The sequence below is a fragment of the Azospirillum doebereinerae genome (genome assembly GCF_003989665.1).
In the GTDB taxonomy this organism is placed as follows: domain Bacteria; phylum Pseudomonadota; class Alphaproteobacteria; order Azospirillales; family Azospirillaceae; genus Azospirillum; species Azospirillum doebereinerae.
Genome location: NZ_RZIJ01000021.1, coordinates 57,506 through 140,815, shown reverse-complemented (window position 1 = coordinate 140,815; position 83,310 = coordinate 57,506). Strand labels below are relative to the sequence as shown.

Sequence of the window (83,310 nt, the reverse complement as noted above, 5' to 3'; positions counted from 1 at the left end):
GGCGCCGTTTGGCCATTGGGGCACCCAGACCTTCGTCGCCGCCCTGCGCTGCGACGGGCTGACCGCCCCGTGGATCATCAAGGGCGCGATGAACCGGACGCTCTTCGAGACCTATGTCGAGACACAACTCGCCCCGACCCTACGGCCGGGTGATGTCGTCATCCTCGACAACCTATCCAGCCATAAGAGTGAAAAGGCCAAGGCCGTCCTCAAGGAGCGTGGCGCCTGGTTCCTCTTCCTGCCGCCCTACAGTCCCGACCTCAACCCTATCGAAATGGCGTTCGCCAAGCTCAAAGCTCATCTCCGACGCATCGGCGACCGCACCATCGAGGAGCTGTGGAAAGCTGTCGGCTCCATCTGCGACCTCTACACACCAGACGAGTGCTGGAATTATCTCAGGCACGCCGGGTACGCGTCAGATTAAACGCTCGAAGCTCTAAGCAAAGCAATGCCCTTTCGCTCAGCAAGCGACGCCCATGATGAACGGCGTGCTTCCGGCTGCATCGTTCGGCACCGACATGCATGATGGGGTCGATCGTTAGGAAGAGCCTGTGAAATGCGCCGTGTTGGACCGCGTTCAGACGGATAGTATTTCAGGTGCCCGATCGACAGGACGCCAAAGCAGCGGTTCCGATTGAAGCGACAGCGATATGTCGATAAATTTCCAAACAATATTGCGAATGCATCCCCATGAACTTGTGTGTTCAGCGCGCGGAATGGGGTTTGGCGAAAGAAACACGATACATGAGTTCACCCCCCATAGCCGCCTCGTCCCACCCATCGTCGGAGCGCAGCGCGGAAACCGCCGAGTTCGAGTATGGCTTGATCGTCGCCGGCAACGCCTTTCACCGCTGGGTGGTCCGCTGCATGACCGCCGCCGGGCTGGCCGAGTTGTCCTCGCTGGAAGTGCTGCTGCTTCACAGCGTCAACCACCGCGCCCGCGACAAGAGCCTGTCCGACATCGGCTTTGTCCTGAACATCGAAGACACCCACATCGTCAACTACGCTCTGAAGAAGCTGCTGCGGCTGGGGCTGGTGGAGCGGGGAAAACGCGGGAAGGAGGTCACCTACCGCAGCTCCGACGCTGGGCAGGAAGCGGTCAGGCGCTACCGTGAGATCCGCGAGGATTGTCTGATCCGCTCGCTGGAGTCGCTCGGCACCGTCGACCACAAGCAGATCGGCGAGGCCGCCAACCTGCTGCGGGCCTTGTCCGGTCTTTACGACCAGGCAGCACGGGCGGCCACGTCCCTGTAATGGTCAGGTCTGCGCCCGCGCCTTGATACCCGTCGCCAACAAGCGCGGGAACGGGACAGAGGACGACAAGCTCTCGCTCATGATCGACCTCGCGGGCAGGCGTTACGGATCGCGACCTGTAGCGTCATCCCACAGGCCCGGAAGACTGGCACCTCGCCAAGCTCGACGGAAAACCGCTTTCCCATGCTCAGGCGGTGGCTTTCTCGGCGGCGACAGCGCGCCGGTCCACGACTGCGGCAGTATGGTTGTCGTGGTTGGGTGACGGAAAAATCATACCCAAACGATCAGGCCACGCGAGGCGGGACAGACCGGCGGAAACCACGATAGTGCCGTCTTGTGTTCACATCTCGGCCGGCTCTCCGTCCAACGCCGCCAGCTCCGCCTCGACGGTGGCCAAACGGTCGCGCAGGCGGTCGCGCTCGGCGGTCAGCGTCTCGCGACGGCTCGGCGCACCGGACGCGGCTTCGGCGACGGCTTGACGCAGGTCGCGCTTGAAGCGAACGATCTCCGGTCGGGTCACGTCGGGACGGATCAGGTTGCGCTGGTCGGCCAGACGGAGCTGTTCGGTCGTCAGCGTCGCCAGCTGGTAGACGGTTGCGTAGCTTGGCGGCAGCTTCGTTCCGGGTAGCCGGCCGCTGTCCACCGCCTCGGCCACCATACGCAGCTGGTAAGCCACCTGATAGCCGAAAGGCAGCTCGTTCTCGACCATCGCCTGGAACTCGCCATGCGCCAGCCGGGTGCGCGCCTGCATCAGGTAACGGCCGATCAGCAGAAACCGCTCCTGGGCGCTACGCCACAGCGTGGCGATCTCCTGGACAAACTCCTCGCGGTGGAGCAGATCCAGTGGCGTCTCGGCCATCCGCTCGATGCGCTCGTCCACCGCCATGTGGCGACGGGCCTGCGCCTTGGACACCTGTTTGAACCCACTCATCGCGCCAACTCCAGTTCGTGACGGACGAAGGCCCAGACCCCGGCCATGTGCTCCACTCCCTTGCCCCCCTTCAGCTCCAGCAGACCGAGGCCACGGCCGGCGGTGAACTGGATATCTTCGTAATCGGGGACCTCCACAGGGCAGATCCGGCCATCCCCCAACAGCTTGCGTTGCGCCTCTGTGAACCCGCGGGTGCGCGGCTTCACGCGGTTCATCACGAAGGCGGCGTTCTTGCCGTAGCGGCGGACGAAGCGCATCCAAGGCCGCACCGAGTCCAGATCGTCGTCGGACTGTCCGGTCGGCACCACGATCAGGTCCGAGGAGAGCGCCAAAAGCTTGAATTCTTCCGGATGGTCCTCGATGGAGGGCGGCGTGTCGATCACCAGAAGGTCGAACCCCTCGATCCCGGCGAGCGCGTCGCGGATATCGGTCGCGGACATGCCCGCCTCGAAATGCGTGATCGGCACCATCCCATCCGGTCGCTTGGCGAACCATTTGGTCAGGCTGCGCTGGGGGTCGAGGTCCAGCGTCGCTACCGCATGGCCATCGAGCGCCGCCGCCACTGCGATGTTCCGGCTCAGCGTGGTTTTGCCGACGCCGCCCTTCGGGCCATTGACCAGCAGCCGCTTGACCGGCGTTCCACCGTTGCCGTCTATTATCACCATTCCCTTTTCCTCGAACCGCTGCCTTGCGCGACTTGTAGCAGAGCGGCCCCGCCACGCAAACCTAAGACGTGTCTTAACTCTGCGTCTTAAATCCGCGGCCCCGCCGTTCCGCCCGGCATACGGCGCACGGCGTCGCTCACCAGCCGCTGGACGGGCGCGCGTCGGTCGTCGGAGGCGGCTTCCCCGGCCTGCGCGACGCGGCGCAGTCGGTCAGCCAAGTCGCGCTCGGCGGCACAGGCATCTTCGCACAGGGCGCGGATTTCCGCGATGCTCGGGCGCCATTTCCGGGTGCGGCGCCAGACGCGGGCGGCGTGGTCGATGGCCCAGCCGGGAAACTCGCCCAGATCGTCGGCCCAGTCCATCGCGAGCAAACGCTCCACATCCGGGGTCGTCGCCTTGGCCGGAAAATGACTGAGCAGGGCCAGCACACGGCCCAGAAGATGGTTGGCCGGGGCCGGGGCCAGCACCGCGCCGTCGATCTCGGCCAAGGCCCGGCGGGCCATCGCGGCGTGGCGCGGGGTGACGCCATCGGGCGGCGTCCATTCCTCGGCGAGGCCGGCGAAGCCGTCGTCAGTGAAACGGCTGCGCCGTTCGATCCGGCCGGCGGTGAGGACGGCCCTCAATGGTTCGGGCAGGCCATCGGTCAGCATCCGGGTACGCAGCGCCGCCGGCATGGCGGGGTCGAAGGGCAGCGGCGACGGGGTGGGCAGGGCTTGCACGTTGGTCATGTCACACCCAGGGTGAGGAGGCGGTGGAAGAGCCGGCGTTCAGATGGGCGGCGACGCTGGCCCAGGCGGAGATTCGCTGCTCGGCTTCGGCGGCACGGGCGACTGCGGAAGCGGGTTTGCGTGGCGGTTGTGGCCGCTGGTCGCCAGCCTGCTTTTCGGCGACCCGTTTTTCCGGGGTCAGATCCTGGAGCAGCCAGGAGCGCCAAGCCGCTCCGATGTCACGGTAACGATAACCATGGGCTTGGCAGCGGCGAACGAAGAGTTCGGCGTGGCGGTCGAGGTCGGCCTCGGGGAAGCGTCCCACCGCCCAAGTCCGATCGGCCTCAGCAGGCACCCAATCGATGGGTACTTCCTGCGCCATCGCCTCGATGCGTTTGCGCCCACGGAGCGAGTCCGGAATCTGTTCTGGTTGATCGTGTTTCTGACTCGCTGCTGGACAGGGGGAGTCCGTCTTTGAATCAGGGGGGGGACCTGCCCCCTGGGTGGGTGTCAGGCGCAAGCGGTAGCGGCAGCTGAGGCGCCCGCCGTTCGATCCGCTGCGGTGTTCGATGATCACGAGACCCAGCGCTTCCAATCGGCCAAGGATGCGGTTGACGGTCGGACGACTGCGTTTGAGCTTGGCGGCCAGCGTTGCCTGCGACGGCCAGCAGACCCCGACCTCGTCGGCGTAAGTGCTGAGTGCCGCCAGGATGGCCAACCCGTCGGCGTCCAACTCGGGATGGTCGAGCCACCAAGCCGGAATCCGCCCCCACCGTTCGCCGCTCTGGCGTTCGCCAGCGTGACGTTCGGTCGTAATGTCGTTCGGGATGTCGGTCATGATCCTGCTTGAGCCTCCGTCGGTCGGGTCCGTGATCGGGGCCGAGGATTCGAAGCGGAACCGGCGAAAGTCGAATCGCGGGCAAGCGCTCCATGGCGCCTTTCCTCGCGGTCCGAAAGCCTTTCCCCGCGACCCTGGAGCGATAGGCCGCAGCTATGGAGTTTTTGCCCGCGATTGCCGTCCGAATCGGATTCCTGGCGCCTTTGGTCGCGGAATTGGAGCGATTGCCCGCGATTGACGCCTCAAGCGATCACGGTTCTTGAAGCCATTGCTCGCGATTCCCCGAAACCCGAGTCAGATCAACGGGAAAGAGGGGCATGAACAGGCGGGTATCCGGCAGTAAGGTCCCTCGAAACGGCAAGACGAGCCGACGTTCCATTGCCGCGTTCGACCGGAATTCGGTCGGGAGTCCATGATTCCTGGCGTCTTTGCTCGCGATTCCTGACGCCGCTCGTTCGCTTATGAAGCCACAGCCCGCGATTTTCCGATTCGCTTCGGCGAGTGTGGCCATCGCGGGCTATTGCTCCACAAGCGCGGGCAATGGCTCTATCATCGCGGGGAAAGGCGTCATGATCGCGGGCTGCCGCTCCATCGTGGCGGCGCTCCAAACGCGATGAGTCTTCCGGTTCTGTTGCGCCCGGACGCGGCCCGCGCCATGGTTGGGGTTCGACACGCGGAGACGACGATGACCAAGATGGCCCCGACCAGCGCGGCCCAGCTGATTCTGTTCGAGCTGGAGGACCGTTCGCAGTCGCACCTGATCGCCCTGTACGATCTGGCGCCACGCTTCGTCTTCGTTTCGCGGGACAACGACGCCAAGGACAAGGGCGAGATCGTCACCAAGGACAGCTTCACCAAGTCGGTGCGCCGGGAGTTCTCGTTCCGTGGCCGCAACTACCGCCTGACCGTGCAGCCCGCCCGCATCGACCGGCTGAGCGCGCTGCGCCGGGACGACCGCGCGCCCGGCAGCGCCCCGGATCTGGTGGAAGTCGAGATCTTCCCGTCCGAGCGCGAGCAGGTGGTGGAGCAGGTCGTCCGCCGTCTCGCCATGGACCGGTCGCGCCTGTCGCTGACGGGCGAGAACCGCGACAAGGTGCAGATGCGCTTCAGCCTCTACGAGATCCAGCGGGAACTCCGGGCGGTCAACCACACCCTGTCGATCCAGGACATCCGCGAATCGCTGACCATTCTGGCCCGCTCGCGCATCATCATCTCCACCGGCCCGGCACCGGAGCCGGGGAAGAAGAGCCGGGGCCAGAACATCCTGGAATCGACGGCCTTCCCGGTGCTGGCGATCCGCTCGCGCCCCGACCTGACCGACGAGGACGGCGGCGTCGAGGAGACCTATCTGGAGTTCAACCCGCTGGTCTCCGCCGCCATCCGCGACCTGGAGTTCAAGCCGGTTTCCTACGCGTGGCTGATGAAGCTGAAGTCTCCGGTGTCGCGCTGGCTCTACAACCGCCTGTCCATCGAGTACGACACCGCCGAGGACGACGCCAAGCCGGTCGCCATCAGCGCCGACGAGATCATCAAGAACAGCGGCATGAACGAGTGGTCACGCCTGCGCGACACGCTGCGCGTGGTGACCGCCGCCGTGGACGCGCTGGTGGACGAGGGCATCCTCGACCAGGCGGACAAGGAATACACCAAGGTCGGCAAGCGCATCGACGCCATCGACTATCTGCTGACGCCGTCCGCCAAGTTCCTGGAACAGGTCCGTCGCGGGCGCCGCGTGCAGCGGACCAACATCGAGCTTCTCAAGGCCATCGTCGGCAACGTCGGTCGTCCGGACGGTTTTGTGCCGCTGCGCACCGCCGAGGCGGTGGAGATGCGCGGCAAGCGCGCCAAGCGCCTGCTGGCCGACGCGGCGCAGGTGTCCCTGCCGCTGAACGACGAATGATCGCGGCCGGGCTGGGCGGCGAACCGGCCCTGCCCGCCCTGCGTCGTCACAGGCGCGACCTCAAGGGATCACGCCGTCCCCAGCCGATGCTGCAGGAAGAAGCGCAGCATCTCGCGGCTGGCGTCCGGTCCCTTCGGATCGGTGTAGGAACCCGCCTTGCTTCCGCCCATCCAGGCATGGCCAGCTCCGTGAACGGTCCATTGCTCGCACAGCACGCGGCCGACGGGGTCGGTGTGGATGGTTTGCTTGTGGGTGCGGCCGCCCGGCGTCTGGCCGTTCCGGTCGGTCACCAGCGTGTCGTGCGACGCCAGGATCTGGGCGGCGACGGCGTCGGCGTTGCGCGGATTCACGGTGGAGTCCTGGTCGCCGTGGAAGACGATGACCGGAGCGCCCCGGCCGCTCCGCTCGCCACCGCTCGTGCCTTGGCGCATGGCCGCGAAGGCTGTGGGCACGTCGCGGGCGGATCCGACCGGGAGTCCGGAATGCACTCCGACGGCGGCGTAGAGGTCGGGGTAGGCGGTCCCCAGGATGGCGGCCATCGCGCCGCCGGCCGACAGACCGGCGGCGTAGACGCGGGCCGGATCCACCGGGTGGTCGCGCATGATCTTGCGGGTGATGCCGGCGATCAGCGAGGGCTCGCCCCGGTCGCGCCCTTGGTCGTCCGGGTTGAACCAGTTCCAGCATTTCTGCGCGTTGGCCGTGGAGAGCTGTCCCGGATAGGCGACGAGGCAGCCATGCTCCTCGGCGAGCGCGTTCATCCGCGTGCCAGCGGCGAAGTCGTCCGGCCCCTGGGTGCAGCCGTGCAGCATGACGACCAGCGGCAGCGGTCCGGCGGAGCGGTTGGCCGGAACATAGAGCTTGTAGTCGCGGCTGCCGGCCGGGCCGGTGAAGGACAGCGTCTCGAAGGAAGCGCCGTCGGGCAAGGGTTCCAGCGGGGCGCCGCCGCCCAGCCCGAGGTCGAGCCCGGCCGGCAGCACGCGGGCGGCAAGGCCGCGCAGCGTTTCGCCCAGACCGGTGCGGAGCCGTGCCTGCGGTGGCTGTTGAGGAGGAACGGGGGAGGCCGCGCCCCGTACGAGCCGCTGGATGAGGGCCGTCGCCTCGGTGAGCTTGCCGGAGCTGGTGAGGCGGGTGATCTCGGCCATTTCAGGCGGGAGCTTGTGGGACATGGTCATGCTTTCCGTGTGCGGAAGCCGGGCGGAGCCGGTCCGTGGTCTGGACAGAAATCTGTTGGACGGAGAAGTGCGAGGCGGCGCTACTGGATGCGGTCGGCCAAGGCCGACTTGACGGCGGCGCTGGCGTGCAGCGCGCCCAGCACCGACAGCGAGGCGATGGTGGCGCGGGCCAGATCCGGGGTGACGTCGGGAGCGATGGTGGCGAGGCCGAGCACGCGGATGTCGAGCATCTGTCCGGCTTCCCGTACGGCTTCTAAATCTCCGCGGCTGAAGTGGCGCAGGCCGAGATCGACGCTTTTGCGCGTCACCGCCTGCCGGACGACCTCGGCGTGCCGGTCGATCTGGTTGCGAATGGCGGTGCGGATGAAGTCGGTGCGGTTCGAATAAAAGCCCTCCTCGACCATCAGGTCGATGTGGCCGAGATCGACGTAACCGAGGTTGATGGTGATCTTTTCGCTGTCGGGGGCCTTGGGCCGCAGCTCACGCACGGGGTCCATCTTCGGTCTTCCTTCCCTTCACCATCCGTCTGGATGGTATATGGATGTCCATAGGAAGGCGTTCAAGGCGATGGCGGCGGGGTGGCTCCGTTTTCCCAATAGGGTGGTGCGCCGAAGCGGGCGCGCAGGAAATCGGCGAGCGTCCGAAGCTTGGCGGACGGTCGCCGGCCCTCGGGGTGGGCCATGACGATGAACTCGGGTTCGGCCTCCGCGCCGGCGTCGATGACGCGCAGCGCGCCGGCCTCGATGGCGGCGCCGACGATGAAGAGCGGCAGCAGGGCGATGCCCAGCCCGGCGATGGCGGCGTCCCGCATCATGTCGCCGTTGTTGACGCGCAGCGCGACGCCCGCCCGGACGATCTCCGCCCCCGCCGCGCCCGGAAAGCGCCAGTCGGCCACCCCCCGGTTCGTGTAGAAGATGCCGCGATGCCCGGCGAGCGCGTCGAGCGAAGCCGGCGTGCCATGGCGCTCCAGATAGCTAGGAGCCGCCACCAGCACGCGGCGGCTGGGGGCCAGCCGCCACGCCATCAGCCGGGAATCCACGACCGGCCCGTGGCGGATCACGGCGTCGTAGCCCTCGGCGGCGGCGTCGACCCGGCGGTCGTCGAGTTCCAGAGTCAGTTCGATGGCGGGGTGGCGGGCGAGGAAGGGGTAGAGCGCCGGGCCGAGATGCATCCGCCCGAAGGTCACCGGCGCGGCGATCCGCAGCGGCCCGACCAGATCGCCCCGGCGCTCCGCCAGATCGGCCGCCGCCTCCTCGACCTCGCGGACGATGCGGGCGGCCCGCTCGTGGAAGGCGGCGCCGTCCTCGGTGAGCGAGAGCTTGCGCGTCGTCCGGTGCAGCAGGCTGGTGCCCAGCCCGCGTTCAAGCTCCGCCAGACGTTCGCTGACCACCGATTTCGACAGCCGCAGCCGGCGCGCGGCCTCGCTGATCGACCCGGCCTCCGCCACGGCCACGAAGGTGGCCAGCCCTTCCAGCTTCATCATCCCAGCCTCGTCATCGTTCGGGATTCCCGAATGGCAGTTCCAGAATCCGGAGCCTAATCCGAACGACCGTTCCCCGCCATACTCCGTGGCGTGAACAGGGAACGGCGACGGCGGCACGATCCGCCGCACCGGTTCCCACCCTTCCCATCCCTCGCGATCAAGGCGAATTCCCATGACCAGACTTACCGGCAAGCGCACCCTCGTCACCGGCGGCACCAGCGGCATCGGCCTGGAAACCGCGCGCCAGTTCCTTGCCGAGGGCGCCCGCGTCGCCGTCACCGGCACCAACCCGGCGACCATCGAGGCGGCGCGGGCCGAACTCGGTCCCGATGTCCTCGTCATCCGGGCCGACGCCGGCGACGCCGCCGGACAGACGGCGGTGGCCGACGCCGTCGCCCGGGTCTTCGGCGGACTCGACGCCGTGTTCGTCAACGCCGGCGTCGCCGATTTCCGTCCGCTCGACCAATGGGACGAGGCGGGGTTCGACCGGTCCGTCGCGGTGAACCTCAAGGGGCCGCTCTTCCTGGTGCGGGCGCTGCTGCCGATCCTCGCCAACCCGGCGTCGATCGTTCTCAACACCTCGATCAACGCGCACATCGGGATGCCGAACTCCAGCGTCTACGCGCTGACCAAGGCCGGTCTGCTGTCGCTCGCCCGCAGCCTGTCCGGCGAACTGATCGGGCGCGGGATCCGGGTCAACGCGGTCAGCCCCGGTCCGATCGCGACCCCGCTTCATCATAAGTTCGGGCTGTCCGAAGCCGACCGCGCCGCCATGGCCGCCGGCATCCTCGGCCAGATCCCGGCCGGCCGCTTCGGCGACCCGTCCGAGATCGCCAAGGCGGTGGTTTTCCTTGCGTCGGACGAATCCGCCTTCACGGTCGGCGGTGAGCTGATCATTGACGGCGGCATGAGCACGTTGTGACCGGCCGGGAGGACGCCGGCCGGCCTCTTACCCCTCGCCGGGCGCGCGCTTCGGCAAGCCGGGCAGCAGCGCGCGCGTCAGCAGGGTGACGCCGGTGCCGAGCAGGGCGCCGGCCAGCACGTCCGACGCCCAGTGGCGGTGGCGCACGACACGTCCGCTCGCGAGCACCGCCGCGCAAGCATAGACCAGCGCCGCCTCGCCCGGCGTGCGGGTGGCCGAGGCGACGGCGGTCGCGGCGGCGAAGGCGCTGGCCGCGTGTCCAGACGGGAAGGAGCGCGCGCTGATGCGGTGCCCCGGCTTGCGGCGCGGCTCGCATTCGTCGGGGCGGCGGCGGCGGATGTGGGCCTTGATAGTGCGGCTGGCGGTGGCGGTCGCCAGCAACCCGACCATCCCCACCGCGCCGGCCCGGCGCAAGCCGTCATGGCCGGCGGCCATTCCGGCGCACCACGCCGCGGCGAAGCCGGGGATCAGGATGTGCCGCTTTATGACGTAACGGCCCGCGGTGGCGACGGCCGCGCTGATCGGGCCGGGATCGCAGGTGCAGACGTCGTGGACGCGGGCGTCCAACTCGTCGATCCGGCTCAGGGTCGGGCGCAGGACGTCCGGCACCGGCGTTCCGTTGAACCCCATCGCGTCGCTCGTCATCACGTCGCTCAAGGCATCACCCCTCCGTTTGCGTCCGAACGGAACGCTTGGGAGGGGGGGAGGTTCCCGCCACGCTTACGGCCGCCAGCCGGCCAAGCTCTCCAGCAGCGGCGTCAGCACCCGGCGCAGCCGGTCCGCCCGGTCGGAGCGGTAGGCGAAGGGCGGGCCGTCCTCGTCCATGTAGCGGTCCTGCGCCAGCTCCATTTGGAAGGCGTGGACGCCCTCGGCCGGGCGGCCGTAATGGCGGGTGATGTGGCCGCCGACGAAGCGCCCGTCGGTGACGCAGCTCAAGCCCTCCGCCGTGGCGGCGGTTTCCATGACCGACCGGATCCGGGCGATCAGAGCCGGATCGGCGCTGGTGCCGCGCGCGGTGCCGAGGTTGAGGTCGGGCAGGCGCCCATCGAACAGCCGGGGCATATGGCTGCGGATCGAATGCGCGTCGTAGAGCAGGGCGAAGCCGTGGCGTGCCTTCACCCGCGCCAGCTCCGCTTCCAGCGCGTCGTGGTAGGGGCGCCAGTGGGTCTCGACGCGGTCGGCGATCTCCGCCGCGCCGGGGGCCTGCCCGTCGCGGTAGAGCGGGCGCCCGTCGAACAGCGTGTCGGGGCAAAGGCCGGTGGTCGCCTGTCCGGGGTAGAGGCTTTTGCCGTCCGGCGGCCGGTTGAGATCGACGACGTAGCGGGAGAAGCGCGCGCTCAGCAGCGTCGCGCCCAGCTTGCCCGCGAAGTCGTAGAGGCGCGGGATGTGCCAGTCGGTGTCCGACAGGGTCAGCGCCTCGGGCGTCAGCCGCTCCGCCAAGCCCGGCGAGAGTTCGGTGCCGCAATGGGGCATGCTGATCACCAGCGGGCCGTCGCCCCGCGTCAGGTCGAAGACGGACGCGGTCATTGTGCGCCCTCCAGATCCACCGGCATAAGCTCGTCGAGTGCGCCGCCGCGCACCAGCGCGCCGATGGCCGCCAGATCCGGGGCGAAGTAGCGGTCCACCTCGTAGCGCGGCACGACGGCGCGCACGGTGGCGATGGCTCGCTCCAGCCGGTCGCTGGTCTTCAGCGGACGATGGAACTCCAGACCCTGAATCGCGGCCAAAAGCTCTATGCCGACGATGTCGGCGACGTTGCCGGCGATGTCGCCCAGCCGCCGCGCCGCGAAGGTCGCCATGCTGACGTGGTCCTCTTGGTTGGCGGAGGTCGGCAGGCTGTCGATGCTGGCCGGGTGGGCGTAGGTCTTGTTCTCCGACGCGAGCGCCGCCGCCGTGACGTGAGCGATCATGAAGCCGGAGTTCAGCCCCGGCTCGGCGACCAAGAAGGGCGGCAGGCCGCTGATGGTGGTGTCGATCAGCATGGCGATGCGGCGTTCCGACAGGGCGCCGATCTCCGAGGCGGCGATGGCGAGCTGGTCGGCGGCCATCGCCACCGGCTCGGCGTGGAAGTTGCCGCCCGACAGCACCTCGCCGGTGTCGACCAGCACCAGCGGGTTGTCGGTGACGCCGTTGGCCTCGATCACCAGCGTGCGCGCGGCTTGGCGCATCTGGTCGAGCACGGCGCCCATCACCTGCGGCTGGCAACGCAAGCTGTAGGGGTCCTGCACCCGGTGGCAGTCCGGCCCCTGGTGGGCGGCGTTCAACGGGCTGCCGGCCAGCGTGTCGCGGAACAACCCGGCGACGGCGATCTGGCCGGGCTGGCCGCGCAACGCGCTGATGCGGGCGTCGAAGGGACGGTGGCTGCCCATCACCGCTTCGACCGACAGGGCTCCGGCCACCAGCGCCGCTTTGTATCCGCGCTCGATCTCGAACAGCCCGGCGAGCGCCAAGCCGGTGGAGACCTGGGTGCCGTTGATCAGCGCCAGACCTTCCTTGGCCTTCAGGTCGAAGATCGGGAGGCCGGCGATCCGCAGCCCTTCTTCGGCGGTGACGGTCTTGCCCTCGACGCGGGCGTGGCCGATACCGAGCAGGATGCCGCAGAGATGGGCCAGGGGCGCCAGATCGCCCGACGCGCCAACGGAACCCTTGGACGGGATCATCGGCAGCACGTCGGCCCTGTGCAGCGTCAGCAGCGCGTCCACCAGCTCCGGCCGGACGCCCGACGCGCCGACCGCGAGGCTGGCCGCCTTGATGACCAGGATCAGCCGCACCACCGCGTCGGACAGCGGCGCGCCGACGCCGGTCGCGTGCGACAGGATCAGGTTGCGCTGGAGCTTTTCCAGGTCGGCGGCGGCGATGTGGGTGTGGGCCAGCTTGCCGAAGCCGGTGTTGACGCCATAGACCGCCTCGTCGCCGCCGGCGATGGCGTCGATCACGGCGCGTGAGCGGGCCATGCGCGGGTAGGCCGCCGGATCCAGCGTCAGGGCCGGGCGGCCCCGGTAGATCGCGCGCAGGGTGTCGAGCGACAGTTCGCCCGGAACCAGGGTGATGGCGGTGACGGTGTCGCTCATCCCAGAAGTCTCCCGATGGTGTGTGTGAAGCGTTCGGCGATCGCATTCTCCTGCGGGTGGCGGCGGTCGCGGACGACGACGCGTCCGGCGACGATCACGTCGCGCACGAGGTTGGCGTTGCCGGCGAAGATCCAGCCGTCGAGCCAAGCGTCGCCCGACCGGGCGGCGAGCAGCGGGTGACGGGTGTCCAGAACCACGAGGTCGGCGCGCAGCCCCGGCGCGATGCGCCCGGCCTCGAAGCCGCAGGCCTGCGCCCCGCCCGCCTGCGCGTCCTCGACCAGACGCCGCGCGGTGGAGCGGCGCGGGCCGCCGGCCAGCACGGTGCGGCGCCCGCTGGTCAGCCTTGCGCCGTATTCCAGCCAGCGCAGATCCTCCACCGGGCTGACCGAGATGTGGCTGTCCGACCCGATGCCCCAGCGCCCGCCCTGTGCCATGTAGGATTCGGCCGCGAAGAAGCCGTCGCCGAGGTTGGCCTCCGTCGTCGGGCAGAGGCCGGCGACGGCGCCGCTGGCGGCCACCGCCGCGACCTCCGCCTCCGTCATGTGGGTGGCGTGGATCAGGCACCAGCGGCCGTCCAGCGCGTGGCGCTCCAGCAGCCATTCCACCGGGCGGCGGCCGGAAAAGGCGAGGCTGTCCTCGACCTCCTTGCGCTGTTCGGCGATGTGGATGTGGATCGGGCCATCGGGATGGGCCGCAACGGTCTCGGCCAGCAGGGTTTCCGGCACGGCGCGCAGCGAATGCGGGGCGATGCCGAGCCGCACGTCGTCGTCGTTTCCGTAGGCGGCGCGCAGGCGCTCGGTCAACCGCGCGAACCCGTTTCCGTCGTGGACGAAGCGGCGCTGCCCGGCGGTCGGCGGCGTCCCGCCGAAGCCCGACGCGTTGTAGAGCACCGGCAGCAGGGTGATCGGCAGGCCGACGGCGCGCGCGGCGGTGACGGCGCGGTGGCTCATCTCGGCGGGGTCGGCGTAGGGGTGGCCGTCGCGGTCGTGGTGCAGGTAATGGAACTCGGCGACGGCGGTGAAACCGGCCTTAAGGGTCTCCACATAGAGCTGGGCGGCGACCGCTTCGAAATCCTCGGGCTCCATGCGGTCGAGCGCGCGGTACATGACGTCGCGCCAGCTCCAGAAGCTGTCGGCGGCCCCGTCGCCCGAGGATTCGCCCATGCCGGCGATGGCGCGCTGGTGGGCGTGGGAGTGCAGGTTGGCGATGCCGGCGACGGCGGCGCCGTCGAAGCGCTCGGCGCCCGGCGGGCAGGGCGCATTCGTCTCAATCCCGGCGATGCGGCCCCGGCCGTCCAGGCGGACCAGCACGTCATCGGCCCAGCCCTGCGGCAGCAGCGCCGAGCCAAAAAACAGGTTGCTCATGCAAGCGCCCTCGTTATTATAGACAATACTATACAAGTATAGGCAACCCGCTGCCAAGGGGCTTTGCGGGAGCTCGCCGGGACAGGGAGACGCCGATGCCGACCGCCGCCTTATGGGACAGCCTGTGGGTCGACCTGTCCGTCGCGACGATGGCCGACGCGGAGGGCTACGGCGCCATTCCCGACGCCGCCATTGGGGTGAAGGACGGCCGCATCGTCTTCGTCGGTCCCCGCGCGACGCTGCCGGGGCCTATGGAGTCTTTGGCCGCGCATGTCCATTCCGGCGGCGGCGGCTGGATGACGCCGGGGCTGATCGACTGCCACACCCACCTCGTCTACGGCGGCAACCGGGCGCGCGAGTTCGAGATGCGGCTGGAGGGCGCCACCTACGAGGAGATCGCGCGGGCCGGCGGCGGCATCGTCTCCACCGTCGCGGCGACCCGTGCGGCGGCTGAGGACGCCCTGCTGGCGGCGGCGCTGCCCCGGCTCGAAAGTCTGCTGGCCGACGGCGTGACAACGGTGGAGGTGAAGTCCGGCTACGGCCTCGACACCGCCAGCGAGACGCGCCTGCTGCGCGTCGCCCGCCGGCTGGGGCAGGTCCGGCCGGTGGAGGTCCGCACCACCTTCCTCGGCGCCCACGCCCTGCCGCCGGAGTTCAAGGGCGACGCGGACGGCTACATCGACCTCGTCTGCAACGAGATGCTGCCGGCGGTCGCCGAAGCCGGGCTGGCCGACGCGGTGGACGCCTTCTGCGAAAACATCGCCTTCTCGGTGGCGCAGACGCGCCGGGTGTTCGAGACGGCGCGCGCGCTCGGCCTGCCGGTGAAGCTGCACGCCGAACAGCTCAGCAACCTCGGCGGGGCGCATCTGGTGGCGGAGTTCGGTGGCCTGTCCGCCGACCATGTCGAGCATCTCGACGAGGCCGGGGCCATGGCGATGGCGCGGGCCGGGACGGTGGCGGTGCTGCTGCCGGGCGCCTTCTACGCCCTGCGCGAGACCCAGGCCCCGCCGGTGGAGTTGCTGCGCCGCCACGGCGTGGCGATGGCGCTGTCGACCGACAACAACCCGGGCACCTCGCCGGTGTGCTCGCTGCTGCTGATGCTGTCGATGGGCTGCACCTTCTTCCGGCTGACCCCCGCGGAGGCGCTGGCCGGGGTGACCCGCCACGCGGCACGCGCGCTGGGGCTGGCCGACCGGGGCGTGATCGCGCCGGGGATGCGGGCGGATCTGGCGCTGTGGGGGATCGACCATCCGGCGGAACTGTCCTACGCCATCGGTTTCAACCCCTGCCGGGCGGTGGTGAACGCGGGCGTGGTCCGCGCTCCCCGCGTCCCGTCCTGAGAGAGCCGATGTCGATGAGCGCCGTGTCCGTCGCGCAGCCGCGCTACGCCCAGATCAAGGAGACGATCCGCCGCCGCATCCACGCCGGCGACTGGCCAGAGGGCTTTCAGATCCCGTCCGAGCACAAGCTGCTGGAGGAGTTCTCGGTCAGCCGGATGACAGTGCACCGGGCGTTGCGCGACCTGACCGACGAGGGGCTGCTGACCCGCGTGCAGGGGCTGGGCACCTTCGTCGCCGAACGCCCGCCCAGCATGGAGGTGGTCGAGCTGCGCAGTATCGCCGACGAGATCGCGGCGCGCGGCAACCGCCATTCCTGCACCGTGGAGCGTTTGCTCGCGATTCCGGCCGACACCGGTCTGGCGCGCCGCTTCAACCTGCCGGTCGGGGCGACGCTGTTCCATTCGGTGGTGGTCCACCGCGAGAACGACGTGGCGGTGCAGCTGGAGGAACGCTGGGTCAACCCCTCGGTGGCGCCGGCCTATCTGGAGCAGGACTTTGCGCGGCAGACGCCCGGCGAGTACCTGATCCGGCTGGAGGCCGCGCCGCAGGTCGAGCACGTCATCGAAGCCGTGGCGCCGACCGACGAGATCGCGGCGCTGCTGGAGATTCCGTTGTCCGAACCCTGCCTGCGCGTCACCCGCCGCACCTGGGTCCAGAAGCGCGTCGTGACGGTGGCGATGCTGGTCCATCCGGGCAGCCGCTACCGGCTGGGCGCCCGGTTCCAGTTGCCGCCGCCGTGACGGCGGCCCCCTCCCTAACCCTCCTCCGCTGACGCGGGAGAGGGAACCGACGCCGCTTTCCCGATCAGGCCCCCTCTCCCGCGTCAGCGGGGGAGGGGCGGGGAGGGGGCACCGCGACAACCACCCTCCCAACCAGGAGCGCACCCACCATGTCGTCGTCCCGTCTCGACAACCAGCGCGTCATCCGCGCGCCGCGCGGCACCGAACTGAGCTGCAAGAGCTGGCTCTCCGAGGCGGCGCTGCGCATGCTGATGAACAACCTCGACCCCGAGGTGGCCGAACGCCCGCAGGAGCTGGTCGTTTACGGCGGCATCGGCCGTGCCGCGCGCGACTGGGACAGCTTCGACCGCATCGTCGCGGCGCTGCGCGCGCTGAACGACGACGAGACGCTGCTGGTGCAGTCCGGCAAGCCGGTCGGCGTCTTCCGCACCCACGCCGACGCGCCGCGCGTGCTGATCGCCAACTCCAACCTCGTGCCGCGCTGGGCGACCTGGGAGCATTTCCACGAGCTGGACCGCAAGGGTCTGGCGATGTACGGCCAGATGACCGCCGGCTCGTGGATCTACATCGGCAGCCAGGGCATCGTGCAGGGCACCTACGAGACCTTCGTCGAGGCCGGGCGCCAGCACTACAACGGCGACCTCAAGGGCAAGTGGATCCTCACCGGCGGGCTCGGCGGCATGGGCGGCGCGCAGCCGCTGGCCGCGACCATGGCCGGGGCCAGCATGCTGGCGGTCGAATGCCGCCCGAGCAGCATCGAGATGCGCCTGCGCACCGGCTACCTCGACCGCTACACCGTGGATCTCGACGAGGCGCTGGGCTGGGTCAACGAGGCTTGCGCCAGGGGGGAGGCGCTGTCGGTCGGCCTGCTCGGAAACGCGGCCGACGTCTTCCCCGAATTGGCGCGCCGCGCCGCCGCCGACCTGACGGCCCGCCCGCACATCGTGACCGACCAGACCTCCGCCCATGATCCCGTGAACGGCTATCTGCCGCAGGGCTGGACGCTGGCGGAATGGGACGCGGCGCGGGAGAGCCAGCCGGCCGCCGTCGCCGAGGCCGCGCGCAAGTCGATGCGCGTGCACGTCGAGGCGATGCTGGCCTTCCACGGCATGGGCGTGCCGACCGTCGATTACGGCAACAACATCCGCCAGATGGCGCTGGAGGAGGGGCTGGAGAACGCCTTTGCCTTCCCCGGCTTCGTCCCCGCCTACATCCGGCCGCTGTTCTGTCGGGGCGTCGGGCCGTTCCGCTGGGCGGCGCTGTCGGGCGACCCGGAGGACATCCGCAAGACCGACGCCAAGGTGAAGGAGCTGATCCCCGACGACCCGCACCTGCACAACTGGCTGGACATGGCGTCCAAGCGCATCAAGTTCCAGGGCTTGCCGGCGCGCATCTGCTGGGTCGGCCTCGGGCAGCGTCACCGTTTGGGCCTCGCCTTCAACGAGATGGTGAAGTCGGGCGAACTGAAGGCCCCCATCGTCATCGGCCGCGACCACCTCGACAGCGGCTCCGTCGCCAGCCCGAACCGCGAGACCGAAGCGATGAAGGACGGCTCCGACGCCGTGTCGGACTGGCCGTTGCTGAACGCGCTGCTGAACACCGCCAGCGGCGCGACCTGGGTCAGCCTGCACCATGGCGGCGGCGTCGGCATGGGGTTCTCGCAGCATTCCGGCATGGTCGTCGTCTGCGACGGCAGCGACGAGGCGGCAAAGCGCGTCGGGCGCGTGCTGTGGAACGACCCGGCGACCGGCGTCATGCGCCACGCCGACGCGGGCTATGACATCGCCATCGACTGCGCGAAGGAACAGGGGCTGAACCTGCCGTTCCTGAAGTAACCGGCGGGGCCGAGGCGTTCAAAAATCGAGATGGCGTCCGGATCGGTACAGGTCCGGGCGCCGGGCGAATTCGCGTGCGTTGCCCCGGTGCGTTGCCTGTGTAAGCGTGCCTGCCGTCTTCTTCCGATTGACCGAGGTTCGGCGATCTGCGCCTGAAGCGATACCGCGCTTTAAAGTTGTTCTGTTAGATGGATTGCAGTGCAATCGTCTGACGGGTGGCGAAATCATGACGAAGTACAAGTATGGGACCAGTGGCGCCGACAATATACACAGCAACTCTCTCTATTACGACACTGAACCAACTGCGGTTTTCGCCGGAGCCGGAAACGACACCGTCATCGGAGGGGGCGGGGTTGATTATCTGTACGGCGAGGACGGAAACGATTATCTGGAGGATAGTTCCGGTTTCGGTGCTCTGTATGGCGGGAACGGCAACGACATCCTGGTTGCCGGGGCTGGGCAATCCACGATGGATGGCGGAAGCGGAAACGATTTTTTCTATTTCATGAATTCCAGCACCGGTTACTTCAACGTCGTCGGCGGTGATCCGGGCGACACGGACGTGATCGTCGCTCTTGCGAGCAACACCCGGATCGGGTTGACATCGATCACCGGCATCGATTCCATCTCGGGCGGAGGTTTCGGCAACGTCACGATCGGGGCCAATCCCAACGGCGCGTACCTCGATTTCACCAACGTCGCGCTGAGCGGGATCGCATCGATCAACGGAAGCGACGGCGCGGACACGATCATCGGATCCGCAGGCAACGATCTGATCATCGGCGGATGGCTCGGCGACGATGTCCTGCAGGGCGGCGCCGGCAACGACACGTTGAAGGGAGACGGCGGAACCATGATGACCGGCGGGACCGGCGCCGATCTGTTCGTGTGCTCCGCCGGGACCCTCGCCACGCCCCTGGTCGTCACCGACTTCAACGCGCTGGACGGCGACCTGATCGGATTGCCGAACGGATCGGCGTGGAGCGCATGGGACGTCGCCGGGGGGACACAGCTCGTGGCCACCTTCGGTGCGAACAAGACGAGGGTCATGACGCTCTCGGGGATCACGGCAGATCAGGTCCAATCGAGCTGGTTCATCACCGCCACCTGACGAGGGGCAAGGAAAGGGCCATCGGCATCCGACGCCGTGCGCGCGCCGGATGCCGGCATGGCAGAGATTGACGAAGATTCGCAATACATCCGATATAGGATGAATAGCGACTCCACTTTGCCCGAAGAGCGCGCTATGGTCCGTCCCGGTCCGGTTCTCCGCAGGAGCATCCGGCTGGCGGCGATTCCCGACCCTGGAGGCCGAACCGGGCGGGCGCCGCGTCACGGACACTCTTCCAAGGTCTCCCTGCTCATGCCAGTCCTCGCCGCCTCCGGGCGCAAGGCCGCCATCGCGTTCATTCTCGTCACCGCCGCCCTCGACGTCGTCGCCATGGGCATCGTCATCCCAGTGCTGCCTTCGCTGATCGAAGGGTTCGTCGGCTCCAACGCGCGGGCCGGCGTCATCAACGGCGCGCTGGTCGCGCTGTGGGCGCTGATGCAATTCTTCTCCTCCCCCGTCATAGGGTCACTGTCGGATCGCTACGGTCGGCGGCCGGTCCTTCTGCTGTCCGCCGCCGGTCTGTCCGCCGACTACGCGCTGATGGCGCTGGCGCCGAACCTGTGGGTGCTGGTGCTGGGGCGGGCCATCGCCGGGGTGACCTCGTCCAGCTTCACCACCGTCTTCGCCTACATGGCAGACATCACCGCGCCCGAGAACCGGTCGCGCGCCTATGGGCTGATCGGCGTGGCCTTCAGCGCCGGCTTCGTCGCCGGCCCCTTCCTGGGCGGGCTGCTGGGGGAGCTGTCGCCGCGCGCACCCTTCTGGGTGGCGGGCGCCTTGAGCGGGCTGGCCTTCCTCTACGGCCTGTTGGTCCTGCCGGAATCGCTCGCCCTGCAAAACCGAACGCCGTTTTCCTGGAGCCGGGCCAACCCGTTCGGGGCGCTGCGGCTGCTGCGCTCCCACCCGGAGCTGTCCAGCCTCGCCGTCGTCAATTTCCTGCTGTTCTTCTCACACCACATCTTCTCGGCGGTGTTCGTGCTGTACGCCGGGCTGCGCTATGGCTGGAGCGCGTGGGAGGTCGGGATGCTGCTGGCCCTGGTCGGTGCGCTCGACATGGTGGCGCAGGGCGTGCTGGTCGGCTGGACGGTAAATCGGATCGGCGACCGCGGCGCCATGGTGGTCGGGCTGTTCGGCGGCGCCTGCGGTCTAGCCTGCATGGGGCTGGCGACGGACGGGGTCTGGTTCGTGCTGGCCATGCTGCCCAACGCGCTGTGGGGGCTGGCGATGCCGACGCTGCAGGCGCTGATGACGCGGCGAGTCTCGGAGGCCGAGCAGGGCCAGCTGCAAGGCGCCAGCATGAGCGTGACCAGCCTCGCCGGCATCCTGTCGCCGCTGTTCTTCGGCACGGTCTACACCCTGTCCGTCGGGGAGGCACCGCTGTTCCCGCATCCCGGCACGGCCTTCCTCATGGCAGCCGCGGTTCTGCTGGCGGCGGCGCTGGTCGGCCGGTCGGCGACGCGTCCCGCAAGCCAGGGAATGAAACGGGAGTCTGCATGAGCAGGTCGAGCAGCGCGCGAACGGCCCCGGACCGGAAACGGGCGGACGGGAACACCGCGTGGATGCCGCCCTCCGGCAGTCTCCAGCCCGGCAGCAGATGACGCAGCCGGCCTTCCGCGACATCCTGGCCGATCAGGTAATCCGGGATCACCGACACCCCGGCGCCGGCCAGGACGCAGGCACGCACGGCGGGGGTGGCGTTGGCGGTGATGGCGGCCGTCCCCTCCACGGTGGCGGTCGTGCCGTCGGTGTGGGTGAAGGTCAGGCGCAGCGGGTTGCGCAGGGTGGATTGGGCGATCCAAGGCAGGGCGGCGAGGTCATGGGGCGTGCGCGGCGCCGCGCGCTCGGCCAGTTCCGGGGCGGCGACCAGCAACTGCTGGAAACCGCCGATCCGCCGCGCCCGGTGGCTGCTGTCGGTGAGCCAACCGATGCGGATCGCCAGATCGAGCTTTTCCGCCACCAGATCCAGGCTGTGGTCGGTCAGCACCAGCTCGGCCCGGCAGCCGGGGTGCAGGCGGCTCAGCCGGGCCGCCGCCGGGGCGAGGATCGCCGTGCCGTAATCGAAGGGCGCCGTCACCCGCACCGTTCCCGACGGCGTGACGGAGGATTCCGACAGGCAGGCCACGGCCTCCTCCGCCTGTTGCAGGATGGCGGTGCAGGTGCGGTGGAAGGCGAGGCCGGCCTCGGTCGGCGTCAGGCGGCGGGTGGTGCGGACCAGCAGGGTCGCCCGCACCTCCTGCTCCAGCCGGGCGACGTGCTGGCTGACCACCGCCTTGGTGACGCCCAGCCGCTCCGCTGCCGCCGTGAAGGAGCCGGTGTCCACCACCGCCACGAAATGGGCCAGCCGGTTCAGGTTCAGGCCGCTGGTCATCGGAGCATGTTCATCGGAGCGCGTCCGGGTTCGGGATGACGCGGCGATTGTATGGTTCGGGATGACGGTTTGTCAAAAACAGGAGGGCTTGGCCTGACGATGGCGCGGGCGCACAGTCGCCGGGACATCACGCGTTCCAACACGGAGAACCCACAACATGAACGTCGCCCTGCTCGGCGCCACCGGCAACGCCGGTTCGCGCATTCTCGCCGAACTGCTGGCGCGCGGCCACCGCGTCACCGCCATCGCCCGCGATCCCGCCTCCCTGACGGCGCGCGACGGCCTGACTGTCAAGGCCGGGGACGTCAACGACGCGGCCGCTTTGGCCGCCCTTCTGCCCGGCCACGACGCCGTGATCAGCACCACCCGTTTCCAATCGACCGACCCGCGCGCGCTGCTGGCGGCGCTCAAGTCGGCCGGCGTGCCGCGCCTGCTGATGGTCGGCGGCGCCGGCAGCCTGGAGGTGGCGCCGGGCGTGGCGTTGATCGACACGCCGCAATTCCCGGCGGCCTACAAGGCCGAGGCGTCGGCCGGCCGCGACGCCTTGAACGTGCTGCGGGACGAGGAGACGCTCGACTGGACCTTCCTGTCGCCCTCGGCGCTGTTCGCGCCCGGCGAACGGACGGGGAATTTCCGGCTCGGCACGGACGCTCTGCTGGTCGACGGGGCCGGCAACAGCCACATCTCGATGGAGGATTACGCCATCGCCCTGGTGGACGAACTGGAAACCCCCCGCCATTCGCGCCGGCGCTTCACCGTGGGCTATTGAGAGACGGCTTCCCCGGCGGCGGCGAGGACGCGGCGGGCTTTGCGGGCGATCGCCTCGTCGATCATCCTGCCGCCGACCACGCCGACGCCCTTGGCGTTCTCCGCCAGGATCAGCCGGGCCTCGGCGATCTGTTCGGCGGTCGGGGTCAGCGCCGCGTTGATCGCCGCGATCTGGCGCGGGTGGATCGCCGCCTTGGCGGTGAAGCCCATCCGCGCGGCGGCGGCGGTCTCGCGCCGCAGCCCGTCCTCGTCGGCGATGGCGAAGAAGGGGGAGTCGATGGTGGCGAGCCCGGCCTGCGCCGCCGCGTTGACCACGCAGGAGCGCGCGTGGAGCAGCGGCTCCCACGCGATCTCGGCGCCGAGATCGGCGGCGAGATCGGCCGCCCCGAAGAACAGCGCGTCGAGGCGCGTCGTCGCCCGCGCGATGGCGGCGGCCTCGGCGACGCCCCGCGCGCTCTCGATCAGCGCCACCAGCCGGATCGGCTTGCCGGCCTCGACGAACAGCCTGTCCACCAGTTGGAGGACGTCGGCGGACTCCGTCTTGGGCAGGACCACCGCGTCGGGCCGCGCGCCGGAGCGGACCAATCCCAGCAGATCCTCCAGCCCGAAGGCCGTGCCCGGCGGGTTGATGCGCAGGGCGCGCAGCACGCCGCCCTCGACGCCGGGACGCGTCAGCCAGTCCAAAGCGGCGTCGCGCGCCGTCTCCTTGTCGGCGGAGGCGACGGCGTCCTCCAGATCGACGATCAGCGCGTCGGCCCCGGCCTCGGCGGCGCGGTCGAAACGCTCGGGCTTGGTCGCCGGGGTGAACAGCCAGCTCCGCCGGCCAACGCTGAGACTCGTCATGGTCGCTTCCCCTTGGCGGCGGCGCCGCGATTGTTGCTTGGGTCCATCATAGACCACGGCAACGGGAAGCGACGCACGGCATAGCGGTTATGCCGCGTCCGGCTGCGCGTCGGGCAAGGCGTCCCGGAAAGCGGGCAGGGCGAGGCAGGACTCGACGATGCGGGCGATGGTCGGGTAGGGCGCGATGGGAACGCCGAACCGCCGGTTGTTGATCGCCTGCGCGAAGAGACACAGATCGGCCAGACCGGGCCGGTCGCCGAGGCAGAAGGCGCCGGTGCGCGGATCCGTCGCCAGCGTGGTCTCCAGGGGGCCGAAGCTTTCCGTCGCCCAATGGCGGAACCACCCGGCGACCGCCTCCTCACCGGCGCCGAACTCGGTTTCCAGACGTTGCAGGACGCGCAGGTTGTTGACCGGGTGGACATCGCAGGCGACGGCGTAGGCCAGCGACCGGGCGTGCGCGCGGTCCCTGGCGTCCGCCGGCAGCAGCGGAGGGTCGGGCTGCGTCTCGTCGAGGTATTCGATGATGGCGAGCGACTGGGCCAGCACCGTGCCGTCCGCCAGTTCCAGCGCCGGGACCAGCCCTTGCGGGTTGAGGGCCAGGAAGGCCGGCGAGCGGTGTTCCCCCTTGCGCAGCATGTAGGAGCGCTGGTCGTAGGCGAGGCCCTTCAGGTTCAGGGCCGCGCGCACGCGGACCGACGCCGAGCTGCGGAAGAAATTGTGCAGGGTGAGGCTCATGACGTGGCCACGCGCTCCGTGACCGTCAGGGTGTGGGTGCCGATGCCGTCGACGCCGCCGGTCACGCGGTCGCCGGGCTTGATCGGGCCGACACCGGCCGGGGTGCCGGTGTAGATCAGGTCGCCGGGCTTGATCGCCATCGAGCGCGACAGGATGGCGATGATCTCCGGCACGCTCCAGATCAGGTCGGCGATGTCCTGGTCCTGCTTGACCGTGTCGTTGACCGCCAGCCAGATGCGGCCCTTGTCCGGGTGGCCGATCTCGCTCACCGGGCGGATCGAGCCGATGACGGCGGAGCGGTCGAACGCCTTGCCCCAGTCCCACGGGCGGCCCTTGTCGCGCGCCTCCAGTTGCAGGTCGCGGCGGGTCAGGTCGTTGCCGACCGCGTAGCCGAAGACATGGTCGAGCGCGCGCTCCTCCGGGATGTCCGTCCCGCCCTTGCCGATGGCGACGACCAGCTCGATCTCGTATTGGAAGTTGGCGGTCTCCGGCGGGTAGGGGACGGCGCTGCCGTCGGGGATCACGGCGTCGGCCGGCTTGGTGAAGAAGAACGGCGCCTCGCGGTCGGGATCGCGCCCCATCTCGCGGGCGTGGGCGGCGTAGTTGCGGCCGACGCAGAACACCCGGCGCACCGGGAAGGCGGCGTCGTTGCCCACCACGGGAACGGCGACGGTGGGGGACGGCGGGAAGACCCAGCTCGACATGATGCGTTTCCTTTTTTGGATTGGTCGGTCAGTCGCGGACGCGGTTGCCGCGGTCCTCGCGCCACAGGCCGAGCTTCTGCTGGGCGACGCGGTCGGAGTAGCTGAAGATCACCGATTCCTCGTCGGCGTGGTGGGTCACCCATTTCCAACTTGGCGCCACGAAGACGTCCTTCGGCCCCCAGGCGAAGGGCTGGCCGTCGATGGTCGTGGTGCCGCGCCCCTCGACCACGGCGTAGATGGTGGCGTCGGTGCTGCGGTAGGCGCTGGTCTCGAAGCCTTTCGGCAGCAGTTGCATGAAGGCCGACATCGTCGGCATCGGTGAGCCGCCGTCCACCGGGTTGACGAAGCGCATCTTCACCCCGTGGCACGGGTCCCACTCCTGCTGGCGGCGCATCGCCTCCAGCGCTTCGCGGGTGCGGGCGTAGGGGTAGTTGAAGATGGGGGAGGAGGGCTGCGTCGCCTCGTAATCCACCGGCAGCATGTTGGCGCCGAACCGCGCCATCGAATGGCCGACCGGGCGGGTCACCGGCCGCTCGTCCTCGGGCGAGGATTCCGCGAAGGAGGCGTCGTAGAAGGACACGGTCGGGATGTCGAGCCCGTCGAGCCAGATCATCGGCTCGTCGCTGTGGTTGCCGTGGTCGTGCCACGCACGCGGCGGGGTGATGACGAAGTCGCCGACCTGCATGATGGTGCGCTCGCCGTCCACCGCCGTGTGCGCGCCGGCCCCGTCCAGCACGAAACGCACCGCCGACTGGCTGTGGCGGTGGGACGGCGCGACCTCGCCCGGCAGCACCAGTTGCAGCCCGGCGTAGAGCGAGGTGGTGATGCGGTTCTGCCCCGGCATGCCGGGATTCTCCAGCATCAGCACGCGGCGCTCGGCCTCCTTGGCGGTGATGAGGGAGCCGGCCTCCAGCAGCAGCTCCTTCATCTCGGCGAAGTTCCACAGATGGGGCTGGCAGGCGCTGCGCGGCTCGCGGGTGATGATGGCGCTCATGACGGACCACAGCGGGTTCAGGTTCCGCTTGCTGATCTTGTCGTAATAGGCCTGCCGCTCGGGCGTGTCGGCGGGCGGTCCGGAGATGGACATGTCCTGCGTCCTTTCAGTCAGAGGGCAGAGTTTTCAAACGGCGGCGCCGAGGCCGGTCACGCCGTAGAGCCACGCGACGCGGTCGTAATGCTGCTCGCGGGTCGAGTTGCCGAGGATGGCGTTGCGCAGCGCCGCCTGGCCGCCGGCCGGGTGGTAGACGTATTCGCCCATCAGGCGCGAGTTCAGCTGGACCCGGCCGGTGCGGGCGAAGCGGTCGCGGTTGTAGGCGGGGAAGGCGGTTTCCAAATTGCCGCCCATTTCGGCCATGTGGTGCGACAGGTTGACCGCGTCCTCCAGCGCCATGCAGGCGCCCTGCGCCAGATATTGCAGCATCGGGTGCGCGGCGTCGCCCAGCAGCACGACGCGGCCGTCCACCCAGTTGGGCGTGGGGTCGCGGTCGCACAGCACCCACAGCTTCCAGTTCTCGCCGCGCTCGATGATCCGTTTCGGGCGGTCGGCGATGTGCTCGAAGCCCTTGTAAACCTCCTCCTTGGTCACCGGCACGCCGGCCACCGCTTCCGCCGCGTCGTTGTGGCAGGTGACGACGAGGTTGAAGACCTTGCCGCCCTTGAGCGGGTAATGGACGATGTGGCATTTCGGCCCGGCCCACAGCGTCGCCGCGTTCCAGCGCAAATCCTCGGGCATCTGTTCGGTCGGGATGACCGAGCGGAAGGTGGTGTGGCCGGACACGCGCGGCTGCGCGTCGCCCACCACCTGCGACCGCACCTTCGACCGCAGCCCGTCGGCGCCGATCAGGGCGGAGCCGGTGACGCGCTCGCCGTCGCCCAGCGTGACGGTGACCGACGCGCCGTCCTGCTCGTAGCGCTCGACCGACGAGCGGGTGCGCAGCTCGATGAGGTCACTGGCCCGGCAGGCGTCGAGCAGCACCATGTGCAGGTCGGCGCGGTGGACGACGGCGTAGGGATTCTTGAAGCGCCGGCGGAACGGCTCGTCGAGCGGGATGGCGGCGACACGTTCGTCGCGCAGCGCGTCCATCAGCACCAGATGGTCGATGTAGACGGCCTTGGCCCGCGCGGCGTCGCCGACGCCCAGGTAATCGAAGGCGTGGAAGGCGTTCGGGCCGATCTGGATGCCGGCGCCGATCTCCCCCAGCTCGGGGGCCTGTTCGAGCACGACCGAGCGGAAGCCCTTGCGGGCCAGCCCCAGCGCGGCGGCCAAACCGCCGATGCCGCCTCCGGCGATCAGGATGGGACGGTCAGGCATGTGGTGGTTCCTCTGTGCAATCTCGTCTGGTCTCTCACAGCGTGGCGAGCAGCCCGCCGTCCACGGGGATGACCTGCCCGTTGATGAAGCCGCTGGCCGGGCCGGCGAGGAAGACCGCCACCCCGGCGATGTCCTCGGGCGTCCCCCAGCGTCGGGCCGGCACGTTGCTCTCGATGTAGCGCTGGAAGGCGTCGTTCCCCTGCATCGCCGTGGTGAAGCCGGTGGCGACGTAGCCGGGGGCGATGGCGTTGCAGGCGATGCCCAGCGGCCCGTACTCCACCGCCAGCGCCCGCGTCATGGCGGCCAGCCCGCCCTTGGCGGTGGCGTAGGCGCTGATGGTGCCGCGCGACCCGAAGGCCGAGATCGACGACATCAGCACGATGCGTCCGCTGCCGCGCTCCACCATCGACGGCAGCACCGCCTGGCAGAGGTTGAAGGCGCCGTTCACGTGGGTCTGCCACAGCGACGCCCATTCGTCGGGCCGGTAATCCAGGAAGGGCTTGCGGTTCTGGTTGCCGGCGTTGCTGAACAGGCTGTCGATGCGGCCGTGGCGGTCGAGGATGCGGGCGGTCCCCGCCCGCACCGCGTCGGGATCGGTGACGCTGAACGGGGCGGCCGTCGCCTCCAGCCCCTCGTCGCGCAGGGCGGCGGCGGCCTGTTCGGTGCGCTCCGGGTCGAGGTCGTTGATGACCGCGACGGCCCCGGACTGCGCCGCCGCGCGGGCGGCGGCGTAACCGATGCCGCCGGCCCCGCCGGTGACGAGAAAGACGGTGCCGCCCAGCCCGAAGCGGCTTTCCAGAAACGCCTGAGCGGCCATGCGCCGGCTCCTCGTGGTGACGGTGGAAGGAGGGATCAGAGCTTCGCCAGCTTGCAGGCGCCCGATGGGGCCGGAGTCGCCTGGTCGGCCGGGAAGGACATCGTCACCACCGGACGCAGCTTGCCGTCCGCCTCGGCGACGTGGCCGAAGTAGTTGGGCAGGATCAGTTGGTTGTCTTCCGGCCGGAAGGCGACGTTGCCGAGGATGGTGTCGAAGCGGCCGCCGCTCATCGCGCGGGCGATGTCGAGCGGCTTGACGCTCTTGGCCTTCTCGACGGCCTGGAAGATGACCTGCATGCCGATGTAGGTCTCGCCCTCGAAGTTCGAGGGCTGGTCGCCGTTGTAGTGCTTGGCCCAGGCGGCGGCGAAGCTCTTGTTCGCCGGCGTGTCGAGGGTCGAGCTGTAGTTGATGATGCCGTTGATGCCCTTGGAGGTCTCGCCCATCGCCTGCACCGTGTTGTCGGTGACGAAGCTGACCCCGGCGGTGAAGACGTTGGCGAGCAGGCCGAACTGGTGCGCCTGGGTGGCGAAGCTGACGGCGTCGCGCCCGGCCAGCGCCACCCACAGCCCCTCGGCGCCCGAGGCCTTGATCTGCTGGATGTAGGCGGCGTAGTCGGTGGCGCCGAGCGGCGGGTAGAGTTCGGCGACGACGGTCTTGCCGTGGGAGGTGGCGGCCTCCTTGAAGCCCGCGCCCGAGCCGCGCCCCCAGGCGCCGTCCATGCCGATGATCGCCCATTTCTGTTCCTTGCGCCCGCCCAGCCAGGGCTTGACCACGGCGGCGTCCTGCGCGTCCTGGTGGTTGACGCGGAAGGCGCGGCGGACGCAGGCGTCGCCGGTGATCTTGTCGCTCTTGGTCACCGTGGCGACGTAGAGCGCGTCCCAGCGGTCGAGCATCGGCGCGATGGCCAGCGCCTCGCCCGACGCGATGACGCCGGTCAGCACCTTGTAGCCCTCCAGCGCCAGCCGTTCGGACTGCTTGCGGGCGAGGTCGGGTTTGGCCTCGGTGTCGAGGATCTTGGCCTCGACCTTGTGGCCGGCGACGCCGCCCTTGGCGTTGGCCTCGGCGATGGCGAACTCGACGGCGCGCTTGGCCTGGTTGCCGAGGTCGGCGTAGGTGCCCGACATGGCGGTCGGCACGCCGATCTTCAGCGTCTCCTGGGCGTGGGCGGCGCCGGAAAAAGCAAGCGCGAGCGCGCTGGCGGCGCCGAGGGCGCGGAGCTTGAGGGGGGTGGGCTTGGTCATCGTTTCCTCCATGATTTTGTTTTTCCCCTCTCCCGCCCCGGGAGAGGGAAGGGGCCCGCTGAAAGCGGGAAGGGTAAGGGGCTATCGGGACATGGATAAGCCGCACGCTCTCTAGCCCCTCACCCTCCCCGCGCTGACGCGCGGGTCCCCTCCCTCTCCCGGGGCGGGAGAGGGCCTTTAGACCGCGATGTGCTTCTTCAGGCTTTCCTTGGTCAGGCCGTCCATGGCGCCCTGTTCGGCCACCTCGCCCTTCGACAGCACGTAGTAGCGTTCGGCCACCCGGCGGACGAGGCTGTAGTTCTGTTCGATGATCAGCAGGCTGGTGCCTCCGGCGGCCACTTGCCGCAGGTTCTCGGCCAGCTCGTCGACGATCACCGGGGCCAGCCCTTCGCTGGGTTCGTCCAGCACCAGGAGCTGCGGGTTCGCCATCAGGGCGCGGCCGATCGCTAGCATCTGCTGCTGGCCGCCGGACAGCGCGGTGCCCGGCGTGTCGGCCCGCTCGCGCAGGATCGGAAACATTGTGAAGACCCGCTCCACATTCCATGCGCCCTTGCGGCGGACGGCGGCGCCCAGGATCAGGTTCTCACGCACCGTCAGGTTGGGGATGATGCAGCGCCCCTGCGGCACCACGGAGATGCCGACCCGCGCGGCGGTGAAGTGGCGAATGTCGTTCGCCGGCTTGCCCGCCAGCCGGATCTCGCCCTGCATGCGCTTGGCGATGCCGAGGAAGGCGTTGACGATGGTCGTCTTGCCCACCCCGTTGCGGCCGAGGATGGCGACCCGCTCGCCCGCGTCGATCCGCAGGTCGAGATTGTGCAGGATGCGCGCCCCGCCATAGCCGGCGACGACATCGCGGAAGCCCAGAAGTTCGGTCATGCGGCGCTCCCGAGATAGGCGGTGATGACGTCGGGCGAGCGGCGGATCTCGTCCGGCGTGCCCTCGGCCAGGACGCGGCCCAATTGCAGCACGGTGATGCGGTCGCAGATGGAGAAGACGACCTCCATGTCGTGCTCGACGATCAGGACGGTGACCTTCCAACGCTGCGCCAGATCGCGCAGCAGGGTGGCGAGGTTCAGCGATTCCCGCATCGACAGCCCCGCCGCCGGCTCGTCCAGCAGCAGCACGCGCGGCCGCCCGATCAGCGCCAGCGCCAGATCGAGCCGGCGCTGCTCGCCATAGGCGATGTCGCGCGCCCGCGCAGGACCCAGGTCGGTCAGGCCCAGTTCCTCCATCACCTCCGGCACGTTGGGCTTCTCGGCCTGCCGCGCGGCGATGTCGAGCTGCTCACGCACCGACAGTTCGGGGAAGATGTTGGTCTTCTGGAAGGAGCGCGCCATGCCGTGGCGGCGCCGCTCCTGCACGCTCATCCCGCCAATGTCGCGGCCGTCCATCCTGACCTGCCCCGACCAGACGGCGGCGCGCCCCGACAGCACGTCGATCAGCGTCGACTTGCCGGCCCCGTTCGGGCCGATCAGGCCACGGATCTCGCCGTGCGGAACCGCGATGTCCACCTTGTTCACCGCGAAGAAGCCGCCATAGGGCCGGGTCAGCGCGGTCCCCTGGATGGCGAAGCCGCCAGTCGTGCCGCCGTTCATGCCCGGCCTCCCGATTTGCGTAGGCGCCCGCCGAGTTCGGCCAGCGACCCGGCGATGCCGGCCGGCATCAGCACCGTCACGACGATCACGGTGACGCCGATCATCGCCGGCCAATGCTCCGTCAGGTTGCCGGCCAGATCCTTGAGGAAGAAGAAGATCACCGCGCCCAGCGCCGGCCCCCACAACAGCTTGGAACCGCCGATGACCGCCATGATCAGCGCCGAGCCGGACAGCGTCCAATGCAGCACCTCGGGCGAGACGAAGCCGTTGTAGAGCGCGAACAGAAGCCCGGCGAGCGCCGCCACGAAGGCGGAGAGGGCGTAGGTCGCGGCGCGCGGCAGCACGGTCTTGTAACCGATGAAGCGGGCGCGCTCCTCGTTCTCGCGGATGGCTTCGGTCAGTCGGCCGAAGGGGCTGCGCACGGTGACGTAGAGGCCGAAGATCACCAGCGCCAGCAGCGTCCAGCACAGCACGAACATCGTCTCGGGCTGCTGCACGGTGGAAATCGGCAGGCCGAACAGGGTGTCGGGCAGCGGAATGGCGAAGCCGTCGTCGCCGTTGGTCACCGCTTGCGCCTTCATCGCGAACTCGTGGAAGGCCTGCCCCACCGCCAGCGTCAGCATGGAGAAGGCGACGCCCGGCACCCGCACGATGACCAGCCCCAGCAGGAAGGCCATCAGCGTCGGCACGGCGAGCGCCAGGACCAGCGCCGCCTCCACCGGCAGCACCTCGTGGCGCAGCAGCAGGCCGATGCAGTAGGCGGACACCCCGTACCAGGCGGCGTGGCCGAAGCTGACGACGCCGTTCTGGCGGATCAGGAAGCCGACGCCGACCGCCAGCATCCCGCCGATCACCGCCTGCGTCAGCAGCGTCAGCACCAGCACCGAGCCGACCACCGCCGGCAGCCCGAAGCCGACCGCCACCGCGACGGCCAGCAGGAGCCAGGAGAGATGCGACAGGCGGGGCGCCGCGAGGCGGCCGGCGGTCAGGTTCATGGTTGCGCGGCTCATACGTGGCTCCCTGCGAAACCGGTCGGCCGCCACACCAGGACCGCGACCATCAGGAGGAAGGGCACCATCGTCGCCGCCCAGGGGACGTAGATGATGCCGAGGTTGTGGATCTGGCCGATGGCGAGCGCCGCGATCAGCGCGCCGGAGAAGCTGCCGAGCCCGCCGACCACCACGACGATGAAGGATTCGATCAGGATCGACCCGCCCATCGACGGCGACAGCGCCAGCAGCGGCGCCGCGATGGTGCCCGACAGCCCGGCCAGCCCGGTGCCGATGGCGACCACGACGGCGCTGACCCGGTCGGTGTTGACCCCCTGCACGGCGGTCGTCACCGGATCGACGCTCGACGCCCGGACGAACAGCCCGATGCGGCTGAAGCGCAGCCACAGCGCCAGCGCGATCCCGACCGCCGCCGCGACGGCGATCACCAGCAGCCGGTAGGTGGGGAAGGGCTGGCCCAGGATCTCGACGCTGCCCGACAACATCTCCGGCAGCGGCAGGGAATGGGTTTCCTTGCCCCAGACGGTGTTGGCGAGATCCTCCAGGATCAGCAGCAGCCCGAAGGTCACCAGCACGGTGGCGATGGGATCCTGGCCGCGCAGCGGGCGGAAGACCGAGACGTCGAGCAGGGCGCCGGCAATGGCCAGCGCGACCGCCGCGCCGACGATGCCGACCCAGAACCCGGCGACCAGCGAGATGCTGAATCCGACATAGGCGCCGATCATGAACAGGCTGCCATGGGCGAAATTGACCACCCGCCGCAGCCCGAAGATCAGCACCAGCCCGACCGACACGATGAACAGCAGGCCCCCGTAGACGAGACCATTCAGAATTTGGATCAGGAAGACGTTGGCCGTCATGGCAATGACCCCTTCAAGCCGCTCAGCGGAGGTAGGCGCCGCCGTTGATGTCGAGGACGACCCCGCTGAGGAAGGACGCGGCGGGCGAGCACAGGAAGGCGATGGGCCAGGCGATCTCGCCCGGTTCCGCCACGCGCGGCACCAGTTGGGTCGCCACGGCCGGCGCCGGCTGGCCGGCGATCATCGCCGTCGCCGTGGCGCTGGGGGCCACCGCGTTCACGCAGACGTCGGGCGCGGCGCGGCGCGCCAGCCAGCGGGTGAAGGCGTGGACGCCGCCCTTGGAGACGACGTAATGCGCGCCGGTGGTCGACATGGTGCCGCCGGTCCAGCCGGCGACGGAGCCGACCAGCACGATCCGTGCCCCGCCGCGCGTCCGCATCGCCGGTAGGAAGGCGCGGGCGAACTGCATCGGGGCCAGCAGGTTGACGTTGATGATCTCGTGGAAGGACTCCTCCCACTCCAGCGACTCCCAATCGTCGAAAGCGATGGCCCCGGCGTTCAGGACCAGCCCGTCGACCCCGCCGACCGTTTCGGCCAGCGCGTCGATGGCGGAGCGGTCGCGCACGTCGCAGAGATGGGCGCTGGCCCCGGCGCCGACCGGCGCCAGTTCTGCGGCCAAAGCCGAGCAGTCACGGATGTCGGTCAGCACCAGTTCCGCGCCCAGTTCCGCGCAGGCCTTCGCCGTGGCCGAGCCGATGCCGCCGGCCGCCCCCGTCACCAGGATGCGCTTGCCCGTCAAATCGAATGGAGTCGTCATGGCCTCCCGTTTCCTCCGGTTTGTCGCGGAGCTTCGCGCAAGGGGCAGGGTCCGCCCCTCGGCGCCCGGCCTGTTCGCCGTGCCCGTCGGGGATTCGTCTTTTGCCCTTGGCTGTCCGCTTGTCTCTGACAATGCCCGCCTTGGTCGGCGGTGCGATGGCGGCCGCATCGAGGCGGGCCATTTCGTAAGTAAGCTGTCAGAAAGCTATCTGTCAGTAAGTGTACTGTCAATCTGCTTTTTCGAAGATCGGCCACACGAATTGTCAATGCGACGGATCGACGCCGCGAGGCTTAGGATCGCCCATCCCCACAAGAGCCAGGAGACCGCCCATGCACCGCGCGTTCAGCCACGACGCCGCGTCCGTCGGCATCGTCGGGGCCGGCACCATCGGATCGAGTTGGGCCGCCCTGTTCCTCGCCACCGGCCGGCGCGTGACGGTGGTCGATCCCGACCCGCAGTCGATGACCCGCCTGCGCCCGTCCATCGAGGCGGTGGCCGGCGATCTGGCGGCGCTCGGCGTCGGCGACCCGCGATCCCATTGGGACAAGCTGACCGCTGCCGGTGGCGACTGGAGCGCGCTGGCCACCGTCGATCTGGTGCAGGAGAACGGGCCGGAGGCGCTGGCCGCCAAGCGCGGCATCTACGCCTCCATCGAGGCGGTGGTGCGGCCGGAGACCCTGATCGCGTCCAGCACCTCCGGCCTGATGCCGAGCGATCTGCAGGAGGGCGCCCGCCACCCCGGGCGCATCCTGATCGGCCACCCCTTCAACCCGCCGCATCTGCTGCCGCTGGTCGAGATCGTGCCGGGCCGCCAGACGGCGCCCGAGGCGGTGGCGGCGGCCGAGGCGCTCTACCGCGCGGTCGGCAAGGTGCCGGTCGTGCTGCGCCGGGAGATCGCCGGCCATCTGGCGACGCGGCTGGTGGCGGCGTTGTGGCGCGAGGCGGTCTATCTGGTGGAGCAGGGAGTCTGCGACCTCGGCGACATCGACCGCGCCATCGCCGCCGGGCCGGGGCCGCGCTGGGCGGTGTTGGGGCAGGGGCTGTCCTACCATCTGGGCGGCGGAGCGGGCGGCCTGGAGCGTTTTCTGGAGGTGTTCGACGCGCCGATCCGCTCCTGGTGGGACGATCTCGGCACGCCGGTCTTCGACACTGCCAGCAAGAAGACCTTGGTTGCCGGGGCCGAGGCGTTGGAGGCGTCGGTCGGCGGCCGCGACGCGCTGGTCCGCATGCGCAACGAGGCGTTGCTGGCGGTGCTGCGCGCGCCGGGGCCGCTCTCCCCCCGCACCGGGTTGGAAGAGCGCGCGCCGGATTGATCGATTCAGGCGCTCAGGTCGACGGGGCGGCCGGTGTCGGCCGCCTCGCGCACCGCCAGCGTCGCACGCAAGGTCTGCGTGGCGTCGGCGCCGCCGACCAGCGGCGCCTCTTCGCCCCGAATCACGCGGGCGAAGTGTTGCAGTTGCAGGGCGTAGGGGTTGCCGGGCTTGAGCGGCAGGCCTGTGCGGGTGAAGGGATCGAGCCAGCCGCGCGCCCCTTCGTAGCGCCACAGCTCCAGCGTCGGCACGGTCAGCGACCCGGCGGTGCCCGAGAAGAAATGCGTGGGCACGGTCTGGCGGGCGAATTGCGGGCTTTCACCGGTGGTCATGTCCCAGCTCCACGGCGCGGCGACCGCGTCGGACAGGCTGATGGTGGCCAGCGCGCCGCTGCGCATCCGCAGCGCCACCGCGACGGTGTCCTCCACCACGAAGCCGCGCGTCTTGTTGGAGCGGATCGCCTGGAGGCTGTCGATGTCGCCGCACAGGAAGCGCAGCGTGTCGATCTCGTGGATCAGGTTGATCAGGATCGGTCCGCCGCCCTCCTCCTGCCGCCGCCACGCGATGTCGAAATAGCTGTCGGGCTTCAGGAAGGTGTAGAGGATCGTCGCCGACACCAGGGCGCCCAGATCGCCCCGCTCGATTACCTCGCGGGCCATGCGCAGGATCGGGTTGTGGCGGCGGTGGTGCCCGACCAGAAGCGGCACGCCCGCCCGTTCCGCCGCGTCGGTCAACGCCTGGGCCGCCTCCACCGTTTCGGCGATGGGTTTTTCGATCAGCATGGGAATGCCGCGCGCGATGCAGGCGAGGCCGATGGGCGCGTGCGTGGCGTTGGGGGTGGCGACGATCACGCCGTCCGGCTGTTCCCCGTCCAGCAGCGCGTGACAATCGGCGTGGACCGGAACCCCGTGGCGGGCCGCGAGCGCGCGGGCCTCGTCGCTCGGGTCGACGATGGCGGCCAGCCGGAGATCCGGAACGTGGGACAGCGCGTCGATGTGCGTCTTGCCGATGACGCCGGCGCCGATGACGGCAATGCGGAGGGGAGACATGGCGTCTGGAACTCCTCACGGAGGGATGCGGGCAACGCGCCGGAACCGGGAAATAAGGGGGAAGCGGTGTGCTGCGGCGGTTGCGACCGGTATTGACAGCATACAGAATATCAGTTTACATACAGATGGCATCGCGTCAACACCATTGACGTTGCGCACAGTCTTTAAAACGGACGGTGTCCGGGCGCCGGTCCTGCGGGTTGCGCTATCGGCCGCCGCCCGGATGGGAGTATCACCGTTTCACGAACACGCTTGAGCAGGTGCCCGCATGGCCATGGACGAACTCTACGCGAAACCCGGACATCTTCTGCGCCGGGCCCACCAGATCTCGATGGCCCTGTTTACCGAGGAATGCGCCAAGCACGATCTGACCTCGGTGCAATACGCGGCCCTGGTCGCCATCGACGAGAATCCCGGCGTGGACGCCACGCGGTTGTCCGGGCTGATCGCCTTCGACCGCTCCACGCTGGGCGGCGTCATCGAACGGCTGGAGGCAAAGGAACTGATCTACCGCCGGGCGACCGAGGGGGACAAGCGCGTCAAGCTCCTCTACCTGTCGCCGGCCGGACGCGCCCTGCTGGTCGCGGTCACCCCGGCGGTCGAGCGGGTCCAGGAGCGCATCCTGGAGCCGTTGCGGCCGGCGGACCGCAAGACCCTGATTCAATTGATGATCCAACTGGTCAACCTGCACAACGACACGATGCCGTCGTCGCTGCGGCTGGTCGTCGACCGCGAAGCGGCGGCGCCGGCCGAGGACACCGACGGCGCGCAGCAACCCGCCGACAACGCACAAACCAAACGCGGCAAGGCCGCGGCCGGTCGAAAGGCCAAACCACGATAAGGGGCAAGCCTTCGACCGCGCGGGAGGAAACGGAGACACAAGAATGGCACAAGTTACCGCGTGGGACGCCGAGGTCGATCTTCTGGTGGCCGGCGCCGGGCCGGGCGGCATGGCCACGGCCCTGGTCGGCTCCCTGGAGGGGCTCGACGTGATGATCTGCGAGAAGTCGGGGCAGATCGGCGGTACCGCCTCCACCTCGGCGGGCACGCTCTGGATCCCCGGCAACACGCAGAGCCGGCGCTCCGGCTACGACGACACAGCCGAGAAGGCCGAGATCTACATGGACCGTCTGGTCGGCGGCACCAAGGGCCGCGACCTGCGCAGCGTCTATCTGGAGACCGGCCCGACCGCCATCGACTATTACGAAGCCAACAGCGACGTGACGTTCCTGGCCTGTGGCCGCCATCCCGACTACCAGGCCAACATGGCCGGCGCCGCCGTCACCGGGCGCGCCATCGTGCCCACCCCCTTCGACGGCCGGCTGTTGGGCGACGACTTCCGTCTGGTCCGCCCGCCCATCGGCGAGTTCATGGTGTTCGGCGGCATGATGGTCGGCAAGGACGACATCCCCCGCCTGATCGGCCGCTTCAAGTCGGTGGCGAACTTCACGTATTCGGCCAAGCTTTTCTTCCGCTTCCTGTCCGACCGGGTGAAGTACCCGCGCGGCACGCGGATCGTCATGGGCAACGCGCTGGTGGCGCGCCTGTTCTACAGCCTGCGCAAGCGCAAGGTCCCGATCCGCTTCGACACCGCCATCCGCGAGATCCTGCGCGAGGATGGCCGCGCCGACGGCCGGGTGATCGGCGCGGTGGTGGAGAGCGGCGGCAGGACCCTGCGCGTGCGCGCCCGCAAGGGCGTCGTGCTGGCGACCGGCGGCTTCGCCCACAACAAGGAGTTCCGCGCCGCCTTCATGCCGCAGCCGGTCCCTGTCCATTCGCTGGCCTGCGACACCGTCACCGGCGACGGCCTGACGCTGGGGCGGAGCATCGGTGCCAAGATCGACGGCGAGCAGCACCGGGGCGGCGCCTTCTGGACGCCGGTGTCGGTGACACGAAAGGCGCCGGGGTGGAAGGGGCTGTTCCCCCATCTGGCGCTCGACCGCGCCAAGCCCGGCCTGATCGCGGTGAACGCCGCCGGCCGGCGCTTCGTGAACGAGGGCGCGTCCTACCACGACTTCGTCGAGGCGATGTTCGAATCGCACAAGACCGTACCGACCATGCCGGCTTGGCTGGTCTGCGACGCGGCTTTCGTCGCCAAATACGGCATCGGCGTCGTCCATCCCGGCACGACGAACCTGACGCCGCACGAGAAGAGCGGCTATCTCTACACCGCCCCGACGCTGGAGGAACTGGCGCGCAAGATCGGCGTCGATCCGACCGGCCTGACCGACAGCGTGCGGCGGCACAACGGCTTTGCGGCAACCGGCAGCGACCTCGATTTCGGCAAGGGCGACACGGAGCTGAACCGCTTCAACGGCGACCCGCAGCACCAACCCAACCCCTGCCTGAAAGCCATCGAGACGGCGCCTTTCGTCGCCGTCGCCGTCTGGCCGGCGGAGATCGCGTGCAGCGCCGGGCTGGCGACGGACGTGGACGGTCAGGTGCTCGACGAGTCCGAGCGGGCCATTCCGGGGCTGTACGCCTGCGGCAACGACATGGCGTCGATCATGGCCGGAACCTATCCCGGACCGGGAACCACGCTGGGGCCGGCGCTGGTCTTCGCCTACCGCGTGGCGCGCCACGCGGCGGGCAAGGTGACCACGCCGCAACAGCAGCCGGCGCTGGCGCGGTGACACGCACAAGGAGGGAACTGCGAAAGCGCCTTTTCCAACCCTGGAGAAGGCGCTTTCGCTTTTGCCTGCGACCTTGGCCTCGGCCGTAGCGGGCGATGTGCGGCACCGAATTCGCGGAAGAACGATCTTTCCCACACCTTAAAATTGTTGCGAAAGCGTGAGCGCTGTAACCGCTTCCTTCGATGGGAAGCGGAAAAGCATTCAACGGGAACGGTTTGGCAGAGGCCTCTGCGTGTACCCGCTTCTGCCTGGACTCGATGTATGGCGACGAATACATCCAAAGGCTGCTATTTCCCAAGAAAAAGAAGTCTAATTGATAAAAAATTTACCAAAAAGAGAATAAACAATAAAAATATTTGCTGAGGGTTGTGTTTATTATTGATAATGGGCGCATTTTCTGATATAAAATCTACCTATCGGCGAAATTTTTGAAGATCAGGTGCGAAAATGGCTGCTGTCGATAAGGTGAAGGAACTTATTGCGGAAGTGACCGAAAAACTTGCGGAACTCGGTTCGGAAGTGGGTGGCGAATTGCGCGAACGGGCGCTTTCGGCCGTTGCGGACGGAAACGCCGCCATTCAGGAGTTCGAAGCCGGCGGTTTGGTCGCGGATGCCGAGGGGGCCGGGGAACTGGTCGAAGCCGCCGCCGAACTGGCGTCGGTCGTCGCCGAGCTTGCCGTGGTGGCGGCGTAATCGTCGATTCCCGGAGCGGCCTCCGGCAAGCGGGCCGGAGGCCGCGGTTGGGACCTCATAAGCCCGCCATGCTCGGGAACGTTGTCAAACGTCCGGGCATGGCGGGACTTCTTGTTTTGCCCTATGCCAGCGCGGTGTCCGCCTGACCGGTCTGGACCGGCAGCGAGCGGATCGGCGAGAAGCCGGTCGGGTACATGATGCGGTTCTCCATGCTGAGGATCATCGGCCGGATCTTCGCCAGACAGCCCTGCCATTGCGCGTTCTTTGCCAGTTCCGCGCGCCGCGCCCGGCGGTCCTCCAGATCGGCGTAGGCCCAGAGATGCACCAGTTGGTTCTGGACGCCGAACTCGGTCACGAAATAGCCGAGGAAGCCGCCGAGGATCGGCTTTTGCGCCGGCAGCCCCTCCGTCTCGTAGATGCGCAGGTACTCGGCCATGCTGACGCCGGTGTGCAGGACATAGGTGCGTTCTTCGACAACCACCGAAGCCTCCGTGATGCGGATGAAAGAGGATGGACGCGCGGTCGCGTCACTGCTTGGGAACGAGGCTGCACGCCGGGTCGAGCGGCTTCCACGCCTCCTCGACCGGGATCGTCGAGACCAGCTTGTAATAGTCCCAGCGGCGCTTGGACTCCTGCGGGGTCTTCACCTGGAACAGGTACATCGGGTGCAGCTTGCGCCCGTCGACGCGGACCGAGCCCTGGCCGTAGGCGTCGTCGTCGGTCGGCAGTTCCTTCATCTTGGCGACCACCGCGCGGCCGTCCGCGTCGCTGCCCAGCGCCTTGACCGCCTTGAGGTAATGCGTCACCTGCGAATAGACCGACGCCTGATAGGCGGTCGGCATCTTGCCGTGGCGCTCGAAGAAGCGGTTGGCGAACTTGCGGGTGCGGTCGTTCAGGTCCCAGTAGAAGGGCACGCTCAGCAACGTCCCCTGCGCCGCCTCCAGCCCCAGCCCGTCGATGTCGGTCAGGTAGACGGTGAGGCCGGCGAATTGCTGGCCGCCGGCGAGGATGCCGAACTCCTTGCCCTGCTTGACGGTGTTGGTGAAGTCGGCGGTGGCGTTGGCCAGCCCGATCACCTTGGCGCCCGACCCCTGCGCCTGCAGCAGGTAGGACGCGAAGTCCGACGAGTTCAGCGGCGCCCGCACCGAGCCGATCACCGTGCCGCCGGCCTGTTTCACGATGTCGCCGGCCTGCTTCTCCATGTCGTGGCCGAAGGCGTAGTCGGACGTGATGAAGAACCACGAGGTTCCGCCCTGCTTGACCACCGCCTTGGCCGTGGCGTTGGCCAGCGCGTAGTTGTCGAAGGCCCAGTGGACGTGGTTGGGCGTGCAGGAATCGCCGGTCAGCCGGTTGGTGTTGGAGCCGGAGACGATGGCGACCTTGTTCTTCTGCTTGGCGATCTCCACCACCGCCAACGCGACCGAGGAGTTCGCGATCTCCGCGATCATGTCGACGCCCTCGGCGTCGTACCATTTGCCAGCGATGGCGGCGCCGACGTCGGCCTTGTTCTGGTTGTCGGCGGCGACGACCTCGATGGGCGTGTCGCCGATTTTGCCGCCGAAATCTTCCACCGCCATCCGGGCGGCGATGATCGAGCCGTGGCCCATGATGTCGACGTACAGGCCGGATTGGTCGTTGAGGACGCCGATGCGGACCACGTTGTCGGTGTAGGCCGCCGACGCGGTTCCGCCGGCCAGCAGGCTCAGGCCCAGGGCCAAAGCCGAGGCGCGCGTTTTCATGGGGTTCCCCTCCCTCGGGTGTTTCGTTGATTTTGTGAAGAACGGGCAGGCCGTCGCGGCGGGGCGGGTCGCCGCCGGCGCCCGCCTTCTCGCTTGCCGCATATTGACAGCATGCATACTGTCAGTGTACATCATGATTGTGAGCTGTCAACAATCGGCCGTCCGGAGATTCGCATCGGACCCGCCCAGCGGCACCGCGCCGCCGCTCCTGCCGTCCTCATCGCACACGACACCGCAAACACGGGATCAGGGACATGTCGCCAGAGCAAAACTATCCGGCGGTTCGCTTCGTCGTTCAATACGGCCTGTGGCTGGCCGTCGTCGCCGGGCTGGCGCCGCTGTTCGTGGCGGCGGTCGCCCTGCTGTCGGGCTGGGGCGGCGGGGCCGCCCTGGTTCTGGCGCTCAGCGCCCCGCTGCTGTTCCTGGTGATGAAGGCTTTCGCGGAGCTGGTCGCCATCATCTCCGACATGCTGCTGCCGAAATAACCGCAAAAAATCCCTGGGAGGGAACGGGCATGAGAACCGACCTGATCGTCATCGGCGGCGGCATCGCCGGGCTGGTCGCCGCCAACCGCGCCGCCGAGCTGGGGCTGAGCGTCACGGTGCTGGAGAAGGGCGCGGAGGACCGCTACCTCTGCAATTCGCGCTACACGGGCGGCGCCTTCCACATCGGCATGCGCAGCCTGCACCGCCCGGTGGAGGAGGTGAAGGCGACCATCCGCGGCGAGACCGACGGCTTCGTCGCCGAGCCGCTGGTGACGATGATCGCCACCGAGGCGCCGCGCGCCGTCGACTGGCTGCGCAAGCAGGGCATCCGCTTCCTGAAGGCCGGGCCGCGCGACTGGCAGGACACGGTGCTCGCCCCGCCGGCCTTGCCGCAGCCGGGGCTGAACTGGGAAGGGCGGGGCGGCGACACGCTGCTCCGCACGCTGGGCGCCAACCTGGAGAAGCGCGGCGGTACCCTCCAGCGCGGCGTCCGCGCCCGCGAGCTGATGGTGGAGAACGGCCGTGTCGTCGGCCTGCGCGCCGAGCGCGACGGCGAGTCCCTCCATTACGAGGCCGCCGCCGTGGTCATCGCCGACGGCGGCTTCCAGGGCGACCCGGAGCTGGTGCGCGCGCACGTCTCCCCCGCGCCCGACCGCGTGCGTCAGCGCGGCGCCGGCACCGGCGGCGGCGACGGGCTGCGCATGGCGGTCGAGGCCGGCGCGGCGCTGGCCGGCACGCCCTATGTCTACGGCCACATCCTGTGCCAGGACGCGCTGCGCAACGACAAGCTCTGGCCCTACCCGTGGCTCGACGAGATCGTCATGGCCGGCATCGTCGTGAACGGCGAGGGCGAGCGCTTCGTCGACGAGGGGCGCGGCGGCGTCTACGTGACCAACAGGATCGCCAAGCTCGACGACCCGTTGAGCGCCACCGTGATCTTCGACCGCCCGATCTGGGACGGCCCGGCCACCGAATCGATCATCCCGGCCAACCCGCATCTGCCGCGCGTCGGCGGCACCGTCGTCCAGGCCGACACGCTGGAGGGGCTGGCCCAGGCGCTGGGTCTTCCGGCCGACCGGTTGGCCGCGACCGTCGCCGCCTACAACGCCGCCGTGGACGGCGGGCGGACCGCCGACCTGACGCCGCCGCGCGGCACCGGCCGGGCGAAACCCTTCCCGATCCGCACCGGCCCGTTCCAGGCGATTCGTCTCGTCGCCGGCATGACCTACACGATGGGCGGCATCGCCATCGACGACAACGGCCGGGTCAAGCGCGCGGACGGCGCCGTCATCGACGGCCTGTTCGCCGCCGGGGCGACGACCGGCGGGCTGGAGGGCGGCGACGCCATCGGCTATGTCGGCGGCCTGACCAAATCGGCGGTCACCGGGCTGCGCGCCGCCGAGGCCGCCGCGCGCGGGCTTGGCCGATGAGCGGCGTTCCGGGAGCACCGGTGCCGCGTCTCGCCACGCCGCTGGCCCTGCGGTCGGTCACCCTGCGCAACCCCGTCGTCATTTCGCCCATGTGCCAGTATTCGGCGGTCGACGGGATGGCGGGGGAATGGCACCGCGTCCATCTCGGCCGCTTCGCCATGGGTGGCGCCGGGCTGGTGATCGTCGAGGCTACGGCGGTGACCGAACAGGGCCGCATCACGCCGGGCGACCTCGGCCTGTGGGACGACCGACACGTCGGCCCGTTGCGCGGGATCGCGGCGATGCTGCGGGAATTGGGCGCGGTGCCCGGAATCCAGCTCGGCCACGCCGGGCGCAAGGCGAGCACGCAACGCCCCTGGCAGGGGCACGGGCCGCTCGGCGCGGAGGATGCGGCGCGCGGCGAGCCGCCTTGGCCGGTGGTGTCGGCCAGCCCGCTGCCCGTCGCCGACGGCTGGCCGACACCGCACCAGCTCGACCGCGACGGGCTGGCGGCGATCGTGGAGGCTTGGCGGACCGCCACGCTGCGCGCGCTCGACGCCGGCTTCGAGGTGGTGGAACTGCATTGCGCGCACGGTTATCTGCTGCACCAGTTCCTGTCGCCGCTCAGCAACACGCGAAGCGACGGCTATGGCGGGGATGTCGCCGGGCGCTGCCGCTTCCCGCTGGAGGTGGCGCGGGCGGTGCGCGGGGCTTGGCCGGACGACAAACCGATGTTCGTCCGGATTTCCGCCACCGACTGGATCGAGGGCGGCTGGACCCTGGAGGACAGCGTGGTCTTCGCCCGCGACCTGAAGGCGCTGGGCGTCGACGTGATCGACTGCTCGTCGGGCGGGATGGTCGGCGTCTCGGCGACCGCCGCCGCCGTGCCGCGCCATCCGGGCTTCCAGGTTCCGTTTGCCGAAACGATCCGGCGCGAGGCCGGGATCGCCACCATGGCGGTCGGGTTGATCCTCGACGGCCCGCAGGCCGAAGCGATCCTGCGCGACGGTCGGGCCGACCTCGTCGCCATCGGGCGGGAGGCGCTGGTCGATCCCAACTGGCCGCTGCGCGCGCGTCAGCAGCTGACCGGCGACGGCGATTTCGACGGCTGGCCGGAACAGGCCGGCTGGTGGCTGGGCCGCCGCGCGCGGACGCTCGACCGCAAGACACCTTAGTCGCCGCCGCGACACCACACGCATCCGGCCGCCGGCCGCGCCCGTTTGCGCGCCGGGCCGCACCCCCATGGGAGACACCGGAATGAGCAGCACCGTCGTTCGGGAAGAGACCGACATCGTCGTCGTGGGCGGCGGCGGATCCGGCCTGACCGCCGCCATCTTCGCCCGCCAGGAAGGCGCTCGGGTGATCCTGCTGGAAAAGCACACGGAGCTGCGCGGCAGCACCGGCCTGTCCATCGGCTCGATCACCGCCACCGGCACGTGGCACCAGCGCAAGGCCGGCATCGCCGACGACACCCAGGCGCATTTCGAGGACATGGCGAAATTCGCCGGCGACCTCGCCGCCAAGGACAACGAGGAGCTGCGCCGCATCCTGGTCGAGAACGTCCCGGCCAGCGTCGACTGGCTGATGTCGCTCGGCGTGACCTTCCACGGTCCGATGCCGGAGCCGCCGCACCGGCAACCGCGGATGCACAACGTGCTGCCCAACTCGCGCGCCTACATCTACTTCGTGTCGCGCGAGGCGCGCCGGGTGGGCGTGGACGCGCGGGTCAACGCGACCGTCGAGCGGCTGCTGGTCGAGGACGGCCGGGTCGTCGGCGTCGTCGCCCGCATCGACGGGGTGCCGCACGAGCTGCGCGCGCGCCGCGCGGTGATCCTGGCGACCGGCGACTATTCCTCCAGCCCCGAGTGGAAGCGGCGCTTCAACCCGGCGGTGGCCGGGGTGGACGGGGTGAACACCACCAACGTCGGCGATGGCCACCGCTTCGGCGAGGAGTTGGGGGCCGAGGTGAAGTTCGGCGAGATCGTCTACGGCCCCAACCTGCGCTTCATGCCGCCGGCCAAGCCCAGCGTCCTGCTGCGTCTGCCGCCGCACCGGCTTCTGACGGGAGCCATGCGGATGGCGCTGGAACGGCTGCCGTCCTGGATGCTGCGGCCCTTCATCCTGTCCTTCGTGACGACCTATCTCAGCCCCGAGCCCAGCCTGTTCCGCGAGGGCGCCATCCTGGTCAACAAGCGGGGCGAGCGCTTCGCCGACGAACTCGGCAAACCGAACCACGCGCTGGCCGAACAGCCGGACAAGGTCGGCTACATCGTCTTCGACGACAGCGTCGCCTGCAAGTTCCGCAAGTGGCCGCACTTCATCTCGACGGCGCCCGGCGTCGCCTACGCCTATCTCGGCGACTACAAGCGGACGCGGCCGGACCTCTACCACGCGGGCGGCTCGGTCGAGGAGCTGGCCGCCTCGATGGGCGTCCCGGCCGAGGCCCTGCGCCGGACGGTGGATTCCCACAACGCCGCGCCGGGCGGACGGCCGCCGTTGGCCAAGGGGCGGCTCTACGCTCTGGGGCCGGTGAAGAGTTGGATCATCCTGACCGATGGCGGGCTGACGGTGAACCGCAACCATCAGGTGACACGCGCCGACGACGGTCGGGCGATTCCGGGGCTCTACGCCGTCGGCTCGGTCGGGCAGGGCGGGCTGCTGCTGGAAGGGCACGGCCACCATCTGGCCTGGGCCTTCACGTCGGGGCGTCTGGCCGGGCGCCACGCCGCCACGGCGGAGCCGGCCGGCGCGGTGCCGGTGCGGGAGGTGGTCGCCGGGTAACCGCTTGCGGGCTGGTTCGCCCTTCCCATGTTTCGTTGGAGGACCTTCGCGGATCGTTTGAAAGTCTTTTCACCGGCCCCGGTCTGGTGAGAGTGTGAACGGTGGTGGAGTATTCCACTCGACCGTTTGCCAAGCCATCCGCAGCGTCCACAACGAACCATCGGGTTGACCCATGCGCGAAAGCCTCCGCTTCTACCTGGGAGACGAGTTGCGGGAGATCCGCGACGTCGATCCGACGATGACCGTTCTGGACTGGCTGCGGCTGTCCGAACGGCGCGTCGGCACCAAGGAGGGATGCGCGGAGGGCGATTGCGGGGCCTGCACGGTGGTGGTCGGCCGGCTCGACGGCGATGGGGTGCGTTACGAGGCGGTGAACGCCTGCATCCGCTTCCTGCCCACGCTGGACGGTTGCCGGCTGCTGACCATCGAGCATCTGAAGGCGCCCGACGGCGGCCTGCACCCGGTGCAGCAGGCCATGGTGGACAGCCACGGCTCGCAATGCGGCTTCTGCACGCCGGGCTTCGTCATGTCGCTGTTCGCGCTGTACCTGAACGAGGACCGGCCGGATGCGCAGCGGATCGACGACGTGTTGGCCGGCAACCTGTGCCGCTGCACCGGCTACGCGCCCATCGTCGCGGCCGGGCGCGCCATGTACGATCTGGGCGACCGGGCGGCCGACCGCTTCAACGACCGCGCCGCCACCGCCGCCGCGCTGAAGGCGCTGGCCGACGACGCGATCCTGAGCGTCGGGCGGGACGGCCGCCGCTTCCTTGCCCCCGCCACCGTGCCGCAGTTGGCCGAACTGCTCCTGGCCCATCCCGACGCGACCATCGTCGCCGGCTCGACCGATGTCGGGCTGTGGGTGACGAAGTTCCAGCGCGTGCTGTCCACGGTGATCCACACGGGCCGCATCCGCGACCTGCGCCGCATCGAGGATCGGGGCGACGCGCTGGCGATCGGGGCCGGCGCGACCTACAGCGAGGCCGCCCCCGCCATCGCCGCGCTCTACCCCGATTTCGGGGAGCTGATCCGTCGCATCGGTGCCGAGCAGGTGCGCAACATGGGGACCATCGGCGGCAACGTCGCCAACGGCTCTCCCATCGGCGACACCCCTCCGGCCCTGATCGCCGCCGGGGCCTCGGTCCAGCTTCGGCGGGGCGAGGAGACCCGCGTGCTGCCGCTGGAGGATTTCTTCATCGCCTACGGCAAGCAGGACCGCCGGCCGGGCGAGTTCGTGGAGCGCATCCTCCTGCCCAAACCGGCGCCCGGCGCGCGCTTCCGTGCCTACAAGATCACCAAGCGCTTCGACCAGGACATCTCCGCCGTCTGCGGCGCCTTCCGCCTGACGCTGGACGCGGACGGTACGGTCGCCGACATCCGCATCGCCTTCGGCGGCATGGCCGGGACGCCCAAGCGGGCGGCGGGCGCCGAAGCGGCGCTGCTCGGCCAGCCCTGGACCGAGGAGACCGTGTTGGCCGGCATGGCCGCGCTGAAGGCCGATTTCACGCCGCTGTCGGATTGGCGGGCCAGCGCCGGCTACCGGTCGGAGGTGGCCGCGAATTTGCTGATGAGGCTGCATGTCGAGACCACCGACCCGGACGCCGCCACGCGTCTGGTCGGCGACCGGAGGCTGGCCCATGCCTGACGCGACGATCCCCACGATTCCCGCCCTCACCCCATCCGACCGCATCGACGGCGCCGTCCACGACTCCCGCCGCCACGAGAGCGCGCACAAGCACGTCAGCGGCGAGGCGGTCTATGTCGACGACATCCCCGAGCCGGCCGGGCTGCTGCACGTCTATCTGGGCTTGAGCGCCCGCGCGCGCGCCCGCGTCGTCTCGATGGATCTGGACAAGGTGCGCGCCGCCCCCGGCGTCGTCGCCGTCCTCACCGCCGCCGACGTGCCCGGCGAGAACGACATCGGCGCCGTCGGCCTGCACGACGAGCCGATGTTCGCCACCACGCTGGTCCAGCATGTCGGCCAGCCGCTCTTCGCCGTCGCCGCCGAGACGCGCGCCCAGGCCCGCCGTGCCGCGACGCTGGCCGAGCTGGTCTACGAGGATCTGCCCGCGATCCTGTCCATCGCCGCCGCCCGCGACGGGGAGCGCAAGCTGGTCGTCGCGCCGATGACGCTGCGCATCGGCGACGCCGCCGCCGCGCTGGAGCGCGCGCCGCACCGGGTCTCGGGCCGGCTGGCGGTGGGCGGGCAGGAGCATTTCTACCTGGAAAGCCAGATCGCCATGGCCGTGCCGGGGGAGGACGAGGAGGTGCTCGTCCACGTCTCCACCCAGCACCCCAGCGAGGTCCAGCACATCGTCGCCCATGTCCTCGACGTGCCGGACGGCGCGGTGACGGTGGAGGTGCGGCGCATGGGCGGCGGTTTCGGCGGCAAGGAGACCCAGGCCAACCTGTTCGCCGCCTGCGCTGCGCTGGTCGCCAAGAAGACCGGCCGCGCCGCCAAGCTGCGCCCCGACCGCGACGACGATTTCCAGATCACCGGCAAGCGCCACGATTTCGAGATCGACTACACCGTCGGCTTCGACGGCGACGGGCGGATCGACGGGGTGGACATGCTGTTCGCCGCGCGCGCCGGCTACGCCGCCGACCTGTCCGGCCCGGTGACCGACCGCGCGCTGTTCCACGCCGACAACGGCTACCACTACGCCGACGCCCGGCTGGAATCGCTGCCGCTGAAGACAAACACGGTGTCGAACACCGCCTTCCGCGGCTTCGGCGGCCCCCAGGGCGTGATCGCCGCCGAGCGGATCATCGACGAGATCGCCTTCGCGCTGGGCAAGGATCCGCTGGAGATCCGCAAGCGCAACTTCTACGGAACCACCGACCGCAACGTCACCCCCTACCACCAGACGGTCGAGAACAACATCCTCCCCGAACTGGTGGCCGGGCTTGAGGGGAGCTGCGGCTATTGGGAGCGCCGTGCCGCGATTCGCGCGCACAACGCCGGCAGCCGCATCCTGCGCAAGGGGCTGGCGCTGACGCCGGTGAAGTTCGGCATCTCCTTCACCGCCACCCAGTTCAACCAGGCGGGCGCGCTGGTCCACGTCTACACCGACGGCAGCGTCCAGGTGAACCACGGCGGCACCGAGATGGGGCAGGGGCTCTACACCAAGGTCGCCCAGGTGGTGGCGGAGGAGTTCCAGGTCGACATCGCGCATGTCCGCCCGACCGCGACCAACACCGGCAAGGTGCCCAACACCTCGGCGACGGCGGCGTCGTCGGGCAGCGACCTGAACGGCAAGGCCGCCCAGAACGCCGCCCGCGCCATCAAGGAACGGCTGGTCGCGTTTGCCGCCAACCATTGGAGCGTGGCGCCCGGCGAGGTCGTGTTCCAGCGCAACCGCGTCCGGGTCGGCGAGCGGGAGATGAGCTTCGCCAGCCTGATCCGCGCCGCCTACATGGCGCGGGTGCAACTGTCGGCGACCGGCTTCTACAAGACGCCGAAGATCCATTGGGACCGCGTGGCGGGGCGGGGCACGCCCTTCTATTACTTCGCCTACGGCGCGGCGTGCAGCGAGGTCACGGTGGACACGCTGACCGGCGAATACGTGGTGGATCGGGTCGACATCCTGCACGATTGCGGGCGCTCGCTGAACCCGGTCATCGACAAGGGGCAGATCGAGGGCGGCTTCGTCCAGGGCATGGGCTGGCTGACCACGGAGGAGTTGTGGTGGGACGCGGCGGGCCGCCTGCGCACCCACGCCCCCAGCACCTACAAGATCCCGGCCTGCGGCGACCGCCCGAAGATTTTCAACGTCCATCTGCTGGAGAACGCGCCCAACCGCGAGGACACCATCTTCCGCTCCAAGGCGGTGGGCGAGCCGCCCTTCATGCTGGGGGTCTCGGTGCTGCACGCGCTGTCCGACGCCGTCGCCAGCGTGGCGGGGCACCGCTTCTGCCCCCGGCTCGACGCGCCGGCCACGCCGGAACGGGTGCTGGCCACCATCGGCGCCCTGCGCGAGCGCGCCCGCCAAGCCGCCCCCAACCAAGCCGGCTTCTGATGGACGCGCTGTCCATCCTGCTGGCCGGTTGGCTCGGCCGGGGGGAGCCGGCCGTGCTGGTCACCGTCGACGAGGCGCGCGGTTCGACCCCGCGCGAGGCTGGGGCCGGGATGCTGGTCGGGCGGGATGCCACCGCCGGCACGGTCGGCGGCGGCCGGCTGGAATGGATCGCGGTGGAGACGGCGCGGCGGATGCTGGATGAGGGGCCGTCCGAGACCCTGCTGGACCTGCCGCTGGGGCCGGCGACCGGGCAATGCTGCGGCGGCCATGTCGTGCTGCGTCTGGAGACGGCCAACGACGCCACGGTGGCGGGCCTTGCGGCGCGGGAGCGGGCCGAGGCGGCGGCCCGGCCGGCCCTGCTGCTGTTCGGCGCCGGGCATGTCGGCCGGGCGATGGCGGCGGCCTTCGCGCCGTTGCCGCTGCGCCTGCTGTGGCTCGACGAGCGCGCGCAGGAGTTCCCCGCGACGATCCCGCCGGGGGTCGAGCGGATCGTCACCGGCAGCCCGCTCGACCATGTCGCGGCGGCGCCCGCCGGGGCCGGCTATCTGGTGCTGACCCACAGCCACGCCCTGGACTTCGACATCGCGGAAGCGGTGCTGCGCCGGAGCGACGCCGCCTACGCCGGGATGATCGGGTCGGCCACCAAGCGCGCCCGCTTCGAGCGCTGGTACGGCGCGCGGGGCCGCGACGCCGCTGCCCTGGCCCGACTGACCTGCCCGATCGGTGCGGCCCTGACCGGTGACAAGCGCCCGGAGGTGATCGCCGCCGTGGTGGCGGCGGAGGTGCTGGTGGCCTTCGCCCGCCCCCCTCAGCCGTCCAGTTCCGGGTAAGCGCGGAAGATGCCGTTCTCGTTGAAGGGGATGCGGCGCTCCGACCGGCAATACTCGGCGATCCTCGGCAGGGCGGCGACCCGGTCGTGCAGCGCCACCGCCTTGGGCCAGTCGCCCTCGCTCTTCCTCATGGCCTTGGGGAAGGCGTAGCGCAGCCCTTCCACCAGTTGGAACAAGGAGGTGTCGGCGTAGCTCAGCCGGTCGCCGACGAGGTGGTGGGATCCCGCCGGGTTGCGCGACAGGATGGTCTCGAACCAGCCCATGAATTTCGGGATGCGGTCCTCGCGGAACACGGCGGCGCGCCGTTTCGCCTCCGGCTTCTGCTCCTCGTAGTAGAAGCGGTTGCCGATGGGGTGGTGGGTGTCGTGGATCTCCGCGACGAAGTCGGTGACGGTCAACTGGATCTGGTGCAGCCACAGCGCGGCCGCCGCGTCCTTGGGCGCCAGCCCGATGGCCGGTCCGACATGCTGGAGGATGGCGGCGACCTGCCCGACCAGGATCTTGCCATCCTTCAGGAAGGGTGGCGCGAAGGGCGGGGCGACGACCTCCGGCGATTCGAGCAGGCGCATCATCGCGTCCGTCCCGTCCTTTTCCCGCGCCACGTCGCGGTAGGCGGCGCCGCCAGCCTCCAGCGCGAGGCGGACATACTCGCCGCGCCCCTGGATCTCCGGCCAGTAATAAAGCTCGTACATCGAGAAAACCCCTCTTGGTTCCGGCCGGCGGACCGGCCACCCTTGAGGAAGCCTAACATTGCGAACCGCCGAATGTGACGCCGTCCATGCCGCTCCTCTACCTCGACCATCTCGCCTCCACCCCGCTCGACCCGCTGGTGTTCGAGGCGATGCTGCCGTGGTGGGCGCCGGGCGCGGTCGGCAACCCGCACGCCGCCCACGCCGCCGGCTGGCGCGCCGCCGACGCTATCGAGGAGGCGCGGGCCGAGATCGCCGCCCTGGTCGGCGCGCGGCCGGGCGCGGTGGTCTTCACCTCCGGCGCGACGGAGGCCAACACGCTGGCCCTGCTCGGCGCGATGCCGCCGGGCGGCGCCTGCGTCGTCTCGGCGGTGGAGCACGCCAGCGTGATGGAATGCCTGCCGGAGTTGCGCCGTCGCGGGCACAGGACCGCGACCGTCGCGGTGGACGGCGAGGGGAGCATCGACCTCGCGGCGCTGGACGCGGCGCTGACGGGAACCGCCGGTCCGTCCCCGTCGCTCGTCTCCGTCATGGCCGCGAACAACGAGGTCGGCACCGTCCAGCCGCTGGCTGCCGTCGCCGCCCTCGCGCGGCGGCATCGCGCCCTCGTCCACAGCGACGCGGTGCAGGCGTTGGGCACGCGCGCCATCGTCATGCCCGCGCTGGACCTCGATCTGCTGAGTCTGTCCGGGCACAAGCTGAACGGCCCGATGGGCATCGGCGCGCTGGTGGTGCGCGAGGGGGTGCGGCTCGTCCCGCCGTCGCAAGGCGGGGGCCAGCAGCGCGGCCGGCGTCCGGGAACCCTGCCGACGCCGCTCTGCGTCGGGCTGGGCGCCGCCTGCCGGCTGGCCCGTGGGCGGGCGGAGGAGGACGGGCGCCGGATGGCCGGCTTGCGCGACCGGCTGTGGACCACGCTGTCCGGGGTGCTGCCGGGCATTCGGCGCAACGGCGCGGCGGATGGGCTGGCCGGCTGCCTGAACGTCACGATTCCCGGCATCGACGCCGCCGACCTGCTGCTCGGCCTACCGGAACTGGCGCTCGCCACCGGTTCGGCCTGCCGGGGCGATCGGGCTGGACCATCGCCCGTCCTGCTGGCCATGGGCCGTTCGGCCTCGGACGCGCACGCAAGCCTGCGGTTCGGTCTAGGCCGCACCACCCGCCCGGAGGAGGTGGAAGAGGCCGCCGCTCGGTTGATCGCGGCGGTCAGAACAGCCGGCGTTTACCCATCGTGACCCTGGCCTCGGGCGCGCCACCGGAGGACGCGATGTTGGCGTCGGCCTGGTACAGGGCGGCGACCGGCTCGCCCTCCATCCAGGACCGCCGCAGGTTCAGCGACAAGGCGATGTTTCCCGCGCCATGGACCAGGGCGGTGTTCCAAATGCGGGACGCGGTGCCGTCCGCCGCTGTCTGCTGGCGCAGGTTGCTGTCAATGGCTGAAGTGGCGGAGGAAGCCCTCAGACCGATTCATGCACCAGCGTCTCTCGCTATCTTCACTTGGCGCTCGGCATTTCGAACATCTTGGGAATCGGCACACCGGCCCGGATGTCCCGGATCCAGCCTTCCTCCTTGAGCAGATGGGCCTGCGCGGCCGCCAGCACCGTGGCGGCCTGCTCCAGGGGAACGACGACCACGCCGTCGTCGTTGCCCAGCACGATGTCGCCGGAGCGCACCGGGACGCCGGCCACCGACACCGTTCCGTCGATGATGCCGCCGAAGCCGTGATGCGGCCCGCGCGGCACCACCGAGCGGCAGAACATCGTGAAGCCGGCCTTGCGCATGTCGGCGACGTCGCGGATGGCGCCGTCGACAACGGCGCCGCCCAGCTTGCGGTGGATGGCCTCCTCCGCCATGACGCCGCCCCAGACCGCCGTGTCCTCGACCCCGCCGGCATCGACCATCACGATCTCGCCGGGCCGGGCGTTGCTGATGAGGGCGCAGATCGGGCCGCAATCGCCGACCATGGTCGTCACCGTTCGGGCCTGCCCGCACAGGATCTGGCCGTCCCGGATCGGCTTGATCGCGGCGTTCATCACTTGGGTGCGGTTCATGCAGTCCGAGGCGACGGCCGGCGGGATCGCCCGCCACGCGTCGAGCTCCTCGTCGCTCAGGACCCTGAACTGGGTGTCGTGCTGCTGGAAGGCCATGGCTCGTTCCTGATGCTGGAGGGTTTGGGATCCGGCGGGCTTCTCAGGAAGCCTTCGCGTCCCAGCCTGGGTTGACGTTGTTCCGCAGCCGTCCCTCGAAGAGGAAGTCGAGCAGGATTTCGGCGGAGAAGGTGCGCATGTCGCGATAGCCGGCCTCGGAATAGAAGGCGGCGTGCGGGGTCACGACGAGACGGCCGGCGAGCCAGGGCTCCTCCGCCTGCCAAGCCGCGATCAGCGGCGGCGGCGGCACGGGCGGCTCCTTGGGCAGCACGTCCAGGCCGGCCGCGGCGAGATGCCCGCTCTTGAGCGCGTCGTGGACCGCGCCCACGTCGACGAGGCCGCCGCGGGCGATGTTGAGCAGGATGCCGCCGGGCTTCATCGCCGCCAGCTCCGGCTTGCCGATGAGGTTGCGGGTCTTCTCCGACAACGGCACGTGCACGCTGACGACGTCGGAGCGCGACAGCAACTCCGGCAGGGTCTTCACCCGCTCGATCCCCAGGCCCAGTTCATGGCCCTCCGGGAGATAGGGGTCGACATAGATCACCGTCATGTCGAAGGCGGCGGCGCGGCGCATGATCGCGGTGCCGATGCGCCCCATGCCGATGGCGCCGAAAGTGGCGCCCCGGATCCGGCGCACCACGGGAACGTCCTCCGCCAGGAAACCGGCCGCGAGGTCGGCCTTCAGCCGCGCCTCGTAGGATCCGAGCCCGCGCACGAGGTGCAGCAGCATGGCCAGGGCGTGGTCGGCCACCTCCGACGTGCCGTAGTTCGGCACGTTGGAGACCGGAATGCCGCGCGCCCGGCACGCCGCGCTGTCGACGTTGTCGAAGCCGACGCCGACCCGCACGATCAGGCGGCAGCGGTCGAGCTTCGCGACGACCTCCGGCGTGATCCGCATGCGGTGCCAGACCAGGATCGCGTCGCAGGAGCGCCAAGCCTCGTCCGGAATGGCCGCCGGGTCGGTCTCGTCGAACACAAGATAGTCGAGCCGGTCGCCCGACACGCCGCGCTCGACGTCGAGATCGCGGAGATGGGCGTCGGGGACCAGGATTTTGAGAGGGTGTGTCATGGCGTTCCTTGCTGGAATGGCCTTTTCCGGATGGCCCTCACAGGACCTTGTCGAGGAAGGCTTTCAGCCGTGGGTCGGTCGGATTCTGGAAGATCGTGGCGGGCGGGCCGTGCTCGACGATCACGCCCCGGTCGGTGAAGAAGACCTCGTCCGCGACCTCCTGGGCGAAGCGCATCTCGTGCGTGACCAGCACGCAGGTCATGCCCTCGCGCGCCAGATCGCGGATGACGTTCAGGACCTCGCTGACCATCTCGGGGTCGAGCGCGGCGGTGACCTCGTCGAACAGGATCACCTTGGGCTGCATGGCCAGCGCGCGGGCGATGGCGACTCGCTGCTGCTGGCCGCCGGAGAGTTCGCCGGGGTAGGCGTGCTGCTTTCCCGTCAGCCGCACCTTGGCGAGCAGGGCCAGCGCCCGTTCGCGCACGGCGGCCGGGTTCTCGCCCAGCACCTGGACCGGCGCCATGGTCAGGTTCTGCAACACCGTGCGGTGCGGGAAAAGGTTGTATTGCTGGAAGACCATGGCGACCTGGTGCCGCAGCGGGACCAGCTGCTTGTCGCTCTTCAGCGTCTCGACCGCGAAGGAGCCGACGCGGATCGTCCCCTTGTCGATCGTCATCAGGCCGTTGATGCAGCGCAGGATCGTCGATTTGCCCGAGCCGGACGGCCCGATGATGCACACCACACCCCCATCGCGGACGGACAGCGACACGCCCTTGAGGACCGCGGTGGAGCCGAAGGATTTGTGGACGTCCCGCATCTCGATGAGCGGGGCGGATTGCTGATGATCTGTCATTGGCGAACTCGCACCCGTTGCTCCAGCCAACGCGTCAGGATGGCGATCGGAAAGCAGAAGATGAAGAAGAGGAACAGCACGTAGAGGTAGATCGCCGTGGCGTAATGCGCGCCGTCGCTGGCGATGACGGTGCGGGCGACCGAGAGCACGTCGTCGGCCCCCGTCACCACGACCAGGCTGGTGCCGATGAACAGCATGGCGTAGGTCGTCATCAGATTCGGTGTCATGAACTGGATCGCCTGCGGCACCACGACGCGGCGCAGGATCTGGAGCCGGCGGTACCCCAGCGAGCGGGCCGATTCCCATTGGCCGGTCGGGACGGCCTCGACGCCGCCGCGAAACACCTCGGCGACGTTGGCCGTCACCGGCAGCGCCAGCCCGATGATCGCCTTGATCATCGGCGAGAACGAAAAGACGGAGCCGAAGGCCTCGATCTCGAACGGCAGCAGGTAGAGCATCGCGTAGAGCACGACGAGCCAGGGCGAGTTGCGCAGCACGTTCATGACCAGGACGGACGGCGTCCGGATCAGGAAGGACTGCGAGATCATCCCGACGCCGAGCGCCGTGCCGGCGACGGCGGCGATGGCCATCGCCCAGATGCTGATGACGATGTTGGCGGCGAAGCCGCCCTCGAAGCGGCTGAAGTCCGGGGAACCGCTCAGCAGCAGCGGCGTCCGCGCGGCCAGCGCCTGGAGGACGCGCCCGGTCTCCGCGCCGTAGACGGTGACGAGCAGCGCCGCGAGGACCAGCGTGACGCCGACGGTGCCAAGGGCGAACAGCTTGAGCTCCGCGTTCATGGCCGTCACGATCCGTAGCCGGGGATGCGGAAGGCGGCGGCGATCCGCCGCACCACCAGCACCGCAAGACTGGCGATCGCGAGGTAGATGACCCAGATCAGCAGCATGACCTCCAGATTGCGGAACGTCTCCAGCATGATCTGCGTCGCGCCGTACATGATGTCCGCCACGGCCACCAGCACGGCCTGGGACGAGGTCTTGATCAGGCTGACGATGTTGCTTGTCATGGGCGGGATGCTCATCCTGAGGCCGATGGGCAGTTCGACGTAACGGAAGGTCTGCAGGCGGGAATAGCCGAGCGAGCGGGCGCCCTCGACGGTCTGGGCCGGCACGGCCAGCAGGCCGGAGCGGATGATCTCGACCGCGATGGCCCCGTTGTAGAGGCCAAGCGAGAGCACCACGCAGGTGAAGCCGGTGAACAGCGGGATCCGGCCGCCCGTCACCGGATCGGTGAGCGTCAGGCCGATCTCGGACAGCATGAAGTACAGGAAGAACAGCTGGACGAGCGGCGGCGTGTTGCGGAACAGCTCGACGAAGATCGTGACCGGCGATTGCAGGAACCGCACCTTGAGATGAAGGAGGGCGGCGCCGGCGATGCCGATGACGAACATCAGCACCATGCCGAGCAGGCTGAGCAGCATCGTCGTGCCGATCCCGCGCAGCAGCCATTTCTGATAGAGCGGGTCGAGCAGCCAGCTGAAATCGAGCGTCATGCCGGCGCTCCCGCCATGGAGTGTCGAACGGATGTCCGCATGCGTTCAGCCCCGGCCGTCGCGGATGAGGGGGATGGCCTCGAACTCGTCGAGCCGGTTGATGCCCAGCAGCGCCATGGTCCGGGTGATCTCGTCCTTCATCAGGGCGATGGCGTGCTCCACACCCACCCGGTCGCCGGCCGCCGCCGCCAGCAGGAACGGCCGCCCGACGAAGACCAACTGCGCGCCGAGCTTGACCGCCTTCAGGACGTCGCTGCCCCGCCGGACGCCGCCGTCGAACATCACGGTCAGGCGGTCGACCTGATCGGCGATGCGCTCCAGCAGGTCGAGCGAGCCTTGGGCGCAGTCGATCTGTCGGCCGCCGTGGTTGGAGACGATGACGCCGTCCACGCCGATCTTCTCGGCCATCCGCGCGTCCGGGGCCGACATCACCCCCTTGAGGACGAGCCTGCCCTTCCAGCGCTGCCGAAGCCGTTCAATGTGTCTCCAGGACAGGCTCGACCGCAGGCCGATGTCGCGGACGAGCGTCCGGGAGAACACCGGCGGCCCCCGCTCCGCGTCCATGTTCTCGAAATGCGGCGCGTTGCGCGTCAGCAGGCTGCGCAGCAGCACGCGCCACAGCCAGACCGGCCGCGTCACCCCCTGCCACGCCAGATCGGCGCTCGGCCGCACCGGCGAGCGGAAGCCGTGACGCGCGGCGAGTTCGTGCTGGCCATGCACCGCCGTGTCGACGGTCACCACCAGCGTGTCGAACCCCGCCCGCTCCACCCGCTCGACCAGCGGAAGGATGCGCGTCTCGTCGCCCGGAATGTAGGCCTGGAACCAGCTCGTCGCCCCCGCTTGCCGCACCTCCTCCAGCCGGGTCAGGGAGGCCCCGCTCAGGATGAACGGAAGCCGCGCCCGCGCCGCCTCCTGCGCGAAGAGCACGTCGCAATCCGGCGCCACCAGCCGGCTGAACCCCATGGGGGCGATGCCGAAGGGGCTGGCGTAATCGACCCCGAAGATGCGGGTCGCGGCGTCCGTCTTGGAGACGTCGACCAGGACGTTGGGGATGAAGGACCGCTCGGCGAAGCTCTTCAGGTTCCGGCGGTGCGTCGCGCCGTCCTCGGCGTGGCCGGCGACGTATTTGAAGATCGCCCGTGGCAGTTTCCGTTCGGCGAGCGGCTCGAAGTCGTTCAGGCACAGGGCCTGCTCCACCAGCCGGGGCGGTCGCCGTGACGTGACCTCGATCTTGTGCATGGTCTCTTTCCGATCACGCGAAGGACGTGGCCGTCCTTCCTGCGCGGCTCAATTCGCCGCGGCGGCCTTCACCTTCGCGTCGGCGGCCCGCTTGGTCACGTAGTCGCTGACGCCGAGCTTGTACTTCTTCTCGCCCTCGGCCATCAGACCCGACGCCTCGGCGCGGATGATCGCCTTGTTGACGGCGTTCAGGAAGGCCGGCTCGTTCTTGCGGACGCCGCCGCCGATGGGGATGTAGTCGAAGGTGTCGAGCGCGATCTTGTACTTGTCGCTCCAGCCCTCCTCGGTCACCTTCATGTGCAGGTTGGGGCCGTCATAGGCGATGGCGTCGCAGCGGTTGTCCTGGAACGCCTTGTAAATCTCCGAGGTCCCGGTGAACAGGACCAGATCGGCGCCGTATTTCTCGATCAGCGTCCGGTTGTAGACGTTGCCCTGGCTGCCGCAGATCTTGTGGCCCTTGACGTCGTCCCAGGACTTGTACTCGGCCGCTTTCGGCGCCAGCAGCACCATCCCGGCCATCAGATAGTATTCGGCCGTGTAGTCGATGACCTTTTCCCGCTCGGCCGTCTTGCCCAGCGTCGCGAAGATCACGTCGATGCGCCCGGCGTTCAGCAGCTCGATGCGGTTCGAGGCGACGACCGGCACCAGCTCGATCGCGGTCTCCGAGCCGAACATGTCCTTGGCGACGGCCCGGGCGAGATCGATCTCGAAGCCGGTCAGTTCGCCCTTCTGGTCGAGGAAGCCGAAGGGCACGTAATCGTTCCGAATGCCGGCGATCAGCTTGCCGCGCTGCTTGACGCGGTCGAACTGGTCGGCCTGTGCGCCCGTGCAGACGGCAAGCCCGGCGGCCAGGACGGAGAGGAGGGCAAGCGGCTTGGCGAAACGAGGCGTCATGGAGATCCCCCTTTGCTTGAGCGCACGAAAAATCGATGGGATCGGCGCTTCGAAGCCTATGATCGCGTTGTCTTTCATAATGTCATAATAGATAATTTGCCCCTGACAATAAGCTGAACTTATGGCCGATTCCGATGAACGTCCGACAGATCGAAGCCTTCCAGGCGGTGATGGCCAGCGGCAGCGTGACGCGTGCGGGGGAACGGCTGAGCATCTCGCAACCCGCCGTCAGCCAGCTAATCGCGCAATTCGAGCGCAGCTGCGGCTTCCGCCTGTTCAACCGGCAGGGCAGCAAGATCACGCCGACCCGCGAGGCCGAAGCGCTCTACAACGAAGTGCAGCGGATGTTCATCGGCGTCGGCCAGATCGCGCGGGTGGCGACGGCGCTGCGCGACCAGAACTGGGGGTCGGTCAGCCTCGGCGCCTTTCCCGCCATCGCCCGGCGGGTGCTGCCCGAGATCGTGTGGAGCTTCTGCGAGGCGCATCCCGACACGCGCTTCCGTCTGGAAAGCATGCGCTCACGCAGCCTGATCGACGCCGTCGCCGCCCAGCATGTGGATTTCGGCCTGAGCATCCTGCCGGGCGACCGTCCCGAGGTGATCAGCGCGCATCTGCACCGTTTGCGCGGGGTCTGCATCCTGCCGGCGGGGCATCATCTGGCCGACCGGCGCACCATCCACGCCCACGACCTCGCCGACGAGGATTTCGTCTCGCTCGGCCCCCAGGACCATTCGCGCTTCATGATCGACCGGGTGTTCGACGAATTGAAGGTGGCGCGGCGCAGCCGGATCGAAGCCGGCCAATCGGAGACCGCCTTTTCCTTCGTCGCGGCCAAGGCCGGGGTCGCCGTCGTCGATCCGATCAGCGCCTTCAACAACGACGACCCGCGCATCGTCGTCCGCCGGTTCGAGCCCGCCGTCGAGTTCGACATCTGGCTCATCCGGCCGAAGGCGGCGCGGTCGTTCAATCTGGTCGACAGTTTCGTCTCGTTCACGCTGGAGCGGCTCGACCTGTTCGCGTCGACCCTGAACGCGGCCTGACCGCCGCCCCAGCCCAACCCCCTACAGGCGCGAATCGACCAGATGGGCGAGCTGCGCGCCCACCTCGTAATAGGCTTCCTTGGCGGCCCGGAACGGGGGGGTGGCCGGCACCGACAGCGGAAGCGGCAGATCCTGTTCCTTGACCTGCCCGAGGATGTGGGCCGCCAGCGCGCGGCCGAACACGGTGCCCGGCGCGATGCCCCGCCCGTTGTAGCCGCAGAAGGACAGGACGTTCCGGTCCAGCTTGTGGAAGCGCGGCAGGTTGTCGCTCGTCATGCCGATCAGGCCATACCATTCCGCCTCGAACCGCACGTCGCCCAGGTGGGGAAACAGCCGCTTGAGCGCGCGCTTCGCCCAGGCCCGGTGCACCGCCGCCCCGACGCCCTTCAACGCGCCGACGCTGCCGAACACCAAGCGCCCGGCCCGGTCGAAGCGGAACGAGCTGAGCACGTCCCTCGTGTCCCACACGCCCTGCCGTTCGGGGAGGATCGCGGACCGCGCGGCCTCGCTCAACGGCTCGGTCGCGAAGTTGAAATAGGGCAGATGCACCTGTTCCTCCCGGACGCGCGCCCACGGCCCGCTCGAATAGGCGTCCGTCGCGACGACGATCCAGTCGGCGGACACCGACCCGGCGGGGGTGCGCACCGTCCACCGCCCCCCGGACTCCTCGGTGGAGAGCACCGGGCTGCCGGTGAAGATCCGGGCGCCGGCCGACACCGCCGCGTGGGCGAGACCACGGGCGTAGGCAAGCGGCTGGATGGTGCCGGCGCGACGGTCGAGCAGCCCGCCGGCGTAGGCCGACGTCCCGACCTTCTCCGCCGTCTGCGCCGCGCTCAACAGCTCCACCGGCGCGCCACGGCGCTGCCACTGCGCCGCGCGGTCCTCCAACTCGCGCAGGCCCTTGGGGCCGACGGCGCAATGGATCGTGCCGCTCGTCTCGGCCTCGCAGGCGATGCCGTGCCGCTCGATCAGGTCGAACACGGCCCTCGGCGCGTTCCCGAGGAAGTCCAGCAGGCGTTCGCCGTAATCGGGTCCCAGCACCTCGACCAGGGATTCGGGCATGACCCACATGCCGGCGTTCACCAGACCGACGTTGCGGCCCGCGCCGCCGAATCCGAGATCCACCGCCTCCAACACCGCCACGTCGGCGCCGCCTTCGGCCAGATGCAGCGCCGCCGAAAGGCCGGTGTAGCCGCCCCCCACGACGACCACGTCGGCCCGCTGCGATCCAGCCAGGGCGGCGGTCGGGGGCGCGGGCGGCGCGGTCAATTCCCAAAGCCCGTGAGAGCGCGGATCGTTCAACATGCCAACGGGTCTCCCTGCCTGTACAAAAATCCCTGCGGGGCCGCGCCGGCCACCGTTCGACGCCGGAATCGCGCGACGTCCCGCCAGACTGGCTTGCGCAGAACCGGGCCGCCAAGCGATCTTTGTGCACGAGGTCATTCGCCTGGAGACTGACATGCAGGGTCCCCGCCGTTTTCTGCCCTCGCTCGCCCTGCTCTCCGCCTTCGAGGCGGCGGCGCGGACCGGCAGCGTGACGGCGGCCGCGCGCGAGTTGTCCCTGACCCAAAGCGCCGTGAGCCGGCAGATTCGGGCCTTGGAGGAGCAGTTGGAGGTCGAGCTTTTCCATCGGGAGCGCCAGACCATCCGGCTGACCGCCGGGGGGATCGGCTACGCCCGCGAAATCCGCGACGCCCTGCGCAAGATCAGCACGGCGTCGCTGAACCTGCGCGCCAACCCGTTCGGCGGCACCCTGACGCTGGCCATCCTGCCGACCTTCGGGACCCGCTGGCTGGCGCCCCGGCTGCCGAAATTCATCGCGGGCAATCCCGGCATCACGATCAACCTGATGACCCGGCTGTCGCATTTCGATTTCCGGCTCGAACCGATCGACGCCGCCATCCATTTCGGCACCGCCGATTGGTCCGGGGCGGAGTGCGCCCTGCTGCGTTCGGAAACGGTGGTGCCCGCTTGCGGTCCGGAGCTTCGGGACCGCCACGGCTTCCAGGAGGCCGGCGACCTCAGGAGGGCGCCGCTGTTGCACCTCACGACGCGCCCCGACGCCTGGGAGCGCTGGCTGACGCTGCACGGCGCCGACGCCCACGCCGTGCACGGCATGCTGTTCGATCAGTTCGCCACGGCGGCCCAGGCGGCGGCGGCCGGGGTGGGGGTCGCCCTGCTGCCCCAGTTCCTGATCGAGGACGAACTGCGCGCCGGCACACTCGTGAAAGCCCTCGATCTGCCGATGAAGAGCGCCGAGGCCTATTACCTCGTCTGGCCCGCCGACCGTGCCCTGTACCCTCCGCTGGTCGCCTTCCGGGACTGGCTGCTGGAGGAGACCGCGCATGACCGATAGCGGCATCCCATTCCCCAGCGGAATGAAGGCACGGTCTCAGAACGGGAACCCCTCGTGCCGTGCCCCGATCCACGATAACCTGGGGTTATGAACATCCGGCAGCTCGAGGCATTCAAGGCCATCGTCGAATTGGGAAGCTTCACGCGGGCGGGCGAAAGGCTGCATTTGTCCCAGCCCGCGGTCAGCAAGCTGATTCTCCTTCTGGAGCGCAACTGCGGCTTCGCTCTGTTTCACCGGCAGAAGAACGGCGTCATCCCGACCGCGGAAGGGGAAATGCTCTATTCCGAAGTCGAACGGGTCTTTCTCGGCGTCGATTCCGTGTCGGCGCGGGCGCGGGCCATCCGGCAGTTCGATTATGGCGAGATCGAGATCGTCGCCTTTCCGTCGCTCGCAACCCGCATTCTGCCGCCGATCCTGGCTGAATTCCTTGGATCGAAGCCTGGACTGCGGGTGACGATGTCGAGCCGCAATTCCTGGCTTCTCGTCGACCGGGTCGCCTCGCAGGGGGTCGATGTCGGTTTTGGAATGCTCGCCTCCGAGCGTCCCGGCGTCCACTTCGAGAAGCTGTGCTCGATGGATGCGGTCTGTGTTCTTCCGGCTGGCCACAGGCTGGCCGCCCGCCCGGTAATCGAGGCTGGGGATCTCCACGGCGAACGCTTTGTCGCGATGGCCGAGGAGGACCGGGCCCAGCTCAAGGTTGACCAAGCCTTTTCCGATTGTGGTGCCGTGCGCGACATCGTCCTGAAGGCGCAGTTGACCGAGGCCTGCTGCTCCTTCGTGGCCTCTGGCATCGGCGTCGCGGTCGTGGACCCGCTGAGCACGGTTGACTTCGCCCCGGCCCAGCTTGTCGTTCGCCCTTTCCGGCCACGGATTGCCTACGACATCTGGGTCGTCACGCCGAGCTTCCGTGAGACCGCGCTGGCCTCGCAGGCTCTGATCGCGCATGTCCGCACCCGTCTCACGGCCAGGATCGTGGAGCTTGCGGAACGGATCGGTGCTCCGGAATAGGGTGTCGGCAGGCATATCCTTTGGTTATGGCTGAGCGGCCATAAGCGATTTGACGATGACGGTGGGCAAGCCCTCAATTCGACCACAGTGAACGGACACTGGCACAGGCGGAGCCTTGGTGCCGGATGTCCTGACCTTCGATGATTCGAGGTGGATGATGGCCGCGATTACAGTGCTCACCCCGACAGGAACGCTTGGATACGGTTTTGGTGACGAGGCTTTGGCCCGTGGCATGGCGCTTGGACCGGCCGTCATCGCGGTGGACGCCGGATCGACCGATCCGGGGCCGCATTACCTCGGCTCCGGCAAACCGCTGGTGTCGGACGTCAGCATCAAGCGGGAACTGACCGCTCTCATCCGCGCCGGCCGGCACGCCGGCATTCCGGTCATCGTCGGCAGCGTCGGCGGTGCCGGGTCGGGGGTTCAGGTCGAACGGACCGCCCAACTGGTCCGCGAGATCGCCCGCGAGCAGAACCTGAACTTCAAGCTGGCGACCATCCGTTCGGACATTCCGATTGAGCGGGCCAAGCGGGCCGTCGCGGCCGGCGAGATCGTCGATTTCGAGGCCGGCAGCCCGCTGACCGAAAAGCTTCTGGACGAGACCGTGACGCTGGTCGCGCAGATGGGGCACGAGCCGATCTGCGCGGCGCTCGACGGCGGCGCGGATGTCGTCATCGCCGGCCGGGCCTGCGACGATTCGGTGATCGCCGCCTTCCCGATCTGGCGCGGGGCGGATCCAGCCTTGGCGATCCATATGGGAAAGATCCTCGAATGCGGCGCGTTCTCGGCCGAGCCCTTCGCCATGGACGTGATGCTCGGCACGGTCCACGAGGACAGCTTCCTGCTGGAGCCCGGCAGCACGGCACGGCGCGCCTCGGTCAAATCCGTTGCCGCCCATTCGTTGTACGAGCGTGAGAACCCCTTCAAGCAATCCGGACCCGGCCACGAGATCGACCTGTCCGGCTGTTCCTTCGAGCAGGTCGGGGAGCGTCAGGTCCGGGTGCGTGGCGCCAGGCTGACGGAGACGGCCGATTATTACGTGAAGCTGGAGGGAGCGAGGCTTGCTGGCTACCGGTCCATCGCGATCGCCGGCATCCGCTGCCCGACCACGATCCGGGCGCTCGACGCGATCCTGGACGACGTCCGCCGGAAGGCCTTGGATTATTTCGCCCCGGCCTCGCTCAGCGTGGTCTTTCATGTCTACGGCGGCAACGGTGTGATGAAGGAGTTGGAGCCGGAAACGGCGCTCCAGCGCGAGATCGGCCTCGTGATCGAGGTGACGGCCGCCGACCAGGAACTGGCGCATGCGGCCTGTCATCAAATCAGCGGCGCGATGCTGCATTATCACTACCCCGGCATCATCAACACGTCCGGCAACCTTGCCTTCCCGTATTCGCCCTCGGATCTGGATCTGGGGCCGGTCTACGAGTTCAGCGCCTACCACCTGATGAAGGTCGACACGCCGACCGAGCTTTTCCCCGTCCGCTATGAGGATCTGTGAGATGAACACGCGCCCCCTCAAGGACCTCGCCGACATCGTCCGCAGCAAGAACGCGGGTCCCTACCGGATCACCTTCGACATCCTGTTCAAGGACAAGGCACGCTACGAGGCCGTCCGCGCGACCGGTGCGATCAGCGCGGAGTCGGTCGCAAAGGCTTACGGCATCGGTGTCTCGCAGGTGTCGTCCTTCTTCGAGATCGACATGGCCAACGCGATCAAGATCACCATCAAGCGCCCACGCGCCCAGGGTTCGTCCGGGGATGGCGACATGTACGGTTGTCAGCATCACGTTCCGCTGATGCTCATCGACGTACCGATGGAATAGACTCCGCCATTCCCGCGCTCTGATGGAGAGATTCAAGGACATGCGCCATTTCACCGACGCAGACGTTGCGACCGCACTCAACTGGCCTGCTTTGGTCAAATCCCTGCGCGAGGGTTTCCGGTGCGGAGCCGACAGCCCGCCGCGCCCCCACTACACGGTGCCGGTGCCGGACGAGCGCGACGCCACCCTGCTGCTGATGCCGGCCTGGAGCCCGGGCCGTTACATCGGCCTCAAGACGGTTACCGTATTCCCGGACAACGGCACGCGGGGGTTGGCGGCGGTCGGCGTCCACTACCTGCTGATGGATGCCCGGAACGGGCGCGTCGCCGCAAGCTTCGACGGTGCCGAATTGACGGCCCGACGCACCGCGGCCGTGTCGGCCCTGGGCTCGACCTATCTTTCGCGAACCGACTCCAGCCGCCTGCTGGTCGTCGGAACCGGACAAATGGCGCCGAAGCTGGCGCAAGCCCACGCCGCGGTCCGCCCGATCCGGACGGTGGACGTCTGGGGTCGCAATCCTGAAAAGGCGGCGGCGTTGGCTGCCGCGCTGTCCGGCGCAGGGATGAACGCCCGCGTCGCGCCTGATTTGGAAGAGGCCGTCCGCAACGCCGACATCGTCTCCTGCGCGACACTCGCTACGGAGCCGCTGATCCATGGTGAGTGGCTCGAACCCGGCATGCATCTGGATCTCGTCGGCGCCTTCACGCCAGCGATGCGAGAAGCCGATGACGTGGCGGTCGAACGCGCGCGGGTGTTCGTCGATACACGCGCCGGCACCCTGTCCGAAGCCGGCGAGATTGTGCAGGCCGTTGCGCGCGGTGCATTCGATCCAAACGCCATCCAAGGCGAGCTTGCCGAACTCGTGCGCGGTGTCGCCGCAGGTCGGCGGACTCCTGACGACATCACCCTGTTCAAGTCCGTCGGATGTTCCCTGGCGGATTTGGTAGCGGCTGAGTTGTGTTTCGAAACTGCGTTGCAAAAATCAGCATAGCGGAAGAGTTTGCCCAACGGTTGTCTAGGTGATGCCGTTGCGGGAAGAGCCAAGCCAAGAGAATGGAGAATAGGAGGCGAGAAGCCCTTCGGTCTAGTGCGCGCCAAATCAAAGGGCTCCTCAACAGGATTTTCCAAATAATATCTAGCTTGTGAATGAATTTCATAATTTTTAGATAATATAAGTGATCAAATTTACAGTGGGCGTGTGGCCTCCTTGAGAAAATCGTTGAGCTCTTGCGGGGGGTGCGCGCGATAGCGGGTGCTCTGCTCAACAAAACGGGCGATCATCTTGACCAAGCCGGCAGAGCCGTCGTAGCTGAAAGCCGAAGCCACCCGCGGAAGCTGGGCACGCAAGAGATCCGGTCCGAAATTGTCCGTCGCCTCGATGAGCAGCGACAGATACGCCTCGCCGCTGAGACGTGCCCGGTTCCGCCACATCTCGATGCTTTTGGCATACTGCGCGCGGTTGCCCTCGGCGACGGCGGGAAGGATCGCTTCCAGACGGTCGCCCTCGTTCATCTCCTGGCGGTAGTTCCGCATCAGGATCGCGCCGCTCATCACGGCCATGCGGGCCCCATTGGCCTCGATCTCGTTGCGCCGGGTCATTTCCGCCCCGATCTCGGACGCGAGCTTGTTCAGGCGGTCGGCGACGGCCGGCCGGTCCGCCTCGGCGGCAAGCGCCCGCGTGACGGTGGCCAGGGTGGCGCCGGCCGGCGCTTCGCCGCTCGGGGCCGCTCTGGAGCTGGCTGCGGTGGCAAACGCGCTGATCCGACTCTGGCTCGTCCCGACGACACCGCCGATCACCACGCGCAGTCCGGTGAACGGCGCCCGTCGCGCCATGCCGTCGGCGAGATCGTAGAGCGGTTCCTCGTGCCGCTCCGCGCTGCGCACATCCAGTTCGGAGGTCAGACAGGAGCCGCCCCGCACGACGAATCCGCCGACCTGGCCGTGCAGCCGCCCCGGCGCCGTCGCCTGATAGGGCTCAAGAACGATTTCCCCGACATTGCCGAGCACATCGTGCAGGCCGAGCGGATTGGGCTTGAGCGTTCCGATGTACTGTGACTGGCCGTTGCAGGAGTCCGGGGAACCGACCCAGGCGTAGTCGCCGATCGCGCCGTCCATCGGGAAGACGCGTCCGACCTCCTGGGACGGCATGATTTTGGTCCCGCCCCGTGCCGCGAACTCCCATTCGGCCTCGGTGGGCAGGCGGATGATGCCGGGGACATTGTCTTCCTGCGGCAAGGCCGCGCGTTCGTTCTTCAACAGCCATTCGGTGTAGCGCTGGGTGAAGGCGACGGCGTCGAACCAGCCGGAATCCTCCTTGGGCAGGGCGCCTTCCGGCCCTTTGGCTTCGCAGCTTTTCCCCATGACGGCGTCGTACTGCGCCAGCGACACCTCGTATTTCCCGATGTAGTAGTAGCGACGGTCGGGCTTCCCGCTCTCGCTGAAGCCGCCGACAATACGGCCGAAGCGGAGATCCTCGCTGCTGGCGCGGGCTTCGTCGGCGTAGCCCATGCGGGTCTGCTGGTCGGCCAGCCAGTTGTTTCCGACGAAGGTGTCGATCCGGCGGAAGACCATCCTGCCGCCGCAAGGCATCGGCAGGGTGAAGTCGCCCGCTGCCGGCTGCGGATCGAAATGCTCCTTCGGCCACGCCGGGGTGGGGGGAGAGACCGCGTGCGCGGTCACCGGAACGCCGGCCAGAAACACCGCCGCCATCAGCGCGGCTCCGGCGAAAACACGACAGTCAGTTGCCACGGATGCCTTCTCCCGGTTCGATGCGCGTGACTTGCCACGCTGCGGTCAAGGAGGCCAGAAGCGCCACGCCCACGGTCAAGGCGAAGGCGGCGCCGAAATGGCCGGGATCGAGCCGGCTCACCGTGCCCGAAACCATCAGTTTGCCGGACAGCGCCGCGTTGAGCGCCGTTGTTGCGGCGAGATAGGCCGCCGTGGCCAACGCCCAGCCGACGACGGCGATCGCCGTCGCCTGGACGACGGGGAACAGGGCGGTGTGCAGGCGGGGCAGGCCATGGAGCCGCAGAACGCTCAGGGCCGGTCTCTTCCGGTTGACGCTGCCCCACAGGGTGGCCCCGAACGAGACGAGGAAACCCAGGGCTCCCGCCGTCGCGATGACCGCGAAGATCATCCCGAGCGCCGTGTTCAGCGCCATGATGCCCTCGAACTCCTTCAGGCGCGGTGCCCGCACCGGGAGCCCCCGGGCCGACAGGTCGGCGTGCAGCGCCCGCAGGCCCGGCAGGTCGCGGGCGTAGAGGCGGAAGTTCCGGTAGGCGAAGGGGCGCGTGGCCTCGCGGCCGGTCCAGCCGAAGGCCGGGACGGCGAGACCGTCGCGCCACTGCTCCACGGCCGCCAGCGTCTCGTCGGCCAGCAAGGCCCCGTCGGCGTCCCACAGCGCCGGATCGACGAACCCCGTCACGGTCAGCGGCAGGTCGAGGGCTTCGTCCTCGCCGGCGAGACGGCGCACGGCGGAGAGCAGGATGCGGTCCCCCGGCCCGACGCCGAGCCTGGAGGCGAGGCCACGGGACAGCACCGCCTCGGTCCGGCGCGGCGCGTCCTGGTTCCCTCCGAGAAACGGGTCGCCGGGACCGCTGCCGAGAACGACGCCATCGGCACGGGGGGCAAGGCCGCCGGTCTGATTGATGGTCTGTTTGGCGAAGACCATCTCGCGCGCGATGGGCGAGGCATGCCCGACGGCGAAGCCGACGCGCGGGTCGGCGCGGAGCGCGTCGAAGAAGTCCGGCGGATAGTGGCCCTGCTGGGTCGCCAGGATCTGGCGGTTGCGCGGGTCTTCCGCAAGGTCGGCGACAAGGCTGCTGACCACGCCGACGCGCAGGCTGTAGAGCACCAGGAGCGGGGCCAGAATCGTCGCCAGGGCCAGAGCCTGGGTCAGGAAGCTGGAACGGTCGTGCAGCAGGTCGCGCAGGCCCAGGGACAGGCCGGTGATCCAGAGCCTCATGCGGCGGCCCCTTTGTGGGACGGGGAGGACAGGGTCACCGCCTGAAGCGCGCCATCGGGAGCGTCGCGGCTTCCGTCGTCGGTCAGGCCGATCGGGGCGAAGGCGAACTCCTCCACCAGCGCCAGATCGTGGGTGGCGACCAGCAGCGCGGCTCCCGCCTCGGCGGTCGTTCGGCACAAAAGCCCCATGACGACGCGGGCGATGCCGCGATCGAGCGAAGCGGTCGGCTCGTCCGCGATGACGACGCTCGGGCGGTGGGCCAGGGCCCGCGCGATGGCGACCCGTTGCCGTTGACCGCCGGACAGGCGGGCGGGCGGGCTGCGGAACAGGGCGTCGATCCCAAGCTCCCGGCCCAGCCGGTCGATCCAATCGGGATCGGCGCGCCCGGCGAGGCGCTGGCTGAGGGCGATGTTGTCGCGCACCGACAGGAACTCCAGCAAGCCGCCGGTCTGTTGGACATAGCCGAAGGCGCGCGCGCGCAGGCGGGTGAGCAGAGGCTCGCGCCGGTCGGCCCAGGCTCCGGCCACATCCACGGCGCCGTCCGGCGCGTTCACCAGGAAGGCTTGGGCGGCGGCCGGGGCGCGAGCGCAGGCGATGGTCTCGATGAAGGTGCTCTTGCCGCTTCCGCTCGGCCCCAGCACGGCGACGCGGTCGCCGGGACGAAGCTGGAAGTTGGGGACCGTCAGGCGGAAGCGGCGGTCCGCGTCCTGCCGCTCCGCCCGCAACCCCTCGATCGCGATCAGCGGTGTCGTTCCGTCGCCGGTCATGGCATCAGGCTGATCGGCACGGGGTAGACGGCTTCCTCGATCCCGGCGGCGGGATTGAGCTGCACCCAGCGGTCCACATCCTGGAAATAGCTTTTGTAGATCTGCTGCTTGGAACGGATTCCGGTCAGCAGTTCATGAATCTGGGTGTCGCTCAGGGCTTCCAGCGTTTCCTGCCCATGGGACAGCAGCGTGCTCTGGTAGGGCAGATGCCTCACGAAGCCGGAGACCAGATCCTTGAGGTTCCGCACCTCGTCGGGGTTGGGCACGCGGGTCGCGAAGTTGGGATCCAGGGATTGCAGGGCGGTCGGATCGGTCTGCGCGGTCGCCAGGACGTGGCGGATCTGCGCGAAGAAGGACTGGCTGCCTCCCGCCGCGTCGAGCCGGCGCGTGGAGGCCTGGGAAATCGCGTCGAGCGCCTGATACAGCTCGTTCAACTGGTTGCGCGTCAGCAGGACGTTGATGTCGAAGGATTGCCGGGCCATGGGATCGGCCGGGTCGAAATCCGCGGCCCAACCTTCGAGCACGGTCGGCGCGCGGGTGTTCCGCCGGTTGCCCAGCCATGCCAGCTGCATCGCGCGTCCGGCGTCGATGATCGGAGACGGGGTGGCCGCAGCTGGCGGGGACGCCCCGGCCGCGGCCGGGCCGCCGGCGATCTGCCCTTGCGCGGCGTTTGCCGACATCTGAACGATGTCGTCGGCTTGGCGGTCGATGATGTCGCCGAAGCGCTCCAGATCCCCGTCGGGGACGGTAAGGACGTAGCGGCGGTCCGTCGGCCGGAAGCGCGAGAGCTGGTTGAACTGGCTTTCCGCCTGGGCGTGGTATTCCTTTCCCTGCGGTGTTTTCAGAAGGATCGAGACTATGGCCGTCGCCTTGTCCGGCGCGCCGGCGCTCGCGGACATGTCCGCCGGGTTGATCCGGGTCGAGCTGCGGGGATCGCCGGCTTCCCGGACGGGGGCGTCGGTGATCATAACAACGAAACGCCCGCCGAACTTCGGCCAGCTTTCCATCTGCATCCCCGCCTGCACGCCGGCCATCCCGTCCTCGACGAAGCCGGCGTTGGAGACGGATGATTCCTGCATGCCGTCGATGGCCTTCTGGAACGCCGTGGCGTCGAAGCGCTCGGCCAGCGGGTGGTAGACGCGGGTGACGTAATCCTCGCCCGCCCGCCCGTCCAGCGCATCGCGGAAGCCGACCAGCCCGAAACTGACCTTGTCGCCGATGGACGACTGGCGGATGCGTTCGATCATGCGCCGCACCGTCTTGCGGGTGCGGTCGATGTAGCGTCCCATCGAGGCCGTGGTGTCGATCACGAAGACGACCCCGGTCTTGAACTCTCCCAAGGCTTGGCTGGGCGACACCTCGTCCCGCTCCTCCGGCAGGGGCAGGGAGACGGACGCGATCCGCACCAGCTTCGTCCCGCCGCGCCGGCGAACGCCGGGCACCTGCACGTCCACCGCGTCCAGGATCGGCAACAGGTAGAAGGAGGAACGGAAATCGGCGACCGGCTGGGGTTCCATGGCGATGACGCCGCTGTCCGGCGGCAGCGTCCGCGCCCGCGCGCCCTGGACCAACTGGGTGACGCGCTCGCCCCGCTGCGCGTCGGCCAGCAGGGCGTCGAGCGATGGGCGCTGCTCGAAGAACAGCACGGGCGGGCGGTTCGGCGCCTGGTTGAAGGACAGCGCCACAGCCTGACGCCAAGGCACCGTGGAGTCCTCGGCCAACCATCCCGTCGGGGCTTGGCTGCGGTTGGGGCCGACCCGCAGCCAGGTCCGCCCGGCCACCGGCTTGCGCTCGAAGACGTAGAAATGGGTGAAGGTCGGCAGCGCGGCCCCGGCCGTGCCGGAACCCGGCGCCGTGCCCAGCGTCGCGAGCGGGCGCGTCAGGATGCGCTGGTCGAGCCCCGGCACCCCGTCGACCTGAAGCGGCGGGGCGGCCCCCACCGGCACCGGGGCGAGGGTGGACAAGGTTCCAAAAAGCACGCCGGCCAGAACCGCCGCCCGTTTCAACGCAGTCATGACCCGTTCTCCCAATTCTACCGGCACGCCGTCTTGGCCTTGGGGATTTCGAGACGCAGGGCTTCGCGGGACAGCATGTCGCCCTCGTCGGCCCGGCGGTTCAGTTCCGTCTCCAGACGCTGGAGAGCGGCGGTTGCCCCCGCTTCCCCGGCGGCGCAGGCCCGGCTGTAGAGCTGGATCGCCGCGATGTCGTTCGGCTCGCGGTACAGGCCGGGAGCGAAGTCCACGGAATCCAAGGCCTGCGCCAGATAGAGCAGCGTCGGCCCATAGCTTTCCGCTTCGGGTTTGCGAAGCTGCCGCAACGCCTCGTCCACGTTCCCGGCCGCGGCTGCGGAGACCCCACGGTCGTGCAACTCCGCCAGCGTCGGCGGGAGAGCCGGTGCTGGCGGTGGAGCCGGGACGGCGGCCTGGGGAGGGGCTGCCGGGGCGACGGGCGGAGTCTCGGTCGACCGCGACGCCAGAAGAGCCGCGGCGATCAAGAGCAGCAGAACGGCGACCAACAGCCACAACCACCATTTAGACCACCAAGGCAGAGGCGGAGGTGAAATCGGCGGAGGAGGTGGTGGGGATGGAGGTGGCGGTGGCGGTGGCGGAGCGGGAGGAGGTGGTGTGGGTGGTGTGGGTGGGGGAATCGGCAAGGGAGGCGGTGGCGGTTCCGCCACGGATGGCGCTTGCGATGCCGCGAAGGAGGAGCCGCTTCGTCCTCCCGGATCGCTGACGGGAGCGCCGGGATTCGACGGAGGGGTGATGCCTTGCCACACGGCCTGACCTTCCAGCCCAAGCTCCGGCAGCCCGATCCGCACCGGCGTGTAGTCCTCGATCTGGGCCGTGACCCGTTCGCCGAGGGGAACGATGAGATCGCTCCCCTCGCTCCGCACCGGGCCGGAAACCCAGCGATACTCCACCGCCTGCCAGCCGGAGGGGCCGAGGAAGGGAAATTCCGGATCGTCCTGCATGACGACCACCTTGACCGGCGCATCGGCACGTCCGGCGGCGGCGGGAACCACCACGGCGGCAACGCCGCCCTGGGGAAAGGCGGGGTCGTCCTTGACGTCATAGGGAAGGCGCATCGTGGCTCACATTACAGGCGGAAGGCGTCGAGGATGGCGCCGAGCCGGGCGTTCTGTTCCGGATCGACCAGTTGGCCGGCGCTGGACGACGCGTTTTCCCGCGTCAGGGTCAGGAAGGCCTTGGCCCATTCCGTCGGAAACTGGCGCCGCAAGGTGGACAGGTCGGCCTCGTCCTGGGGCAGGTCGGGCAACGCGCCGGGCGGCAGCCGGCCGGCCGGCGTGAAGGCCCTGCGGGCCTGCGCGGCCAGATCGGGATCGGAGGAGTCCTCCATGATCCGACGGCCGGCGTCGCTGATGAAATCATTGATCAGCAGGCTCGCCCCCAGGGCCACCGCGGCCGCCGTCGCCGCCGGGGCTTGGCGGTAGCCGATGATCTTCCCGGTGTGGGCGTCGATCCGCTCGATCAGCTGGAGGCGCCGCGCCCCGCTTTCCAGTTCGTCGACGAAGGTCTGGAACTGTTCGGGCGTCAACCCGAAGAAGCCGGTCAGGGCCGTGTCGCCGGTCTTGCGCAGCAGCCCGTCCAGCCAGCGCGCCACCGCCGCGCTGCCGTAGGCGTCCCGCTTCGGGGGCGGTGCGGCGGGCGCCGCCTTTGGTTTGGCTTCCACCGCCCCGAACCCGAGCGCGTCGAGATCAATGCCGAACTCGTCGTCCGGAACCGGGGGCTTCGCCGTGGGCGCGGCCGTGGCCGCGGGCGTGTTCCGGTCGCGGCGCGCGTAGTCGAAATAGGCCTGACGGAGCGCCAGCTCCTCGACGCCGAGTTCCAGCAGGAACAGCCCGAGCGGCTGGCCCGAGGCGACCAGGGCGCGGAACGCCGCCACCGCGCGGGCGGTGCGCCGGTCCAGCCTTTCCTTGATGTCGTCCTTGTCGAAATAGGTCGAGAGCTTGGTGGACAGCTCGACCGCCAGCGCCTCGGCCCGGGGCCGGATCTGGTCGTGCTTCAGGTCCGGCGCGCAGACCGGCGCCAGCGCGTCCGCCAGATGCGACACACCGCCGTCGTTGAAGGCCATCATGGCGTCGACCTTGCGGTCCAGCTCGGCCACATGTGTCCGCACCAGATGGTTCTCGGACAGGGAGCGGCGGAAATTGGGCAGCAGGCGGGTTTCGAAGTCGCGGGTCAGCGCCGCCTCGTCGCGCACCACCCGGTCGGTCGGCGGGCCGTCGTAGACGAAGATGCTCTGCTGTTCGACCGCCTTGGGGTTGCGCAGCATGAAGCTGTTCGCAAAGGGCGCTCCCGGATGCCATTCCGTGGTCCAGCCGGGGAAGGAGCGGAAGTTGGTGTCGAAGCGGTTCTCGATCTGCTGCTCCATCCCGGCCCCGGCGGCGAGGTCGAAGAGCCGGTCGCACTTGGTCATGCAGAAGAGAAGGCTGGTCTTGCGGCCGGCGCGCTCCTTGGCCGTGGCGCCATGGGTCTTGGCGATCCAGCCCTCGACCAGTTCGGGCAGCTTGGCGACCTCCAGATTGCTGTCGGGCACGCACAGCATCATGGTGTTGAGGTCGAGGTCGGCCACGTAATTGTCGAACAGCACGGCGACCTTGCCGCGCAGAAGGCAGTTCTCGCGCGGCGGCCGTTCGCCCGGCTTCACCTCCCGGCGCAGATACTTCTCGGGCGTCTTGTCCTCGCGGGACCGGGCGCCGGGGAAGTCGAGGAGGTCGGTGTGCTCCAGGAACGGCCAGGGCGAGCGGTCGAGGGTCACCCGCAGCTCGGAGGTCAGGGCGGTGACCACCGATTTCCGCAGCGAGACCTGCGTGCCGTCGGCCAGCGAGAGCCGGACGATCTGCGCGCCGGGGCCGCTGCTCTGCGACAGCTCGTAGATGCGGTCCACATGCAGCACGCCGGCCGAGGTGTCGCGGATCGCCTCCATCTGGGCGAAGGCCGCCGGGGCGTGGGCGAGCTGGTCGAGCGCGCCCTTCAGTTCGACGAAGAGGCTGTCGAATTCCGGCAGGTTGCCCCACAGGGGGGAGAGGGCGCGGACGCGGGCGCCGCCGCCCAGCAGCGGCAGGAGCCGTTCCATCGCCGGCCAATAGGCCTCCGCCAGCTCGGGGATCTGCAGATACGGATGCGCGGGCAGGCTCTCCTCGAAATACCCGCGCAGCTCCAGCACGTCCTCCATCCGCAGACCGGCGGCCGGGGTCTTGCCGGCCAGCGGTTCCAGCTCGTCCACCAACCGGTCCACCCACGCGACGTGCAGCGGGTCGCGCGGTTCGTAGGTGCCGGCCAGATCGAACAGGAAGCTGTTGACCAGGATCTTGACGAGATCCACCTCCCGCAGCAGGCGCAGCACGACCGGGAAGCCGCGCGGGGTGGGGTAGGGGGCGATGGAGAAGCGCGTGACCAGCCCGGTGGTCTCCTTGCCGCCCTGCGGGTTCACTTGGCTGAGGAAGTCCAGCTCCTCGCGCTCGTCACCGCTGCCGAAGACCACCTTGGCCGGACGTTCGGTCGGGGTGATGAATTTTCCGATCAGGAAGGACTTGCCCGCTTGGCTGGGGCCGAAGACCGCCGCCGACATCGGACGCACCGCGGCGGAGGCCAGCCGGTTGGCCTCCACCACATGCCGCTTCAGGCTGCGCTCGAGCCCGGACCGCGCCGGTCCGACGAGCTTCGCGTTGTCGGCGATCCATCCCAGGGCTTCCTTGGCGGCTTGCGCCATGGCCAGACAGCGCGTGCCGAGCGCTTGGTCCTTCTCGCGTACCATCGAACGCCTCTTTCTCTCAGCCCTGCGAGTTCATGGACAGCAGACCGCTGTCGAGCCAATAGCCGGCTTCCTGGCCGCGCTCCACGCGCAGGGTCTGGAAGCTCAGGCGCAACTGATCCGACGCGTCCTGGCCGTTGGCGTCCTTGATCTCGCGCAGTTCGAACTCCTCCAGGGCGCCTTCGTCCTCGTCGGCGGTCTGGTTCCGACGGTCCAGGGTCACGGAAAGCGGCATCGCGAGCTTTCCGGCCTCTGCGGAATTGCGGAAATCGAGGAAGTAGAGCGGCGTCGTCTTCCACCGCTCCAGCGGAAGCTGCCGGTAGCCGATGAAGACCGGCGGCGTTACCGTGACCGTGCGGCTGGTGCTGTGTTCCTTGCGGTCGAGATCGACGTCGGAGAACACCAATTTTTCCGTCCGGATCTGGTCGTTGATTTCCATCGCGCCGATGTAGCGGGCCGTGGAGCGCATGCGGATGTCGCTGGTGCGCACCAGCATCCCTTCGACCTGCCCCTCGCAGACCTGACAGAGCATGGCCCCCACCGCCGCCGTCGTCTTGGGATCCTCGATCTTGAAGGTGGGAGAATGGAACGGGTACCAGTTGCCGATGCCGTAGGAATCCATCGGCACGATGCGGCTGGGCGGCAGCGGCGCCTGCCCGATGATCATGTCCTTGATCACCGGGAAGCGCGACGGCCGGCCGGACAGCAGCAGGACGTCGCAGTCGTAGGAACGGACGACGTCGCACATGTCCGTCAGCATCGGGCGGACGACGCCGCGGATGGTCGCGGCGATGCGGTCGCGGCGGGTCTGCACGACCACGCTCTCCAGGCTGAAATCCCTGGCGCCGCTCCGCCGGGCGGCCTCGACCAGATAGTCGACGACGGCGCGGCGCGGCTGGCGGTCGGCCGGGAAGGCATCGACCAGACGCAGGGTCAGCTCGTCGTTGCCGGCGTGGCGCCCGCCGTTCTCATACTGCGCCAGCAGGGCCAGCGCCGCCGGCCGCAGCACCTGGTTGACGAAGAGGGCGCGCAAGGTCCGCTCCTGCTGGGACATGCCCTCGCGTTCGCTGCTGAAGCGCTCCACCAGGAAATTCACGGGGTAGGGCGCCCCGGCCTCCGCCAGCGCCGTCTGCAGGCAGGGCAGGACCTCGTCCTCGATCACCTGCTTCAGGATGTCGTCGCCGGCCAGCCGGAAGCCCTCGCGGAACAGCTGGATGGGTTGGATGGTCCGGTCGTTGTCGGTGACCTCGTGCTGGATGATCATCAGGTCGGTGGTGCCGCCGCCCATGTCCATGCTGGCGATGCGCAGCATGGGGCGGTGCCCGGACTCCTGCCGGTTGCGCCGCATCATGGTGAAGAAGTCGCGGGGGGCGCTTTGCAGCTTCTGCGTGATCTCGTTGTACAGGTAGACCAGATGCGTGGCCGTGGCCTCGTCCCATTCGGTCTTGAGGTCGGGACGGCGGCGCAGCGGGTGGGCCGCGTCCCAGCCCATCACCTCCCAGAGCAGGTTGATGGCCCATTTCGCCAAGCGCTTCAGCGCCTTCTGCTCGGCGACCGGGGTCGCGGACGGCACCGTCAGGATGACGTTGCGCAGCACGCGCGGCTCCTCGCTGCGCGCCCGGTGGGCGCGGGTGGAGGGCGCGTTGATCTGGATGAGCGCGTGGGCCAGGATCTCGGTCAGCATCAGCATGTACAGCGAACTGCGCGAGTAGGCCGGCTTCATGCCCGGCAGCCCGCCGGGTTTCAGCAGGTCGCCGCGCTGCGTCAGCTTGGCCGGGATCGGTCCCCGGATCGGCGGCACCCGTTCCCCCGCCGGCAGCAGGCCGCCGTTGTTCACCCAAGGGGTGGTGCGCTCCGTCCGGTCCCACAGATAGCGCTTGGGGCTGGACAGGCCGCTGCGCCCTTGCGTGCCGTCGGTCAGCGAGCCGAGCCAAGCCGCCTCCGGCCCGACGCGCACGGGGCTGGGCCACCAGAAGGCGTCGCGCACCGGACGTCCCGACATGCGCGAATAGGCGCCGAGATTGAAGTTGGCCGTGTGGAACTCGACCCGGCTTTCGAAGGGGTCGGCGTAGGTGTGCGCCGGGTTGGACAGATCGCGCAGCTCCAGCCGGTAGGCCTGGCTCATGTCGAGCCGTTGCGCCCCCTCGGACGAATCCTCGATCAGGATGCCGCAGGTGCGGCTGTTGCCGATGTCGATGACGAGGTTGACCGGAATCGGCTTCTGGTCGCGCGCGTAGGGCGCCTCGTCGAGGAAGCGCAGGCGCGGCAGGATCGGGCCTTCCGGTGCGTCGACCGGCCGGTCGGCCGCGTCGCCGCTGCCGAGAATCTTCAGCAGGACCAGATAGGTGGCCCAATAGAGGCCGCCACGCGGCAGGTTTTCCAGCGTCACCTTGCGCCCGCCGCGCCGCGCGCTTTCCGCCGCCAGATAGCTGTCGCGCAGCCAGGAACGCACCCATTCGGTGCGCAGGAAGAAGTTCACGTCCTCCAGGCCGGTCGCGAGACCGAAGGGTGTCATTTCGGCGGCGTCGCGCGGCTCGGGCATGATGTAGCGGTGATCGCCGGGCCGTTCCGCGAGCAGCGTGTCGAGCGCCAGCGTCACCCGCCACCGGTTGCCGTCGGCGTCGGGTTCGGGCAGCCGGGTGACGAAAAGCCGCGCCCAATTGGTCGGGCCATCGGCGAAGGCGCCGTCCTCCCGCACCCGCAGCACCGGCGCCGGCAGCCACGCCCCCGCCAGCATGTCGAGCGCCTGTTCGCCGCGAACCGGAAACACCTCGTCCTCGGCGACGGCGACGGGCAGGCCGCTGGCCGGATCGAGGTAGTAGGGTTGCTTGTCCTCGTCGTGCCGGACGATGTGCAGCACCTCGGCCGGCCGGCCATCGGCGTCCGTCTCCGTCGCGCGCACCTCGCAATAGAAGTGCTGCTGCACCTGTCCGGCGAAGGCCGCTGTCACCGCGAAGTCGAGAAACTGGATGCCGGTGTTGGGGATCAGCGTCACGACGCTGCCCTTCTGCCAACGGAACAGGCTCTTCAACATGGCGCTTTCACCCTTATTTCTCGAAGGCCTGCGTGTCTCGCGCAGGCCTGCTTGTCTTGAACGCCGAGCCCGGCCGTCAGGGAAGTTGCACGTCGATCACGTGCGCGATGCCGTCCGGCGCCACCTCGCCGTCCCGCACCGTCACCTCGGTGCCTTTCTTGACCCGAACCTGGAAGCGATCCGCATCGGTTCCGCGGTGCTTGTAGTTGTGGACCTCGATCCGGTAGACGCCCGCCTCGGCGGCACCGGCGGGGAAGAAGACGTTTTCGACGGGCTTGCCTTCCGGATGCGGCCTCCCGCTGTTTGCGTCCACGTCCAGGGTGCCGCCACAGGCGGTCCGGTTGTTGAACGAGATCCGCCCCGCCGTCGGACAATGGACGTGGAGATCCAGATCCGACGGCGTGTTCCAAATGAGCGTGATGGTCAACTCGCCCTCCGCGGCGCCCGATGCGGCGATGCGGCGTTCGAATTCCGTGCTCTCGGCCCGCTGCGTGGGCGGCGCGCAACGCGGTGCTTGGTCGAGCCGCTGCTCCAGCGCCGCCAGTTCGGCGCGCAGCGCGTCGGTGCGCAGGGCTTCCGTGTCGGGAACCGGCACGGCGGCGACCGGCGGCACCGGGCAATAATCGAGGCCACGCCCGCCCGGCCACAGACCGCAGCCGATCATCAGGACATAGAAGATCGCCGCCGCCAGAAGGGCGAAGAGCAGCCACAGCAACGACCACCAGGGGAACGTTTTCACGACGACGATCCGCTCGACAGCCGGAGCCACGGTATTCAGCGGCGGCGAAACGACTGGGGCTTCCGGGATCGGCTGGGGAACGGGCGGCAGCTTCGGCGCCAGCGACTTGGCGGCCTCGGCGCGCCGGACGAACTCCTTCAGGGGGTCCCTGGGGGGTGGGGCGCCCTCCGGCTCGGTGCTCCAGTTGATGATCACCGGCTGGCCGTCGACCGAGAACAGAACGTCCTCGACCGGGCCGGGCACCTGCTGGGCGCGTTGGAGCGTCTCGCCGATGAGGCGGGCGGTCGGATTGGTCGATCCCAGGAGGCGGGCGGTTTCGATCTCCAGCCGGGTCATCCGATCGCGGAGAGCCTCGCGCAGGGCCTTCTGCTGGTCGGGGGGCAGATCGGCGAACCGACGGGCGGACGCGCCGTCGTTCGCAAACCAGGTGATGCGCCCGCCGGGTTGCATGACCGGTTCGGCGAAGAGATCGGCGACGTCCCCGGCTTGCGCGCTTCGCAGATAGCTGTCGATCTGCTCCCACGAATCGAGCACACGGCTGCCGGCGACGCCGGTCGGGCGCAGCCCGGTCAGCGTGGTTTCCGCAATTGGCGTACGGACCATGCCGCTCACTCCGGTCGCCGGGCGGCGGGGTCTGCGGTGGGCGGCGTGCCACCCGGTGGCGTGCCGACGGCGGGGGCTGGCGCTGGCGCTTGAGCCGGTGCCGGTGCCGTGCCGGCCGGGGCGGGGTTGCAGGCGCCGGCGGCGCTGCGCACCGCGACATTGTTGGCGGCGAGGAAGCGGCCGGCATCGGCACTGGCCAAGGCATAGTTCATCCGGCCTTCCTCGCGCGCCTGGATGAAGGTGTTGATGCCGAGCACCCGGCCGCAGCGATCGACCAGCGGGCCGCCGCTGTTGCCCGGTGTGATCTGGGCGGTGTGGAGGACGAGTCCGCTGCCCGAGCCGCTCTGCACGGCGGTGACGACGCCTTCGGTGACGGCGGCGGTCGGCATTTCGGTTCCCTGGCCCCGGATCAGCCGCTGGAAATGCTCATCGGTGTTCAGGATCATGCCGGGAAAGCCGCTGGCGATCACGTTCACCAAACGCTCGGCCGGCGGGGCGAAGGTCAGCGGCATCGGGGTTCCGCCTTCGCCACCGCCCGTGCCGCCGCCCGTCGCGACGCGCAGCAGCGAGAAGTCCGGCGAGCCCGGCGTGTCGTCGGGGCTTTCCGCCACGACCTGGGCGGTGACGACGCCCGTGACGCGGCTGGCCACATGGATCGTCCGCCCCGGCTCCCCGGCGGTGACGTGCCGGTTGGTGAGGATCATGCCGGGCGCCACGAAGAAGCCGGTGCCCGAGCCCTGCACGTTTCCGCCTGCGTCGCTCTGGAGCACCAGCACCGTCGCCTGGTCGAGGAGATCGAGCAGCGACCCCGTGAAAGGACGCCCTTCCGGCAATGATTGGGGCGGCACCGGTGTCTGGGCGGCGACGGGCGGCGGCAGGGCGGCCCGATCCTGGGGCGTCACCGCCGCCGAGCCGGGGCCGTCCGGAACGCGATAGGCGCCGTCGGCGACGCAGACCCGGGCGTCGAGAAGGCGGCGCAGGCTGGCCACCCGTTCTTCCATTGTTCGGTTGTTGTCGCGCTGGGCGCTCGACGGCGGCGTGTAGGGAACGGGGGGTGGGGCGGCCGCGACGGGGTAGCGCAGCACGCCGGGGATCAGCAGGAACAAAAGAACGATCGCCGCGATCAGGCAGGCGATGGCGGGTGCCAGCCATGGGCGGCAAACCGAAACCACGGGCTGGGGCGGTCCGGTCGGGCGGCCATCGGACGTATGGCTGTCAGGCGCATGGCCGTCGGACGGCGTGGCGCCTTGACCGTTCGGGCTTCCGGTCGCCGCAGGGTTGCCTTCCCCGTTCACGCTCATTCCTGTGACCCTTCTTTTTGTCTGTCCGCGTGTCGGCTGGTCCGGGGGAGGGGAATCATCGGCAATGCTCCGGAACATCCTGTCCGGACGCCGCCCGCAGCAGCGGGGCGAGGTTGGCGATGTCTCCCGATTGCAGGAACTGCCCACCGGTCTTGTTCGCCACGCAGCGGATGGCCTCGATTCCACGGCTGATGGCGACAACGTTCACGTTGATCTCCGGTCGGGCCTGTTCCAGTCGCGCGGCTGCCGCGCAGGGATCGCCCCCGCAGCTGTCGTAGCCGTCGGAAATCAGCACTACGTTGATCGGCCGTCCCGTCGCGCCGTCGCGGGGGATCAGGCCGGGCAGCGCCTCCAACGCAGCGGTCAGCGCGGTCGAATTCCGCAATGGCGTGTTGGCGATGGCCCGGTTCAGCGCGGACCGCTGCGCGGGGGAGAAATGCCCTTCGTGGCGGGGCGGTCCGCACTGCGCGAAGCTGATCAGATCGAAGGCGACGTTCGGGTCGGCGGCATCGACCAGTTCGGTCATCGCCTGTTTGGCGATCTCGATCCGCGAGGTTCCCGGCACCCGCTCGGCCTGCCGTATCAACTCCATCGCTTCGGCGAAATCCGGGGAAGGCGGCCGCCGGCCCTCAGCCTTCAGCCTGTCCTGAAGGACTTGGAGGCGTCGTTCGATGGCAGGATCGAGCGCGTACGAAAATTTCATGCTGGTCGATGCGTCGAGCAACAGGACGACCCGGTCCGAGCGCCGCATCGGGCAGGCCGCCGGCGCTTCGGCGCGGCGGGGGGCGGGAGGCGGCGCTTCGGCGCGGGGCCGGGGAGACGCCGGTGGAACCGGGGCCGGGGGAGGGGCTGGGCAAAAGGGTGCCAGCGCGATCTGCCTTTCCAACTGCCCGATCTGGTCCACCAGCACGGCCCCGCGCAGGCTTTCAGCCTGGGCGTCGGGGAAGGAGGCCACCACCGCGACGGGCGGGGCCGGGCAGGCATCGATCAGGTTGCCGATCCCCGGCAAGGTCAGGCTGCACGCCGACAGGGCCAGCCAGCCGATCGCCACGCCGAGCAGAGCCATGAAGGCGAGCAACGGAACCATGGCGGTGAAACCCGATGGACGCCCGTGCGGCATACGCCCCTCAGGCATCGTCGCCTCCGCCGTCTTTCAATGACTTTGGGCGCATGGATGTCGAGGCCGGCGGGAACCGCTTGTCGAACGGCTCCGCATGCTTGGGTGCCGTGGTGCTGCACGGGATGGGCATCGCAACCTTACGGAAGGAGAGAAACTTCCATTCCCTTTTCATGCAAATTTATCTCGAAGTCCACATCAAAGGTGGCTACTCTCAATGCGTTGTTGACACCTGAAAGACGTGTTCCGGGGCTTTCTCGATTTTGTTGGCTGCAGTGGCGGCATATTATAAATTATGGGGAAATTCATGGCATTGCGCGGCATCCGCATAACGGCGGCATTGACTCTCGTCCTTTTTTCGGCAGCCTGCACGACCACCGGAAGCTCGTCGGCAACCCTGTCGCCCGATCAAAAGGCGCTGCGTGACTATTCGGCCGACTACACGGTGCAGGGCGCCGTCGCCGGCGCGGTTCTTGGCTGCGTGACCGGCGCGCTCTTGAGCCGGAACCGGGCGGTCGGTTGTGCCGCAGGGGCAGCCGTGGGTGGGGCGGCCGGTGGTACCGGAGGGTATTTCCTGGCCCAGCGCCAAAATCAGGTGGGGGCGACCAGCGCCGCCTACACCGTTCAGAAAAGCGATCTGGACGGGAAGGTCGAGGAGTCCAGGCAGGCCGCCGCGCTCTCCGCCAAAATCGCATCGACGGCGAAGGCCGACATCCGGCAGCTTCAGCGTCAGGTTGCATCGGGGCAGGCGAGCAACGCCCAGCTCATGGCCAAGGTGCGCGAGGCCGAGCAGGACCGTGAAAGCATGACGAACGCCTCGAAGAAGATGGAGGACACCATCGGCAAGCTGGAAACGGACATCAACAGTGGAAAAGGCAGCAAGAGCGACGTCGCCTACATGAGGACGAAGCAGGCCCAGTTGGTCGCCGAGAAGCGCAAGCTGGACGCGACGATCAGCGATCTCGCCGGCATCACGGGCGCTGGGACCGGCGTCGGCGCCGGCGTCTGACCACCCTCAACCCCTCCGAAACTCGGGCCGCCATGGGTGTAAGCATGATCAACGTGGAAAACACGCGGCGACTGGTCATGGCTCTGGCCATGAGCTCGACCCTGACCGCTTGCGCCATGACGGCCCAGCAATGCGATCCCGCC

The 83,310-nt window shown here is 69.0% G+C and carries 77 protein-coding genes (1 of these 77 running past the window's edge); 30 read left to right on the top strand and 47 right to left on the bottom strand.

Annotated elements, in window-relative coordinates; genetic code table 11:
- Positions 1 to 424: IS630 family transposase (locus EJ913_RS23205; RefSeq protein WP_127002354.1), on the top strand; the 424-nt coding region annotated here is incomplete at its 5' end.
- Between the two features lie 320 nt (positions 425 to 744).
- Entirely contained in the window at positions 745 to 1,254 is a 510-nt protein-coding gene (locus tag EJ913_RS23200) for a winged helix DNA-binding protein (protein ID WP_127002352.1), read from the top strand.
- A gap of 340 nt (positions 1,255 to 1,594) precedes the next feature.
- Here the strand turns inward: EJ913_RS23200 and EJ913_RS23195 are convergent, their stop codons facing one another.
- The 4 genes from EJ913_RS23195 to EJ913_RS23180 form a co-directional block, all read right to left on the bottom strand.
- Positions 1,595 to 2,185: a hypothetical protein gene (locus EJ913_RS23195; protein WP_127002350.1), complete on the bottom strand. Its 591-nt coding sequence runs from the start codon at positions 2,183 to 2,185 to the stop codon at positions 1,595 to 1,597.
- Positions 2,182 to 2,850 (bottom strand): ParA family protein, encoded by a 669-nt coding sequence (locus EJ913_RS23190; protein ID WP_127002348.1) that lies wholly within the window; start codon positions 2,848 to 2,850, stop codon positions 2,182 to 2,184. Before EJ913_RS23190 ends, EJ913_RS23195 begins: the two co-directional genes overlap by 4 nt.
- Before the next feature lie 86 nt (positions 2,851 to 2,936).
- On the bottom strand, positions 2,937 to 3,578 hold the full coding sequence (locus EJ913_RS23185) for a hypothetical protein (RefSeq protein ID WP_238520676.1): 642 nt from the start codon (positions 3,576 to 3,578) through the stop codon (positions 2,937 to 2,939).
- A 1-nt stretch (position 3,579) separates the two neighbouring features.
- Complete coding sequence (locus EJ913_RS23180; protein WP_127002346.1) at positions 3,580 to 4,395, bottom strand: helix-turn-helix domain-containing protein; 816 nt, start codon at positions 4,393 to 4,395, stop codon at positions 3,580 to 3,582.
- Positions 4,396 to 5,080: 685 nt separating this feature from the next.
- Here EJ913_RS23180 and EJ913_RS23175 point away from each other — a divergent pair.
- Complete coding sequence (locus EJ913_RS23175) at positions 5,081 to 6,295, top strand: plasmid replication protein (RefSeq protein ID WP_127002344.1); 1,215 nt, start codon at positions 5,081 to 5,083, stop codon at positions 6,293 to 6,295.
- 68 nt (positions 6,296 to 6,363) lie between these two features.
- On the opposite strand, the gene EJ913_RS23170 is transcribed toward EJ913_RS23175, so the two are convergent.
- The 3 genes from EJ913_RS23170 to EJ913_RS23160 form a co-directional block, all read right to left on the bottom strand.
- A complete protein-coding gene (locus EJ913_RS23170) occupies positions 6,364 to 7,461 on the bottom strand; it encodes an extracellular catalytic domain type 1 short-chain-length polyhydroxyalkanoate depolymerase (protein ID WP_127002342.1) in 1,098 nt (365 codons plus the stop codon).
- Between the two features lie 86 nt (positions 7,462 to 7,547).
- Positions 7,548 to 7,964, bottom strand: coding sequence for a CopG family transcriptional regulator (locus tag EJ913_RS23165; protein ID WP_127002339.1), 417 nt, complete (start codon positions 7,962 to 7,964; stop codon positions 7,548 to 7,550).
- Positions 7,965 to 8,026: 62 nt separating this feature from the next.
- Complete coding sequence (locus EJ913_RS23160; RefSeq protein WP_127002337.1) at positions 8,027 to 8,950, bottom strand: LysR family transcriptional regulator; 924 nt, start codon at positions 8,948 to 8,950, stop codon at positions 8,027 to 8,029.
- A gap of 172 nt (positions 8,951 to 9,122) precedes the next feature.
- On the opposite strand from EJ913_RS23160, the gene EJ913_RS23155 reads away from it, so the two are divergent.
- Positions 9,123 to 9,872, top strand: a complete 750-nt coding sequence (locus EJ913_RS23155) for an SDR family oxidoreductase (protein WP_127002335.1) — start codon at positions 9,123 to 9,125, stop codon at positions 9,870 to 9,872.
- 27 nt (positions 9,873 to 9,899) lie between these two features.
- Here EJ913_RS23155 and EJ913_RS23150 read toward each other — a convergent pair whose 3' ends face one another.
- The 4 genes from EJ913_RS23150 to EJ913_RS23135 all read right to left on the bottom strand — a co-directional run bounded on the left by EJ913_RS23150 (position 9,900) and on the right by EJ913_RS23135 (position 14,307).
- Positions 9,900 to 10,520 carry a phosphatase PAP2 family protein gene (locus EJ913_RS23150; protein WP_238520716.1) on the bottom strand — a complete coding sequence of 207 codons (621 nt, stop codon included), beginning with the start codon at positions 10,518 to 10,520 and terminating at the stop codon, positions 9,900 to 9,902.
- Between the two features lie 72 nt (positions 10,521 to 10,592).
- Positions 10,593 to 11,399 (bottom strand): N-formylglutamate deformylase, encoded by an 807-nt coding sequence (gene hutG, locus EJ913_RS23145; RefSeq protein ID WP_127002333.1) that lies wholly within the window; start codon positions 11,397 to 11,399, stop codon positions 10,593 to 10,595.
- The gene (gene hutH, locus EJ913_RS23140) at positions 11,396 to 12,943 is read right to left on the bottom strand and encodes a histidine ammonia-lyase (protein ID WP_127002331.1); all 1,548 of its coding nucleotides are present in this window, start codon (positions 12,941 to 12,943) and stop codon (positions 11,396 to 11,398) included. Before hutH ends, hutG begins: the two co-directional genes overlap by 4 nt.
- Positions 12,940 to 14,307, bottom strand: coding sequence for a formimidoylglutamate deiminase (locus EJ913_RS23135; protein WP_127002329.1), 1,368 nt, complete (start codon positions 14,305 to 14,307; stop codon positions 12,940 to 12,942). Before EJ913_RS23135 ends, hutH begins: the two co-directional genes overlap by 4 nt.
- A 95-nt stretch (positions 14,308 to 14,402) precedes the next feature.
- Between EJ913_RS23135 and hutI the strand changes: the two genes are divergently transcribed.
- The 5 genes from hutI (at position 14,403) to EJ913_RS23110 (ending at position 20,830) form a co-directional block, all read left to right on the top strand.
- Positions 14,403 to 15,647 (top strand): imidazolonepropionase, encoded by a 1,245-nt coding sequence (hutI, locus tag EJ913_RS23130; protein ID WP_127002327.1) that lies wholly within the window; start codon positions 14,403 to 14,405, stop codon positions 15,645 to 15,647.
- 14 nt (positions 15,648 to 15,661) lie between these two features.
- Positions 15,662 to 16,387, top strand: a complete 726-nt coding sequence (gene hutC, locus EJ913_RS23125; RefSeq protein WP_342353714.1) for a histidine utilization transcriptional repressor HutC — start codon at positions 15,662 to 15,664, stop codon at positions 16,385 to 16,387.
- 149 nt (positions 16,388 to 16,536) lie between these two features.
- Positions 16,537 to 18,222 carry a urocanate hydratase gene (gene hutU, locus EJ913_RS23120; RefSeq protein ID WP_127002323.1) on the top strand — a complete coding sequence of 562 codons (1,686 nt, stop codon included), beginning with the start codon at positions 16,537 to 16,539 and terminating at the stop codon, positions 18,220 to 18,222.
- 226 nt (positions 18,223 to 18,448) lie between these two features.
- Positions 18,449 to 19,333 carry a calcium-binding protein gene (locus tag EJ913_RS23115; RefSeq protein ID WP_127002321.1) on the top strand — a complete coding sequence of 295 codons (885 nt, stop codon included), beginning with the start codon at positions 18,449 to 18,451 and terminating at the stop codon, positions 19,331 to 19,333.
- Between the two features lie 252 nt (positions 19,334 to 19,585).
- The gene (locus EJ913_RS23110; RefSeq protein WP_127002319.1) at positions 19,586 to 20,830 is read left to right on the top strand and encodes a TCR/Tet family MFS transporter; all 1,245 of its coding nucleotides are present in this window, start codon (positions 19,586 to 19,588) and stop codon (positions 20,828 to 20,830) included.
- On the opposite strand, the gene EJ913_RS23105 is transcribed toward EJ913_RS23110, so the two are convergent.
- Positions 20,739 to 21,701: a LysR family transcriptional regulator gene (locus EJ913_RS23105; protein ID WP_127002317.1), complete on the bottom strand. Its 963-nt coding sequence runs from the start codon at positions 21,699 to 21,701 to the stop codon at positions 20,739 to 20,741. The genes EJ913_RS23110 and EJ913_RS23105 overlap by 92 nt on opposite strands.
- Positions 21,702 to 21,858: 157 nt before the next feature.
- On the opposite strand from EJ913_RS23105, the gene EJ913_RS23100 reads away from it, so the two are divergent.
- On the top strand, positions 21,859 to 22,470 hold the full coding sequence (locus tag EJ913_RS23100; RefSeq protein ID WP_127002315.1) for an NAD(P)-dependent oxidoreductase: 612 nt from the start codon (positions 21,859 to 21,861) through the stop codon (positions 22,468 to 22,470).
- Here the strand turns inward: EJ913_RS23100 and ripC are convergent.
- From ripC to EJ913_RS23040, 12 genes are all read right to left on the bottom strand, one after another.
- A complete protein-coding gene (gene ripC / locus EJ913_RS23095; RefSeq protein WP_127002313.1) occupies positions 22,464 to 23,312 on the bottom strand; it encodes an itaconate degradation C-C-lyase RipC in 849 nt (282 codons plus the stop codon). The two genes, EJ913_RS23100 and ripC, sit on opposite strands and share 7 nt — an antisense overlap.
- A gap of 87 nt (positions 23,313 to 23,399) precedes the next feature.
- Positions 23,400 to 24,047, bottom strand: a complete 648-nt coding sequence (gene maiA / locus EJ913_RS23090; protein ID WP_127002311.1) for a maleylacetoacetate isomerase — start codon at positions 24,045 to 24,047, stop codon at positions 23,400 to 23,402.
- Positions 24,044 to 24,751, bottom strand: coding sequence for a fumarylacetoacetate hydrolase family protein (locus EJ913_RS23085; RefSeq protein WP_127002309.1), 708 nt, complete (start codon positions 24,749 to 24,751; stop codon positions 24,044 to 24,046). The genes maiA and EJ913_RS23085 overlap by 4 nt, the downstream gene beginning before the upstream one ends.
- Before the next feature lie 28 nt (positions 24,752 to 24,779).
- A complete protein-coding gene (gene gtdA, locus EJ913_RS23080; RefSeq protein WP_127002307.1) occupies positions 24,780 to 25,838 on the bottom strand; it encodes a gentisate 1,2-dioxygenase in 1,059 nt (352 codons plus the stop codon).
- A 33-nt stretch (positions 25,839 to 25,871) separates the two neighbouring features.
- A complete protein-coding gene (locus EJ913_RS23075) occupies positions 25,872 to 27,062 on the bottom strand; it encodes a 3-hydroxybenzoate 6-monooxygenase (RefSeq protein ID WP_127002305.1) in 1,191 nt (396 codons plus the stop codon).
- Positions 27,063 to 27,096: 34 nt separating this feature from the next.
- Positions 27,097 to 27,879, bottom strand: a complete 783-nt coding sequence (locus tag EJ913_RS23070; RefSeq protein WP_127002303.1) for an SDR family NAD(P)-dependent oxidoreductase — start codon at positions 27,877 to 27,879, stop codon at positions 27,097 to 27,099.
- Positions 27,880 to 27,914: 35 nt separating this feature from the next.
- Entirely contained in the window at positions 27,915 to 29,120 is a 1,206-nt protein-coding gene (locus EJ913_RS23065; RefSeq protein WP_185909901.1) for an ABC transporter substrate-binding protein, read from the bottom strand.
- A gap of 177 nt (positions 29,121 to 29,297) precedes the next feature.
- Positions 29,298 to 29,996 (bottom strand): ABC transporter ATP-binding protein, encoded by a 699-nt coding sequence (locus tag EJ913_RS23060; RefSeq protein WP_127002299.1) that lies wholly within the window; start codon positions 29,994 to 29,996, stop codon positions 29,298 to 29,300.
- Entirely contained in the window at positions 29,993 to 30,715 is a 723-nt protein-coding gene (locus EJ913_RS23055) for an ABC transporter ATP-binding protein (protein ID WP_127002297.1), read from the bottom strand. Before EJ913_RS23055 ends, EJ913_RS23060 begins: the two co-directional genes overlap by 4 nt.
- Positions 30,712 to 31,725, bottom strand: a complete 1,014-nt coding sequence (locus EJ913_RS23050) for a branched-chain amino acid ABC transporter permease (RefSeq protein WP_211099027.1) — start codon at positions 31,723 to 31,725, stop codon at positions 30,712 to 30,714. Before EJ913_RS23050 ends, EJ913_RS23055 begins: the two co-directional genes overlap by 4 nt.
- On the bottom strand, positions 31,722 to 32,585 hold the full coding sequence (locus tag EJ913_RS23045; RefSeq protein WP_127002295.1) for a branched-chain amino acid ABC transporter permease: 864 nt from the start codon (positions 32,583 to 32,585) through the stop codon (positions 31,722 to 31,724). Before EJ913_RS23045 ends, EJ913_RS23050 begins: the two co-directional genes overlap by 4 nt.
- Before the next feature lie 22 nt (positions 32,586 to 32,607).
- Positions 32,608 to 33,342, bottom strand: a complete 735-nt coding sequence (locus tag EJ913_RS23040; RefSeq protein WP_127002293.1) for an SDR family NAD(P)-dependent oxidoreductase — start codon at positions 33,340 to 33,342, stop codon at positions 32,608 to 32,610.
- A gap of 329 nt (positions 33,343 to 33,671) precedes the next feature.
- Here EJ913_RS23040 and EJ913_RS23035 point away from each other — a divergent pair, with 329 nt between their 5' ends.
- Entirely contained in the window at positions 33,672 to 34,655 is a 984-nt protein-coding gene (locus EJ913_RS23035; protein WP_127002291.1) for a 3-hydroxyacyl-CoA dehydrogenase NAD-binding domain-containing protein, read from the top strand.
- 5 nt (positions 34,656 to 34,660) lie between these two features.
- Here the strand turns inward: EJ913_RS23035 and EJ913_RS23030 are convergent, their stop codons facing one another.
- Complete coding sequence (locus tag EJ913_RS23030; protein ID WP_127002289.1) at positions 34,661 to 35,701, bottom strand: Gfo/Idh/MocA family protein; 1,041 nt, start codon at positions 35,699 to 35,701, stop codon at positions 34,661 to 34,663.
- 268 nt (positions 35,702 to 35,969) lie between these two features.
- Here EJ913_RS23030 and EJ913_RS23025 point away from each other — a divergent pair, with 268 nt between their 5' ends.
- From EJ913_RS23025 to EJ913_RS23015, 3 genes are all read left to right on the top strand, one after another.
- Positions 35,970 to 36,542, top strand: a complete 573-nt coding sequence (locus EJ913_RS23025; RefSeq protein WP_244939465.1) for a MarR family winged helix-turn-helix transcriptional regulator — start codon at positions 35,970 to 35,972, stop codon at positions 36,540 to 36,542.
- A gap of 43 nt (positions 36,543 to 36,585) precedes the next feature.
- Positions 36,586 to 38,334 carry an FAD-binding protein gene (locus EJ913_RS23020; protein WP_127002287.1) on the top strand — a complete coding sequence of 583 codons (1,749 nt, stop codon included), beginning with the start codon at positions 36,586 to 36,588 and terminating at the stop codon, positions 38,332 to 38,334.
- Positions 38,335 to 38,781: 447 nt separating this feature from the next.
- Positions 38,782 to 39,027, top strand: coding sequence for a hypothetical protein (locus EJ913_RS23015; RefSeq protein ID WP_127002285.1), 246 nt, complete (start codon positions 38,782 to 38,784; stop codon positions 39,025 to 39,027).
- A gap of 121 nt (positions 39,028 to 39,148) precedes the next feature.
- Here the strand turns inward: EJ913_RS23015 and EJ913_RS23010 are convergent, their stop codons facing one another.
- Positions 39,149 to 39,508: an NIPSNAP family protein gene (locus EJ913_RS23010; RefSeq protein ID WP_127002283.1), complete on the bottom strand. Its 360-nt coding sequence runs from the start codon at positions 39,506 to 39,508 to the stop codon at positions 39,149 to 39,151.
- A 46-nt stretch (positions 39,509 to 39,554) separates the two neighbouring features.
- Positions 39,555 to 40,766 carry an ABC transporter substrate-binding protein gene (locus EJ913_RS23005; protein ID WP_127002281.1) on the bottom strand — a complete coding sequence of 404 codons (1,212 nt, stop codon included), beginning with the start codon at positions 40,764 to 40,766 and terminating at the stop codon, positions 39,555 to 39,557.
- A 254-nt stretch (positions 40,767 to 41,020) separates the two neighbouring features.
- On the opposite strand from EJ913_RS23005, the gene EJ913_RS23000 reads away from it, so the two are divergent.
- The 7 genes from EJ913_RS23000 to xdhC all read left to right on the top strand — a co-directional run bounded on the left by EJ913_RS23000 (position 41,021) and on the right by xdhC (position 50,290).
- A complete protein-coding gene (locus EJ913_RS23000) occupies positions 41,021 to 41,251 on the top strand; it encodes a hypothetical protein (protein WP_127002279.1) in 231 nt (76 codons plus the stop codon).
- A gap of 29 nt (positions 41,252 to 41,280) precedes the next feature.
- The gene (locus EJ913_RS22995) at positions 41,281 to 42,681 is read left to right on the top strand and encodes an FAD-dependent oxidoreductase (RefSeq protein ID WP_127002277.1); all 1,401 of its coding nucleotides are present in this window, start codon (positions 41,281 to 41,283) and stop codon (positions 42,679 to 42,681) included.
- Positions 42,682 to 42,701: 20 nt separating this feature from the next.
- Entirely contained in the window at positions 42,702 to 43,835 is a 1,134-nt protein-coding gene (locus EJ913_RS22990) for an NADH:flavin oxidoreductase/NADH oxidase (RefSeq protein ID WP_244939464.1), read from the top strand.
- A gap of 82 nt (positions 43,836 to 43,917) precedes the next feature.
- On the top strand, positions 43,918 to 45,441 hold the full coding sequence (locus EJ913_RS22985) for an FAD-dependent oxidoreductase (protein ID WP_127002273.1): 1,524 nt from the start codon (positions 43,918 to 43,920) through the stop codon (positions 45,439 to 45,441).
- A gap of 172 nt (positions 45,442 to 45,613) precedes the next feature.
- The gene (xdhA, locus tag EJ913_RS22980) at positions 45,614 to 47,086 is read left to right on the top strand and encodes a xanthine dehydrogenase small subunit (protein ID WP_127002271.1); all 1,473 of its coding nucleotides are present in this window, start codon (positions 45,614 to 45,616) and stop codon (positions 47,084 to 47,086) included.
- The gene (gene xdhB / locus EJ913_RS22975; RefSeq protein ID WP_127002269.1) at positions 47,079 to 49,460 is read left to right on the top strand and encodes a xanthine dehydrogenase molybdopterin binding subunit; all 2,382 of its coding nucleotides are present in this window, start codon (positions 47,079 to 47,081) and stop codon (positions 49,458 to 49,460) included. The genes xdhA and xdhB overlap by 8 nt, the downstream gene beginning before the upstream one ends.
- Positions 49,460 to 50,290 (top strand): xanthine dehydrogenase accessory protein XdhC, encoded by an 831-nt coding sequence (xdhC, locus tag EJ913_RS22970; RefSeq protein ID WP_127002267.1) that lies wholly within the window; start codon positions 49,460 to 49,462, stop codon positions 50,288 to 50,290. The genes xdhB and xdhC overlap by 1 nt, the downstream gene beginning before the upstream one ends.
- Here xdhC and EJ913_RS22965 read toward each other — a convergent pair.
- A complete protein-coding gene (locus tag EJ913_RS22965; RefSeq protein WP_127002265.1) occupies positions 50,269 to 50,982 on the bottom strand; it encodes a glutathione S-transferase in 714 nt (237 codons plus the stop codon). The two genes, xdhC and EJ913_RS22965, sit on opposite strands and share 22 nt — an antisense overlap.
- An 86-nt stretch (positions 50,983 to 51,068) precedes the next feature.
- Between EJ913_RS22965 and EJ913_RS22960 the strand changes: the two genes are divergently transcribed.
- Positions 51,069 to 52,211 carry a cysteine desulfurase family protein gene (locus EJ913_RS22960; RefSeq protein WP_127002263.1) on the top strand — a complete coding sequence of 381 codons (1,143 nt, stop codon included), beginning with the start codon at positions 51,069 to 51,071 and terminating at the stop codon, positions 52,209 to 52,211.
- Here EJ913_RS22960 and EJ913_RS33095 read toward each other — a convergent pair.
- From EJ913_RS33095 to EJ913_RS22925, 8 genes are all read right to left on the bottom strand, one after another.
- On the bottom strand, positions 52,183 to 52,317 hold the full coding sequence (locus tag EJ913_RS33095; protein WP_280531391.1) for a hypothetical protein: 135 nt from the start codon (positions 52,315 to 52,317) through the stop codon (positions 52,183 to 52,185). The genes EJ913_RS22960 and EJ913_RS33095 overlap by 29 nt on opposite strands.
- A 152-nt stretch (positions 52,318 to 52,469) precedes the next feature.
- Positions 52,470 to 53,123 (bottom strand): RraA family protein, encoded by a 654-nt coding sequence (locus EJ913_RS22955; protein ID WP_127002261.1) that lies wholly within the window; start codon positions 53,121 to 53,123, stop codon positions 52,470 to 52,472.
- 43 nt (positions 53,124 to 53,166) lie between these two features.
- Complete coding sequence (locus EJ913_RS22950) at positions 53,167 to 54,192, bottom strand: C-terminal binding protein (protein ID WP_127002259.1); 1,026 nt, start codon at positions 54,190 to 54,192, stop codon at positions 53,167 to 53,169.
- A 37-nt stretch (positions 54,193 to 54,229) separates the two neighbouring features.
- Positions 54,230 to 54,985, bottom strand: coding sequence for an amino acid ABC transporter ATP-binding protein (locus EJ913_RS22945; RefSeq protein WP_127002257.1), 756 nt, complete (start codon positions 54,983 to 54,985; stop codon positions 54,230 to 54,232).
- Positions 54,982 to 55,782: an amino acid ABC transporter permease gene (locus EJ913_RS22940; protein WP_127002255.1), complete on the bottom strand. Its 801-nt coding sequence runs from the start codon at positions 55,780 to 55,782 to the stop codon at positions 54,982 to 54,984. The genes EJ913_RS22945 and EJ913_RS22940 overlap by 4 nt, the downstream gene beginning before the upstream one ends.
- Before the next feature lie 5 nt (positions 55,783 to 55,787).
- Positions 55,788 to 56,495 carry an amino acid ABC transporter permease gene (locus EJ913_RS22935; RefSeq protein WP_127002253.1) on the bottom strand — a complete coding sequence of 236 codons (708 nt, stop codon included), beginning with the start codon at positions 56,493 to 56,495 and terminating at the stop codon, positions 55,788 to 55,790.
- A 45-nt stretch (positions 56,496 to 56,540) separates the two neighbouring features.
- A complete protein-coding gene (locus tag EJ913_RS22930; protein WP_127002251.1) occupies positions 56,541 to 57,734 on the bottom strand; it encodes an alpha-hydroxy acid oxidase in 1,194 nt (397 codons plus the stop codon).
- 48 nt (positions 57,735 to 57,782) lie between these two features.
- Positions 57,783 to 58,628, bottom strand: coding sequence for a transporter substrate-binding domain-containing protein (locus EJ913_RS22925; protein ID WP_127002249.1), 846 nt, complete (start codon positions 58,626 to 58,628; stop codon positions 57,783 to 57,785).
- Between the two features lie 134 nt (positions 58,629 to 58,762).
- On the opposite strand from EJ913_RS22925, the gene EJ913_RS22920 reads away from it, so the two are divergent.
- Positions 58,763 to 59,668: a LysR substrate-binding domain-containing protein gene (locus EJ913_RS22920; protein ID WP_127002247.1), complete on the top strand. Its 906-nt coding sequence runs from the start codon at positions 58,763 to 58,765 to the stop codon at positions 59,666 to 59,668.
- Positions 59,669 to 59,689: 21 nt separating this feature from the next.
- Here the strand turns inward: EJ913_RS22920 and EJ913_RS22915 are convergent, their stop codons facing one another.
- Positions 59,690 to 60,973: an NAD(P)/FAD-dependent oxidoreductase gene (locus EJ913_RS22915; RefSeq protein ID WP_127002245.1), complete on the bottom strand. Its 1,284-nt coding sequence runs from the start codon at positions 60,971 to 60,973 to the stop codon at positions 59,690 to 59,692.
- A gap of 154 nt (positions 60,974 to 61,127) precedes the next feature.
- Between EJ913_RS22915 and EJ913_RS22910 the strand changes: the two genes are divergently transcribed.
- The 5 genes from EJ913_RS22910 (at position 61,128) to lhpI (ending at position 65,849) form a co-directional block, all read left to right on the top strand.
- On the top strand, positions 61,128 to 62,024 hold the full coding sequence (locus EJ913_RS22910; RefSeq protein ID WP_127002243.1) for a LysR family transcriptional regulator: 897 nt from the start codon (positions 61,128 to 61,130) through the stop codon (positions 62,022 to 62,024).
- An 87-nt stretch (positions 62,025 to 62,111) separates the two neighbouring features.
- Positions 62,112 to 63,032, top strand: coding sequence for a LysR substrate-binding domain-containing protein (locus tag EJ913_RS22905; protein WP_127002241.1), 921 nt, complete (start codon positions 62,112 to 62,114; stop codon positions 63,030 to 63,032).
- Between the two features lie 232 nt (positions 63,033 to 63,264).
- A complete protein-coding gene (locus tag EJ913_RS22900) occupies positions 63,265 to 64,533 on the top strand; it encodes an acyclic terpene utilization AtuA family protein (RefSeq protein WP_211099026.1) in 1,269 nt (422 codons plus the stop codon).
- Position 64,534: 1 nt separating this feature from the next.
- Positions 64,535 to 64,858 (top strand): DUF4387 domain-containing protein, encoded by a 324-nt coding sequence (locus EJ913_RS22895; protein WP_127002237.1) that lies wholly within the window; start codon positions 64,535 to 64,537, stop codon positions 64,856 to 64,858.
- Positions 64,859 to 64,898: 40 nt separating this feature from the next.
- Positions 64,899 to 65,849 carry a bifunctional Delta(1)-pyrroline-2-carboxylate/Delta(1)-piperideine-2-carboxylate reductase gene (gene lhpI / locus EJ913_RS22890; protein WP_127002235.1) on the top strand — a complete coding sequence of 317 codons (951 nt, stop codon included), beginning with the start codon at positions 64,899 to 64,901 and terminating at the stop codon, positions 65,847 to 65,849.
- Between the two features lie 194 nt (positions 65,850 to 66,043).
- On the opposite strand, the gene EJ913_RS22885 is transcribed toward lhpI, so the two are convergent.
- From EJ913_RS22885 to EJ913_RS22840, 10 genes are all read right to left on the bottom strand, one after another.
- Complete coding sequence (locus EJ913_RS22885) at positions 66,044 to 67,567, bottom strand: formylglycine-generating enzyme family protein (RefSeq protein ID WP_127002233.1); 1,524 nt, start codon at positions 67,565 to 67,567, stop codon at positions 66,044 to 66,046.
- Positions 67,568 to 67,595: 28 nt separating this feature from the next.
- Entirely contained in the window at positions 67,596 to 68,822 is a 1,227-nt protein-coding gene (locus EJ913_RS22880) for an ABC transporter permease (protein ID WP_127002231.1), read from the bottom strand.
- Positions 68,819 to 69,589, bottom strand: coding sequence for an ABC transporter ATP-binding protein (locus EJ913_RS22875; protein ID WP_127002229.1), 771 nt, complete (start codon positions 69,587 to 69,589; stop codon positions 68,819 to 68,821). Before EJ913_RS22875 ends, EJ913_RS22880 begins: the two co-directional genes overlap by 4 nt.
- The gene (locus tag EJ913_RS22870) at positions 69,586 to 71,604 is read right to left on the bottom strand and encodes a vWA domain-containing protein (RefSeq protein ID WP_127002227.1); all 2,019 of its coding nucleotides are present in this window, start codon (positions 71,602 to 71,604) and stop codon (positions 69,586 to 69,588) included. The genes EJ913_RS22875 and EJ913_RS22870 overlap by 4 nt, the downstream gene beginning before the upstream one ends.
- 17 nt (positions 71,605 to 71,621) lie before the next feature.
- Positions 71,622 to 72,674 carry a hypothetical protein gene (locus EJ913_RS31820; protein ID WP_185909900.1) on the bottom strand — a complete coding sequence of 351 codons (1,053 nt, stop codon included), beginning with the start codon at positions 72,672 to 72,674 and terminating at the stop codon, positions 71,622 to 71,624.
- 11 nt (positions 72,675 to 72,685) lie between these two features.
- Entirely contained in the window at positions 72,686 to 75,367 is a 2,682-nt protein-coding gene (locus EJ913_RS22860; protein ID WP_127002225.1) for a virulence factor SrfC family protein, read from the bottom strand.
- Positions 75,368 to 75,383: 16 nt separating this feature from the next.
- Positions 75,384 to 78,398 carry a virulence factor SrfB gene (locus EJ913_RS22855; RefSeq protein ID WP_127002223.1) on the bottom strand — a complete coding sequence of 1,005 codons (3,015 nt, stop codon included), beginning with the start codon at positions 78,396 to 78,398 and terminating at the stop codon, positions 75,384 to 75,386.
- Positions 78,399 to 78,474: 76 nt separating this feature from the next.
- Positions 78,475 to 79,740, bottom strand: coding sequence for a DUF2135 domain-containing protein (locus EJ913_RS22850; RefSeq protein WP_127002221.1), 1,266 nt, complete (start codon positions 79,738 to 79,740; stop codon positions 78,475 to 78,477).
- Positions 79,741 to 79,745: 5 nt separating this feature from the next.
- Positions 79,746 to 80,912, bottom strand: coding sequence for a S1 family peptidase (locus tag EJ913_RS22845; RefSeq protein ID WP_185909899.1), 1,167 nt, complete (start codon positions 80,910 to 80,912; stop codon positions 79,746 to 79,748).
- Positions 80,913 to 81,096: 184 nt separating this feature from the next.
- Positions 81,097 to 82,176: a vWA domain-containing protein gene (locus EJ913_RS22840; RefSeq protein WP_127002217.1), complete on the bottom strand. Its 1,080-nt coding sequence runs from the start codon at positions 82,174 to 82,176 to the stop codon at positions 81,097 to 81,099.
- 289 nt (positions 82,177 to 82,465) lie between these two features.
- Between EJ913_RS22840 and EJ913_RS22830 the strand changes: the two genes are divergently transcribed.
- Together EJ913_RS22830 and EJ913_RS22825 are read left to right on the top strand one after the other, a co-directional pair.
- The gene (locus tag EJ913_RS22830) at positions 82,466 to 83,167 is read left to right on the top strand and encodes a glycine zipper domain-containing protein (RefSeq protein ID WP_185909898.1); all 702 of its coding nucleotides are present in this window, start codon (positions 82,466 to 82,468) and stop codon (positions 83,165 to 83,167) included.
- A 44-nt stretch (positions 83,168 to 83,211) separates the two neighbouring features.
- Positions 83,212 to 83,310, top strand: the beginning of a protein-coding gene (locus tag EJ913_RS22825) for a hypothetical protein (RefSeq protein WP_127002211.1). The gene runs 429 nt beyond the window's last position; only the first 99 of its 528 coding nucleotides appear in the window; its start codon is at positions 83,212 to 83,214; its stop codon lies off the right edge, out of view.

Excerpts from the sequence above, each read along its gene's own strand:
- EJ913_RS23200 (WP_127002352.1), top strand. The coding sequence starts at position 745 with ATGAGTTCACCCCCCATAGCCGCCTCGTCCCACCCATCGTCGGAGCGC.
- EJ913_RS23195 (WP_127002350.1), bottom strand. The coding sequence starts at position 2,185 with ATGAGTGGGTTCAAACAGGTGTCCAAGGCGCAGGCCCGTCGCCACATG.
- EJ913_RS23190 (WP_127002348.1), bottom strand. The coding sequence starts at position 2,850 with ATGGTGATAATAGACGGCAACGGTGGAACGCCGGTCAAGCGGCTGCTG.
- EJ913_RS23185 (WP_238520676.1), bottom strand. The coding sequence starts at position 3,578 with ATGACCAACGTGCAAGCCCTGCCCACCCCGTCGCCGCTGCCCTTCGAC.
- EJ913_RS23180 (WP_127002346.1), bottom strand. The coding sequence starts at position 4,395 with ATGACCGACATCCCGAACGACATTACGACCGAACGTCACGCTGGCGAA.
- EJ913_RS23175 (WP_127002344.1), top strand. The coding sequence starts at position 5,081 with ATGACCAAGATGGCCCCGACCAGCGCGGCCCAGCTGATTCTGTTCGAG.
- EJ913_RS23170 (WP_127002342.1), bottom strand. The coding sequence starts at position 7,461 with ATGTCCCACAAGCTCCCGCCTGAAATGGCCGAGATCACCCGCCTCACC.
- EJ913_RS23165 (WP_127002339.1), bottom strand. The coding sequence starts at position 7,964 with ATGGACCCCGTGCGTGAGCTGCGGCCCAAGGCCCCCGACAGCGAAAAG.
- EJ913_RS23160 (WP_127002337.1), bottom strand. The coding sequence starts at position 8,950 with ATGATGAAGCTGGAAGGGCTGGCCACCTTCGTGGCCGTGGCGGAGGCC.
- EJ913_RS23155 (WP_127002335.1), top strand. The coding sequence starts at position 9,123 with ATGACCAGACTTACCGGCAAGCGCACCCTCGTCACCGGCGGCACCAGC.
- hutG (WP_127002333.1), bottom strand. The coding sequence starts at position 11,399 with ATGACCGCGTCCGTCTTCGACCTGACGCGGGGCGACGGCCCGCTGGTG.
- hutH (WP_127002331.1), bottom strand. The coding sequence starts at position 12,943 with ATGAGCGACACCGTCACCGCCATCACCCTGGTTCCGGGCGAACTGTCG.
- EJ913_RS23135 (WP_127002329.1), bottom strand. The coding sequence starts at position 14,307 with ATGAGCAACCTGTTTTTTGGCTCGGCGCTGCTGCCGCAGGGCTGGGCC.
- hutI (WP_127002327.1), top strand. The coding sequence starts at position 14,403 with ATGCCGACCGCCGCCTTATGGGACAGCCTGTGGGTCGACCTGTCCGTC.
- hutC (WP_342353714.1), top strand. The coding sequence starts at position 15,662 with ATGAGCGCCGTGTCCGTCGCGCAGCCGCGCTACGCCCAGATCAAGGAG.
- hutU (WP_127002323.1), top strand. The coding sequence starts at position 16,537 with ATGTCGTCGTCCCGTCTCGACAACCAGCGCGTCATCCGCGCGCCGCGC.
- EJ913_RS23115 (WP_127002321.1), top strand. The coding sequence starts at position 18,449 with ATGACGAAGTACAAGTATGGGACCAGTGGCGCCGACAATATACACAGC.
- EJ913_RS23110 (WP_127002319.1), top strand. The coding sequence starts at position 19,586 with ATGCCAGTCCTCGCCGCCTCCGGGCGCAAGGCCGCCATCGCGTTCATT.
- EJ913_RS23105 (WP_127002317.1), bottom strand. The coding sequence starts at position 21,701 with ATGACCAGCGGCCTGAACCTGAACCGGCTGGCCCATTTCGTGGCGGTG.
- EJ913_RS23100 (WP_127002315.1), top strand. The coding sequence starts at position 21,859 with ATGAACGTCGCCCTGCTCGGCGCCACCGGCAACGCCGGTTCGCGCATT.
- ripC (WP_127002313.1), bottom strand. The coding sequence starts at position 23,312 with ATGACGAGTCTCAGCGTTGGCCGGCGGAGCTGGCTGTTCACCCCGGCG.
- maiA (WP_127002311.1), bottom strand. The coding sequence starts at position 24,047 with ATGAGCCTCACCCTGCACAATTTCTTCCGCAGCTCGGCGTCGGTCCGC.
- EJ913_RS23085 (WP_127002309.1), bottom strand. The coding sequence starts at position 24,751 with ATGTCGAGCTGGGTCTTCCCGCCGTCCCCCACCGTCGCCGTTCCCGTG.
- gtdA (WP_127002307.1), bottom strand. The coding sequence starts at position 25,838 with ATGTCCATCTCCGGACCGCCCGCCGACACGCCCGAGCGGCAGGCCTAT.
- EJ913_RS23075 (WP_127002305.1), bottom strand. The coding sequence starts at position 27,062 with ATGCCTGACCGTCCCATCCTGATCGCCGGAGGCGGCATCGGCGGTTTG.
- EJ913_RS23070 (WP_127002303.1), bottom strand. The coding sequence starts at position 27,879 with ATGGCCGCTCAGGCGTTTCTGGAAAGCCGCTTCGGGCTGGGCGGCACC.
- EJ913_RS23065 (WP_185909901.1), bottom strand. The coding sequence starts at position 29,120 with ATGACCAAGCCCACCCCCCTCAAGCTCCGCGCCCTCGGCGCCGCCAGC.
- EJ913_RS23060 (WP_127002299.1), bottom strand. The coding sequence starts at position 29,996 with ATGACCGAACTTCTGGGCTTCCGCGATGTCGTCGCCGGCTATGGCGGG.
- EJ913_RS23055 (WP_127002297.1), bottom strand. The coding sequence starts at position 30,715 with ATGAACGGCGGCACGACTGGCGGCTTCGCCATCCAGGGGACCGCGCTG.
- EJ913_RS23050 (WP_211099027.1), bottom strand. The coding sequence starts at position 31,725 with ATGAGCCGCGCAACCATGAACCTGACCGCCGGCCGCCTCGCGGCGCCC.
- EJ913_RS23045 (WP_127002295.1), bottom strand. The coding sequence starts at position 32,585 with ATGACGGCCAACGTCTTCCTGATCCAAATTCTGAATGGTCTCGTCTAC.
- EJ913_RS23040 (WP_127002293.1), bottom strand. The coding sequence starts at position 33,342 with ATGACGACTCCATTCGATTTGACGGGCAAGCGCATCCTGGTGACGGGG.
- EJ913_RS23035 (WP_127002291.1), top strand. The coding sequence starts at position 33,672 with ATGCACCGCGCGTTCAGCCACGACGCCGCGTCCGTCGGCATCGTCGGG.
- EJ913_RS23030 (WP_127002289.1), bottom strand. The coding sequence starts at position 35,701 with ATGTCTCCCCTCCGCATTGCCGTCATCGGCGCCGGCGTCATCGGCAAG.
- EJ913_RS23025 (WP_244939465.1), top strand. The coding sequence starts at position 35,970 with ATGGCCATGGACGAACTCTACGCGAAACCCGGACATCTTCTGCGCCGG.
- EJ913_RS23020 (WP_127002287.1), top strand. The coding sequence starts at position 36,586 with ATGGCACAAGTTACCGCGTGGGACGCCGAGGTCGATCTTCTGGTGGCC.
- EJ913_RS23015 (WP_127002285.1), top strand. The coding sequence starts at position 38,782 with ATGGCTGCTGTCGATAAGGTGAAGGAACTTATTGCGGAAGTGACCGAA.
- EJ913_RS23005 (WP_127002281.1), bottom strand. The coding sequence starts at position 40,766 with ATGAAAACGCGCGCCTCGGCTTTGGCCCTGGGCCTGAGCCTGCTGGCC.
- EJ913_RS23000 (WP_127002279.1), top strand. The coding sequence starts at position 41,021 with ATGTCGCCAGAGCAAAACTATCCGGCGGTTCGCTTCGTCGTTCAATAC.
- EJ913_RS22995 (WP_127002277.1), top strand. The coding sequence starts at position 41,281 with ATGAGAACCGACCTGATCGTCATCGGCGGCGGCATCGCCGGGCTGGTC.
- EJ913_RS22985 (WP_127002273.1), top strand. The coding sequence starts at position 43,918 with ATGAGCAGCACCGTCGTTCGGGAAGAGACCGACATCGTCGTCGTGGGC.
- xdhA (WP_127002271.1), top strand. The coding sequence starts at position 45,614 with ATGCGCGAAAGCCTCCGCTTCTACCTGGGAGACGAGTTGCGGGAGATC.
- xdhB (WP_127002269.1), top strand. The coding sequence starts at position 47,079 with ATGCCTGACGCGACGATCCCCACGATTCCCGCCCTCACCCCATCCGAC.
- xdhC (WP_127002267.1), top strand. The coding sequence starts at position 49,460 with ATGGACGCGCTGTCCATCCTGCTGGCCGGTTGGCTCGGCCGGGGGGAG.
- EJ913_RS22965 (WP_127002265.1), bottom strand. The coding sequence starts at position 50,982 with ATGTACGAGCTTTATTACTGGCCGGAGATCCAGGGGCGCGGCGAGTAT.
- EJ913_RS22960 (WP_127002263.1), top strand. The coding sequence starts at position 51,069 with ATGCCGCTCCTCTACCTCGACCATCTCGCCTCCACCCCGCTCGACCCG.
- EJ913_RS22955 (WP_127002261.1), bottom strand. The coding sequence starts at position 53,123 with ATGGCCTTCCAGCAGCACGACACCCAGTTCAGGGTCCTGAGCGACGAG.
- EJ913_RS22950 (WP_127002259.1), bottom strand. The coding sequence starts at position 54,192 with ATGACACACCCTCTCAAAATCCTGGTCCCCGACGCCCATCTCCGCGAT.
- EJ913_RS22945 (WP_127002257.1), bottom strand. The coding sequence starts at position 54,985 with ATGACAGATCATCAGCAATCCGCCCCGCTCATCGAGATGCGGGACGTC.
- EJ913_RS22940 (WP_127002255.1), bottom strand. The coding sequence starts at position 55,782 with ATGAACGCGGAGCTCAAGCTGTTCGCCCTTGGCACCGTCGGCGTCACG.
- EJ913_RS22935 (WP_127002253.1), bottom strand. The coding sequence starts at position 56,495 with ATGACGCTCGATTTCAGCTGGCTGCTCGACCCGCTCTATCAGAAATGG.
- EJ913_RS22930 (WP_127002251.1), bottom strand. The coding sequence starts at position 57,734 with ATGCACAAGATCGAGGTCACGTCACGGCGACCGCCCCGGCTGGTGGAG.
- EJ913_RS22925 (WP_127002249.1), bottom strand. The coding sequence starts at position 58,628 with ATGACGCCTCGTTTCGCCAAGCCGCTTGCCCTCCTCTCCGTCCTGGCC.
- EJ913_RS22920 (WP_127002247.1), top strand. The coding sequence starts at position 58,763 with ATGAACGTCCGACAGATCGAAGCCTTCCAGGCGGTGATGGCCAGCGGC.
- EJ913_RS22915 (WP_127002245.1), bottom strand. The coding sequence starts at position 60,973 with ATGTTGAACGATCCGCGCTCTCACGGGCTTTGGGAATTGACCGCGCCG.
- EJ913_RS22910 (WP_127002243.1), top strand. The coding sequence starts at position 61,128 with ATGCAGGGTCCCCGCCGTTTTCTGCCCTCGCTCGCCCTGCTCTCCGCC.
- EJ913_RS22905 (WP_127002241.1), top strand. The coding sequence starts at position 62,112 with ATGAACATCCGGCAGCTCGAGGCATTCAAGGCCATCGTCGAATTGGGA.
- EJ913_RS22900 (WP_211099026.1), top strand. The coding sequence starts at position 63,265 with ATGGCGCTTGGACCGGCCGTCATCGCGGTGGACGCCGGATCGACCGAT.
- EJ913_RS22895 (WP_127002237.1), top strand. The coding sequence starts at position 64,535 with ATGAACACGCGCCCCCTCAAGGACCTCGCCGACATCGTCCGCAGCAAG.
- lhpI (WP_127002235.1), top strand. The coding sequence starts at position 64,899 with ATGCGCCATTTCACCGACGCAGACGTTGCGACCGCACTCAACTGGCCT.
- EJ913_RS22885 (WP_127002233.1), bottom strand. The coding sequence starts at position 67,567 with ATGGCGGCGGTGTTTCTGGCCGGCGTTCCGGTGACCGCGCACGCGGTC.
- EJ913_RS22880 (WP_127002231.1), bottom strand. The coding sequence starts at position 68,822 with ATGAGGCTCTGGATCACCGGCCTGTCCCTGGGCCTGCGCGACCTGCTG.
- EJ913_RS22875 (WP_127002229.1), bottom strand. The coding sequence starts at position 69,589 with ATGACCGGCGACGGAACGACACCGCTGATCGCGATCGAGGGGTTGCGG.
- EJ913_RS22870 (WP_127002227.1), bottom strand. The coding sequence starts at position 71,604 with ATGACTGCGTTGAAACGGGCGGCGGTTCTGGCCGGCGTGCTTTTTGGA.
- EJ913_RS31820 (WP_185909900.1), bottom strand. The coding sequence starts at position 72,674 with ATGCGCCTTCCCTATGACGTCAAGGACGACCCCGCCTTTCCCCAGGGC.
- EJ913_RS22860 (WP_127002225.1), bottom strand. The coding sequence starts at position 75,367 with ATGGTACGCGAGAAGGACCAAGCGCTCGGCACGCGCTGTCTGGCCATG.
- EJ913_RS22855 (WP_127002223.1), bottom strand. The coding sequence starts at position 78,398 with ATGTTGAAGAGCCTGTTCCGTTGGCAGAAGGGCAGCGTCGTGACGCTG.
- EJ913_RS22850 (WP_127002221.1), bottom strand. The coding sequence starts at position 79,740 with ATGGTCCGTACGCCAATTGCGGAAACCACGCTGACCGGGCTGCGCCCG.
- EJ913_RS22840 (WP_127002217.1), bottom strand. The coding sequence starts at position 82,176 with ATGCCTGAGGGGCGTATGCCGCACGGGCGTCCATCGGGTTTCACCGCC.
- EJ913_RS22830 (WP_185909898.1), top strand. The coding sequence starts at position 82,466 with ATGGCATTGCGCGGCATCCGCATAACGGCGGCATTGACTCTCGTCCTT.